Raw genomic sequence first — 115,343 nt, 5'->3', positions numbered from 1 at the left:
CTCCTACAAAATTCCCGTTCGAAATTCACGAATTTCAAGGGTACATCTATAACGATTACTTAGACCTCCAATACTACAATGAAGATATTAATGGGATTTTTAAAATCACTGTTTCACCAGTTCAAAACAAATTAGGCTACTATGTACATAGGGGCGCTACGTTCTACAGTTTAAAAAATAATATAAAAGCATTATATAATCCTCATTTTGATTTAGCATATGAACTTATCTTTCAGAAGAATGGTTTTCAATATACAATTGCAATTGGTAACAAACTATACATAAAAAGAAAATACAATGTTACTGATTTGATAAGAATTGCGGAATCTATGAATTAAAAACCCGATCTTTTTGATATAAGAAAGATCGGGTTTTTATTATTTTATATAACGAGTGTTCCTCCTAAAAATGGGATAACACAAGTAAAAAAATTTTAAATAGTATTCTTAATCAGCATTTTTATCTTTCTTATCACTGTTATCATTTTTATATGAATACGACAATAAAATAATAACAATTAACCAAAAGACTGAGTTTTGTATCCATTCCGATACTACAGGGATTTGGAACGTTATAAATCCTAGTATAAGGCTAAATACAATAATAACCAATTTATGCATATAATTCCCCTTTTAATCTAATTGTATTTTAAAAATGATAGGAGAACAATAGACACTACTTCAATACTATTTTTAAACATCTATTTTATTTTTGAAGTGACTTTATTATTCGTGAACAAATATAAATTTTTATACAGTAAGTTTTCCTCCATGATAGCAATAATACTTTACGGCTTTAAGATTTTTAATCCTCTTTAAAGACTCTTCCGCTTTTTCAATATCTAAACAAAAATTCGGATTAGCTATTGCTAACTCACGATTCTCTTGAACCGCTGCATCTCCCGTAATTACACAGTTTAAATTCGGAAAATATAATGAAATATGCCCCGAAGTATGTCCTGGCGTTGCTATTATTTTACATTCATCATTCAAAAGCATTTGGCCATTATATACTTTTTCATCGACAGAAATATGTCTTATATTTTTTAATTGTTGTATAAACCACTCACCAAATTCTTTCTCTTCAACTGGCATAAGTTGTAACATGTCTTCAGCTTGAACTAATCTCTCTGATTTTATATCACCATTAATGTAGTTAGATTCAATTTCACTAGCAATAATATTAACGTGAGGATATTTCACTTTGAAATCATATAAAGATCCTATATGATCGTCATCATAATGGGTAATAATTATATTTTTTAAGTTTTTCATCTCATATCCATGTTTTAATATTGCATTTTCAATTAAAGGTAAAAAACTTGGATATCCTGTATCGACTAACGTTAATTCATTATGTAATATAATTAAACTTGGATAAATACATTGTCTTGCCCCGTTAAATTCGAATTCAATTGGTAGTTCTATTATTTTCATTTTTCTTCCCCCATACCCGTTATTCAATTTTTAATAATAAATACATCATCCACATATATTTTACTGTACATACTTATGTAACAAAACAATGTGAGTCATTACATAACCAACATTCTATTATTTTGAACAGGTAATTCCCTATTTTTATGGAATATACAATAAGAAAAACAATAAAATTGATTATTTCCCTACTTCTTTGTCTATCCTTTTAAAAAATCGATGTTTTTGTAAAAGGAGTGTTTATATGGAGAAACAGACACTTTGGAAAAAGTTCAAAAAAAGCTCTGTAAACCTCGGTAAATCCAGCGTATATGAAAGTATTATTTTATTCTACACAATGAAAAAGAAAGAATTACCTACTAAAGCGAAATTCATAATATTAGCCGCTTTATCTTATTACGTATTAACAATTGATTTCATTCCAGATATAGCTGCTATTATTGGGATCGGCTTATTAGATGATGTTTTAGCAATTGCTATAGCGCATAAATATGTGATGCGCCATGCGGATGCTGAAATTCGAGAGAAGAGCAAAGTAAAAATGGAGTCATTATTTACTTCAGCACAAGCATAATTAAACTATTTAGTCATTTACCTAGCTTTTTACTTTCAAAAAAGCTAACTTTAATTATTGATAGTTCTATTTAACCTTCACCATGAGATCATTACAGAATACATTCTTAATTTTTCTTAGCTCTCGAGCCGTAAACAAATAGGGTGCCAGTACTTGTTCCTAAGTTCTGACACCCTATTATTTGTTCTTATATTTATCTGTTATACAATTCATTCAGGAAAGATTCCAATAGAGACATTCTTAAATAAAGAAAGACCATAATAGTGCAGATAGTTTATACAGTTGCATGCGTGCCCCTATACAAAACTGCTATTGCAACTACTATAAGAATCATCCCCATAAAAGCAGGTGCGGCATGACCAAGTGATACATAAATTTGCCCTCCAATAATTGGACCAATCATTCTTGCCAAAGCTTGAATAGATTGGCTTCCACCTTGAATCCTTCCTTGTTCACTAGAATCGACAGACTTTGAGAGCATCCCATTGAATGAAGGCCCAAAAATCGAGTCACCAAAACCAAACAGTAACATCCCAACGATTAAAAGAGGATATAGGGAAAACAAAGCAGATGCTGCAATAAAACTGTAGCCAATAATCTCCGAAACCATCCCAAGTATTGCTATTTGTTTATCACTAAGCTTGCCCACAAGCTTTGGCATTATAAAAGCTTGTGAAATGATGTCTTGAAAGCCCATAATTGAAAACATAAGTCCGATTAGTGCAGGCTTCCAGCTAAAAGTATCCATCGTAAGTTGTGTGAAAATTGCTTGTAAAGATCCGTTAGGTATCCAAAGTAAAAACGCTGAGACGAGTAACCATTTTAAGTGTTTCATAGAAAGTATATTTGCAAGTTGTACAAAAGGATTTAACCTTACAAAAGTAATCTCTTTTAACCTATTATTTTTGTCAAGACTCTCAGGCATATATTTCATCCCATATAATACATTGAATAAAGTTATGAGCGCTCCAAAATATAAAGGTACAGAATGACCAAGCTTTGCAAGTAATCCCCCAAGAGTTGGGCCAATGATGGTTCCTACACCTACCACCGCACTTACCCATCCAAAGTATTTCGTTCTCTGTTCTGGCGGAATGATATCTGCAAAATATGCGAAAATTGTACTGATACTCCCGCCTGTAATACCTTCTATTATGCGTCCAGCAAATAGTACCCATAGGGCCCCTCCTATACCAAAAACTAAGTACCCGATTGCGGAACCGAAAAGGCATATTAAAAGTAATGGACGACGGCCATATTTATCGCTTAAAGCCCCGAGTGCAGGAGCAGCAAAAAACACGCAAACCGCATAAACAGAGGTCAGTAGCGTAACAACTAGAGCCTGTTCTTCCGGACTACTTATATAAGGCTGCACTAAGAATGGCACTACAGGCATAATGATGCTGAAACCTATACCACAAAGAAATACAGAAATAAGGCCGAATATTAAAGCATGTTTATCTATGTTTTTTTCAGTTTCGCTTTCATTTTGTGATCTAAAAATAGACATTTAACTTCTCTCCTTAAAACATTTTGTTGCTTCGTCAACAAAAATACAATAATAAAAAGGTAGCCTTACTATGAACAGGCTACCTTTTTATTATTTAAATGTATCCCGCATGAACGGAAAAATAAGTTAGTTTTCGGGATTAACTACCCGTAAAAACCCGAATGCTTCAACTGTATTATGACTTAATATGTATACCTTGTTTCTTTATTTCTGCATCCAAATGCCTACTATACTTTTCCACGAAGCTAATTATACTTTCAAATTCTTCCTCAGTTACTTGCTCAAATACAGCTTTATCCCGATCTTGAAACTCTTTGTGCAAGTCTTCATGGATTTTATAAATTTCTTTCCCTTGTTCAGTAAGCCTAAAATAAACTTCTTTCTTATTTTCCGACTTTTGGTAGCTTTCAATAAGGCCTTTTTGTATGAGCTTCTTAGTCATTCTACTTATAGCACCGCGAGTCACATAAAAAGCCTCTGCAAGTTGTGTCACGTTAGAATCTGCATTGTTTTCAATATATTCAATGCAATGTACTTCAGAAGACTTAAAACCTTTAAGACCCTCTTCCATCTTATCCTTATTAAGCCACACTATCTTATTATATAATTCCCTGAAACCGTTCATGACCTGTTCTTCCTTATTCATGGCCTATCCTCCTAACCGCTCATTCATACGTTAAAACCATTATATTAAATTTCTGTTTCCATTTCGACTATATTGAAATAATTATTTTAACATTATAGAAATATGTAAACACAGGTGACTAACTAGAATAATTCCTTACACGGCAAATAATACAAGAATTATGCTACTTGTATTACGCAATATACAAAATATAAGAGCTAAGATCATTCCTCTTAGCTCCTCGTTCATAAAACTACTTTTTAAAATACTATTTCACTTCATTTGCTACAAAAAATTGCTCACAAACACTTGAAATGCGCTGCAAGTCTACATTTCCACCAGATATAACCGCTACTACTTTTTTCCCTTTAATATATGTATCCACTTTCCCTGCGAGTAGAGCAGCAGTAGCTAATGCGCCTGCACCTTCTACAACAGCTTTACCACGCTGTAATAAGTCTTTCATCGCTACTTCTAATTCGCTTTCTGATACTGTTACAATATCATCTACTAATTCTTTTACAACTTCAAAAGTTAAATTGCCTGGTATTTTAACCGCGCAACCATCTGCTATAGTAGGTGCCTCATAATGTTCTACAATTGTACCTTTGTCATAAGATGCCTTCATCCCATGAACATTATCTGCTTGAACGCCAATTATATTAATCGATGGATTAAAAGATTTTAATGCAACAGCAATACCAGAAATAATTCCGCCTCCACCAATTGGTACAATAACAGTATCTACATCCCACATATCATCAAGAATGTCTAATCCTATTGTACCTTGACCAGCCATTACCTCTACATCATCATATGGATGTAAGTATGTTTCACCTGTTTCCCTTATAATTTCCTCACATTTTGCCTTCGCATCATCAAAGGTTTCACCATGTAAAATCACTTCAGATCCATACCCTTTAGTTGCTTCAACTTTCGCCTGAGGTGCAGAAATCGGCATCACAATTTTACTCTTAATGCCAAGTAAATGAGCAGATAAAGCAACCCCTTGTGCATGATTACCAGCGGAACAAGCAATTATTCCTCTCTCTTTTTCTTGATCTGTCAACTGTGACATTTTATTAAACGCACCACGGAATTTAAACGAACCCGTTAATTGCATATTTTCTAATTTCAAGTGAATTTCTCCGCCTGTTTTACTAGTCAAATAAAAAGATTTTACTAATGGCGTTTTACGAGCATTTCTATCTAGAATGTTTTGAGCTTTTTTAATGTCTGCTATATGTAATGGTAGTTTTTTAGTTATCATACTAACACCTCTTCCAATGATCTATTCCTAAGTTTTCGTATGTAGCAACTCCTTTATACGAAACCACGTATATTATGTAAAAGTCTTTATATATGTACCTCACTCTGTAATACACACATTTGCAAACAATTCAACATCCTCTTCATATCACGTTCTTTGTAATGATTTAGGCATGCAATTTGGATCCAGTTATTCTTTTGTAAATACGCTGATTCATAATGGACGATATATCCTTGTAACGCTAACGCATCTCCTAACGCTTTAGAAGAAAGACCTTTATGTAATTGAATGGTAAGTATAATTGACGCAGCATGTTCTTTAGGTGAAATAAGTTTTAAACTCATAGTAGTAATAGCTTGTTCAATATATGCATACGTCTCTTTTATTTTTTCAAATGCCATTTCATCTTCGAATCTTTTTAATGCTTCTTGCAATGCATACATTAAATTCCATGAATGTGAATATGGAATACTTTCATTTTCTTCGTACATACCAATGTCCATATAGGCCGGTAATGTCTCATTTACTTTCACATTGTGATTATAAAAAACGAAAGATAATCCAGTAAACGATTTAATTGCCTTTCCGCTAACGCCGCTTGCAAAATATACATCCTTTAAATTTATCGGTATTGCTCCAATCGAACTGATACAATCTACACATAATTTCATTTGACGCTTGTTACAAAGAGTATTTAGTCCGTCTAAATCATTTAACATTCCAGTTGACGTTTCATGGTGAACAAACCAAAGCCATTCATAATTTCCGGTTTCCATTATTTTTTCTAATTCTGTATAAATAAACGGTTCTCCCAATTCTTTTTTATACGTATCAAAATGTAATTGCGCGCGTGTTGCATGTCCAACTAATCTATTACCAAATTCTCCATTTGTTAATACTAGTCCCTTCCCTTTTAAAGAACATAACTGTAAAGCAATCGAATCATTCGCTAATGTCCCTGTTCCTAACATGATTTGCACACGTTTTGCTTTTGTCATTTGCAGTAAACGTTTTTTCACATTTTCCATCGTCACTTGAAATGACTTAGAACGATGCGAAGTAGACTTAGTAGAAAATGCCTTTCGAACATTCTCTTCCATATCGACTGGACCAGGTAAAAACGTATATTCCTTCGTCATAATACCCCCAACACTCGATGCTTCAAACATAGCAGGGGTAACATACATTGGCTGGAAGGCTGCTTCTTCTGTTCCAACTAACGTATGGAAAGATTTGAATCCCATTTGCTCATATAAAGGTAGTTCACGAGTTGTAGCAGAAATGAGCGCCAATTCATATCCATTTAGAAGCAAATAACGATGTAAAAAGCGAATTAAACCTAACAATGCTCTTCCATTTCGATATGCACGTTCTACTGAAAGCAAACGAATTTCATATACATTTTCTCCATGTTCTTGAAAATAGAAATCTAGATTTGAAATTTTATAGTCTAACGAGAATGGTCGTTTTCCTCGCAACGCAACCATACCTACCACTTTATTGTCGTCTAAACAAATTAAATATGTATTTTCTTCATGGAAACGATCTATACGAACACGCTCTTTCGTTTCTTCATGTTGCGGAATTTCTTCTACAAATGTTTTATAATTCAATTTATGTATACGTTCAAATTCCCAAGCTTGATCAGCAACTTTATAAACTAACCCCATGCCTTATCTCCTTTATGTATTTAATAAAAATTATAAGTGGAGGTTAACTCCACTTATTAAAAATTCATTTCATTCTCGATTTACATATAAAATAAGTACAATGATAAGAGCACTTAAAATAATCGTAACAATAGAGTAAGAATACAAAATCATGCAAACCGGTAAACAAGCGATTGTAATTAAGCCTGGCTTAGTAAATCCTTTAAAAATCAAATAAAATATAATGAAAACAACAACAAGAGTAAGCGCTATCAAATAATCAAATGCGATTAATCCTCCAATAAAAGTGGATATGCCTTTTCCGCCCTTGCCTTTAAATAAAATTGGGTAAATATGTCCAAGTAAAACAGCCAATAAAGCTAACATTATGAATGTAGAATCTTCAAAAAGGTATTTTGCAATAGAAACTACGATTGCTCCTTTGATTGCATCACCTAAAAATGTAGCAATGAAATACCCTTTTCCATATACGCGCCCCATATTTCTTGCGCCAGGATTACCGCTTCCTTCATCTCGAATATCAACGTTATGTCTCCATTTTGTTACTATATAAGCGGTCAATATGTTTCCAAATAAATAAGAAGCTACCAAATACAAAAATTGTATACTATTAATCATGAAATCATTCACTTTCTACATGGGAGTACTTATACAATATTCAATGACCATGTATATTGTACTTTTCTTACTTTACATCCCTTTATACATTTTAACATCATATATTTACAAATCATACAAAAATTCTCATACAGCTATTTTTAAAAATATATATTCTTCATTAAATAATATGTTCCTTTCACTGCTGATTCTGATTGTGATACAAATGTAACTTCTCCTATACTCTTCTCACAGCATTTCTTAAATTCATTATATATTTCAGGAACGAAACGTAGTATGCTACCACTTACTGCAATTGAAGTTGATACATCAAACTGCATCTTATTGTATATATTCACCGTAATTCTCGTTAATTCCTTAGCCGCTTGCAAAATAATTTCATGTGCGTCATCATTCCCATTCCTCGCTTCCTCAATAATGAATGGTGCAATTGCTGCAACTTTATCTTTTGAAGAACTGTATACTAGTTGTTTTATATGAGACGATGTTAAAAGTTGAAATCGATCTTGCATCCTTAAGCTTAATTGACAAAGTCCCATTCCTTGATCAAATTGATTTGCCATTCTCTTTAAACCTTGTAACGCAATCCAATATCCGCTTCCTTCATCTCCTAAAATATGTCCCCATCCACCACTATACTCGTACACTTCTTCTTTCTTTCCAATACAAATTGCACCTGTACCGCCAATCGTTAAAATTCCATCCTTCCCTTTTAAAGTAGCTGCATGTGCAATCATTGCGTCATTTAAAACTTTAATTTGAGTTCCGTACTTCTTTTTTAACCGTAATGTTAATTCATTTGTATTTGCTCCACTTACACCCGCTAATCCTAAACAAATACAAACGCAATGCCCATTTAATAACCCTTTCTGGCATTGATCAATCACTTCCATAATATGCACAAAAGCTTCTTCAAAATCTATTAATATATTCCCAAAACCACTTGTAGCTCTTACAAGTCCATTTCCCTCTTTATCAAATGCAATTGCTTCTGTCTTCGTTCCCCCGCCGTCTATTCCGATCATATACTTCATACGTTCGCCTCATTCTCTTCAAATTGGAGGGAATGTTATGTTCCCTAAAACTACAGATTGTTTTGCACCTGTTGCGCTCGGCACATTACTCGGATTACGATGATGTGTTTCGTTTGCTAAAATGGCAAAGGCGATTGCTTCCTTCGCCTCTGAAGAATAGCCTATATCTTCTTGGATGAATATTGCGCACTTTTCTTCCTTTAATCCATTCCGTATCATTTCAACAAGTGTACGATTATAACTGCCCCCACCGCCTAAAATTACCTCATCGATTTCATAATACGGCAAAATAAACTCCTTATAATGATAAACAATTGAACTTGCTGTAAACATCGTGACAGTCGTCAATATATTTTCTTTACTATGCTTTTCAAACCGCTTCAATAATTCACATACAAATTCTTCTCCAAACTGTTCTCTACCAGTTGATTTCGGTGGATTCATTTTCAAAAATGGATGATTCATACAATATATCAAAATTTCTTCTACAACTACTCCCTGTTTTGCAACCTTACCATTGTGATCATACGGCAACTGAAATAACCTTTGACATACTTCATCCATTACCATATTACCTGGACCTGTATCAAATGCTATAACGCTCTTCTCACTTAGTTGACTTGGTATTACAGTAACATTACCAATCCCGCCAATATTTTGTAGTAGTCTATTTTTAGTATGGTGACGATACAAAATAATCTCTGAATATGGTACAAGTGGTGCACCTTGTCCTCCTGCTGCCATATCCATCGTTCGAAAATTAGAGATAACCGTCGTTTTCGTTTCATACGCTATAACTGCTGGTTCTCCAATTTGTAATGTGGAAGGAATCATAGTACCATCTTGCTTTGGCTGATGATAAATCGTTTGTCCGTGAGAACCAATTAAATCTAATTGTCCCAAAGGAAAATTGGCCTCTTTACAAACTTCCTTTACAGCATTGGCGAAACATAAACCGAGTTTGAAATTTAAACTGCATATGAGTTGGACATTTGAATTTTCTATTGATAATGCCTGCTGGATCTCATTTTTCATATCATTATAAAATGGCACAGTAGTAAAATGGATGAGTTCAACTTTAGAACCTACACCGCTTCCTTCTATATGAACGAGTGCTACATCTATTCCGTCTAACGAAGTACCGGACATTACCCCTGCAATATACATAACATGCATAACCTCCTATTTACTAAAAAACAATCATGTAAGTTACAAACGTACAGCCAATTGAAAATATTATAAATCTAAAAAACAGCTGCACTTTTGATGTAAACGACCCATCAATGAAAGAAACAACTACTGTAAGCAAAATACTTGCCGCAATGCTTGTAACGAGCCATATACTATGCATTTGTGATAGATTTAACATTCTTAATAAAGGTACAAATAGTAAATTCGCACATATCACTCCAAATAGGAATAAAAATACACCTTTATAACTAAATTTTATATTCATTCCATTTCACCCTCTCTGGACTTCATGTGAAAGAAGTGATAGGCAAAATACCTATCACTCATAAATACAGTATAAAAATCACAGATTAACAGATTCTCCGTCTCCATTCTTTTCAATTTCAAGCATATTTTTGTCGTACATTTTAAAGAATGGTAGATAAATAAGGAATGATATTGCTATATTTATGAAAACTAATACAATTGCACGCCAATCTCCGCCTGTAGCTAAATACGCACCAATTGGAGCTGGTAATGTCCACGGTGGCATAATATGTGTTGGCGTTACAAATCCCATTGCAGTTGCTGAATATGCAACAGTTGCTGTTACAAGTGGTGTAATGATAAATGGGATAATTAAAATTGGATTTAGTACAATCGGTAATCCGAATATCACTGGTTCATTAATATTAAAAATACCCGGAACAATACAAGTTCTTGATAATGCTTTCGAATATTTTGATCGACCAAATACAATCATAGCTAATACAAGCCCTAATGTCGCACCAGAACCGCCAATCCATATAAACCATTGATATAACGGCTCTGGTGAAATGAATGGCAACTGATCAGCTCCACTAGCAACTGCTTCGCCATTTTTCCCTAGGTATACTTCCCATAATGGCCGAGCAACAGTTCCAACAACCGACACACCATGGATTCCAAATGACCAAAAAAACGTAATTAAAAACACTGGAATGATTACACCGAAGTAACTATCCCCAGCTTTTACTAATGGTGCTGCTAATTTATCAACAACATGGTGTAAATCAATGTTAAAAACGACAGTTACTAGACTCATTATAATAATAACGAATGCAGCAGGTATAAGTGCTTCAAATGAACGCGACACAGATGGCGGTACTTGTTCTGGCATTTTAATCATTACATTTTTCGTCTTACAAAACCTTAAAATCTCTACGGATAAAATAGAAACAATCATCGTCACGAATAATCCATGACCTCCTAGATTTGTCATCGGAAGCATAAATCCTTTTTTATCAATTAATTCAGGAGTTAATGTTAATAGCAGTGAACATACTGCAAGCTGAGCTCCCGATAAAGCATCTAACTTATAACTTTTCGCTAAATTATATCCTATTCCAAACGCTATATATAAAGACATAATAAACATCGTTAAACGATATGGTATTAATATACTTGTTTGATTTTTTAATGCCCAAACGGATATGAAACTATCTTTCGGTAATGGTGGAAATGCTACGATTAAAAAGAAACTCCCTACTATAATAAATGGTAACGCCGAAATAACTCCATCACGGATTGCTTGTAAATGCCTTTGCTCAGAAAGCCTTGCCATCGGTCCAGATAAGTTTTTATCAAGAAACGTGACAAACTTATTCATAACGCTTCCCCCTAACGAATTAAATCATTTACAGTTTTTAATAAAGTCGGTCCACCAAGCGGCGTATATGCTTGCGGCGGTATGATACCGCACGGGATAGATTCCGCTTCTGCAAATTTTTTTACAGAGTCAAATCGGTGTCTAATTTGAGGTGCAACCATTACAACATCCCAACCATTCTTCACTTCTTCTTCCACCTCATTTGTTCCAATCGCATGGACTTCTATGTTTATCCCTTTTTTCTCCGCCTCTTTTTTTAAAGCGTTTACAACAATTGCACTGGACATCCCTCCAGAACAAACGAATAAAACCTTCATTTATTAATCCTCCTATACTTATAAATTATCCCCTTCGAATGAAAGGAAGTTTCACTTTACTAACAAGCATATGAAGAAGTGAAAGAATTTAGTTATAATGAAAGTAAATTTCACTAAAAATATTTTTCCTATTAAATTAATGTTTCAATATGTATTTTTCTCTATTGCAAGGCCAACCCTGCCCCAGATAATATATTAGATAATCATATGATAGGGAGGCGTATAAATGATTGTTAAACGTTTATTAATGATATGTTGTATCGTCATCTTTTTTATTCCTTTCTCTTTCATTTCCCCTCACTCTACTTATGCTGAAGTAAATACTACGTACAAAAAACATGAATTACGTGCTGTATGGATCGCATCTGTTCTTAATATTGATTGGCCATCAAAAACTGGCTTACCTATTGAAAAGCAAAAACAAGAATTAATAAGATTGCTAGACGATGTAAAAAGCACTGGTATGAATGCAGTGGTTGTACAAATTAAACCAACTGCTGATGCTTTTTATCCTTCCAAATACGGTCCTTGGTCAGAATACATTACGGGTACACAGGGAAAAGACCCTGGATACGACCCACTCGCATTTATGGTTGAAGAGGCACATAAAAGAAATATAGAATTCCACGCATGGATTAACCCATACCGAATAACGATGAATCACACTGATATAAATCGATTATCAAATGATCATCCTGCAAGACAACATCCCGATTGGGTTGTACCATATGGTGGAAAGTTATATTACAATCCCGGTATTCCAGAAGTGAAAAAATTCATAACAGAAGGTGCTTTAGAAATCGTACAAAATTACGATATTGATGCGTTGCATATGGATGATTACTTTTATCCATATAAAGTAGTTGGCGAAGAATTCCCTGATCAAAAAACGTACGAAACGTATAATAACGGTAGATTTACAAATATAGAAGATTGGCGACGCGGCAATGTAAATGAACTTGTCAAAGGTCTAAATACTGCTATAAAACAAGAAAAATCATACGTAAAGTTTGGCATTAGTCCGTTCGGCGTATGGCGAAATATAGCTGACGATCCAACTGGTTCTAACACAACTGCAGGTCAAAGGAACTACGATGACCTTTACGCTGACACACGTGAGTGGATACAAAAAGGTTATATTGACTACATTACACCGCAAATATATTGGAATATTGGTTTCACACCCGCTGCATATGACATATTAGTAGACTGGTGGGTAAAAGAAACAAATAATAAACCGATTCACTTATACATCGGTCAAGCGGCCTATAAAATTAATAATAACTCTGTCCCAGCTTGGTCTGATCCGGAAGAATATCCAAGACAGATTGTATTAAACCGGCTATTTTCTGAAATAAATGGGAGTATGCATTTTAGCTTAAAAGATATTAATAACAATCCACTAGGGGTTAAAGATAGACTCGCAAAAGACATATATAAACATCCTGCACTAATCCCGCCTATGCCTTGGCTTGATCATGATCCACCAAAACAACCGACTTTAAAAGGGGCCATTCCAAGAGATGAAGGTATTGCTGTAGGTATCATTGATGATAGAGAGAATGACTCTGCTTATTACGCAATTTACCGCGCGAATGGAAAAAATGAAGTGGATATAGAAAATCCGAAACATTTACTTACTACTGTAAGAAAAACAAAGCTTGGGGAAATTTATTTAGATAAAACAGTTATTTCAGGAGAAACGTATACGTATGTCGTAACTGCAGTTGATCGATTGCATAATGAAAGTACTCCTTCTAGTAAGACCACTATAACAGCAAAATAGTATACAACAAAAAATTACCTATTCATTTATGAATAGGTAATTTTTCTATTATCATTTATAAATTAAACTACATAATTTCTTTTAATAAAGAGTTAGCACTTTTAAGAATTTCTCTACCATCATTCATTAAATTTGTAGCTCTTTGCATTTTATTTGTATTTCCTTCATCCAAAGCTTCTGGGGTTAACTTCGCAGAATGATTAAACTTCTCTAAAGCCTGCAAATATAAACTATTAACTTCTTTGAATTTGTCAGGTACTTGAGCGTTTGGTGGATTTTCAGTTACATCTTGTAACATAATGAGACTCGCAGCTAACTTAATCGTCCATTCTTCATTACCGATTTTATTATTTACTAAAAGATTTCCTGTCTGATTTAAAGAATCTGTTAGTTTTTTACTATGAGTAGCATATGCAGATCTATAATTTGATTCCAACACCTTTTGTTGTGTTTCTGCCTTACGCGCCTCTGCTTCTGCTTTCTTTTTCTCGTCCTCTTCTTTCTTGCGTTGCTCTTCTTCTATTTTCTTCTTTTCTTCCTCTTCTTTTTTACGTTGCTCTTCTTCTGCTTTTTTCTTTTCTGACTCTTCCTTCTTACGTTGCTCCTCTTCTGCTTTCAACCTATCTGCTTCTTCTTTTTGTTTCATTTTCTTTTCTTCTTCTGCTTTTTCAGCTGCTTCTTTTTTCTTTTCTTCAGCTGCTAATTGCTTCTCTTTTTCTTTCTTTGCCTCTTCAGCATTTTTTTCTTCTTCTACTTTTGCTTTTTCAGCTTTCTGTTTCTCTTCTTTTTTAGCTGCTAATTGTTTCTTTTCTTCAGCTTTTTTATCCATTTCAGCTTGTTGTTCTGCAGTTATTGGATAAAAAATATGACTTAATGTTAAAGAAACAATAAGCACAGATAAACATGAACCAAAAATAACAGCAAATTTTTTCAAGCGCGAACGATATTTCTTTATAATTAACGTTCCTATCATCGCAATGAAAAATGCTATAGCTCCAATTAAAGCAATCATCCCAATAAACATTAACAAAGTATCCACTATTAAAATGTACTCCTCTACCTATGTATTTCGTAAGATCCATTCTAGTTATCTATACATGTTTTTGCCTATTTAAACGAGTTTCTTATAGAATCTTACATTTTCAACATTTGTCAGTATAACAATTATACAATCATAAAAAAAGGGTTTTACTTACTTATTAATACTTCAACTAATTCTGTAATTTCTGATTGCAGGTTACTTTCTAACAAAAAAGAGATTCCCTCAAAAAAGCTGGATGTGCCAACTCTTCCAAGGAAATCTCTCCTACTTATTCTTAAACTTCTCAGTCGCTGCTCTCATCTTCACATTCAAATCGTGATCAATCGAGTCACGAATATCTCGCTCGACTACTTCCATTTCTTTTTGGAAATTTTGCAAGTAGATTTTTAGTTCTTCTTCTTTTTCTGGTCGTTGTGAAGGTGGTAATTGTACGACTAACGATAGCATAGCTGTTAAATCTTTCATTAAGAACGTTTCAAGTTTATGTTGTTGCTCAAACATACGCTGCTCCTGATAATACGGTAAGGCATTTAATACTGAAATTGTAATATCATCAACCGTTCGTTGTAATGAAGGATTTATTGAGCGTTTATACGCTTGAATTGTATTTAATGCATCTGGATATCGATCATAAAAATACAATTTATAAAACGATAAGTCTGTCGGTTTTACTGTTTGCTGCGTTTCTTGTCTTAAAAAATCTTTTACTTTTATCGCCGCTACATCAATATCTTCATTTGTAAGTTTTTTCGTTGTTTTTGCCATTACATGCACTTTTTTCTGTTTTTCTTTCGGTAACATTGAGAATACTTGCTCTCTCGTACGTTGACCTGATGCACAGAAAAGAGTGTTTAATGTATACTGTTCTTTCTTTCCTTCCGTACGAATCCAGCGATAAAAGAGTGGATGTTGTGTAAATTCTTGTAGAAACGGTAATGATTTATTCGATAACTTATCTAAAGAATCATGTGCTCTTTTATATGGTTTCGTCCATGAAAAATACAGTTTACGTCCGAAATATACAACTAAAACAACGACAGTAAATGCGATTAAAAGCAATGTACCTAATAGTACTAATACGGTTTGAATGAAACTCATTTTTTCACCTCCTCTAAAAGTCTGTTATTTCCTTGGACGCTGAATGAGTTTTTGTTTCATTTCATCATTAAATGTGTCTAGTTCAATAACAAACTTCTTACTTGACTCGATAATGCGTTCTGATGATTTCTCAGAAGCTTCAATCGCAGCAAATACATTTTGGAATGATTCGCGTAATTTATCCATGCTAATTGCAGGATTTTCAAGAAGTTTTGTTGTTTCTTCTGTATTTTGTTTTAATGCTTGTGAGTTACTTAATACCATTGATTCAATTGCTTCATTTGTCGCATTCACTGCATCAATTGTTTTACGCTGATTTGTTAACGCTAGCTGGATAGCAGCTGAAACTGTTACAACGTTTTGCGTCATCGTAATTGCATTACGAATTGCCTCTGTTAACTTTTCATTATTTTTCTTAATAATGTCTACAGATGCGATAGATTGTAATAAAACACTTTTCGCTTGCTGCATATTACGTGTACGCACTAGAATCTTTTCTAACGCATCGTTAATTAATGGAATATCTCTTTGACGTTCTGGATTTTGTTTCTCAGCTTCCAGCATGCCAGCGAGTTTTCTTCCTAAGTATACTTGTTTATCAAGAGCGTGAATTTTATCGTGCGATTGCTCTTTAAGCATTTCAAGACCAACTGTATCTTCTTGTAAGTTGTCACGACCAATTAAAAGGGATCTTATAATCTCCTCAATTTGCTTATCTATAGATTGATATTTATGCACGTATGTTTCAAGTGGGTTTTTCTTGAATACTTTAAACATAATTTTCTTCATTCCACTTGCTTTTAATGAATTCGGATCAAGCTCTGATACCACTTTTCGTAATTCTAACAATGTATTTGGTATTTCTTCGTTCTTTCCATTCATCATCGCTGTTACAGGACGTTTTAACGCTGACAACGTTTGTCCTGCTGCTTGTTGCTCTTTATCCCCTAAATCTCCTAGCTGGGACAATACTTTTGATAAATCTGTATTTTGCTCGCTATTTAACTTTTGTACATAAAGATCAGCTTCTTTATTCAATTCCTCTAATTCTGCATCTTTTATAACTGTATCAACCACTACTTCTACATTATTATCTTTCACAATCGATACAGGTTCTTTTTTCTCGAGTTCAGTCAACAAAATCGCTCCTTTATTTATATGTGCGAATTTATTTGCACTATATATTTCATCTCATTCATCGAATTCCACTTGTTTGAAACCGATTTTCAAGAAATACCTGCATATGCAGTCATTCCCTGTTTCTTAGTATAAGTATACCTGTTCTCAACATTATTTTCCTCAGACTTAAGACCTAGAGAACAACATGCTGAAGGCGGATTCTTCGTATATTACGTATATAAATTATGTTCTTCTTATCCTACTGTACTCAATCTTTTGACATATACCCTTTTTCAATGTGATAATTAAATTGCGCTCACTCCTATTTCTTCTTGCGCGCTACGAATGCTCCATTTTGAAATGCCAATAACACCGTTTCAAATATTTCATCTTCTTCAATCATTTTTCTAAACTCGGCTAACTCACTCGCGTGAGAAGTAGCATTATCAACAACAAGAAAACCGTTTGGTTGTAAAATGCGTTTTATATGCTCAAGCCACCACATGTATTGCGTACGCTCTGAATCTAGGAAAATAAAATCAAATGAATGATTTAGCTGCGAATCTAAAAATGCCCCTGCTTCTTGATTATGAACATCAATCCTTTGCAAAAGGTTTGCCTTTTCAAAATTGACAAGTGCCTCTCCAACTCGTTCCGAAGAAAGCTCTACAGTTGTTACATTTCCATTTGTTTCTTCTACCGCGTTAGCTAACCACAATGTAGAATAGCCATTAGAAGTTCCAATTTCTAAAATATTTTTTGCACTACACCCTTTTACTAAAATTGATAAAAATTTCCCCATCTCACGAGAAATATTCCGTAATTTTTCTTCCCGTGTTTTTTTATTTCGATCATGCTCTTCTCCATATTGTTCAAGTTGAAATAATAATGAATCTAACGTATCCATTTTTTCATCGCCTTTCCAAAGCAATATGATGAAAAAGCTCTTGCTGCCCGTCTACTTTCATTATATGCGAAACGAAAACCTTTTTCTCGTTATATGACAAAGATTTAAATTTTTTTATAGCATATTGTTTCGTTTTTTGGTAAAGTTAATTTCTACGTGCAATTATTCCATTCATACTATTTTTAATTCAATTGCAGTTATTAAATCATATAAACCCCAATTAAATGAATCGGTATTTCAAATTCAATTAAGCGCCCTTTCCGGACGCATTTTCTTTTGTTTATATATTTCTAGAAGAAAGGATGCTTACAATGAACGTGATTAGCTTAGATGCTGCTAGAAAACGAAAACAGCATAAAAAATTAATGATTACTATACCGATTATTTCACGTATTTATGAAGAAGACGGGGAAATTAAATTTGAGGTAGCCGGCGAAAAAGATGTACCTCTTGAAATGTTAGAAAAATAATAAAAAAGACGCACTTCTAAAGAAATGCGTCTTTTTTATACTATTACATTTAAGTGCATAAGTTTTTCAGGATTAACCATCATATAAATGTTTGAGATTTTCTCATCCTCAAATGCGAATGAAAGTACATACATCACTTTATTATTTATTGTAACTATAACGCCCGGTGCACCATTTACTATTTTGAAATCAACACTATACTTTTCTGGCAATCTTTTTGCAATTCCAAAGAACAAACGTATAATTTTATCTGCAGAATAAATCGGATTAATAGCAGTTGTAACTTTACCACCACCATCTGCTTTAAATATCGCATCTGTTTTTAATACTTCTAACATGCCTTCTGCATCCTCACACTGTAATGATGATACAAACTTTTCCACATAGACAGCCATTTTCTTCGTACTTAGTGTTGATTGCTTCGGCTTATCTAAAATACTTTTTCGTGCGCGTTGAAAGATCTTCCGGCAATTCACACTACTCTTATCAACAATTGAAGCTATTTCTTCGTATTCATAACTGAAAACCTCTCTTAATATGAAAACAATCCTTTCTACCTCAGATAGTTGTTGTAAAAGTAATAAATATGCGGTTGACAGGGATTCTTTCATTATAAATGACTTTGATGACTCATCACTCTCTTCTACAAATGGCTCTGGTAACCACATCCCTACATATACATTACGTTTATGCGCTGCCGAACGTAATTTATCAATTGAACGATTTGTCGCCATTTTACACAAATATGCTTTCATATTTTCTATAGATTGAACATTCTCTATATTATTTACCGCGATAAATACGTCATGAACGATATCTTCAGCGTCCATAACACTCCCAAGGATTCTATATGCTAATGAAAATAATAATGGTTGATACGCTTCATATAATTGCTCCGTTTCCATGATGAATTGCCTCACTTTCATATTGCTTTAAAATGTGTAACGCTGCACGTTTCCCGCTTGCTACCGCAGCATCAGCTAATATTTCATCATGCCCTGCCCAATCTCCTGCAACGCAAACACCTGGCATTTCAGGTATATTAGGGCCCGGTTTTTCAACACGGTCAATATGAGGAAAGTCATGTACTACTGTTATTTTCGGTAAATATTGCTGTGCAACAACTTCTCTTTTCCAATTTGGATGTAACAACTCCATCATACTTTCCAACTGTTCTTTATCTTCATGAATATGATTCATCTTTAGCACAGGATTATGGTACTTAATTAGACTCACTGCAATTGCTCCATCTTTACTTAATTTGGCTGCTCTTGATTGATTCGTGAAAAATATAGGTTGATCTAACCCTAATGCAAACTGATGTGTTGGGTTGGTTAAGCGTCTTAAACCAATATCTAATGCAGCGACGGTAACCGGTACCGATTGTTCACTCCATCTATACAAACTTGTTCCTTCTGCACCTTTTATTATTTTACAAGCCTCTTTTGGTGGAGTTGTCACGATGACTGTACCTACTTCAAATAACTCATCGTCAAAACAATGTATTCTTTGTTTATCTTCGTAATGCTCTATTTCCAAAACATGTTTATTAGCCGAAAATTGCACCCCGAGATTATTCGCTATATCTCTTAATTTTTTTATTATCGTCTCCCAACCACCATCTACATAAAATACTCCTTCTTTCATAGACAGCTGTATTTGCTTTAGTACAGATGATGCTAATTGCATTGTAGGAGCAAACGTATATGTTGTCGTTCGGCATAACGCATAAAATATATTTCGAACCATTGGATCTTTTATTTCTTTTTCTGCCCATGTAGTCAGACTCATTTTCGGCACTTCCCCTACATTTAAATTCCCTAAATGAATCATAAGACGCGAGAATTGTACTTTTGCAGCCCATGAAAGTAGTGGAGTTGCTAAAATAGAGCGAAAATCTGTGGGGATTGTAAATACATCCCCTTTCCATATTCCATGTGCTTTTGTAGATGGCATTCCACCTGGAAGATTCAAACCTAACTCATTAAAAGTTAAAAATGCTGCGCCTCCTCTGTATAAAGCATGTGCACCAAGATTCATGCAAACGCCATTTTTATTTACAGTCATCCCTCGACCACCGAAGCGACTGGATTTTTCCAATACAATAACTTTCCTCCCAGCTTTCGCTAAATATATAGATGCTGTTAATCCAGCAAGCCCACCGCCAACAATTGCTACATCAAATGTATTCATAATAAAATCCCTCCTTATTCGTTCTACATACAAGACGAACGATTAACGAGGGATGTGACATTCAGTGATACATAATTTATTTTCTAATCCATTACATGCTGATGCCAAATTTTTCTTTCTTCTTCACTCATTCCTCCAATTATTTTTGAAAAATCTATTTTTCTATCAAATGAGTCTTTTAACATGTAAAATTGTTCAAACGAACCTGTAAATATTTCTAATGAACGAGAACAACAAATCGTTTTAAGGTTATCAATTGTTGCGCCATCTAATTCTAATTCCTTTAGTCCTTTCATTTTACCTAATGCGGTTCCATCCTTTACCTTTGTATCTGTCAACTTTATATTTTGAATTGACGAATTGTGTTTTAAGCAATTAAAATTAACAATGATGCTGTTTTCAAATTCAATCGTTATTAATTTTTTTAAATTTTGCAAAACAAATAAATCCAGTTCACTAACATTTTCTAAACCTAAAATATATAAATACTTTAAAGAATCTACTTTTGAAATTGCATCGAGCTGCTCACAATTTGAAATATGTACTGTAAGGGATTCTAAATCTTGAAACTTCGGTAATAATGAAAAATCTTGAATACTAGTATGTGAAATGTCTAATTTCTTTAATGATGATATTTCCATAAGTGCCGATAAAGTATTTATCTTCGTATTTTTTATATTCATTTCTTGTAAGTGCTTCAAATGTAATACTGGCGTTAAATCTTGAACCGGGTTATTAACTAAATATAACTTCTTTAAAGAATCCACTCGTTCTAATCCTGTTAAATCCTTAATTTCATTTCCAGATAAAATTAGCTCTCTCACTTCCGTACACATTTGTAACGGACTAATATCTACTAATCCATTTCCACCTAAATATAATCTCTTCTCTCTAATAAACTTGCCTGCACACTCAGGTGGACCCACTATATTTCTCCAATTCTCATCTAAACTATCGTACCAATCATTAATGTTTTTTTCAGATTGAAATATTAATTGAGGATGTAAAACAGGTAACTCAATGTTAAATAAAGCGTCTAAAAAATGTATATTATCGTTGGCACCATAACTCCAATATAAATAGTCTTCTTCTTGGTGAATGGTGAAATTTTTATTTTTTAGCGTTTGTAAAATAAATAGTAACAAGTCTGAAATTCTATTCGCAATTACATATTTTACTTCTTCATCTCGTCCAAAATTAATAACTTGTCCCACTTTCCCCTTTTGATCCGGGTCAACATCTATTCCTATATTGTTACCGCCATAATCTTTACTAATAGGTATCCAATTGTGATTCACATATCGTTCCTTAATACATTCTGCTGGTATTGAAAATGCATCAAAATTCAAAAAATCATCCTCTTCAATTCTTTTCCATATTCTCCACTCATCCAAAACTTGATCTAATGAGAGAAATGGCAAACCAAAAAATAACCCTGGTCCTGATTTACCCTCACCGTTATGTGCAAGATAAAGATTACGTAATTCATCTGGAAACGCAATTCCCATTTCATTTTCAGCATCTTGAATTTCTTCTATTGTTGCAGGTGCATTCAAAAACGGTTGAAAGTAATTTTTCAATTCAACTTCCAACTCTTTTAAAATAGTATGATTCATTTTCTGCACTCCCCTTATAATACAAATAAAAAAGCGTTATCTTTTACATTAATTGTAATTAATAGCACCTTTTTTCGCAATGAAACTATTGTAATTATATTGCATACAATCGAACAATTTTATCACTTTACAAACCAAGAGCAACAGCACTTTCACATTTCAATAACTAGACTCATATCCTAAATTCAAATTGCATGAAAATATAAGAAAGGCAGGTAATACAAATGACTTCTAGTATCGACTACACTTCCCCCTCAACTAATTTCACCCATGATGTAAGTAAAAGTAATTTTTTTCAGAAAGATGCTCAAAATTATATAAACGTACTTGGTATGAAACAATTAAATACGTTAGAAAATACTTCTTTATTAGATATTTATTTAAGTACAGGAAATGTTGTAGAGCCACATATTCATCAAAATGCAGCTGAACTTGTTTACTGTATTTCAGGATCTGCGGTTGTTTCTTTACTTAATCCTTTTACAAATCATATATTAAACTTACCGATAAAACCGGGGCAAGTTGCAAACATTCCAAAAGCGTGGTGGCATTATGAAATTGCTACAGCAGATGGTACTCATTTATTAGCTATTTTCGACGCTCCAACCCCAGAAGTTATTTTTGGTTCTGATATTTTAAGGTTAACTCCCGCGAATATAATGGCTCATACTTACTGTCTCGATGAACAACAATGGAAACAAGCGGTATCACCTATTCAATCTACTACAGTAATTGGTCCGTCAGCAAACTGTAATCAAAACCGCGGAATGATAAACCCACCAACTCAGCCTCCTAGTCCACAACAAAATTTATATTACCAAGATTCATATTATTTCCCTCTTTACTGGGGATATTAATTTATATTATAAAAAGACAATTAATTATCTCCTCGGAAAATACGTAGGAGATTTTTTATTGTATATCCCCTATTCCTATTTATTATCGTAACAATTAATAGAGTACATACATATAATAGTTATATATTTAATTGGAGGTGATAGTACTATGAGTAATTATAACTATCGAAAAAACTACTCCCATAATAAAAATAGTAGTTCATCAACATCCTCTCAGTCTTCGAATTCTCAATCTTCCAATTCCCAATCACAAAGAGATTTAGCTGAGCAAGGCTATGTAAAGAAAAAAGGATGTAATTGTAATAAAAACAAATAGTTTATTACGAATTTGAACAATAACATTTCAACGCACACGATAAATAATTTACTTCCCTTTTATTTAAAAGATGAATTCTGTTTTTAATAGAATTCATCTTTTTTATTTATAGGTAATTTTTTAAACTACATAACTTATTCCATAAACAATAAAATGTAAATCATAATTTTTTATACCAACTTAACAAAGAGTAATTTCTCAATTGTTTTATCACCTATCCACAAAAAAATATAACCCCCCTAACAAAATTAGGAGGGGTTATATACAAATGCCTGTTTAAATTTCAAACAAACATTGTAACAAATTAGACGATATTAATACCTGCGCTTACAAATCCAGCTACTGCAGCTATTGGACTTGCTGCTGTTAACGAAACATACAGTAGTATTTTATCTCCAGCAGCTACCGGAATAGCTTCAGGTACGATACCTGATGCTGTGTCCAAAATAGCGATAACAGCAAATGCCGGTGTTAATAATAAAGGTGCTCCCTGAACTGTAAACGTATTACTTGCTGCTGGCGCAGTTAATATTTGTATCTGCACTTGAACAGGTGATAATGGAGCTAATGCAGCTGTTGCACTAAAGAAACCTGCTAGTGACGTAATAGTCCCTGCTCGTGGTGCTACAAATGCATAATCACCTACACCTAACGCTAATGTGATACTTGTTCCACCTGTTAAAGCAACGCCAGGCTGACTAAATCCAAATCCAAGTAGAGTTCCTGTATTAGCAACTAATGCGTTAACTAACGCAGCTGGTGTTGTACCCGAAGCGAATGGAATAATAGCTCCGCCACCAGTTGCACCCGTTGCTCCTGTTGACCCTGTTGCACCCGTTGGACCTGTCGCTCCCGTTGGACCTGTTGCTCCTGTTGGGCCTGTTGCTCCTGTTGGGCCTGTTACTCCTGTTGGGCCTGTTGCTCCTGTTGCTCCTGTTGGACCTGTCGGGCCTGTTGCTCCTGCTCCTGTCGCTCCTGTTGGACCTGTTGCTCCTGTTGCTCCTGTTGCTCCTGTTGCTCCTGTTGGGCCTGTTGCTCCTGCTCCTGTTGGGCCTGTTGCCCCTGTTGCTCCTGTTGCTCCTGTTGCTCCTGTTGCTCCTGTTGCTCCTGCTCCTGTTGGACCTGTTGCTCCTGTCGCTCCCGTTGCCCCTGTTGCTCCTGTTGCTCCTGTTGCTCCTGCTCCTGGAGTAGCTCCAATTAATTGAGTTAATAAATTTAATAGAAGTTGTAAACTTGCAGGATCAATAATTAAAGAGAAGAAGAATGGTGCAAGAGCACTGTAGAATTGTTGTAATAAAGAAAGTAATTCGCTTATGTCTGGATTAGGAGATTGGAGTACATTGATAATACTTTGGATTAATTGTTTTAAATAATTACCTTCTGGAGATGGTGCTAATCCATTTAGTAAATTTAGTAGCTGAGTAAACAAATTGAGTAAATTTAATCTGTTTGCATCACTTGGATTTGCAAAAAACGCTGCAATAGCCGAAATTAAAGAATTTAGTAAAGTGATTAACTGTCCTAATTGAGTGCTAGTAATTGGAACAGTTTGTGGATTATTACAACATTCTGGTGTGAAAACTATCGGATTGCAGTTATTGTGACCAAAACAATTGTTATGTGACATTTATTTCCTCCTGACTTGTCTTATAGTTGAGTGTTTTCCTATTCTAAGAACTATAAAATTTTGCATAGATTTAATTCACTTAAAGTAGGAAACATGAAAGATAATTAAACTTTAAAACTTTATTTAATTATGTTCATGACTCACATATTAATTATATGTTTTTAATAATTGACTGCTTAGATTAAACACCTAAACTGAAGAGTTTATTTTATTTTTCCACGTTTATCTCTTAAGTACAAAAACACAAATTAATCATTAGCATATAAACAAAAGTAAAAACACCCATTCTTCAAATAATTAACCCAATATCATTACTAAAATTGTGTTCCCTTTACTATCATAAAGCTGTTTCTATTATCAAAAACTCTCATACAATATAGTGGACAAGTTATTGTATACTTCGTTCCAAATAAACAATTAAGGGAGTGAGAATTAATTGCCTATTATTCAACCATTTATGGCATCTAGAAGATTTACATCTACACTAGGAGCTGGAACTGGCACAGGTGCAGCTTTTGCGGTTGCTGCAACAGCTTGTTTAAATGATGCAGGCACTACTGCAACAGCTTTTCCGACTTTTACGTATTACAACTTATATGTAAATGGCATTCTTCAACCTAGTGTGAACTCCAGTGTTACTACTGGACCTACTGGTGCTATTACAATTCCTGGCGGAGATGCATTAGACGGCGGAATTCCAATTACAATCGAATTTATCGTCACTTAGTGTTATCTACTTTAAAGTAAAACAAAAAGACAGCTTCTTTTTATTTAAGAAGCTGTCTTTTTTAATTAATAATGATAAATTGCAAAATAATTGATGAACCTTGTGATGGTGGTTGATCATCCAATAAAGTTAGCTGACCAGCACTGACCTGATAAAATGGTTGTGGCTGAAGTATTCCATTAATAAACAAATTAATATATGAAACCTCATCAGGAGATAATATGTGAGTTATACCATATTGAGCAACCCCATCTGAATCTGTATATATAAGTTTCTCTCCATCAGCAAAAGTGTAAAATAATAAATTAGTTGTTGTTATGGGACCAATAACTCCAGTTGGACCTGTTACGCCCATTGCTCCGGTCGGTCCCGTTAAACCCGTCGGTCCTATTACGCCCGTTACTCCGGTCGGTCCCGTTAAACCCGTCGGTCCTATTACGCCCGTTAAACCCGTTGGTCCTGTTACGCCCGTTGCTCCGGCAGATCCTGTTACTCCCGTTACTCCGGTCGGTCCTGTTACTCCCGTCGGTCCCGTTAAACCCGTCGGTCCTGTTACTCCCGTCGGTCCTGTTACTCCCGTCGGTCCTGTTAAACCCGTCGGTCCCGTTACTCCGGTCGGTCCCGTTAAACCCGTCGGTCCTGTTACTCCCGTCGGTCCTGTTACTCCCGTTACTCCGGTTGGTCCCGTTAAACCCGTCGGTCCTGTTACTCCCGTTGCTCCGGTTGGTCCCGTTAAACCCGTCGGTCCTGTTACTCCCGTTGCTCCGGTCGGTCCTGTTACTCCGGTCGGTCCTGTTACTCCCGTTGCTCCGGTCGGTCCCGTTAAACCCGTCGGTCCTGTTACTCCCGTTGCTCCGGTAGGTCCTGTTACTCCCGTCGGCCCCGTTACTCCCGTTGGACCTGTTGGAATATAAATTGGTGGAAGAACCGGAAAGGTAGGTCCAATATTTTCAGGTCCTATCATACCTTTATTCAACGATAATTTGTCATTGCGGTTCAATTTAATACCTCATTCCACATATTTTTTATTCATTTAAATCATTAAAATCTATTATTAAAGAATAACTTAATAACTATTCTCTTTTTCTTTTCAAATAATTAACCTATTAAACATTTTACCATTGTTATAACTACTACTAAAAACTCTTACTTCCCAGCTTTATTTTTTATTCCACAATATCCACTTCAACGGATGTCCCTCTAACAATTATACGAATCAATTAAAAAATGATTCATTCTTTTTTATAAGCCAACTTCTTACATACTTAAATAATAAAGCGAAAGTTTAATTAGTAGGAGTTTTATACGTCCCCCACTAATAATTAGTTAAACAAATCGGTCGTTTACGTGAAGCCTGACTCCCACTGAATGTCTTTACTCCAGCTGAATGTTAAGATGCGAGTTTTACTACCCGTTAATACGGGATAATAAACACATTACACTATATTCATAGTAGAAATTATCTATACTAAATTTTCCGTATATACATTATCAATTTACACTTCTCCCTACCAATGTTACATTGAATACGAAGACAGTTTCTCAAATGCGAACCATCTCAATACGTTTTTGAGAAGCATACTCCAATCCTATACGCGAGAGCAATACTATGTCGACACTCAAACGAGTGTCTTTTTTTATGAATTTTCAAAAATAAAACCATCTCTAATAGATGGTTTATCAACACACATTGCTTTATATTTTTGATGTAATTGCAAGTTTATGTAGCTGGATAATAAATAGTCATACTTAACCGAGTTAGCGTACTTCCAAAATTATGATAAGAGTGCTGTCTATCCGCCTTAAAGCGAATTGAATCTCCGCTATTTAATTTATATTGACAATCATTTATTTCAACCGTCAATTCCCCTTCAAACACCGTTATAAATTCTTCGGTCCTTTCTTTATGACCTTCTGAAATTAATTTTCCTTCTGTTTCAATTTCAAGCGTATAGATTTCAAAGTTCCTATCATCTTGAAAAGGAAAAGAAGGATACACTTTATATCTCCCACTGTCTTCTGATAATACTTGTACATCATTTCGTAAAACAACTTTCGTATCTGGTTGCGGATTATTGATTAAAGAAGTAAAAGACACTTTCAAACCATTAGCGATTTTCCATATCGTTGTTAATGTTGGGCTTGACTCTCCTCGTTCAATTTGTCCAATCATCGTTTTACTCACACCTGTTAATTGAGAGACCTTTTCTAAACTCATTTTCTCTTTTTCACGTATTGTTTTTAAATTTTTTGCTAAAATAAGTTGAATTTCTTCCATAAGAAACACTCCTACACTATATACAATATAACGACCGTTATGTATAATAAAAAGCACACGTTATATTGTTCTTTTCGGTCATTATAACACACGATAAATCATTAGGGGGTTTTGAAATGCCTATATTTTCTTTTTTGTTATTTGTTTTTATAAGTAGCTTCACACCTGGACCTAACAATTTTTTAGCTATGACATACGCCAAGCAACATGGTTTAAAAAGGAGTATGCAATTTTGCTTTGGAGTAGCTTTCGGTTTTTTCATCCTCACTTCCTTATGTAGCTTCTTTAATATTGTACTCATCAATATCCTACCCATAATAGAATTCCCTTTAAAAATTTTAGGTGTAGCATATATGCTATATTTAGCTTTTAAAATACTCACTAGCAAAACTAGTACAGATCCCGATGAAAAACATAATAAAAACTTATTTACAGTGGGGATTTTTCTTCAATTTGTTAATCCTAAAGGGATACTCTTCGGGTTGACTGTAGTGTCAACTTTTATTCTCCCTTACTATAATTCATTTTCAAGTTTTCTACTTTTCTCATTATTTTTAGGTATAGTCGGGTTAATGAGTACATTTAGTTGGAGCTTATTTGGTTCCATGTTCCAAAAACTTTTATTAAAGCATACTAAAACGTTTAACATCATTATGGCTGTTTTATTAGTTTTCAGTGCTATTTCAATTGTAATTAATTAAATTCAAATTTTTTTCTTTTTAAATATATGTTTAGTAATATACTTGAAATTTCCGATGAACCTCCCACTTACATGTATTACTTATTAAATATTAAAAGAGGAATCTTCTATATCTAATCATATTTATACGAGATAAAATGATAAAAAGAGGATTACTCATTATGAGTAATCCTCTTTTTATGTCCTATCGTTTTTTAAATATTCGGTTCCACTAAACTAGAACCTTTACTTTACTTAACTTCATACCACCAACCTTTGCGATCAAGCCAGCCTTTCATACCATTTAATTGATTATCTGATGTTGGATCGGAAATAAAATATGTTAATCCATCAGGCTGTAAAATAAATTTAGCTGTCATTTTAACTGAATTTAAAGCTTGCATAGCTTCAGGAACTTCATACGGTGAAAAAGCGCCTGATTGGATAATATTTTGTTTTGATGGCGGAGTTGTCCCACCAGATTGCCCAGTTAATGCATACACAATTGAATTTGCAATTTTATCTGGATTCCATTTTGCCATATCTGCTTCATTATCAATAAATCCAAGTTCAATTAAGATTGCAGGTGCTTTCGTATTCGATAACACATAAAGATCTTTTCGTTCCTTTGCACCGCGATTTGACCAGCCAATATCTTTTGAAAGTTGTGCCGCTATCTTTGCTGATAAAGCTTGTTGGTCATAGTACAAAACTTCAACACCATTAGCTTTCGTATCATATGAGTTTAAGTGAAATGAAACTACTAAGTCTACATCATGTGAGTTTGTTTTTGATACAATGTTATTTAAATTTTGTGCTTGCGTTGTCCCTACTTCATCGGTATCATCATAAACTGTATGCCCCAATGCTCTTAATTTAGCAACAACTGCATCCTTCACTTGGCGATCCATAATGTGTTCTTTCCGATTCCCATAATTCGCGCCCTGTACAATACTATTGTGCCCTCCATGTAAACTATATCTAGCCATTGTTCAACATCCCCTTTTTTTATTACTATATTCATAGCTCGTCTTATTGTCTGGTCAAATATCCAGTACATCTCCAGCAAACAAAATTTGGGCACTAATCTATTTTTAAATTTTTAATTCTAGATTATCTATTTTCTAAAACAAAGGACTCATAAATAAAAATCACAACGAATATTTTTTAGTTGCGGTTTTTACGCATTTAACCTGTTTATTTCAAAATCTTTTTATTATAATACTGAAAAATACGTTATAATATAAGTTACTGTTCTTTAGGAGGGGTTTAATGGCTGATAAATATAAATTGTTGATACTCATTGTTACAGCATTTTTTTCTTTCTTTTCCTTAATAAAAGATTTCCGTAACACTTCAAAAAGTTTCTTTTGGGGGAGTTTTGCAATCCTAACAAGCTTTATATTATTATTAACTCACGCTTTAGAATTAACTCCTATACTTCTCTATTCAGCACAGATGGCTCTTGAGATTATTACAATTCCACGTAAATTAATTCTTCCATCTAGCACTGAAGTTGCTAGTTTTTGCTAACAATTCGTGTCTCTTAAAAAATCCGATTTTATATTTCTAATTATCTTTACAAACATAAAAATGCGGTTTCTCTGTTCTAGAGAAACCGCACCATATTAAAGTTTTTATTAAAATTTAAACTGACTCGTATACAGATCAAAGTAAAACCCTCTATCTTCCATAAGAGATTCATGATTCCCTCTTTCCAAAATACTTCCATCTTTTATAACAAGGATTTGATCTGCTTTTTCAATCGTTTTCAGTCGATGAGCGATTACAAAACTTGTTCGACCTTTCATTAAATTATTTAGCCCTTCTTGAATTTGTAATTCTGTTCTCGTATCAATATTAGATGTTGCTTCGTCGAGAATTAATATATCTGTATCTGCTAAAATTGCTCTTGCAATCGCAAGAAGTTGTTTTTGTCCTTGACTTAAATTCGATCCTTCTGAAGCAATTTTTGTTTCATATTGATTCGGTAAATGCTTTATAAAAGAATGTGCAGATGCTGCTTTAGCGGCAGTGATTACTTCTTCATCACTAGCATCTAATCGGCCATAACGGATATTATCCATAATCGTCCCAGCAAATAAATACGTATCTTGTAAAACTACTCCTATTTTGCTTCGCAACGAATTCATATCATAATCTTTTATATTTTTCCCATCGATATGGATTTGTCCTTGCTGTATATCGTAAAAGCGCGTTAGCAAATTAATGATTGTGGTTTTGCCCGATCCAGTTGGACCAACTAAAGCAATTGTCTCCCCTGGTTGTGCTTTAAGACTCACTTCTTTTAAAATCGTTTTATTTTCCTCATATCCAAATGAAACATTCTCGAGTGCAACATGCCCTTGTAAATTTTGTACAATGAATGCATCTTTTTTATTTTGGATTTCCGGTACTTCATCCATAATTTCAAAGACACGTTCTCCACCAGCAACTGCCGCTTGAATCGTATTCATTAAAGTTGCGAATTGACTGAGTGGTCTTGAGAATTGACGAGAATAATTAATAAAAGCTGCAATAACACCTACTGTTGTCATTCCATTTAAAACCATTACTGATCCAGTCCCAATTACAAGTCCCATACCTAAGTTGTTAATAAAATTCATACTCGGAAAAATAAAAGCTGAAAATGTATCTGCCTTCGTTGCTGAAACTCTTAGTTGTTCATTAATTTTATTGAAATTTTGTACGGTTTCTTTTTCTTTCCCGTATAACGTTGTAACATCCGCTCCTGTTATAGCTTCCTCAATGAATCCATTTAATTCTCCTAAATCTTTTTGACGCTTTGCAAAGTTTTTACCACTATAAGCAACTAGTTTTTTTGTAACGAAAAACATAATAGGTACTGTAATTAAAGTAACAATTGCTAAAATCCAATCCAATGCGAACATCGCAATCGTCACACCTATAAAAGTTAGCGCTGAGGAAATAATTTGTACTACACTTTGTGTCAACGCTTGATTCAAATTATCTATATCATTTGTCACACGACTCATTAAATCCCCTTGCGAACGTACATCAAAGAACCGTAAAGAAAGCGTTTGGATTTTCTCAAAAATATCTTGTCGTATTCTTTGTATCGTTTTCAATGCAACATTAACCATTACGAATGTTTGTAGCCAAGTTAATAATACTGTTACACCGTAAATCGCGATAAGTAACAAACACATTCTCGCCGTACCGCTTAAATCTTTCGGTACAATGTATTGATCGATAATTACTCCCATTAAATATGGACCTAATAACCCAAGTAACGTCGTAACAAATACTAAAAATATAACGAACGTAAGAGCAGTCTTTTGGTACCCCATATAGTTCCATACTCTCATTACAGTTCCTTTCGTATTTTTAGCTTTACCTATCTTAGGCGAGTTACGCCCACCTTTATTAGCAAATTGCCCTTGAAAATTACGCATGTTCTTTCCCACCTTCTTTATTTAAATTACCACCTTGGGAAAGATAAATTTCTTGATATACCTCGCATTGTTCTAACAATTCCTCATGGGTACCATCACCAACTAATTCACCGTTATCTAAAACGAGAATTTTATCAGCATCTATTATAGATGAGATTTTAGAGGCGATTAATAATGTTGTTGTTCCTTTATATTCTGTTCTTAATGCCGATTGAATGTTAGATTCTGATTTTGCATCAACTGCTGATGTAGAATCATCTAATATAAGAATGGATGGCTTTCTCACAAGTGCCCTTGCAATTGATACACGTTGTTTTTGTCCACCTGATAAATTCGTTGCACCTTGTGTTAAATGATATTGATAAGAATCTTCCAGCTTTTTAATAAACTCAGTCGCACAAGCTGATGAAGCCGCTACTTCCAGTTCGTCACTTGTTGCATCTTCTTTACCATAACGTAAGTTCTCTTCTATACTACCTGAAAACAACAATGCCTTTTGAGGTACAAAACCTATTGAACCACGAAGTTTTTGTAAATCGTATGCCTTAACATTTATTCCATCAATGCATATTTCACCTTGATCAACATCGTATAAACGCGGTAACAGTTTTGCTAACGTAGATTTACCACTTCCTGTAGAACCGATAATCCCTACTTTTTCACCTTTACATATGCGAAATGAAATATCTTTTAAAACATATTCATTATTTTTCGTGTAACTATAACTAACATCTTTAAAGTCAATATGTCCCTCGATTTGCTTAGGTGCAATCGCATTTGTTTCGGTCGTAATATCAACCTCAGTATTTAAAATTTGCTGTACACGATCCGCAGATGGAAATGCTCGCGCGATTTGCATAAATACCATGCTTATAGACATAAGTGACATTAAAATAATATTCAAATAGTTTATAAACGCTAAAATAGCTCCTACTTGAAGCGTTCCATCAAATACTTTTTCTCCACCAATCCATAATGTTGCGACAATCCCGCCGCTTACAACTAACATAATGATTGGCATCATTATGGAAATTAGTTGCACCGCTCGAATATTTATCTTCGTTAAATTTATATTAACATTTCCAAACTGAGTAATTTCATATTTTTGTCTTACATACGCTTTAATAACACGTACTCCAGATAAATTTTCTTGTAGCTTTGTATTCACTTTATCTAATGCTTCTTGCACTTTTTTGAACGTTCCGCTCGCTTTACTTGCAATGAATATAATCGCAAGTAATAAAATTGGAACAACTACAAGTAATATAGGAAATAACTCGCGTGCTGTTACAAAAACAATTATTATACTTCCGATAAATAACAAAGGACCACGAACAAGAACACGTAATGTCATCGTCATCGCCGCCTGAATAGAAGTAACATCATTTGTCACAATCGTTAATAACTTTCCAGTTCCAAACGAATCACGATTTTCACTAGAAAATGTTTCTATTTTCGCAAACACATCTTTTCGTATGTCAGTAGCGAAATTAACAGCTGCTTTTGTAGAATACATCATACACCCAAGTCCTCCAACTAAACCGAGTGCTGCAGCTCCTATCATAAGAATTCCCATTTTAATTACATAATTCAAATCACGGTTTGCTATCCCAACATCAATAATATGTTGCATAATAGTCGGTTGAATTAAGTCCATCGCAACCTCAAGTACCATAAATAGCGGTCCAATTATAGCGAAGAACATGTATGGTTTTAAATACTGTAATAACTTACGAAATGATTTCATACATAATCTCCTTTTCCCATGAAATTACCACTAAATAATTCATATCCCTCCTTATTTAAGCGATGTAGTTTGTAATTTCTTTCTTATTCCTATTATATTATGTAAATTAATATTTAACATTATTAAATGATACGCATTAATGACTTTTCGGTCAATAAATGTGCTTTGTATTATATAAATATAAAAACCGCATTCTTAATGAAAAGAATACGGTTTTTCATCTATATTTTTTCAGTTGTAAAATCTAAAAACTCAGTCTCAAACCCATTATTTTTAGAAGGACTACACGTGTAAAAACCTATTTTAACAGGCTCATTTCCTATATCCTCCATCAAATGAGCGATTCTTATTTGTTCCCATTGGTGGATCTTCTTCACATATATTGTATAATCACCACGTTTTCGAACAATTCGAAAACGAAGTTGTTGGGTAGCTAATTCTGTTGGAAAGTCTTGTGTGGACCAATCGGAATATCCATTATTCGTTACGACAGCTCCTAAATGAGATGGACCATCTGGAATATATTCTAATGAAGTTTTCAGCCAACACTTTTCCGAAATCATAACAAAAAGACCAGCTTGATCGAATTTTGAATTTGGATTCATACGCAATTGAACTTCAGCTTGAAAGTCTGTCATCGTCTCAGTATAAAATACATGACCATTCATTACTTCAAAACCATAATGTGTTTTAAGCCAAAAATCTGTTCCGGCTTTCGAACGGACAATAAACGCATGATTGTTATTAAGCTTATAATATTCAGGTACATTCATTATAGTAAGTTGCTCAATATGTTCTGGTATATGTGATATTTTCATAGTTCCTCCATAATAAAGCATCTTTATGCACATTTAAAATTCTACTAATACTGGGAATTTATAACCTTTCAAATCCAACTCTCTATTACTTCGAACCATTAAACACTTACTAGACTGTAATTCTGTAAACTGTACATCCTCAACCCCTAATTGATCTGGAGAGAAGTAAAATTCGATTTCTGTAAATCTTTCAGCGATTTCCCCGCATATTTCATCTAAAACTGGAATTACTGGTGCAAACACTCCATATAATTTCAACCTGCCATTATCTACTTCATACACAATTAGAGCATCTAGCTTCTCTGAATAATACAATTTCTCATTCCATTCCGAATCATGCATATTCAAATAAAACGAAGGTTGGAAGTTTAATGTTGAAAAATTATTTGAAAGTCTTTGGCTACTATCTATAGTTTCATGTATTAACTTTCTATCCTCTGCCATATAATAATCTAGCTCTCTAAGTAAGGAATCATTATTAATCATTTTATTATATGGAATAGTCATCAAATATTCCTGCACAACTTTAAAACCAAATGATGCATATAGTTCGGGTTTTTCCGTAAACAATAATGTACATTCACATTTCTTATCGATTTCTTCTATCATTTTACTCATTAATTGTGTCATGAGTCCTTGTCTACGAAAATTAGGGTGTGTCATTACCGATTGAATGCCCGCTGCATTTATTCTTTCACCATTTATTAGCAATGGCAGCGAAAATGCCGCAACATTCGCAATCGCTTTATCGTTATGTAAAAATGATATAGCTTTGTATGTATCATCCCAATAACCTCTCTCTGAAAAATCATTCAATGTTTGAATTGTAATTCCAAACACTTCTTCAAATAAAGGAAATAACTGCTCTCTTTTCGGTTCTTCTAAAAGAAGTTTTTCAAAATTTTCAACATTCCCCATGCTGTCCCTCCATACGTTAATTCCATCAAATTAGATATAGTTGTAGAACCTGCTCTTAAAGTAATAGGTCTTACCAATCAATATACTATCATAAAATATAAAAAAAGAGTCTAATTAATTTTATGTTTTGACTATTCGAAAATAAGTCGAATAAAACAATATTAAGATTTTTGAATATTAATAAGTTTATTATATAAAAATAGTGCTTTCTAATTCGTTTTTACTAATAGAAATGCACCATTTATAAATAAAATTTTTTATTATTTTTTTCCTTCTAGCCTTTCCTTCGTATTAATTTCTTCTCCTTTGATTCGCTTTTCAAATGTATTTTTCCAACTAGCAGAAAGCGCATGTACTTCTAAGATTCTTTTTACCCCTTCCATATTTTGTTTTTCCTTATGCATGATACGATTAGCAAATGCTACTGTCACACCTTTCGGATCAGACTTCATTAACTTTAACGTATCAACAGGTGATACCCACCCTTCTTTTAATACACGAAAATAAAACCCTGTATAGCCTGTTTCTTGAAAATATAGTGGTAACTTTGGAATATTGTATTTCTTAGCTAATTTAAAACAAGGTTGTCTTGGCTGCGTTACTTGTACAATTGCTTCTCCAATTTGAAATGTATCACCAATACAAACATCCTCTTCGTACATACCACTAATTGTTATATTTTCTCCAAATGCTCCATATACAAGTTCTTGATTCAACTCTTTTTCCCAATATCCGTAATGTTCTCCCGAATACACACAAACCGCCTTATCTACTCCACCATGATGAACTAAATCCGCTTGACCATCTCCATTAAATTTTACAAAGGATAAAAACACCGATACCTTTACTTGTTTCTTATTTATGCCTGTATGAATTACCTTTCCGCCATATGTAACCTCTTTCGGTAACCCTATATTTAAAGATAATAATTGATATTCATTAGCCATTCTATTTCCTCCTTTAAGGGTGTTCCATTTATTTTCTCTCGATATATTTTCACTACTATCTCTTTTATATAAAGATGATTATAAAACCTAAAAAATCATTGTTCAATCCAATTATTTATATAATAATGATAGGTAAAACCTATCATTATACTTGAGGTGATCCCAATCGAATTACGACAACTTGAATATTTTTTAGCTGTTTCAAAAGAATTGCATTTCACAAAAGCAGCTGAGAAATTAAATATTTCACAACCTTCACTAAGTCAACAAATACGTGCATTAGAACATGAAGTAGGAATGCCTCTTTTCGATCGCATTGGTAAAAGAATATCTTTAACTGACGCAGGAAGGATTTTATTATTACATAGTAAAACCATATTTCATGAAGTTGAACAAGCTCGTTCTGCTATTCAAGACTTAAACGGATTACAGCAAGGTTCCTTAACAATAGGATCATTGCTAACCGTAGTAAATTATTTACTACCACCAGCTATTTTAAATTTCAATCATTTATATCCCAATATAGAACTTTCTGTATTAGGACTTCGTACAGGAGATATTCGTGAAAAATTATTACAAAACGAACTAGATATTGGCATTACATTTCTCCCGATGCAAGATAAAGAGATTATTTCTACCCCTCTATACAAAAGTGAGCTTACATTAGTCGTACCAACCGGTCATCAATTAGCTGAACATAATCATGTATCTATTGCTGAATTACAGAACTACCCTTTAATTCTTTTACCTAAAAATTTCTTTTTAACCGAATTAATTACATCTCATTGTCAAAAATTTAACTTTAAACCAAAACCAATTTTAGAAATTAGTACGATGGAATCTTTAATCCAAATGGTTTCAAAAGGAATGGGCATTACAGTATTACCAAAACCTTATATAGACTTTCTGCAAAACGAAAACATTCAAGCTATCAAAATAGAAAATCCTACTCCAACAATTGAAATAGGACTTATTTATAGAAAAGATAAATATATGTGCGCTGCAACTCGAGAATTTATTGAACAACTAAAAAGAACAGTTCGTTCTTTACAAAGCTAAACGAACAAAAGAGATTATCCTATGAAACCGTTTCACAACGACTTAGTAGAATAATCTCTTTTCATAATGAAATAAAGCATTATCTATAAATTTTAGTGTACCTTTTTGGAAATTGGAATATATTTCGTAAAATATGCCCCCACAAGCAATAAAACAATTGAAATTAACCAAATAAAAATGCCGCCAAAGTTTAACCAATATGCAAGTGAATTTAAGATTGCTAGTGTAAAGAAACAAATTGAAGTTAACGCACTCTTCAATCCTTTTACCCCTGCTTTTTTTCTTTTTTCATAAGTAATATACATTAAAACGAAAACAAATAAGATAAGAACAATCGGTAACACTACTTTTAGCAATGGCACTCCCTCCCGCATAAATAACCCCTTCGATACTACCATCTTATCCCATATATCCGTTTGGAATCAATTTAGTATTCTCTTCTCTCCAAAAATCAGTATAAGTTTTATTTTCAAATTTCACATTCACCGCAGAAAATGAAAGACTTTCTCCAACTTTCAACGAGTACCAGTCATTTAAAAGTGGTGATCCGAAACAAATATTCATTGTACGATTATGTAAATCAAATAAGACAGAATGCAAAGTTCCAAACCATTCTTCATAATTATGTACTGTCAGCCCAGCAGGATATTCTTTTTCTACTAATCCTTTTAAAGACTCCAGACTCACTAGTTCATTTCGATTTAAATATTCATACAATGTGTGATATCTGTTTGTAGATTGTTCTAATCTTCTATTACTCAGTTTTTGAATAGGTAAACTGATTGCATGGTTTGTTGATACGATAAAATCTTGGTTTTCCTCATCAATTGGAGTTATTGATTTATACCCGTCAAATATTTCAATACGCGCTGCGTCTAATGGATCTGCTACTATTAGATTAATATTACTAGCAATCGGTATTTCTTCTATTAGTGACTTAGCCTCCTGCACATTTTTGCATTTCTCCAATAACACTCGAATTACCGCAAAACATTGTAAACCACTTACTACTGGCTTTCGCAGCCCCTCAATATTTCCTACTGGTTGACCACATGCTGAAAATGTAACAGCTAATCCATGCTCGTTAACCCCTTCCGTTCGGCCAAAATATTGAGTAGAAAAGCCACTATGTGCATACGCACCTTCAACATGAGTTGAACAAAAACGCATATCATCTATTTTTGGTGACAAATCATAGTTTCTTAATACATAAGTATGCTTTAAATCTGTCTTTTTAGGTAATACGACACAATGACTACATCCTGCTTTTAATAACGTTTGATAATAATACATCATATGTTTAGCAGGAATTTTCAACACTTCACAAAAACCTTCAATTTCTTCATTAATTCCAGGACAATATTGATGTAATATATTTCCAGATTCTGTCCAATGGTTATGCGATATTAAGTTTTCTTGCTGTATAAATTGCGGAATAAGATACGGATGTTGTTTCACAAATTCACCTTGTTGCTTACCGATTTCATAATGACTTCCTTTGAGCGATGAAAAATACCCCTTTACTTGATACATCTAATTCCCCCTTATTGAATTTATCCATATCGTACCAAATAACCTTTATTCATTCTTGATGTTTTTTACTGTCTTTCAAATCAAATTTTGCTGGGATAAAATAAAAACTAGGAAATTGTAATCATTAACAGTTTCCTAGTTTACCTATACTATATTATCCCTTCCTCCACCAACGTTTCTGCAATTTGAACTGAGTTCCAAGCGGCGCCTTTTAATAAATTATCGGAAACGATCCAAAGATGGAAACCTTTTGGTGTATCAGGGTCTTTTCTAATTCTCCCGACAAATGTATCTATTTTCCCTTCTGCATATAATGGCATTGGATACAACTGTTCACTTGGATTATCTTGTAATATAACACCTGATGCATCCAGCAACACTGCTCTTATTTCTGCAACAGTTGCTTCTTTTTCAAGCTCTATATAAACCGATTCTGAATGGCCTGATACAACCGGAACACGCACACAAGTAGCTGCCATTTTCAGGTTTGGGTCTTCTAAAATTTTCTTCGTTTCTTGAATCATCTTTACTTCTTCAAAGGTGAAATCATTATCAGTGAATATGTCTACTTGAGGCAATACATTAAACGCAATTGGATAATGCTTTTTATCTTTCTTCACTGGTAATATAGTGCTCTCAACCTCTTCACCTGCAAGTATTGACTTAGCCTGTTCTTTTAATTCATGAATCGCATGAATTCCCGAACCTGACACAGCTTGGTATGTGGAAACAATAATTCGTTCCACTCCGAATGCTTTTCGAATTGGTTGAAGTGCCGTCACCATCTGTAATGCTGAACAATTCGGAACTGCTATAATACCTTTATGATCCTTTAAAGTGTGCGCATTTACTTCTGGAACAACGAGCGGTACATCATGCGCCATTCGGTATTCACTCGTGTTGTCAATTACGATTGCACCACTAGACACTGCATGATTCACAAATTGTCTAGAAACTTCTCCTCCAGCGCTAAAAAAGGCAATATCCACACCTTCAAAACTCGTTGTTTTTGCTTCTTTTATAATGAGCTCTCGCCCCTTAAATTGTACTATCTTACCAGCCGATCGGTTTGACGAAAGCAATGTAACTTCAACTATATTAAATTTAGTTTCTTTCTCTAACAATTCAATGATTTTCTGCCCAACTGCACCTGTAGCACCCACAACAGCTACATGATAACCCTTTTCAATCATCTTTTCTCCTCCAATATCACTTAAATGAATATTTCTACAATTTTATTTTATAAAGAATTTAACCATTTGGAAAATTGAAATACATGATATAATCATTCACAAATCATGATAATAAAAGAGGGATCGCTTATGGAAATGAGACACGTTAAAACATTTTGTGCCATTGTAAAGCACGGTAGTTTTTCTAAAGCTGCTCAAGCGTTAGGGTATGCGCAATCTACTGTAACAGCGCATATGAAAGCATTAGAAAACGATTTACATCTCCCTCTTTTCGATCGGTTAGGGAAAAAAATACTTCTTACAAAAGCAGGTCATCAATTTCATCCTTATGCTTTAGAATTACTTGCAATTTACGAAAAAGCACAAGAAATCCCTCAAAATACCGATCAATTAGAAGGTACATTGAGTATTACATCAAACGAATCATTAGCAGTGTACCGTTTGCCACAATTATTACGTATTTACAAACAGAAAAACCCGAAAGTAAATATCGTACTTGAAACAAACACAAATGAACAAGCATTACAAAAATTACGTGAAGGAGAAACAGATATTATCTTCATAATTGGAGAAAGCATCGAACATCATGATTTTATTACGTATACTTTTAGTAATGAAACATTTGGATGGATTTTACCTTCGCATTACTCAACACACTCTAATCCATTTTGTTTACTAAACGATACCCAATTTATCTTCACAGAACAAAGCTGTGGCTATAGACCGATGGTAGATCGTTTTTTACGTCAAAGCGGAAATATTCCAGAGAAAACATTTGAAACTTCCAATGTTGAAGTCATTAAACAATCTGTCATGTGTGAGTTAGGAATTTCGATTCTTCCTTACATCGTTGTAAAAGAAAGTTGCGAAAAAGAGCAACTCTGTTTTCAGCCTATTGAAACTCCAACAGTTATTCAAAGCCATGTAATACATCATAAATCTAGATGGATTTCACCCGTTTTACAATCGTTTCTTTCCTTACTAGAGCGAGACTAAAAGGTGCACACAAAAAAGAGTAACTGCCTAATAAGCACTTACTCTCTTCCAATGTTATCTTATTTATTAGTCTGTCCCCCACCTGCAATTAATTGACTACCCGAATATGTACCTTTTTGCATAAACACTTGATTAATTAACTCTTTTTGTTCCGCTTCTGACATTACCCCTTTTCCTTCACCTAAATTCCCGCTTTGTAATTTCCAAATCTTATTGTGATCCGCATCAATTTTTTCATATTTTCCTTGTTTCCATCTCTCTAAAATGTCTGCGTATGTTTTTCCTTGTACTAGATCATTACTCTTTATAATATCAAGTAAACTTTCAATTCGTTCTTGTGTGATAAAAATATAACCCCACTTTTGATCAGCCTTCGTTTTTTGATGTGCCATTTCATGTAACGCTGTCTGTATGTTCTCATCTGTCCATTTAAAATTTTTATTAAAACCGCTATTCGGTAATGAATGATTGCCATTTTCTAAAAGCTTTGCATCTTCAGCTTTTACATTACTATCAGCTAGCACTTCTATTGCTGGAGCGGCTGGTGATGCCTTTTTCGCAGCTGGTTTACTATTATTCAAATAATACAGCATACCATATGTTAAACCTACACCGATTACTGCCATACCAGCTAAAATACCTATTATTTTAAATAATGTTTTCATCTTGCTTATTTCCTCCCACATATCCCATTCATAATATCTATTTATCAAAACAGATGCAGCATCTCTTTTTTTCGCAGCCTACTAGCCTACTGCAATTTATTTTTTCATACTATTTTACATAAACATAACTTTCACTTTCTGAAATTGCTTTATCACTTCTTAATAAAGTCCCATCAAGATCTGAAATAATAATTTTTTTCATACTTACATTTATTCTCCTTTCACAAATAATAACTCGAAATATTGATTATAGGTTGAATCAACTAAGCTTTTGCAGGTAGTTAATCTCTACCTATTTTTTTGTCTCAATTCAAGTCTCATTTTCATTTATTACATATTTACTATTTCCTGACACACATATATATTTCCTTATATTATATTTCTTTCTATTATTAATTGAAAGATTATTCTGTCAAAATACCCCATCTTTTTTTTATACAAATCTACCTCTAAGCATTTCGTTTTAAATTTTTAAAATATATGCTAGCCTAAATATAAATGAGATGAATAAATATGAGTTTATTGTATACCAGTTTATCCTTCTCAGCTCTTTCTAGCTAAATATGCTAATGCTATTAAGAAAAATGAAAAAATAAACTGATAAATTTTAAAATCAATATATAATACAAATAAAAAACAACGAGTGCCTTATAAGGTACTCGTTGTTTTTATGCACGATGTTCTTTTAACCACTTCGTAATCGCATCTAACTTCGAAACATCAAAACGGCTCTCTTCACAAACATTTAAACTGTTTAAATTATTTACAATTTCTAATTCATTCGATTTTACACTTTTTGCTTCGATCACTTTGCAGTATCCGTCTGTAACGGTATTTAAATTTTCATAATAGCGTTGAAACGATTTGGATATATGTAAATGTTTTTCAAAGTTTCTTCTTCTTTTTGTCTCGTCAGATTCTTTCCGTTTTCTCAGTTCTTCATCATTCGTATATAAATAAAAATATTGATCAGGAAAACCAATTTCCCTATTGACCAGCTTTTCTTTATAAAAGTTTTCTATTAAAGATAATGGCTGATCAAATATTTCAAAATGGAAACACCAATTATAACTAAGTGGTTGATAAATGTCGCCATCAAGTATTACTATTTCATATTGCTTCGATTTCTGCATTGCTATATTCCAGCGCTCTACTTGTTTTTCAAAATACCATGTTCTGTGCTCATTTTTTGGTCTTTCAAATAAAACATTCACTTCAGGTATAATATAAGCACCATAATTTTTTTCTAACTCACAACACGTGCTGCTCTTACCAACCGCGCTTGCGGTATGTCAATAAGGCGTATAAATTTATTCTGCGAATCTATAATGGATATCTATAGCCCCATCTTGCGCCACTTCTATTCTTTTGATTAATTTTTTAAATACACTATTTAAGTCTTTCGACTCTTCTAACAAGGCGAATGCGTCCCTTACTTCTTGTTTCTCTTTCATTTGAGTTTCGATATTGTTTGCTTTCTGTATCTCCAGTTCTTTTAATTCTATTTCTTTTTCCAGTTTTTTGTTACGAACAGTAAAAGTATCTTTATCAATTCTTTCGCCTTCTAAATATAAGTCTAATAAACGCTCTTTCTTAACTTTCAAATCTTTAATATCTTTGTTAAGTTTTTTCAATTTAACATGTAGTCGATTTTCATCCGAATAAAACTCTTTTTCTAAAACACTTTCTTTTTCTTTCAATTTATCCAGCACTAATGCTCTTAAATCCTTATAGTGTATCGGCACATGTTTTACACATTCTCGACGTGCTGTAGTTCTGCTCCAATTACAAATCATATATGAATATTCTGTGGCTTTTCCGTTCTTACTTACGTTTATGCTATTTCTCTTACTCATCGCTGTACCACAATGTGCACAAACCGTTATACCCCTTAATTCATTAGATGTTGATACGCGGCGTTTTTTTTTGAATTTATTAGGATCCTTATCATTAACCATATCCCATAATTCATGATTAATTATTGCAGGGTGATGATTTTCAAAAATCACCCACTTCTCTTTAGGATTTATAACTTTCTTCTTCCTACCATTTACTTTTACTGTCCCATATTTCTGCATTGTATAGGTGCCTTTGTAAGCCGGGTTTTTAATCATCTTGCATAATGTAGAGAATGTCCAAGGCGCCCCTTTCCTTGTGCGCGCACCCTTATCATTTATGGTATTTGCAATCTTGATATAGCCAAATCCTTGTGAATATAATTCAAATATTTCCCTGACAAGAGCGGCTTCCTCGTCATGAATTGCGTATTTATCATCTACAATTTCATAACCATATGGGACAAACCCACCAGTATAACCACCCCTACGCACTTTCGCCGCTAAAGCAGCTGTTACAGAAACAGATAATGTCTTAGGTAACTGCGATGCAAACATCGCATACATCTCAAACTTCATATCATTCTTACCTTCGTAATGACTGTCATAACCCTCCTCAATGGTTATTAGTCTTACTCCGTGGCCTAAAAGGATCTCCTTAATCTCCAGCGCGTCCTTTAAATCACGTGCTAATCGATGTATAGATTTAAATATAACTGTGTCGAGTTCTTTTTTTCTAGCTTTATTTAAGATCCTCTGCATTGCATGCCGCTCTAACCAGGCCGTCCCAGATATACCATCATCAAAGTACACAGCATGCTCGTCCCATTCAAAACCATTATTTTCTAACCAATATCTACAAATATCAATCTGATTTTCTACAGAAGAAACCTGTTCATCCTTATCACTTGATACACGTACATAAACAGCATACGCCACAATTACCACTCCTTCTATTAGTATCCTAACGTATATTATGTCTGCATTATATAACTCCAAGAGTAAACTGGCAATCTATTACCAATACAAAAAGACGACTTTCTACAGTCGTCAAAATAAAAATATATAAATCTCAAAAATTTAGGAGGGGGTAAACAATACACAACAATAACTAATAAAAACAAAAAGAAAAAAGAACCCCCTCTATAAAAAATATACCTTATATATATAATATAAATTATATAACTTATAAATATATATTATATTATTAGTAGTAATATATAAGTATTATTACTATAGGGTTCTAAGGTTTTAATACTGTATGTTTTGCAGTTTATTTAGAAGCATCAATAAGTCCTGTTAATACCTCCCATGCATACTCATCTAAGTCTGCTTGCAAACTCGTATGTTTTTCTAACGTTCTGATTCAATGCCCTGAACTTTCTTTTAGATAGGTTAAAACACCCCAAAAATAAAATAACATCCTTAAAACGATTTCCCATAATTAACATATAATTTAAAATCATTATATGTTAATATTTATCATATGGTGTGCAGTGTTTTTTATGAACACACTATTTTAAGGATAAGGGGATTTAATTATGAACTTTAAACAACTAATCTTAGCAGGGACAGTTATCGCATCAACAACACTAACCCCTCTAACAAATGTACAAGCAGAAAGAATAAGAGAATTTACAGATGTTCCTCCAGATCATTGGTCATATACGGCGATTCAGGTTCTAAAATCTAGGGACATTATTTCGGGCTATGGAAATGGAATATTTGGTTTTGGTGATAATATTACACGTGGACAAGTAGCGAGAATGTTATATGCCTACTTGAAGCCAGTGGATGCACCTAACTTACCAAACCCTTACACCGATGTGAAAGGTCATATGTTTGAAAAAGAAATTTTAACTCTTAGTAAAGCCGGTATTATAAGTGGATTTGGTGATGGGAAGTTTGGTCCAGATAATGTATTAACACGCGAACAATTGGCTTCTGTATTAACAAAGGCTTTTAACTTCAAAGCGACATCTACTACCACTTTCAAAGATGTAGATAAAAATTACTGGGCAACAAATGCTATCAGCGCATTACAAGAAAATAAAATTGCTGCTGGTACAGGGGATAATCTATTTAAACCTAAAAGTATCGTAACTCGTGAGCAGTATGCACAATTTTTATACAATGCTATCGTAAAAACAATTGATCCCGAAGCTGAAAAAAGAATTGCTGATATATCAAAGGCATTAACTATGGATGGTAATGATTATACATATTGGACGGGTAGTTCAATTGTGCTGAAAAAGTCTATATCTAATGAAGCACAAAGACTTATTACTGAAGTAAATAAAAAATATAATGAGAATTTCAAATACATGTCGATAGATCCTACAGTTGATATATACACTCCTAATCTTGAAAGAAACTATGAAATAGGTGCACAATTTACTGTAGATGGTGATGATGAAAATAACTTTGATGTTGGAATTGTAGTCAATAAATCAACAGTTGAATTAGCAAAAAAATGGATTGTTATGATCAATCCTCAATTAAATTTGGATAAAGAAATTGATACTATCATAAATAATAAAACAACAACTAAGCAGACTTTCACTAAAGGAAATTATAAAATAACTATGTCTCTTTTTGAGCAAGTGAAATCAAGTTATTGCTTATATATTGATATACAGGACTAAGCAAGATTATAAAATAAAAAGAGAAGAGTGAAACCTCACTCTTCTTCTGATTGTACTTCTTCTACTTCATGTAGAGGTCACCATACATGTCTATCGACTTAAGAATAAATGCGTGATTTCTTCATTTTTCATAGTAATTACCTCCTGATTTTTAAACTCCTAGAACCACATAAACCTTAGCATACACATCATATTTAGCTGCAAGTTGCTCCAGTTTTTTTTGTCTATATTCCGTCACCGTAAAGAAATGTATTAAAGGTATTTTTCCGTTATATTTATTTTTGTAGTATAACGAAAACTCCCTGTATCTGCTCATCTTCTCTGCGTTTACGTTCATCATTTGTGTACGATCTATTTCTACAGCATTTAGTGTACCTTCATCATCCCTGAACTTCACATCAGGAATAATTGTCATCTTTTTATCATTTACTTTATAACGTATAGGTGTTTCTATCTGCCAGTCGTCAGGGCAAAACAGATAGAGCCACGCTTCATTACGCATAAGGCTGTGAGCTAATCGACTATTTGGTACAATCTTTTCTGTATCGTCGAACAGTTCACGGCCCTTTTTATTTAAGTAGTACACGTACTCTTTTTGGTATACTGTATTATTTACATAGGGACTGAGGTCTTTTAAAATACGATTTGCGTTACGTATGCCCCCCATATCATGCACCGCCATTAGATGTCTACGAGTTGCGAATTTCAACTTTCTAATCGAGGTCAGAATCGTCATCTGACGGTTGATTTTGATATGTGTCTGGATGTTCATCTTTCTTCACCTCAACCTCGTATTGTTTTAGGTGTTTCCACATCTGCTTATCACTAATAAAAGGTACCTGCAGTTCTGTTAATCGATCTGTTTTATAAATAGCTCTACCAGGTAACGATGGTAATGTTTCTAACCCTGATTCATCAAGCACAACCTCAGACGCCTTATAGGTTGGTAATCGGAATCCTAACTTCGCATCAGACATTTGCTTAACTACTGATGGGATCGAAGTAACCGTAGGATACTGGGTAGCCAGAATCAAACGAAATCCTAAACCGCCTGATACAGTTGCGATATAACTAAGCATATACTGACACTCTTCTCGGATCTTATTAACATGACGTGGTAATCCTTTTGCTGGGGCAAGTACAGCCCCCTCGTCAACAATAACAAAATACCGATCTCTTTCTTTTGTTTCAACTATATTCTTGTATCCATTATTCTTCATGAATTTCCCGCGTTCTTCTATTTTACTCATAATTTGTTTTAATACATGATGTGCTTTTTCCACAGAATCAGCTACTTCCATTACTTGTTTCAAACTACTGAACTCGCTAAATTCCAACCCCCTTTCTTTTAAATCGATTAAATAAACGTGAGCATGTTCAGGATTTGCTTCAATCAAGGTCGTAAGTAGCACTTTCATAAATACAGTTTTTCCCATTCGTGTGAGACCGCCTAATACCATATGAGGCGTTTTATCAAAGTCGTGATAAATTAGCTTCTCTAGGCTTTGCCCCATGGGTACTTTCCATTCCCATTTTTTTACTAACTCCTCATTCCAATTCCATTTTTCCGGTATACGTTTACTGAATACACGGATTATTATCTTGTAATTATCGTATTTGATACGTACAGGTTTGTTTAATCCCTCAGAAACAACATCCTCAACTTTTTGTATTAATTTCGAGGGCATCCCTAACGGAAGTTTATATACATAAGTCGTACTACGATCATCTTCTTTTCTTTCGAGGAAAACTGGATAATGTAATTTTTCATCCTTCCTAATCGCAATTCCACTTACTTCAAAGAACACTTGAATCTTCTTTCTATCATCCTCTTTACCTTTTAATCTATTGTTTACCAAAGCGTATCCCAGCGAAACTGCAGGTATTAATAATAATTCAAGCATAGGGGTTCACTCCTTATATATCCTTATAGGATATAATTGCTCTTTACTGGAAGATTTACGTACAAGTTATTTTTCTTATATAACAAAGTGTCCTATGATTCTAAGTTCCCTTCCTTCAAAGAAACACCATTAGCACATAACGTAGAAGATACAGAAACGAGCCGGTGAGAGTTGTATACATCGTCATACGTGGAAGCCAATGCGGAACACTCATACCCATTTTCTCAGCTGCCTTCATCGCCACTACAGACAATCCCGTCGCCGTCCAAATTACTACAGCCTCTCCCGCAAGCGTCATAACGAATCCCTCTTTCTTTTCAGGTGTAATCCCTTAGCTTTCAGTATTGGTTGGTACTGGTCCATAACTTCCTCCCACTCAAGGATCTCTTCCTCATCCCCATATAAGTCATCCATGATTTCATTAGATAAACTGTAATAACCACGGTATTCTTTATTATCAAAAACCTCATGTCTTTCCATATGCTTTACGATTGAGTTCGCCTCACCTTTCCCCCTGGACTCCTTATACATGCTTTTCAGCTCTTTTGATGGGTACAAATACGGAGTGCCATTTAAGTAATCATATTGCCACCTCATTACTCATCCCTCCATCGTTTACAATCATCTAAATATGCATCAATCCTTTTCTGGAACCCTATCTCGTTGTATGGTCCATAAGGTTCTTCTTCCCCCAATAAGTCAACGATATCGATGTATTATGGATGCTGTAGCATATTGTGAGCTGCGATGTGGTCGTACACACATTGCAACTCATCATGATCATCAGCCTCTGCGTGCATGTTAAACAAAGTTTGTGATGGATACAGTGGCATGCGGTTTAAGTACTTATATCCAGGTCTCATTGTTCCTCACCTTTCCCTTCTTGATGTCCTTAGTTCCACTTGGTATTCCTCGTGGTCTTGATGTGGTATTGATATAGGTATATGACCTAGATATTAAATTTTGCGTGTCCAAACAAATTTTTTTGCCTGAATGCCTGTACTATTTTCAAAGGAGTTAATCTTCCCTTGTAGAAACTATTGTTTTGAGGTGATTATTTATGAAGTTTAAATGTCGGTTAAAAGTCATTTTTGCTGAATTAGATATTAAACAAGGTGATTTCGCTAAACGTATTGGGATTGATGATTCCACTTTAAGCTCACTTGTTAAGAATCGTACAACTCCACGATTTGATACAGCATATCGAATAGCTCAAGAACTCGGTAAACCAATCGAGGATATCTGGACCATCGAGGAGTAATTCCTTCCCCTCCAGCCTTAATAAGTTTTTTTATCTTTATTTCGTTTTTTATACTTGACTTTGGTGGTCGGCAGACAATCATGGGATGAGGGTACAGGACAACGGCTAGGGCAGAGAATGACTACCTTACAACGCTTCAAAAATAAAAAGCGTCGTAAAGGAGACGTTCTGTCAATCATGGTCTATCGGGTTAAGGAATCCGTATAGTAACACCCTGTTTAAACGCTGTAATTTCTTACACAGCTGACTTTTTACAGATAAAGCTTGTCCTATCTGCAGAAAGAATCAGGAAAGGAAATGCACTACTGGCGTATCCTTGATTACTCGTAACCTATAATTCTTTCATTATCAGCTGCTACCCGTGCCGCAACACGCCAAGCAACCGCCGTACCGTTAATGGCCGTACTCGCCTAGACTCCTAACAACGCAAACAAGGAAACGTTATACGTTAGGACGCTTAACTTTCTGACGTCGGCTTAGCTAACCTGTTCAAGTTTAACGAGTGTTAGGTCATTCCTCGTGTGGATCTCCTTCCTTAGTTACCTAAAAAAGACAATAGGAAACTAGACCTCGTGTATATCTATTTTTTCGAATCAAGATATTCACGAGGTTGGGGGTTGTCCAATATTCAGTTAAAGAAAGAGCTTATAGCACGTGAGCTATAAGCATATTTATAAGTAAAAGAACAGAAGCTACAGTATAAAAACCGTAAAACCAAATACAATCAGACTTTGTTTCTAAACCGAAGTACTCGCTTATCTTTTGCATTTATACCGATCCACCCTTCTCACTTCACACAAGAGTATGACTCTAGAAGTAAAACTTTATTAGTATTAATATATAACTCTAGGAGTCATACGTCAATAGTGTTTCTAAAAAAGTTTTACTTTAATATGTAAATTGTGTAAAATGTAAAGTAATAAATGATCGGAATGAACGGAGGTATTACCATGAGTTCTATGATATTCACTTTAGGGGAAACGATGGAGGAAATCGGGATTACGAAAAATAAGTTATCCGTGGAATCCAAGGTACGCCCAGCCACTATTAGTAATCTAGTGAATGGTGAGGTTGGACTTGTACGTTTTGACACATTAAAGTCAATCCTAGATGCTTTAAATGAATTAGCTTCAGAAAAAGGTATCGATAAAACGTACCAAATTGAAGATGTTGTACAGTACATAAAATAAATGTACTGTTTTTGTTTGTAGTAATATTTCGTAATACTCTGATTGACTTAAGTACGAGTAGTTAAGGAGGAGAAATATGGAGACAAAAACAACAGCAGACGGTAATAATTACATCATTGAAGTAGAGCAAAAAAAGAGTTCTGGAAAAGAAAAATATGGTCGTAGAACATCATTAGTTTTCGGAATCTTCGGTATTATATTTTCGGTTATTTTAGGTATCACAATAGTTGGGTTATTATTTGCTATCCCACTGTTTCTTTTTTCGTTAGGCTTTATATATGCAGCCTTTGAAAAACAAGAAATACAGTGCCCTAACTGTAGTCACAAGCTCAGAATTACAAAAGGATCTGGATACTTTGACTGCGGTAGTTGCAAGAAACGTACTTTAGTAGAATGGAAAACTTTTAACTAATAAATTACATATTTAAAAATTTGTTTGAGGTGACTGTATTGTTAGACGTAACAAAAATTCAATCAATAATTGAAAAACTCCAAAAAGAAAAATACGATATTCAAAATTCTCTAATAAGCGTTTTGAGAATTGCAAAGCAACGATTAGATATTAGAGAAATAGTATTTCTAGAATATAATAATATCGGATTATCCCAGGCCAACTCTAAATTAATTATTAGTAAAATAGAAAAACTCTCCGAAGAAAAAGGAATACCTGGTGACGATTGTCGTCAAATAGTTAAAGAGACATTTGAGCTTATTATGAATACGAGAAAATGCAATGTATACGATTTTACTAAAGGCGAAGTAATTAAAGATCAAATATTAAATTTATCAGTTTCGGGACTTATCTCAGATCTTGAAAAATACCAAAGAGCGCTGTCATCAAATGTGGTCCCCCCTGGGCTACACCATCAAGACGTGTACTTTCTAAATCAAAGTAAAAAAACGTTAGATACTTTTTATAATCACCAAATTTCTATTAATACCAACGCCTTAAATTATATCAAAACATTTATGCTTACCTACCTAATGGACTTGGAAGAAATATTAAACAATACTGAAGGGAATAAACAAATGAGTACACAACAACCACCTAATATCACTAATATTGGGAAAAATAATTCAATAAACATCCAACAAACACCCAAAATCGAGAATAAAATCGAGAAAATTTTTATTAGTCATGCTTCAAGGGATAAAGAATACGTAAAAGAATTAGTGAAACTGCTTAATAGTATTGGTGTCCCAACAAACTCAAACAGTATTTTCTGCAGTTCGTTATCGGGGTATGATATTCCGCACGGAGAGAACATCTATGACTATCTAAAAAGTGAATTAAATAATAATAAGACTATGGTGTTATTCGTACTTTCAGATAATTATTATCAAAGTGCACCCTGCCTAAATGAAATGGGTGCTGCTTGGATTACATCCAAAAAATGTTCTTCAGTACTTATGCCGAACTTTGACTTCAATAAAATAGAAGGAGCAATTGATCCTACTCAGATTTCCTTTAAAATGAATGATTCTAACGGTTTAGATAAATTTAGAGATTATATAATCGATTCTTTAGAATTAGAAGACCATGGTTATAGACTATGGCAAAATAACAGGGATGATTATCTTACCACTTTAGAAATACTTTTAGATAAAGAGACATCAAACTTAAATGTAACAATAGAATTAGAAAGAGTTAGAAAACAAAATACTAATTTAAAATTAGATTTACGATTTATTAATGTAACTGAAAAAGATATCGAATTTCAATATATAGACATCGCATTAGTTGATGCGTTGGGTGAAAAATTACAGATTTCTATTGAAGATGATGTAATAGAAAAAATACTATTACGTTGTAAAGAGAATAAAATTATTGAAATGATTGTCCCATATGACACTTCTGCAGCTTACCAGCTAAGACAAAACGTAACCAAAGATGCGGTAGTCGATTTTAGGATTTTATAGAATAAAAAGCGTCTCTACACTAAAGACGCTTTTTATTTACACTTCAAAAAGAACACTCGTTCGTATATAATGAACATAAATTACACGAATCGGGGGATCATCATGGAAAATCAAAGTTGGGGTACACCAAAGTTACGTGGCAGAGGCATGATCAAGTGGCAACCTTTCGCCAGTATGCCGGAGCAGTTTGTAGGAATTAGAGAAATACTTAATGATTTGAATAATGTACCTAAACCAATTGTTAGCGAGGATATGCAGGAACAACTACAACTTGGGCTTGTACAATCATTACAAACTAAAGAAGAAATACTCATTTCTTACTATCGTGACGGAATGGTGCAAGACATGTACATAAACGTATTACACATCGAGCCGATGACAAGAATGATATACTGTACAGATGCTTTCGGTTTGAATACCGAATTTAAATTTGATGAATTGGTAAATATAAATTAAAAAGACCAACTTCTTAGTCGGTCTTTTTTCACTTTATTTTAAAGGTGCTTATTATATTTTTTCATGTACCGTTCTACATACACTTTCTCTTGTTCCATTAGGGCGGTTTGTAAATGTTCTATTTTATCATATACTGTTTCTAAAGAACTTATATTTTTCTCTGAATATATCCTTGTCATACCTTTTATAACGACATTTTCCGCCTTGGTAACAGGCATAAAATGTACAGTAGCTTCATCATGTGTTTTTTTAACAAGCTCAAATATACCTTTCTCCATATTTACAGCATGTGCTAGTGATGCGACATTCAATTCTATCCATTCATTTAAACATTTTTGTATCTTATCCGCGACTATTTTTCCACTATATTCTTCCGTTTGCACATCCGAAAAAGCATGTCTATGCAATGAAATCTTCAATTCATTAAACATACCCAGTAACTTAAAATTTATCTTCTGCAATTCAAATACAGATTCTAATTGCTTCTTGGCTACTTCCTTTTTTTCTTTGGCTCTAGACATGCTGTATGTGATATAGCCCCCCAAAAGAGCACTTCCAAATGGAACTAAAGATTTTAGCACTAATTCTATATCCATGACTTCCCCCTATTTCCTTTAACATTAAATATATAAATAATAACATAAAGATAAAATAAGAACCACCCAATTATGAAGGGCGGCTCTTATTTTACTTCACATACACATAGGCTTCCTTTGCAGTTATATAGTATGTTTCACTTAACTTCATACCACCAACCTTTACGATCAAGGTAATCTTTCATTGCATCTAATTGTTTATCCGATGTTGGTTCGGAAATAAAATACGTTTCTCCATTAGGTTTTAAAAAGAAGTTTGCTGTCATTTTGACCGATGTTAATGCTTGCATAACTTCAGGAGTTTCATATGGCGAAAAAGCACCTGATTGAATAATATTTTGTTTAGGCACCTCCACTTGTACTTGCTCTTGTGCTGCTCCCGTAAACCAAGACAGTGACTTACTCCCTATAAGTGAATTTAGGTCACATTTCCCGATACCAGGTACATTTCCCGTTTCTGTGTACTGCCAAATATCACAAGGATATGCTGGTTTATTACCGCCATAACGCGGAATCCATACGAAATCACTTTTTACGTTAGCCATACCAAAAGGTACATACATATGATGGCCAACATATAAACCGACTTTCTTAGCCCCCAATCGGTATAATTCATCAATAAACGCCTGTGTACCGGCTCTCATATCATCCATTGTTTTTACTTCTACATCAGCCACCCAAACTGTAGCACTCTTATCACCACGGCTCCAGAAGTCTTGTGCTTCTTTCTTTGCATCAGCAATGGAAACAAAGCGACAAAATGCATAGTTACCAAAAGTAATGTTATGCTGCTTCATGCTTTGTACATATCCTTTATACAATGGATCTACGTAATTTGAGCCATCCTGCACACGAGCAATTACGAAATCCAAATACTGCTTTGCAACTGGCCAGTCGATATTACCATTCCATTTTGAAATATCCACAATATGTCCCATAATAAAGTCCCCCTTAGTTTAAATCATGTTTTTCAAGCACATCTTTTTGCTGCAAACCTTTATTAGATAAATAGTTGTTTTTCCAAGCCATGTACAATGCATAGCCTCCAGTAATTACGGCCACAATATTATTAGCCAACTCATTACTGATTGTTTGATAACCTGTAAGATTTAGTACACTATTGATTACCGCGATGATCAGTAACGTAAAACGAGCGATAGATCCAGTATCCAAGTTTTTCATACGAACAGCTCCTTATTTTAGGAAGTTTAAAATGTTAAATAATAAAAGGACTGCCAGAGACAGTCCTGAAATCCACATCGATATATGAGCTTTTTTGTTACTGTCTAGCTTTTCTTGCGCTTGTTTCAAGTCACGAATTTCTCTATCACGAAACTTAAACATCTCCTCTATTTCGGTACGCTGCATGTAATTTTTCTGATTGGAGTCTAACTTTTCTTCGATTCGTATGACTGTAGCATTCATTGACTGCAGCTGTACTTCTAGTTTCGCGATACGTTCATACTCCCTTTGATCCACCGCCGCCACCCCTTTTTGGACAAAAATAAAAAGAGAGTCAGTTATTTGTCTCCCTGTTTGTTATATAAGTCATATTTTATAACGAATTACCTGGCTATACGTTCTAAGAATTTACCAATCGGATTAGCGATAATTTCGAAACCGTTTGTGTTTGGGTGTGTTTTATCACCTGCTGTTGTACCGTAATTAAATTTGAAGTATTTTTGATTAATAAAATCAATATTTGCGTTCAGTGCCGCTTCTTTTCTTAAATTAAGATATGGAATACCATAGTATTCTAAGTTCATAATTAGAGCATCCTCAAATGGTTTCCATGTATTAGCTCCTTTGTATTCATTAAAGCCAAACGGCAAAATAAAACCAATAGGCTTTTTTGGATACTTTTGCAACAAACCTTCACACAGTACCTTCATTGCCCCATGGATAGTTGATTTATCTGTACTTCCGAATGTCCCGATAGGGGTATTACCTGAATAAGCATAATCATTGATTCCACCCATAACGGTGATGATATCAGCGTCACTTCTCATATTCGAATAGCGAACACACATCCCTGTATTATCACCTTTATCTGTTATACAAGTACCACCAACACCATAACTAACAGCGGTTACTCCCGTCTTTGTTACTATTTGCTCATGATACGTTTTTACAGGCGTTCCAACTGTTTCAACACCTGTCGAGTTATCCCAGTAACCGCCCTCCGTCACGCTATCACCAAGAACTGCCCAAACCTTACCAGCTAAAACGTTTGTTGGCGACCCACCACCCGTTCCTATTTCTGTAAGTTTTTGGGCAAGTGTTTTATTATCACTTACATAAACAGCTTCTGCACGAGTAATGGGATAAATATATTTTCCGAATGCGTCTTTCATTTTTCTTAATTTACCTTTCATGTTTATCCCTCCGCTTACTGTAATGCATTATAATTTTGGGTTAATTCTGTTGCTGATAGTTTTCTATTGTAATAAAGTAGATTCTTGATGGCATTTCCACCTTCTGCTAACCCTATTTTTATTGTTTCTAGGTTGTTTGAATTCAACGTCACAGTTGAATTTCCCGTTAAAGATGTAACTTCCACATTGTTAACAAGCATTCTAATTGTACCTAAAGTGTTATCTCTCATTACTACAACGTGATAATACAGTGTCCCATCAGAGAATAAGTCCGGACATGCTACTTCTTTATTAACTCCGAATGAATCAAACATATTCATATAAATTCTCTTCCCGTTATCATAAACATAAAGTCTCATTACGTTATTCGTGCCGCCTATGCTAAACTGCGAGAATATATCCATATATGGTTTTGGTTTTAACGTGAATGCTAGGGTCCATTCGTCATTAGCTGGATAATACGATCCATTATTTGTGACTGTTACTCTGTTCACAACATTACCCCATTTATTTACTAATCCATTTGTCACCCATGCTCCAGCAACTTGCTTTGTATATGTTTGTGTCTGTACAGCGCTAAAGTTTCCCGCTGCATCTTTTGCAAATGTCTTGATAGTCGTTGTGTTCGTGATGTTAATAACGCTTGTATACTTTGTACTTCCTGTTGTCGGTGTTGTTCCGTCTGTCGTATAATAAATATCTGCTGTTTCATTTGTACTCATTGTAACTGTCATACTATCTGTAAATGTTGTTCCTGGTGTGATTGTAAGGATAGGCGGTGTTGTATCAGGCGGGATTGTATTTGTTGTCTTCACACTAATACTTGCTCCACTTGCAATATTTCCACTTCTATCTTTCGCTTTCACCCAAAACATGTATGAAGTTGATGTTGTCAATCCGCTCACATTATAAGTTGTTCCTGTTACGCTAGCTAAGAATTGAGTTCCATTATAAATTTCATACCCTGCAACATCCCCCGACACACTTGATGTCCATGTTAATGTGACTGAAGAACCTGTAATATTAGATGCAGCTAAGTTTGTAACATTATTAGGTGGTGTTGTGTCTATTGGATCAGTCCCTAAATCAATCGTAACACTTTCCCCGCCTTTCCACTCTTCGAATAAAATAACATCTGAAGGTACAGAACCACCGCCTCCACCGTTTAATTTTAAATTCGCTACATCTTTCTCTAATATTCCAATAATTTCTGAATTATTTTCCGACTTTGTCTTTGCGACTTCAGCTATTTCTTTTACCGCTAAAATCCCCGCAATGTCAACGCCTTTAAGTTTTTCCCCGGCTTCAATTGCTTTTTGGATAATACCCATTTCGTTGGCGGATTCAATTGCACCTACTGCCATATACGATTCCTCTACATAAATCCTAAATTTTCTCGTCACAATATTTGAGTCTTTATCTTCTATATGAATTTCACCTAAAACTTCACCGGCCGCCGCGACAGTTTGAGTTGTAAGAACAATAGACACTAGACCTTTTTTTTCATCTTCCACCGTAACTTTCTGATTCTGAAAGACCAACTTATTATCTGGTTTTTTAAAGGCAGCCATCACTTTCACATTTGAAAGGATTAATGGTTCATTATCTTGGGTAACCTCTACAAGTAATTTCGCTGAGTTTAAGTCATTCTGAGATACAATCACTTTTTCTGAGGGGGTAATTAACTTCGTATCAACTTTAATTTGGAAAATTTTAAAAGTTACCATAGAAAGGCATCCCTCCTAAATTACTGCACGTTTGGATACTCTAAATTTGTTATTAATTTGTATTCTTCTTTTGTAATCTGAAACAACTCGACAACTTGACAAAGATTTAGTTTCGTGCACCATTCTTTAATATAACGGTCTTTCCATTTCGAAAAAGCAGGGCTTCTTACATCTGTAGAGTTTGTCATTACACTGTACCTCCAGCTTGTTTCATTTTTAACACTTCAATCTCTAAATCACTAAGTTGCTGAGCGATGAGTTTAATATCTTGATCTTTCTGAAGCACTAGAATTTCTAAGTCCGTTACCTGTTGACCTAACTGTTTATTTTCTTCTTGCAATTTCTTTTGAGCTTCTTCTGTATTGGCTGGACGTTCTACATAATCCACTATAAATTCATTTTTGTTTACATCGTATTTCAACAACATATCTTTCTCTGGAGTATTTGAAACTGGGATATCCTTATCGACCACATTGATACCTTTTTTTATTGTTTCCTCATCCAGATATTGTGTTTGATACACGATTGAAGATACGAATGCGATCCCACTTTGATTGGGCTCTCCTAAAAATAGTAACGCCATATTATCACTCCTTATTGTTTTATTCTTCCGTATTGGACTAGCTTGCTATGGACGAAACTCGCTACGTACGTATTTTGATTCATGTACACATTAGTAAAATCTTTTCCTGTTATGGCTAGTGTTTTTAACATCCCGTCTTTATAATCCATTAGACAGTTAAGGACGGAAAAGCATTTCTTAAATGTCTGTACAGCTTGATTAGGCGGAGATTGCCATCCGCCTTGATTCATTTTGTAATTCAATAAGGCATCATTCCTTACTGTAAAACTTGTGCCATTCAAATTAAAAGCAACGTGGCTTATGCTACGTTCTGTAGGGCTTGCGTAATAAAAAACATGCAAGACATCTTTTAGAATCGTACATCCGTGTATATAATACCAACCGTTGTCTACCTTATCTGGTATTGTAATTTTTTTGATAATATTTAAATCAGCGATATCCATGATATAAACATCACTATTAAACATAAACACTACTTTATCTTGATTTTCATTTGTTGCGAATGATATTTTCCCACCGTAACCACTTGTTGTATCTGATAACCCTGCAATCACCTTTTTCAAAAGAACAGCTCCTGTTTTTCTACTGATTTTCACAATGCCTTTTGGATATGTTGCAAAAATGTAATCTTTTGTTAAGATAGCTTCCGAAGACATAGGGTCCGCATCAGTACATTCCCATACTTTTTGAAAATACTTGTCATATGCCCTAAAACGATAGCCATTTCCACTTTCATACGACCTACCATACATTAAATCATCACGATGATCTGTCATTCGCTGCATAGAATTATCTTGCGAACTACCAGCAATTTTTGCACCTGTAGCAATATCAAAGCAATAGGGACCTGTATAAACAACACTTTTTGCTACGCTGAATTTGGTGTATTCGCTTGAAAATTCTATAGGTATAGGTGCGTTATACCCTTTCCGTATTACATCGAGTCCTCTACTTGCTGTTAAACCATGTTCTTGTGCATAAGGCATTATTGTGGCACCTCTTTCATGAAGTCTCCTTCATCGTCGTATAGACGCTTGTAAATTACTGTAGAAGCTACGGTAACACCATCTTTTTCATATTTCGTAACTGTTTGTGTACGGTAATTCATGTCTGAATCTGGATCAGAAAATACGGAACGTCTACGTAGGACATCGCTTTTTGTACGCCATTCTACAGTTGTAAATACACCATTATTATCCTTACCGGAACCACTAACATAGAGTGTCTCAAGGGCTGCATTTAACGTTTGCGATATACTGTCACACCGTTCATTCGTTTTGGCGATTTCATTCATCAAGTTTCCAGCTACGTTCCCATCTAATACAACTTTTAAATTATTAAACCAAGTCGTGAACTCGTTCTTGTATCTTTGTTTTTCAGCCTCCGTAAAAGCCATGAATTGATTAATAATGTTTTGCGTATCTTGATCATGCTTTTGCTTCGTACGAGTTAACCAATCCATGTATTGACCAAAAACCTTCGATGTATCTACTTGAATCAATGAATTGACAACGCCACACGTCTGGGTATTTAATCGTATATCTGTTACGTCCTCTTGATTAATAACAACAACTCCATTACGTACCAATATTTCTGCGACAGCTAATTCATGCGCATCAGCATCCCGTTGTAATGCGGGTGCTGCAGGGTTTGCTGCAAACACTCCCTTTTTTACATATGCTCTTATTCTCCGTTCTACAAAATCACATCGTAATACGACGCGGTCTAGTCTTTTTACAACGCCATCCGCTGTATCCACGTTCAAAACCAGGTCGTCCGTGTTTTGATACATGTAACCATTAATCCACGCTGCTCCAGGTTTTAAAGTGATTTGCATCCGATTTCTATCAGCTATAACTTGGAGATTATTTGCTACATTCGGAAAATAGCCATTCGTTATAAACTTATTAAAATAGTTCGCCCAGTCTTCCGCTTTGTATCTTCTATCACCGTTTACGCTACTAAAAAATGAGTATTTTTCCATCTACTTCTCACCCCAGCTTTCTCTTAATTACATCTATTAAAGTAGGAATATTTGTACCAAACTCCACATTGATATCCACAGTACCTTTTTGATACGTTTCTGTTACAGCTGTAATACGTGGGTGCATTACAATCCCCCATTTACGATTCATGACTGTAACCCTATCCCCTAAATCGTAATCTTCACGGTAAACATATTGCGAGTTCGCATCTATTTCACTTTCGAATGATTCAATCTTTACAGCTTCTAACAATTTCTTTTGTCCACGTTCCATAAGCATCTGATTATATACAGCACTGTCAATTGGATTACCATCCTCACCTTGATCTGAAAGGTCACGAGCATCTACGAAAAGCTCGATACGTTCCCAACCAGATTTATCATTATTTATAGTCACTACTTTTCGATTAGTGCCTTCACCAGATCCAGCAACTAAAACCGTATTTGCATATGAACCTTGGTCGTACACATATCGTTGATTAATTACATTTTCATTTTCTGTAGAAAAAATTACAGGATCAATTGTGTCCTGTTCAGTTGTGAGATTTCTCCCTCTATATGGATCAAAAACGTATTGCTTCTTTTCCAAATCCAACAATACGCGCCAACCAACATCATTTTTTTCCGCTATGTCCTCTAAACAATCTGGTAAGTACTTATAACTAGATACTTCCGCTACGTTCCCGAACGTTTTTGTAGGAGATAGTGAAAACCCTGGTAATACTCGTCTAGAATCAACAGGATGTATCACGTTCTTATCAACAAACTCCTTCATAACCTTATCGATATCACCCGTGTACCTTTGTGTCCCCCATACAATTCTTTTTCGTAATAAATTAGCAAGTGAGAAACCTTTTACTATTAACTTGTCGTGTCCATTTTCTTCTTGCTCAATTGAGTGATGACTAATATAACAAGCGTCTTTCAAATCATTTTCTTTTGCGATAATATGATCATCTTGTAGTAACGCAAAAGCATCTGAATCAAACGTCAAAGTTAAGGTGCAAGAACCAGGTTTAGTTAAATAACGTTCAAAAATAAAAGAGTGATATGTATCTATCACTCCTATAAACTCTAATTGTGTATTAAATACATACAGATCCATCCTTACACCCCCACTAACTTCGGCGTATGGTAAATACTCACCTCAAGTCTTTCTGTATTTTCTTCTGCATCATAACGAAATAAATTCGCACCCACTTCTAATTGTAAAAAGGTACTTGGTGCGAAATCGATTTTACGCATGATTGGACCATCCACATTACTCACAGCTTTCTTTTTCCCTTTTGTTGTATCGATGGTGATAATTTCTCCAGCAACCATTGTTTTGTTTATCTTTAGATACTCTTGCGTAACTACGTTTATTATTCTAGGGTTCTTCGCCTTACCTAATGCTCTAATCTGCACCTCTATACCTGTAGCAATATGCCCCTCATTTGTAATCTCAGTGATTAAAGACGGTGTTCGATGGCTGAACTCCATGCCACTGATCGGAATTTCAAATGGCATCTCAAAAGCCGGTACCCATACAGCGATATCGTCCTGTCTTTTTTCTTTAAAGAAGAAAGGATCCGCACAAAGTAAATGAATAAACGTTTTTTGAAATCTCTCTCCACGATTTTCTACACCATCAGGTGATAAGGGCACGTTTTCTAGCACAGCTTTGATCCGCACGCTCGTGTAGTCATTTTCATAACGTAATACGCCTTCACCTAGTGCCGGGTTCATAATACGAGCCAACATAGACCTGTATTCTGATACTCGCTCGTAATTATCACCCTCTATCAAGACTTCAGCCTCTATTTCTCTTTCTTCTAGCAACGTCCCGATATAGCGAGAACCATGCCTATATGCAGACTTCTGTGTTTGCGTAGCTGCTTTTACATCACCTAAACCTGAAACTGTTACTAATGAAAAAGGAGCCCGATTACCGAGCTCCACGCTTTCACCTAATGCATTTGTAAACACTAGACGTTCCATCATATTAAAACCCCATTTCCATGCCTAATTGACGTAATGTCTGCTTCTGTTTTCGTCTCACTTCAGCTGCAGACGCTTGCTCTGAAACTTGTACATTCACAGTTGGTTGGAACACCTTCTGCACTGGGGTACTTCCTGTCGTTGATCCATCTGCGATTCTGTTCATTCCACCAATACCAGGTAAAGAACCTTTTGCCTGAATCTCTATTTGTTCAGGTTTCATCCACTCAGTTAACTCACGAGTTGTTCGAAGTACAGCACCTCTCATTCCCTCAATACCATTGATCCAGCCTTTCATCATATTGACACCAATGAAATCCCTAAACCAACGACTTGGGGAGTGAATCGACAAGAGTCCTGAGATTTTATCCTTGATTCCATTTCCGATTTCCGTAATTTTGCCCCAAATTGCTCCAGCCATTCCGCTTATACCATCTAAAAGCCCTTGCATCATATTTCGTCCAATACTACCTAAATCAATTCCGCTAAGGAAAGATTTTACGTTATTAAAAATTTGGGTTACTGTGTTATATAGCGAATTTAGAATACTGGATGTAGCTGAACTTGCTGCATTCCAAATTGAAGAAATTATGTTACCTGCTGCCGACATCGTTGACGAAATGACCGAACCTATACCGGAAAAAATCGAGCTCACTAGTGAACTTATCGCTGATAGAACACTAGAAAAAATAGATTGCACTAAATTTAGCCCCGATGTCACAATAGCTTTTATTAAATTTATCGCCCCTTGGATTATATTCCCTATTAATGACATAGCACTTGATGTAATCCCTTTTACAGCCTCCCAAGCCCCGCTCCAGTCCCCTTTCAAAATCGAGGTAAAAAGTTTAATGATATTGGTGATTATATTGATTGCAGACGTTATAACACCAACTACCGCTGGAAAAACCGCCTGAACTATCGATAAAATAAATTGAATCGTCGGAATAACTACCCCTTTTATTATCGTTGCTAAGCCGTTAAGAATCGCAACTGCCACCGGAATCGCCGCTTGAATAATAGAAACTATTACCGGAAAAACTGCCTGGACTATTTGCAAAATTAAAGGAATAACCGTCGTTGCTAAAATTGAAATAACCTGACCAAGTAATTGTAAGATTGGTATAGCTATTGATACTGCAGCCGCTATTACGGCCGCTATCACCGGAAATACTGCTTGAACAGCCTGTAAGATGATTGGAATCACCGATGTCGCAATAATTGTCAATACCTCTCCAAATCCTTGAATCAGCATTCCTGCTATACTAAACGCTGATTGAATGACTGCTAGAATAATAGGAAATGCCATTTGAAAAGCTTGCGTAAATAATGGAATGACAGTCGTTGCAAATTCGGAAAACATTTGAGATAAAAATTGTATTCCTTCACTAATCATCGGCATAATTTCTATGGTTGTATCAGCAAACATTCGAATAAGATCAGTAACCATTGGCATAACTTGTTGCATAATTTGACCAAATCCAGTGAACAATTCATTTGCTAGTGGTACTACAGATTGTATAAGTTCACCAAACATTCGGAACAAATCAATAGCAAGTGGAACTACAGCCTTCACAACCTCACCAAAAAGACTAGCAATCGTAGCACCTAATTCACCAAATGCCGCACCTAGTTCTGCAAGCGCTGGCCCTAAAGTAGCAAAACTTTCAGCAATCACCTGACCCGTTTTTGCGAATTCAGGAGCAAGTGGAGCAAATGCCTGGATCAATCCTTGAGCCATAGACTGCACAAGCGGTAAAACCGCAGATAATACAGAACTAAAAATAGCCTGTATGGATTGCCATGCAGACATGAAAGCCGATTTCACTTGTTCATTTGTATTTACTAACTTAAAGATTGTAGCACCTAAAGATGCGATGATAGCTATTACCCAGCCTACTGGTCCCGAAACCCCTAAAAACGTTAATCCAAGACGTACGATAAGTGGTGTCAGTGTGGCGATTGTATTACCGATTGTTGAAAATGATGACGCAATATAACTTACCACTGGAGATAAAAAAGAGCCTATCCCCGAAAAAGCTGCGCCGATTCCTGCAATAGCTGAACTAAACGCACTACTTATATTCTGTCCGATTCTACTAAAAATTGAACTCGTAACAGCAAGTGCCGTTTCTAATCCTGCGCCGATACTTTGACCGATTCCCGTAAATTTTGCTATCAAAACGTCCATAGCTGAACTGATTGCACTACCCATCGCTGCGAACTTTTCAGGTACTGTACCAAGATACGCACCTAATGATGAAAATGCCGATTTCATCGATTCTACAGCCGATACTGTTACACTTTTTATCGATTCCCACGCACTGTTTACCGCATTTCGGAATGTCTCATTTCGTTGATATAACTGCACTAAAGCAATTCCTATTACAGTTAAAATCGCAATAACAGCTCCGACTGGACCGAGCAATAAAGCAAATCCTGCTCTAAGTGCCGATAAAGCCCCTCGAAGCATTATGGCGGATTTTGATGTTCCTGACATCCAAACCATTAATTGACCTATCGTAAGTATCGCTCCACCAATCGCGTTAATCACAATACCTGCTCCCGTAGCAATAATTAAAAAAGCCGTAGTAAATGCTACTACGGATGCTATCACTGTTTGTATTGGTGCTGGTAAATTTGTAAACGCATTTGCTAGTTTTTCTACTACACCAGCCACGCTGAGAATCGCAGGAGCTAACGCATCGGTAAAAGCACGCGCTGCAACATCCAATGTTGACTCCATTCTTGTCACTGCACCAGCCCATCCTTTTAACATTGAATCTGCTGCTTCTTTAGATGCTCCGTCTGAATTTACAAGTGACTGTGTTAAAGCATCAATTTTTTCAGGTCCTGCTGCTACAAGTGCCATCATCCCTGACACAGCTTCCGTTCCGAAAATCGTTGCGAGTGCCGCACCTTTTTGAGCACTTGTCATGCCTTCCATTCCTGTTTTCAGTTCACCGATAATCTGAGACAAAGGCTTCATATTACCTTGTTGATCTGTAACAGATACACCAAGACGTTTTAACTCATTCGCTGCTGCTTTTGGTGGTTTAACTAGTCGTAATAAAGAAGCACGTAATGCTGTACCAGCAGTCTCTCCTTTAATACCACTATTTGACATAATACCAACAGAAGCTGCTAGCTCTTCCATCGATATACCTAGCTGAGCCGCTGGACCCGCTGCATATTTAAATGCATATTGCATGTCACCGACACCTGCAGCCGTTGCATTTGCAGCTGTTGCGAGAACATCGGCAACGTGTGTACTTTGGCTCGCCTCCATACCAAATGAGTTTAGTGCGGAAGTGATTGTATCAGCAACCATTCCGAGGTCTTCACCGGAAGCCGCCGCCGCACTTAACACACCTGGTAATGCCTTAGTCGCTTGTGCAGAATCAAAACCTTTTGCTCCCATTTCTGCGAACGCCGCTGCAACTTGCCCTGTAGAATACACAGAGCTTTTGGCCATGTCCAAAATCGCACCTTTTACTTGGCCATAATCACCCTGTGTTAACACTGCTGCTTTACGGGTTTGTGACTCAAACTCCCGTGAGTTCTTGATCATATTTCCTAAGGCATAAGCAGAAGCGGCGGCGGCTGGACCAAAAGCATTCTGCATTGTTTGCCCAGCTTGCTGTACACGTCTACCCATTTCAATTGCATGATTCCCTACTTCTTGAAATCTTGTTCTCCACGCCGAATAATCAGGTGGTGGCGGGGGTGCTGGCGCTGGCGGTAATGGAGGAGGTGCCGGTGGTTGTGGCGCGGGTGGAGTAGGAGGCGGTTGACTAATATGTCTAAAAAAGTTGTCCCAAGCTTGTGTAGCTTGTCCTAAATTACTTAATAAACCCGAAATGTCAGCAACCACTTGTGTTTCCACTTTATTTTGACTCATCTGCACCACCTACCCTTCTATTCTTTGATTTTTTATCGCCGCTTCAATCTGATCAAAAAACGATTCATTTCGCTTAATTTTGTTCGCCACTTCTTTCCGTTCTTTAGCACGTGCTTCAATTTCTCGTACACTGTCGGGACGCTTGTAGATATCCTCCAGCTTTTTTACTTTTTCACTTTGTGCATTTCGCATAAACAAAGCTTGTATACTTGCAAACTCGTATCTATCAAGAAGTTGTTCTTTATACCCGTTCAACATAATGTGGTATTCTTTTAAACTAATACGCCACGATTGCAAGGTGGGCATATGAAAAAAACGAAAACACTCACCTTGCAAATCATCAATATTTATGCGTACAGGCTTTCGAACGACTTCTGTTGTTCCGCTGTCATCGTCGCTAGAAGTTTCTTCACTGTCTTCTGGAAGAAAAAACTGTTTAGTACAACTGCCTTGTTGTACTTTAAAATTTCATCAAGATCGAGCGCTTCTGCATTAAACAGGGCCTCAACTTCTTGCTGTACCGTGTCATGCGTAATACCTTTTTCCGTATGGATAAGTGCATAGTAAATTACATCTACGAAGTTAGTAATACCACCTTGCATGGCGTTTGAAACGAATTGGAACGGTCCACCCGTTTCATCGATTAATTTAATAGCTTGTAGACAGAATTTAAGCTCATGTTCTTCACCTTTAATTACAAAACGCGTATATGATTTTTCAGCCATTGATACATACCTCCAGTTTGTTTTTTATACAAAATAAAAAAGCGAGTTATAGCCACTCGCTTTATCCTTGTGGTGTCGCTACATCACCTGATGGTGCACCTTCAGGTACTGTAGCGATTGTGCCTTTAGAAAGTTTTCCGTTCAATTTCAATCCAATCGTGTACTTAGAATACTCTTCATTTTCATTAGATAGTTCTAAACTGTTTAACATATATGTCCCAGACTTCACTTTAAACGCACTAGATGTTGCGCTACGTAAATTCACTTCATGAATTCTAACTAACACTTTATTCGTGATTGCTTCTTCCACGTATTCAAGACCCTCATCACCCTCTGTACAAATACCCTCAATATTTGTTGATTGCTTCACATCACCATAATCAGAGCCGCTCTTATCTTTTGTCTTCAGCTCTATTTCTCCAGCTTCAATTGATCGGGATCCTGAAGTTTGGTTAAAAAAACGAACTGTTTTATTTGTTTTTCCATCAGGTTGCGGGATGTCAATCAAATACAGGGTCTCGGCCCCTTTAAACTCAGGTGCATTAGTTTTATTCATTATAGATTTCCCCCTCTAATTCCTAATTGTTATTGTTATAAAGCTCAAGTGTTTTGCCGTAGCATTTTCTACCTCACTTTGTGAGAACGGCTCAAACCCCGATACTTTTGCATATAAAAAACCGATTCGTTCAGGATTCTTTTTTCTTGTGTCATACAAGTCAATTGAATCCTGTTCGAATCGGCTAATTAATTTATCTTGCAAATCATTTCGATCAAAAACTTTATCTGCATACACACCTACTTGAATTAGATGATTACGTGAGAAATTCTCTTTAGAATATCTGTCAATTGTTCCCGACAAATCCTCGACGGTTATAAAAGGTTTAACTTCCCCTGAGACTGAAACACCATCGTATATCCACGTGGTAGGAGCAAACACATCCAACGCTTTTTTTAATGAGTACATTACATCATTCAGCATGATTAATGACCATTTGCTACGCGTTGTACAGTCTGCTTAATATCTTCCACAAATGGTTGCTCGCCTTCAAAAGCTGTTTTACGCATAAAACCTTTTTTAGTTTTGTGCGTAAATTCTTGTACAGCTGCATATATCAGCGGTGAACCATACGTGCCAATAATTTTTGCACCAACTACCATTTTCACACTCGCGGGGATACTTTGAGATAAAGGGCCCCATAATATCGGAGCACGATTTGATGCTTTATTAGCTTGTAAACGTGTATGCTTTTCTACTGTTTGTGCAATTGGTGTTCTGTATTTATCAGGATTATGTGCTCTTAATACATTCGCTTGTCCTTTAACAGTAACTCTTACCCTCATTAAATCACCCTCTTTACAATTACCTCACGACGGTTTACACCACCAAGCCCTCGTTCATCGATAAGCTCGATAACGTAAAAAACACCATTTCGTTCGATTTTTTCTATGTTTTCTATGTCCACATTAAGAGGAAATGTAACTAGCGCCTCTCCTTTTTTAACATCGAGATCAGCGAATTTCGTCTTTTCCACTGATGTGAACTTCTTCCAAACTAATTGAACAGTTTCTTTTCGGGGTTCACCTTGGATTTCTTCTCCTGTAATCGGATCCTTTTCAGATGCACTTTTCATATACAAGACAATCGGTTCCTTACGTCCTTGCTCAATCATTTCACGATTTTCTCGAATCTCTTTAATGTCATCTTCGGTAAGCAATCGCTACACCTCCTCACTGATTAAATAATTTAGACGTGAAGAACATTGTGGATGCGGGCTTATTAATTGATTCATAAGGCTTTCTGGAATGTTTTTCGGATACTTTCCAGCTCCTAAACCGTACGCATCACGTCTCGCTAACTTATAACACATGTGCCGTGAATGGTTTCTGTGACGATGACCATTATCAATAATTTGATAACCTGCCACGATTTCACTTTCTAAACCATTTTGTATAGTCGCTGCACGATACGTATTGTTACTCTCAGAAATAGCGACCCGCTCAATCTTCCATTTCTCGTTGTCGTGTACTTCTTTAATTTTTTGAGAAATCATACTGATACTTTCGCCTTTTAGTACAGCTGGACGAATTACACCACTCAAGCGATCCTTCATATCTCCTGATAAATTCCATACACGATCCGATAAAATCAAGCCGTCTTCTCCAGGTCTTTTTATAGCTCCTTGAATAATTTGCTTATTAACTGCTGTTATAGACTTCACATCCAAACCCGCTTCCGATAACTTTTCTGTGGTCCATTTCGACGTGTTTTCAATCAATCTATGAAACGATTGTTCAGCCTGTTTACGAAATTCTCTTTCGTATAAAGAAAGATCATTTAGCAAGGCATTCAATCTAGTACGTTTTATGACCCCATCCTTCTGGTAGTCATTCAGCAAATCAACTAAAAACAAACGTATTAAGATAATGGCCGTAACAGTATCAGAAACTTGTTTTTCGTGCTCCTCTTTAAATTCTTCGAAAATGGTATCAAGAGCCACATCCATATCTTGTTGAGAATCACTCACGTAATCATCTCCCATCTGCTCGCTTAGCAAATGTTTGGTGTGTACCTTTTCCCCGTCTATATTTCCTATACTTTTTAAGAGCATCCGCTGATAATTTCTTGTAGTTTGCAAAAATCATCGACTTATCAACGGATTCTTCACCATCCGTATAAGAAAAATATCGTGCCGCATCCGCTGCAATCGACTCATAAGCAAGTGAGAGTGCAAGATAAAAAACAGCATTTGCATTTACTTCTTCAGTTAGCTCTGATTCCGTTTCGGCTTCGGCTAGCCAATTTCCGATGTCCTCCGGCGTTACTTTTGGAACTTTCGATAATCGACTTTCCAGCCTTTCTGACACCTTCATTTGGCGTCACCTCCACCTTTATAAATTATCCCATAACACCTGCAGCTTTTAGCTTTGCAAGTAAGGCATTAAAATCCGCTACAAGACCCGGTACATCTGTTGCCGTACTATTCGCTTGCGTTGTTACCTTTTTGTCTGCTTTTTCTTGTAAATCTTTAATAACAGACCCTAACTTAATTTCTTTAGCAATCGGCATCGATTTATTCAACCGTTGAGCCTGATTTTCAGAAATAGCCACATAAAAAACTCCTTTCAAAAAACAAAAAAGGTAGCATGTACACTACCTTTTAAGCCATTGTTTTAGAAATATTGCCAAGAACCGCGATAGATTCTTTTGCGTTTTTGATTTCAAATCCGAATTCACCACGAATGACACGAGAGAAATAGTCTGCACCACTTGGTGTAGCATCTACATCGTAAATAGGCGTTAAATAACGCGCTTTAACCTTTTCCGTGTCAAGAAGTAGCGCACGATCCTTAGGCATATTTAAATCTACTACGACGTTAGAAATTGCTCCGCCAGGTAAATCAGATACAAACGATAAGATTTGGTAACCAGCCGCCGTATCTTGACGCGTAGTACGGATTGTGTCGCCACCTAATTTAGTAATTTGTCGCGCAATATTTGGTCCACATAAAATTGTATTTGCTGAACCGCCTCGAGTGAATACCTGTTCCACGGCATCATTCAGGGGTTTAGCTGTAATTTCGTTCCCTTTAAAGTCTTGTGTATATGACCCTTCAGAACCTGCAAAAGCGAATAATCCACCTGTAGTACGTGGCTGTGTTGGAGAACCTGCATTTCTACGGCCATAAATTAAAGAGTTATTCGCTTCACGAATCATTTCTTTTAGACGTAGGTCTACTTGGTAGTTCAATTCGTTAGACACACCATGTGTATTTACTTGTTGCTGTGTACGAGAAATAGACGCGTATCGTGAGAAAATTTGAGAAAAGTTATGCGCTACTAAGCGGTCATTGATCTCATTTTTACGGAAAGCATCCTCACCTTCTGGTCGCGGTCTTGCGATGACCTTCAGTTCACCACCTGCTGTAATTGCTTCAGCTGTTGTACTATCGTAACCACGTTGTACGGTAATTTTATCTGCATTTTCATCCACACTTACTACACGTAGCACTTCTAAACCATTTTGTACAAGTGCGTTTTCAGTGAATTTACGAGCTTCACCTTTTTCTAATACGATAGATGTAGCCCCGACAGCGGTATCAGTTTTTACAATACCAGTGTCTGAATTTAAGTAATCATTTTGCCACTCAAATTTCGTTTGTGTCAGTGCTTCACCATTTCCGATTAAACCAAATAAAACAGGCGCTTTCGTTAAAATCAAATCCACATTCGCTTGCATTTGTCTTACTTGTTGTTGAAACTCATAAGTAGTTGGTACCGGCATATTATAGCCCCCTCAATTTTTTAAAATTAAAAAACCGCTGACTTTTCGTCAACGATTCGTTATTTCCTCGCTTTTGCGTCTAACAATTTGTTGTAAATACGTGTAACTTCTCCTACAAACCTTGAATCTTTAAACGCTTTTGTTTTTGCTTCTTCCAGTTCTTTCTCCAACGCAAGAATTTCATTAGCTCTCGGATTTGTTCCCGGATTCGCTCCACCAGCTGCATCTGCTCCCACAACTTTCTTAAACATCCAAGGTTTACTCTCTTTCAACGCGTTTACAGCATCTTCAACCCCCTGATAGTTACCATTCTCGTCTAGCTGAATGGAAGACTTATCTAGAAGGGCAAGAACATCACCAGGATCGTTTGCATCTAAAGCACGTGCAACACTCTTGATTTCTGTATTCAAAATACGAGTATTTGCTTTTTCTTGCGCCTTTTGTGCTGCTTCAGAAGCTTCTAACGCTTTTTTGTCCGCTTCTTCTTTCTCAGCTTGCAAACGTTCAACCTCCGTCATTTCTTGCTTTTTACGCTCTTCTTCAGCTTTTTCGAACGCCGCTAATTTCGCTTTAACGTCGTCGTAGTCGCCATATTTTTCTGGGGACTTTTTACGTTCGCGTTCTAAGCGTTTCTTAACAAGTTCATCCAACTCTTCTTGCGATTTAGGCAGATTCGTAGGATCTTCAGGGTTATTGTTCGGATCATCAGGATCACCACCATCAGAGAAAAACTGAAGGTCTAGTCGAAGTGGGAACTTAGGTGTTTTTTGTACTTGTTCTACAAAGAACTTTAATGCTGTAGCTTGTTTTGCGTATTCCATTTGCAAATCCTCCATTTTGAGCCTGTCGGCTATGATTTCCGAAAGTTTATAGCGCCATTTCGTAAGGCAAGTATTACTTCTCGTTATACGGATCCTGAGACTGTCGTTTCAACATCCGCTCTTGCATAATCTCCATAAATTTCTGTTCCGCATTTTCTTTACCACTTCTCGTAATTGCACCCTTAATTGATTCGATTTCGTTAGAAATTTCATCGCCTAGCTGTTCAATAAGTGCTTTTTGATCTTGCGGTAACGGTAAACCAAAAATAATCTTGCTAGCATAATAGTTATCTACTTTTGCTAACATCGCTTTATCGTATTTGAATTTTGGGTCATCCTGTCTTGCTTTCATATAACGCAAAATATACTCATTTAAGGTTTGGAGGCGTGATTGCCATATAACCCATGAGCGTTGTGTTTTTGAAATGATATTACTGAATAAAAGTTGCACGGCCATATCATTTATACCGCCTGTATTCATATCAGCGGTATTCACCATTGGTACTTCAGCTTTTTCATGTAGACGTTTTTGCAATCGGTCCAGATATGCTTCAATGGTTTCTTTAAATCGGAATCCACTTTCCAATTTTTTAGCGCTCGGTTCACCGGTTTCTTCCGCGCCATCACCTAAATCCCATTTAGCACCTGGTGCAACTTGTAGTGGATTCTTCGGATCCTCATCTACGTTCGTCAGCAATGTAATAGCAAACATTTCAAAACGTAGCGCATCCGAGTAATCGGACATTTTTTTATCTATTTCCTCCGACAACTTTATCGTTTTTTCAAGTTCACTATAACCCATACTACGTTTACTCAACTTTTCCGTCGGCACAGGTACCACGGGAATAAAGTCAATTCCCATTGACGAGCGTTTAACCCGTTCTTCTTGTTGTTCTAAATCACCGTTGTATACAGCTTCTTCAATTTCGCAGTCATACTCACCAGTCTCTTCATGCCAAACTAAGTAATACGATAACTTCCACATTTTCGTCTGCTCCTCATCGAGCCACGCAATAAAATGAACCTCTTCCAGCTGATCTATATCCCATTCGCTATACTTCGCAATGACTTCCGTTGATGGGTGCCATATAACTTTAAACTCACCACGTCGTTTATCGTAGTGAAGACGGGCATATACACCAGTTTTGGAAATAGCACGATCTTTTGCCGCTGCAAGTAACTTCTCATGCATTCGGTTGTCGTCCCAAACCCATGTCAATAACCGCTCTTTCGCTTTTGCTCTACTATTTTCGGCTTGTTGTTCTTCACTAGGTTCATAACCTGATTGAATCATAAGCGCCGGATCATCTATCACATCAGGAGGAACTGTTACTTTCGGTTCTTTTTCAAATTGCCATGCTGCAATCATGTTTACAATTTTTTGCGGATAATCAAGTTGTATTTTCGTAGGCTCATAATCTAGATTGTCAGGCTTTTTGTAATCAGACCAAACATTTAGGTCACCATCATACCGCTCATACAAACGTACCTCGGCCATCATTCTTGTCCACTCAGACTCACCAAGCGCGGTACGAACTGGCATTACAATTTCAACTGGATTCATAAAATTCCGATCCCCTTGTACTCTCATTCAAGCCCCTCCTTTCTCAATATCTTGAATTTCCTGTAGTTCCTGCTTTACGTCTTGCACGTTTATACGCAATAGAAAAAGCCATTTGAACCGCATCCGGACCATCGTCATGCGGATGCATCGGATACATTTCAAATTGCTCCAATAAAGCACGTAAATGTTTCATAAATCGTAATTTACCGCTCTGCATATCAGGTAATAACGATTCAATACGTAGTGCTTTTCGTGTACGCTGCTTAATTTGTTTTAATCGAGTCGATGAAGGATACCCTTTTTTCTGTAATGCTTCAGCAACCTTCTCAGCAAACCACTCCTGCGCTTGTTGTGCCTCTACTGCGATTGATTCATATTGATATGCCAGCGTGTATTCTACAGCCTTTTCCAGTAGTGTATTTGGATGTACACGCTCCATAAAAATATCAATAACATAACAAGTTCCTGTTTCCACGTTTTTCGCAATTGTAACTACTACGCTGTAATCACCTTTTTCTTTCCCCATCGCAAAATCGACTGCACCATAATGCAAAAGTTTTTTATCTTTCAAGTCATTTTCAGTACAGTACGTGAAATATTTAGGTTTAAATATCTGTCTTTCTTCATCGGTCGGATTACATAAATACTCCTGGTTAAAAGCTTTCGTCCCATCATCTTCCCTGATTTCCATCAAATCGATGTAAGGAAAGTGCGATGGCCATAACGTTTTTGTACCACGTAGCATTTCTTCTTTGTTCTGCTCGTAAAATTCACGAGCACGATCCGCCGAGTCTCGTGCATCAACCTGACGAATCTCGCGCCATTCTTGCCATAAATCCTCACGCTCTGACCATTGCAAGATTGCCGGGAATGATCTTGATACGAAATCACGACGGTTTTTAATCACGTGATGCAATAAACTGTCGTAACAAACGATGGTGCCCATGTAAATACAAGCACCTTCTTGACGACTTAAACCTGGAAGCAACTCTTCCTTGAACCAACGTTTATTTTTCGCGATTAAATCAACTGTCGCGGTATTTTCTTTACTCTCCAAATCATCCAAAATATAGAGCTGAACCCTTTTGGAACCGTGACGTAAACCACGTACCTGTGTCCCGATACCTTTCGCTTCAACTTTCGTATTTGTTAAAGTAACGAACTCCTTATCGTTATCAACTTCATTTCGGCTTTTTTGCTCATGAAGTAAGATACCGAAATCTTCACGTAGTTTTTCGTTGTACTTTAACTGATCACGCGCCCAAGATATAAAATCACCAGCTACATCCGATGTCTCGGAAATCAAAACAATGTACTGCTTTAATCGATACACGACTTGATGACACAAATAACCGTTACTCAGGTATGCCGTTTTTGCATGCCCCCGTCCTACACTCCAGGCTACTTTTTTCTTTTTCTCCCTACCTGTTGTGATGTCATCCAAAAGTCCGCATAACGTTTGGTGAAACACGGCGGCATCCTCCATCGTTACTCCAGCTGGAATTAAGTTATCAGGATTCTCCGGATTCCCTTCTTCTGAGAAATACTCATACATGAAGTACAGCATGTCATGTTCTGCTCGGTGCACCCTTTGTAACTTTTCTAGCTCATCGATGTCAGCAAGTAGTGTATCCATGTAATATTCTGTAGCCTCACCAGTTTCGTACAACTCCTGTAATTTCTTTGCTCTTTCTGCTACAAGATTGATACGCTCCTGACGTTCTTGACGGGCTAACCATTTACCGTCTATATATGCCATGTAGCCCGCCCTCCTTTTACTCGCCTGTCAATTTTTTTAATTTCTGAAGCTGTTCTTCAATTTCTGCATTTGTACGCGTCGCATTTCCTAGATCACCTTCAATTACTTTCTTATCCGTCAGTAAACCGAATCGCTGCATGTACAATTGCATCGCTTTTACACTCGGTTGCGGGCCTAAAATTAACTGCATTAGTTTGCTGTATACCTGCTCGCGCTTCTCGGCAAGGAAACTGTCAGCTACTTCGCTCTTAAATGCAATAAAGTCCTGGTTCTTAGTTCGCCACTCCCAAAGCGTTGTGCGATTTATACCAAGCTCGTTCGCCATTTCATCTTGCGTCCTTTTTTCCTCGTTGTTCGATTCCATCAACTCGTTTTCTACAAGCAAATACGCTGCTTGAATTTGTTTGGCCGTAAGTTTTTGCTTTAACTCGTCCAACTTAGCCATTGTTTCGCTCCCCTTTCTTCGTGAAATAGAAAAAGGCAACCGATTAGTATCGATTGCCTTGAAATTCGTAAATTCAAACTTTTAAATCACTATATATTTATGGTAAAATTTACTTGTATTTTCATATAAATTTAGAGGTGGTGTATAATCATGGATGGCTGTATTTTCTCAATAGGTAGACTTATAAATGGTACATACCATGCCGCAGGTACCTGTACTTTAATAAATAGGAAAAACACATTAGTAACAGCAGCACACGTAGTTAATGGCACTGATGCAAATCTAGTAATCAAGCTAAATGACAACTTTGACAATGGTTACCAAGATACAACTCGCACCAAATCAGATTTTTATGCTGTTAAAATCGAGCATATAGACACAATAAGAGATGTTTGTATCCTTTCTTTGCAAAGTAAAAATGCCTTCCACTCGCACCTTAAGATTGGAAATTCTGATGAAATATATCCAGGTGATAAAGTTACTATCTTCGGTTTTCCGCACTCCGATTTATGTAGAATTGTTTTGACCCAGCATTCTTGTGAAATTGGCGCAAAAATCCTACTTAGCTCAAAAGCAATTAAATCAAAACATTTAGTACTAAATATTCAGGCACGCCCAGGACAATCTGGAGGACCAGTTATTCGTAAATCGGATAATACAATAATCGGTCTACTAATCGGAGCTTATGTCCCAACAATTGAAGCAGGCATGATTGTTGACGGTATTAATCCCCAAACATTACACCAAACAACTCACGCAGTATCGGCTGAATACTTAGAAAGGATGTTATAAAATGACTACTTTAAACGCATTATTTGAAACTCAAGATTCTTCTGTCTGGCTCAACTCACTACCTACTTATCAAAAAGAAATTGTATCTGAATTATTAGCTTCAAATACTCATGAAGGTGCTGCAAAGGCTTGGCTTGAGGCGTCTATTGGTAATACCTCTCCTTTTAGTGGTGAACAAAAACCAAAAAATGACTATTTCATGCTACTGAAAAAAGAATTATATAAATTATTTTGTGGTGATTCTAGATATGCTGCTCAAAGAGAAGAATTTACTCAATTAATTCAATCACCTGATAATAGAATGTTATTTGTTTCATCAATCTCAGCATTAATTGGTTCACAGGTCGGTTTAGCAGCAAGCTTTGTAGCCCCAGTTATTGTATTACTATTAATGACAATAGGAAAAACTACAGTAAATGCTTGGTGCGAATTAGAAGTCACATCTGTCTCAGAAAAATAATTATTTTAATTTATTTTTGAATCTTTTTAATCCCCCCCGAGTTTAAAAATTCTGGCGGAACGTTACGAGCGCCTGACGGCGACCACTCAAGAATCTACTCCCCCCGGGGGATATAATTTTTTTCCACAAAAGAAAAAAGTCGGAATTACTGCTCCGACTCTTTTTTCTTTTTTGCTCGTATTAACGTACTTTTACTGATTCCAGTTATTTCTTCTACTTGCGTATATGAATGCTTATCAAGTAAGCCTAGTGCGTGCTCAATTTGTTTCTTGTTATACTTCTTCGGTCTACCTTCTCTAAAGTCTGTACGTTGTTTAGCGATTGCTTTACCTTCTTGTGTTCGTTCAACTATCATGTCACGTTCAAATTCAGCGAACGCGCTCATTACATTAAAGACCAGTCTCCCTGTAGGTGTATCCTCTATCAGCCCCATGTTAAGCACGTGAACCTTCACACCTTTTTCAAACAGTTCTCTTACAGTCTGTATTGCATCGACAGTTGAACGAGCAAAGCGATCTAGCTTAGTAACTACCAGCGTATCACCTGACTCCAGTATCGAAAGCAACTCCTTAAACTTAGGACGATCAGCTTTAGTACCAGTGAACTTCTCTGAATAAATTATAGTGCAACTTTCCTTCTCCAGCGTTTGAATCTGTGATTCTAAATCCTGATGAATCGTACTTACCCTCGCATATCCATATTTCATTCATATCAGCCCCTTTTCGGAGTCAACTAATGAAACTAAGTTATGACACCGTTTGATACCTTGATACTATCACATCGTCAAAACGTTGTCAAAACCTTTAAGTTATGACTATAATTATTTTCGGGAACTCAAAAATCAATTTTAAAACTTATCTTCAGCAATGCTCGGCTATCAAATCATAATTACCAACATCGAGCCAAATAGAAAGTTTTGTCATTTGATCGAACACTATTTTTTTATTCTGAAGATCTGTCGAATAAGGTACAGGAAATTTAACTTGATTGCAATCAAATGGAACCTTCACACTAAATTGGCCTAAAGTCGCTCCAGCATCATTTTGTAAATATATATATAATCTAACTAAGTTTTCTGGTCCAAAAAAAGGGCCAAAGTAGGCTTTTTGTCTTACTTTGGAAGATAAATTAAAGTTACAAGTAGCATAAATATTGTTGTTATTATCATAAGGCGTAATTGAGACAGTAATGTCTTCTAAAAAAATCGTGACATTCGTCCAATCATTACCTTCAAAAATATCCGCCCACCAACCGCTCCATGTTTTCGTATTTCGAGATCTAGTAGGTGTGATACTACCGTTTAAAAGACTATTTTGAACATACTCCATAAAATGCACCCCCTGAATTGACTGCAGTCTTATTATATGAATGTGTCTTTGTCTTAGGAAATAGGCATTAAAACATTTTATAAATGGCACAGCAATTAGGGGTAACAAGAAATCATCTTTATGTCATTCCTAAATTTTGATGACAATAGAGAGGCTGTAGCCCCCTGAGTTTCAAAGACCCTTCTCTCTCAGCGAGCTCGGCTGATAAAAACACTCATCGGTTTCACCTTTCGTGTTGCCGACAGTTAGATAACTACTACAGTAGTCATCTTAGTTTCTACTTACTATATGCGCCACCATCAGTACAATCCAACGGGCATAGAAAAAGCCAGGATACCCATGACGAGGTTCCTGGCTTTTGACATTATGAATATATGGAGGATATGTACACAAAATACCTATCCTAGCATAAATTGTACCTATTGCAGGTACCTCTTGTCAAGCCCCGTACAACTTTTTTATAAGTTTCTTCATACCAACCATATCACCATTAATATTCATGTGTATCATATCTACAGCTTGTTTACATCTTGTATAGTACACAGTCTCTGTTATATTCATCGCCCGCAGTGTATTCCTTCTAGGAATTTTGTACACATACCGAGCAAGCACTATATATTTCATATTCTTCGGTAATTGCTTAATCGCCTGATCCAGCACAATCTTATTCAAACGACCATCGCTTTTCCCATCCTGTGCACTAGGTCCCGTAAAACTAGGCGGTGCATCAGGGAAACGGTCACCTACAGCCAGTGATTCGTAATTCTCCAGCCATAGTCGTATTGTCTTCTTTGAAACATAGCCATCAATTCTGGTCATCTCCGAACCTCCTGACTCAGAAAATCAAACCCCTAAAGCAAAAACCTTAAACCATTAATAGTATTACATACTATATAACTATTAATAAATAATACTATATATATAATATATAATTATTAGTTTTATATTTATATTATATATATAAGGTATATTTTTTTAAGGGGGGGGCTTTTTTATTTTCTTTTTCTTTTTTAAGTACTGGAGTGTATTAGACCCCCTCCAAAAGATTTTTCTTTTATATATTTTTATTTTCGTGTAATCAGCTGTGAATCTCCGAATCTCGAAACACGTGCCACACTGCTGTTGTCTCATAACCACTTTCCAGTTAGGAGAAACTATTCTTAGTTCTAAATATCCTTATAACATCTCTTGAATATCCGATGTATTGGTTTTAATATCAATTACTGTTCGAGAATACAAAAAGTTATGCTTTATTTTTGCAGAATTTTTATGATGGTAAATAGCTATATCAGGATTATCAAATTCTTTAGTATCAATTGGATAATCCGCATATGGGTTTAAGAAAAGACTTGTTCCATCTAATAATGACTCCCGATATTTCGCATGCGGTTCAGAATTTATAGTCCCCACTGTATCGTAATCATTATATTTATACGTGTTTACTATAATATCTTTACTTTTGTTTGTTGATAATGCTCGCATTTTACCTGATGTAGCTATTGGATTAAAAATCACACCACTTATAAAGCTGTACTTATCATCATTAAATAATCCGATTGGGATTTTACCACCTGTACTTTTTTTAGTAATATGGTCTGAGAACTCCCAATATGGCATATCACCTCTATATTCAGCCTTTGTTAAACCATACAGAACTCTTTGTATAGCTCCCGTTCCTTGTAAATAAAATAGTGGTTGCTCAAAACTACCAATTGCTAATATAAATGGCTTCTCTTTTACATGCTCCATCTTTGAATACCGTTCTTCGTACTTACGGCATTTCGTGCTTATACTATTAGCTATTCTTTCTGTTGCCAAATGAATAATCTCACTGTGTATTTCCTCATGAGATTTACCACTCTTATATAAACGATTCAATTCTTCAATTCTTTCATGTTCGGGAGTTCCATTATCAGGATTCTTTGTTGCAACTGCTTCAACTAAAAATTCTTTTTTTGTTTTTCTAGATTTCAAATAAAAATCTGGTGCATCATGAGAATAATCAGTTATAAAACCTAAATTTTTAAAAGAAGCGTGTAAATATATTTCCCAAAATGATGAATTAAAGGTTGTTTGAAATTCTTTTACAAATTTATTATCACGATCTTCGAAACCTATACACCAATTATTGATTACTTTTCTTAAATCAGCGTCACCTTTTATATTCTTAAAATTCTCATGCAATGCACTTTCTACAACTTCTAAATTAAATAAGTCCATGTAAAATTCTCCTTTTCAAATAAATTCAAACTTTAGAGCACCAACATTATTATAACACTATATTTAAAGACCTTATTGATATCCTAAATAGGCCCACACTATACATAAGCATGTAATAACAGACTTGTCACAAAAAATTTGGAACATCGATTTGTAAATTTCTTATTTCCTCAGACGTCATGTTCCTCCCTCGCTTTCTGTATTGTGTCTCCTATTTGCTTGATTCGTTTTTTAAATCGGTGCATTAAATCATTTATTTTCCCTATTTAACTTAAAATAATATGCACTAGATTTAAAGTTCTTTAAATTCTTATAACCAAAATATGCATTTTTTGTTATGATTATATAAATGATATCCATGGAGGTTTTCGCATATATGGCCATTTCAACTGAAGAGAAACTAGTAGATTACATACAGGACAAATTAGACAGTTATTTAGGGGATTTTAACTGTGATTTAAACAATAGAATATTGAAATTCTATAAAGGTATTCCTACCCCTTTAAATGAACTATTTGCTTTTTTTCATGACAACTTTAATAACTTACTAGATTTTTTCAACACAAAACTACAAAAAGGTAGACACTATAACGCTAAGCAAAGTGTAGAATTATATACTTTAATAGCAGATTTACAAAAAATACAGGACAATCTAATTGATACGCCATTCGATTTTGAATTAGATTCTTACTACAGTGAGACCTTTAGAAGCTTTAAAGCATTTTTACAGACCAGTGGTGGTACTACAATTCCACTCTACGTTCCGCCTGTTAAGGTACAAGAACTCAATCCTATTTTCACATTAAAAACTGGATTAAAAGTCGAACGACCTACCGGTGTCCTTACATTTCCTACGGAGGAAATTGGTGTAGGATCATACGCGACTGTATACAAGTTTACAGATCCACTTTATAATAAAGAATTTGCCTATAAAAAATCGCATACTACTTTAACAATAGAAGAGAAAGTGCGTTTTTATAGAGAATATGAGGTAATGAAAAACTTAAAATCACCTTTTATTCTTGAAGTTTACACCTTGGATAAAGAGCAAAATTATTACTTAATGGAATACGCTGATGAAACCCTTGCAGAGTATATTGAACGACACCATGGTCTTGAAAATGTAAATGAAAAGCTTATGTTTATTCGCCAAATTTGCAAAGCATTTCACCAAATACATAGTCAAGATGTTCTTCATAGAGACATTTCACCCAATAATATACTCATAAAACATTTTGATAGTACAAAAATTGCTAAAGTTGCAGACTTTGGTTTAGTAAAAATGCCAGAAAGTCAACTTACACGTTTCCCTACAGAACCAAAAGGCTCTTTCAATGATCCGCAGCTGTGGCACGTTGGATTTAAATATTATGAAATACATCACGAAACATACGCGTTCACAAGACTCATTTATTACATATTTACTGGAAGAATCGATGACGGGGTGTTTAATAATCCCTTTTTTGAAAAGTTCTTCAAAAAAGGTACTAATTACAAAACTGATCAAAGGTACACTAATATACAAGAATTAGAAACAGCCTTTTTTAATAACGTTGTTCCATCACTAAAAGATTTTGGGATTTAACTAATCCCTTTCTTCTCTAAAAACTGTCTCGCGTTATCCGTAAGCCGATAATAATAAACGTTTTTATCGTCTTTCGTGACCTGCTCCAGTAGTCCTAACTGAGAGAGTTGTCCCAGCCACGTATCGAACTGCGTAGCCGGGATTTCTCCTCCTACCTGGTGCATCGCTCGTAAGATTGCTTCCGAACCTTTCACTCAATACCACGTGTTTTCACGATTTCCAGTGCTTGTTGCTCCGTAAAACCTTCTCTCACTAATGAATCAAAGCGCGCTCTATACAGCTTGGACAGTTCATCGAAATATTTTATTTGTATAGGCATCATTTGAATCATGTTGTCCAGCATCATCTCAAATTCGACATTCGTATATTTTTTTATTGGTTCGCTCATCTTAGCGCCCCTTCAAATGTGATTCGATTTCCGCTAAAACTTGGTCGATTCCTTCAGGACTCAGTACGAGTTTCCCACCAGCTAATTCAATATTTTGATCAGAAACTTCACCAGTAATTTGGCAAGAACAATTAACATTATATTTTTGTAGAATAATAGATTCACCATCTACGAAAATCTCCATTGGATCCTTTTCCTGAATACCTAATGTACGACGTAATTCCATTGGAACTACAATTCGTCCTAGTGGGTCAATGTTACGAATGATACCTGTTGATTTCATTTCTCTTCAGCTCCTTCTCTTTACTTTTTAATTGTTTCTGTGATGCTTGCTAACCCGAAAAATATTACACAGATAAACCACGTTGTCCAAATCGGATATTCGTATATAAGCTCCACCCAATCGCCCCTAGTCTTTATTAATGAGAATGATAGCCGGTCCCTCAACTGTAATACCAGCAACTTCAATCTTTTCATGGGGACATACTTCTACTGACGTAACACCATCACGTGTTTCCAGTTCTTCACTTAAGTCTTTTGTAGACGTATTTTTCATCTTTATTCACCATCCAAAATGACACTGTATTCATCATTAGCTACGAAAAAATTACCGAATGTATCTCGTCCAGGGAATCCTTTTTTCGTAGCTTGTACGATCTTGAGTTTTGCGTTACATTTATGGCATTTCGTGAATTTGTTATCCTTGTACTCGTATTGATTGCCGCGGTTCCCACACATGCAGCACTCGTAACGTGTACGATATCTTGGATTACCTTCTTCGTCATACTTAATACCTGTTTTCCAATGAATCGGATCCGCTTCTTCCTTTTTCTCTGCTTGATCTGGTGCACCGAGATCGTCTTTTTTCTTTGTAATCTTAACAACGTCTTCCATAGGGAACGAGCTACGATTTTCATCAATGATTGGAAGTTTACGAGTCTGCTTATCATTCGTTATATTAGCAATTGATTCACGAATTTCTTTATGCGTAACACTTAAATCAGGGATTTTATGAACGTCTACTTGTGCCATTACCGTTGCTAATGCTGACACATCCACTTTCGGTTTATGTTTTTCAACAGTTTTTAAAAGTTCCGCTGCTGTATTGATAAAGGATAGTGTATCCGGTTTTTTTTCTAACTTAAGAGCGGCTGGTTTCACATCAGAGTCATAAAATTCTACATTTGTTTTCAGTACCGGCTTAATCTCGACGTAATCTCTAACACCTACAAAGCTGGAGACACCGCCGCGAATATTGTTTTTAATAAAGTCGAAAAAGACTGTAGTTAATGCATTTACGTTTGCTTCTTTATTTAAGCGATCAAATCCATACTCATATAGCATTGCGTGAATTGCTTCATGGAGTACGTTTTTCATTTTCCCTTCATGCTTTGTTACGTTATCCGAAATCTTGATATATTGTTGGTGATACGTTACTTCAGCGATTCGTACCTCACCATTTTCTCTTTCATCAATCCACCCTTTTACTACTTCCACATCGTAAGGCACGCTACCAATCATTAACTGTTTAGGTATATTCATATAACGTCATCCCCCTTTAGTTTGGTAAATTTTTTTCAAGCTCCGTTCGTAATTTATCTCGTAACCACTTAAACTCTAAGTCTTTTTTATCGATCTTCTCCTGGATTACTTTTGCTTGTTCCTTTGTATAACATTTACGGAAACCGTTGTATAATTTCGAAATTTCTTTCTGCAGCTGTCTCATTTCGCGGTTCGAATAATAACTTACAAATTCCGTTTTACAGCTTGGACAAATAAAGTAATGCTTGTCCACACGGTTCGGTAAACGTGCTGTGAGCATCTGGACACGAAACACGTGCTCACACGCTTCACATTTCGCTTTTACGGGTTTCATTTTTCTCCCTCTTCTTTCGAATAAAACATAAAATTATGGATACACTATTTGCACATCAAGATTTTCATCCATGACTGTAGTTCTCTCTAAATGAGCAGTTAGCTTTTGCTAGCTGTTCATTTATTTTTTATTCGATCTGTTCAGTAAGACGTACGATTTTTCCTAACTTTGTCTTTTAATCCACACTCTTCAACTCCCTGTTTCGTGGTACATACCATTTATGGACTTCAAAATTTTCTTAGGCAAATTTAGATTTTTCACATCAGATAAATCTTTTTTATTTAAAGAAAACCACTCACCGTTTAATCTTTTGCTACTAAAATACTTGTGTAGTAGCTTCTCTGTAATATCACCATTTTCACTGTATATAATATGAACAATTTTTATATCGAAGGGTAATTTAACCCCAAACTGCATTAGTCTTTGATCCAGTTTTTTAGTCGAGCCAATTTTAATAGCACCATATAATTTTTCTATTATTAGATATACAAACTTTGCATTTGCATTTTCATGGAATGCCAAAGTACGCTTTCTAGTTGGACTCGTTTCAATTTCTTTAATTAACTTATCAATAGCTTTAAAATCATCCTTAGGTACAATTGCACTCTGTACCTTTTTTATTTGAGCATACATAATCTCTTCGGAATTATTATGCTCATTAGACATTACATTATATATAGAGTCTATCCATCCACTTGTCTTTTCAAATTTCTTTTTTTTATATCTTTTTGAGCGATATTTTTTCGCCAAATATTTTAATTGCGCATCAGATAAAGAACTTAGTAATTCTTTTAATTTTAAACCTTTATTATTATTCATTTTTTCACCTCATTACTCATTCTCCCCCTTGATGAACTAATTTATTTAAGATACTTATATCTACTTCTTCCTGAAAAACTCCCTTTCTATTCAAAGAATTATTTGTTGTGTTTTTATAAAAATTAGTCATTCCAGCTAAAACTGATGTAATGTTCGTAGTATGATCCACCTAAAATGTTCTTCTTTTCTTCTGCCTTAAATTCAACTTTCACACCATCCATTAATTCTTGTAGCTTTTCCGTGAATATTTTTGAATGCATAATATGCTTGTCAGGATTTTCTTTATGAATTTGATATCTAAAGCCTGAATATCCATTTGAAGCACTTTCAGTTATTACACCTTCCAGTTCCTCCGCAAATTTCAATACCTTTTCATCAATGACTTTTTCCTGGAGTTCTTTCAAATTCACTACTAAGGACATTTCTAATCTCCCTTTCACCCAAATAAGGTTTTTAAATATGTTAATTGTCTCTTCAATACGCATATCGTATAATGATAATAAAAGGAGGTACTTATGATTGAATTTTTAAAATCTAATATAATACCAGTCACAGCATTATCAATCTCTATCGCAACTTTCATTATTACATTTAAAAATTTTTGGAGAAATCGTGCCAATATTGAATGCATTCAACTAGAAAATAGTATGGCAGTCGTATTAAAGCCAGATAGAATTGATACCAAAACACCTGATGTATATTGGGATAGTGATTATAGAGTTATAATGGATGTAATAATTACTAACAAAAGCGCATTACCTATTTCTATTATTGAGTTCACATTAAATAACACGTCTAAGTTCAATTCATATAGTAAGCCTAGCCCTGAATATAACGTTACTATACAACCTGGAAAGCAAGAACAAGACGGCATTATTCATTACGCAGAAGAGGAAATACTATTTTTCCCAATAGAAGATTCATGGTTACAACCAGTTATTGATATCCCTCCGTATACATCCTTAAGAGGTCATTTACTATTTCGCTTTAACGATAAGAGCGAAGTACATATCGGAAATAACATGTTAGAAGTAATTACTTCTAGAAAAACTTTTTCTTTTCAGGTAAAGATAACTAAAGAAGCTCTATCTGCCATTCCATTACCAGATCTAGTTCTTATTGCTCGTGATGGAGACTATTAAAGAGGCACTTTAAACCTTTAATACAGCTAGTTCATTCATTTTTGTTCTAGCTCCTTTTCTCTCATAATCTTTCAATTTATTCAGAAACAACTTTGTCTTTCGGGAAAATTGGAACCTTACCTTTAAACCTATACCCCATTCTTTCCATTTTCCCACGGACACCTAATGCACTTTTCCCTAACCTATCTGCAATGACATCTATGCTGTATCCACGATTATATAAATCCACAATTTGTTTGACTTCTTGCTGTGTATATTTTGTATGGTTACCTATACGCACGGGTCTAGCTTTAATTTTCAATTCCATTAATCTACGTTTCACAGAACCCTCGGTACGTTGTAAGCGTGTTGCGATTTCTGGATAAGTATAGCAGTATGCATTTACTAAGCTTTTAAGCAACAAATCATCGTCTTCGCTCCATGGTTTCCCGCGTTTTTTTTTGGCCACTAGATCCGCATTACGTTTCTCTGTCATCCAATCGGGTTCAGGACCGAAAATACCAGGTTCAATTCTAGAAAAATCAACTACATATTTATGTGTTTTTAACCACTTCCACAAATCACGGTAATACACAACTTTTACTTTTTGTTCTGCTGAAAATAACTTAAGCTTTATAGGAAAACCGAAGCGCTTGCCCCAGCCTTTTATACAGTTATAATCGACACCTATAACCTCAGAAAGCTTCACAATAGTAATACCATCAAAATGCAATCGAGCATCCCCCAAACCTATGCGTTGCGCTTTTAATTTGACAGCATCAACCGAACGTCCAAACCTTTTAGCCATATGCTTGATGCTGTACATTCCCCAATATTGTTCCAAATACGCCAATTCTTCTTTCTTCCATAACGTGTATCTTGCCACCATTCCACCTCCCTTTTAGTACCCGGATGCCTGACGATCATGATTGATTTTATTTTTTTCTATATACGCGTTATAAATCTCAATAGCTGAAAATCCAAGTGCCGCACCTAAGTATGCTAGGTCATTCATCAACGTCATATAGTGTGCTGCAGTCCACAATTTGTTTTCATATAAATCATTAAATACATCGATAATCTCTGTTTTCGAGTGTCCTTTGTTTGTACGTACTACAAACACATCGATATATTTGTTCCATTCACGTTCTAATCCAATCGATAATGCGAAGTGGAGCGCGTCTACAAATTCCTCTAACAATGGATTGTAGTACTCCTTGTCCTCTTCCATCATCTGACCTTTATTACGTACATCTTTTGTGATCGGTTTGTTATTTTCGCTCCAAAACTTATGACCGCGCCATGCATGAAGTAGCTCACTTAACTCATCACGAAATGCTAACTTCTTTTCCTGAAACAATGGCACGTTTTGTAAACCGTGTTTTTGCACAACCTTGTTATCAAGCTCTTTTTGAAGCTGGAATAAATGGACGATATTCATTTCTTTTCACGCTCCCCTTTTTTAAACTTATCCGTAAAGATCTTTACCAGTTTTTCTACACCCGCGCCTGTTACGTAATTAACGAATGGTGCCGTTTCTGCAAATTTTAAAGAATCTTGTTCTGGTATCCCTGCACGCACCAACTTTTCTTTTACGGCTTCAATAATTTCTATCCTTTTCTCGTTCTTACTATTGAACCTCGCCTCCACTACCTTTATGGCCTCATCCTTATAACAACTGTGATTTTCCATGTAGTAATACACTTCTTTCCAGAATGCGTTGTCCTTTACTACAGACATGTCAATCACTCCTTTCTTATCCTAGTACTACTAAACTTACAATTACCGCCACGACCATATAAGAAACTACTAATGCAAGGAATTTCTTTCGTAGATTTTTTACTTTTAAACGTAACTTTGTATTCTCTTTCGTAACACGCTCAACAAAATTTTCATTTATACGTACACGAGACTTGTACAAATCAACTTCTAACTGCAAATCACGATTTTCTTGGATTACATCCTTTAACTGTTGCTCCGAGTTATTCAAGTACACTACCGCCTTTCGTGGTTCACCTTTTGCTACTGTTCTTTTTTGTTTCATCATTTCACGTTTTAATCTTTCCATCTTCCGATCACTTTTTCGATTCTCGTACCCCTTTCCTTGTTGTCTACCACCCACAATTACACTCCCTTTCTCTTAGTTTTATTTTCTTAAATGTTCTAAAAATAGTTCATTGAAATTCTCGTTTTCTAGTTCTTCCAAGCGCTTCTGTACACGCTCTAACCGAACTGAACCTAGTCCCAATACTTCTTTTACTGCTCGTAAGGCTAATGTCCGTCCATCTTTATAAGATAAAAGGGAGACTTGCTGTACTTCTCCGCGATGAAAGCTTTGTCTCTCCCTTGTCTTCTTTCGTTCACGTTCACTCGCGCGGCGCTGTTGACGATTTAAATTTTCGTCCATCGTTTTCCCTCCATTTTTTAAAACAACTTTTGAATAACGACTCCGCGTATGGATCCTGAGGTACTGGATCTACTACTCCAGTCTTTTTATCCCTTCTTAACGAACTTACTACCCAAACCATGTTGTACGGTTCTCCAGCAATACTTCCTACAACTCTCGCTGGCTTTACACGTGGTAATGTTGTTGCATGACGCTTTGCAAATGACACCTTACGCGCTCCCTCTCCTCTTCCCACATGCTATTCCTCCCTTTGTTTAAGCCAGGACTCAACACTCATTTTCTCGCCCCATCGATACCCTACACTTCCCTCTGCTTCAATCGGAACTGGAAATCCTGGTACTGGAGGTTGCTCCATAACTTGTTTAATTTGTTTTTCAACTGCAACTACAATTTCCGGGTCATCATCTATCTCAAAAATAATCTCATCGTGAATTTGTGCGATCATATCAGCACTACCATGAGCAAGTACTCCTTCTTGTTTACCGATAGATTCGTAAATTTCATTTTGGACTTTCTTCATAATGTCAGCTGCACTACCTTGTACTGGTGTGTTCGCTGCTTGTCTTTCAGCTGAGCCACGGTCCCTTCTATTCGCGCTGTTTATGCCAGGTAGTAATCTCATATATCCATAGATTGTTTGTACATATCCTTGTTCCCGTGCTTCTAAAACAATCTTCCGTTGATATTCCGGTATACGTTTGTAAGCTGATTTAACTGCATTTACAATCTTCGCGCACTCATCTAATGTTTTACGAATCAGATATTTCGTTTTAAAAGTGAACTGAAGGGCATGCTCCGTACCTCCATATGTGATACCGAAATTCCCTGCCTTGGCGTCTGTACGTTCTTTCTTCACAATTTCTTCCTCAGGTTTTTCAGTCATAACAGATGCGGTTCTACGGTGCATATCACCACCTGTATTAAATAGCTCAATCATTACTTCGTCGCCTGATTTCCATGCCATTAAGCGAAGCTCGAAGCCTGCGAAGTCAATAAAGAATAATATTTTCCCTGGTTTTGCTACATAGAAATTTCGAATTCCAAACTCATCGTTATCGATACGCGGTACATTCTGTCCATTCGGATTAAAACTGTTTAAACGTCCTGTTTCCGTGAATGGACTATACCCCGCATGAATTCGTCCACTCATAAAGTTCAAATACTTCTCTCGACCTACGATGTGTGAAGAAAGTAGCGTCGTGTATTTTTGTATTTTCTTCAGCTGATCGATAACTTCCAGTGCTTGGTCTATATAAGGGTGCAACTCACGTTTCGCTATACGAATTGCTCCGCGCTCTAACTTATCTAACGTAGGATCCGTTTCCGGATTAATACTTTCCCAATTTTCAGGTAACGAAATGCTGAGGTACTTTTCCTCATCGATGTCATTCAGTTTGTTCTCGAGCATAAATGCCATATCGATAAGTGCCTCTTGATCAAGACTTGCACCTGTTTTTCCGTATTTAGCCACCGGTATTTTTAAATAGTCAAACATTAAACTTTTCACTTCATTCGTCTTACCTGACTTACCGGTATTTATGTCAACATTGAACGTTTCTTTTGCGATTTGCTTAATACGTTCAGCTGCCTGTTCCTGCATAATTTCAGCTTCTTGCTTCTTTTGCGTTGCAAGGTTTGGATCCCAATTCATTCCCCAGTACTCCATAAGACCGATAACACGTGTAAATGGCATTTCAATTTTATGCAACCATTCCTCGTATCGCGGAATCTGGGACGCAATTTTAGACCAGTATTCGTAGTGCTGCACAGCGTAATCCGCATCTTCAGCCGAATACAGTAAACCTTCACCTTTACTTGCGTCAATCTCATCAAAGAAATCAACCTTGTACTTCTTTAAAAGAGCTGTAAAGTCGTTCATTGTTACACCAAATATGTGTTTTGTAGCAGGTTTTAATCCCCATCCACTTGTAGGCTTTTTCGGATTATTGATCTTTTGAGGCGCCACAATTTGTAAACACCGCACCCACATAATCAATGGATCTGCTATTTTTCCTAAAATGTACTTACCGTACTTTGCCGCGTATTTCGTTTCAAAAGATAAGTTAACCGCGATTTTTAACACATTTTCATTTTTGAATAAGTACTCATCAAGTAAATCTAGTACAACTTTTCTAGCTTCATCCCTATCCATACTTGGTTCGAATACTTGGCCAACTTTATGTGAAATTGGAACAACTCGTGACTCATGTGCTGCTGCTGATAATGACACCGTACATATTTCACCTTTCCACGGATCCAGCGGTGTTTTTAAATACGCTTTTTCTAAACTCTCACTTCGGCTTTCCGCTTCTTTATCATCAATAATCCCTGTAGTACGTGCTTCTTCTATATCTTCAAACGCCTTTTTATAATGCACCCTAATTTCTTTACTTGCTGCAGTCTCCCAGTCGAATCCTACTTTACCTGTTTGCATACAACGCTCTAAGTATTCCTTTAAATCTGAGACTGTAAGAATAGCTTGATAGTCTTTCACTTGCTGCGGTTCTACTTTTGGCCAAACAATATCGAATTGTCCCGGCTTCTTCTTTTTCTCCATTTCTACTGCTAGTTTTGATTCTTTTACCGGTACCTGTTTTTTACTACTAGCTAACGTTTTCGGTCTTCCGAATAAACTTCCGAGTTTCATATTTTCACTTCCAGTCATATTTATAATGCTTGTCCATATAATTAGTAGTACTCATCTTGTATATGATCAAAGAGACCTTTCTTCATGCAATACGCAATGAATGCATTAAAGCGTGGCGTTTTTCGATAGCCGCCACTTGTTAAAAGGATCATCCTCATTTTCGCTAATTGATTTACGATTGCTTTCGCTTCTTCTTTATCGATGGAAAGCATGGCTTCCACATCACCAAGTCGCAAGTACTTCTGCTGAGCGAATAGCTTGATAAACTCATAGAATTTCGTTTCACCTGTTAACGTATCGATTTTTTTAAGGTCTGCTGTAAACTTCTGATATCTTTCTTCTGTCATTTCTTCCTCTTTTATTGCTAAACGAGCATAGTAATTTAAGCCGCAACCTGGAGCATTGTACAACGCTTTTAAGTACTCCCCAATAAATTCAACGTGTCCTGGCCAAACTTGAATTCTTTCCCCTGATTCATCAACTGAATGTGTAAGAGCTGCAAGCGCAACTGCTAATCGTACTACTTTATTTCGTTGATCTGAAGGAGAAACAAGCGGTATGTCATTTGCATTTCCATATACTTTTGCAAGGTCTGTCGCAACTTCCAGCACTTTGTCAATCGTACCGTCTGTAAACAGCACGTCCTCCGGCTTACGTGACCAAGCGTATAAGATATTATTTTTCAATGTATCTTTCTGAATAATTGACGGATACGTAGCAAGTGTTTGGTTGTACAATTCAGGATCCACGTCACTCGCTCTCATAAAGACTGCAAAGTCAAAGCGGCGTATATCCTCGTTATTAAAAATATCTTTTAAGCTTTCAGCACCTTGAGAGTAATCAGCAAGTCGTTTCCCTTTCGGTACGTTCCCTGACATGATGGCACGTACACGGCAAGGTGTTTCAGCTGTTACAGCTCGTTTTACTTCTAACTTCCCGTCAGAGCGAGCAAGTGTCATTTCCCCATAATCATCTTTCGTAATACCTGTATCCTCATCGATCCAAATCATTTCTTTATCAGCGAGTGGCCATGCACCCCAAACGATGTACCAAGCACCTTGCGCACCTGACTGTTCCATTTTGTACGTTAAACCTGTACGAGAAGTACTTTCCGCATTCACCCGTGTTCCAAGTCCTGCATATTTCATTACTTTTTCAATGAGCGCTGATTTACCAGTACCTGTATCACCAACTATTTTTAGTTCCACCCAACCACGTAACGGGTTTAAATCCCAAGGTACTTTAAAACGTAAAACACTATGAAGTGTTAGCAATACTGCAAGTAGTGTTTCATCACGTTCTACGATGTGCGTTACGTTGTACGTTAAATCGTTACAAATAGCTCCTAATTTCTGTTCAATCGATTCTGCTGTATAATCTGCCGGCTGAAATGTTGCTAAATCCTCTTTTACTTGTTCATTCAGCTCAAAGCTTTCAACCACATCCTGAAGCGGTGTCGCACTCTTAACAAGTAGTGTGGACTCCTGATTCTTTGGATGCGGGTATACATAACCTGTTAATTCGTAGTACTTGTTCTCACTTACGTTTAATCCATTTACGGCGTACACTTTTCGTAGTACATAATTTCCTTTATGCTGTTCTTGCTTTTCGTCGTCTTCTTCAGCCATCGGGATGACAAGTAACTCTTCCACGTTCATGTTTTCTAAAATATCTGTATTGTATTTCGGACAATTTGGAATGCCTGATATTTCTCGTAAAATACCTTTGATGTTATCGTCACCTACACCAGTCATTTGAATGACTTCTCGATCACTTACGCCCAGGTCTTTGTATCCTGTATGCGTATGGATGTCATATAGAGGACAATGTACTTTTTTACAACTTTCTCTGCCCCAGCAATGGTACTCAATGTTTTTCGGAATGATGTAAGGCGTATGTTTTTTACCTGCAACCATGACACGAGTTTTTACAAGCTTTCCAGTGAGATCTGCATTACCTGTCTCTGCTAAATGGAGTAGCTTCGCATTTTCCTCTTCCTCAGCATTTCTCTTAATGCAGTGACACATATCGCCGGCACATGCTACACGTTCATAATCTTTGCTACCTGGTTTCTTTTCACCGTGTAATGAGCGGATAAACGCACAACCAAATTTGTATGTATTATCACCGCTGTATACCGCATCAACCACACTTCGCGTATTTGCCACGCGTTGTTGTTTGCCGTACTCGTTGCTTTCAGATGTAAATTTAAGTACCCATTCTTCCAGCTCTTTCATTGTTTCTTCTCGTGTGTATCCCGCATCTTTGAAATAACATGCAAGCTGTACTGTTGCTTGGTTTCGGTCACCGTCTTTTTTCCATCCACCATTTAAAATATCGACTACACATGCTGGTGGTTTGTCTTTCTTGAATTGGAATTCCTCTTTCGAATATTTACGAGCGCTTGTTGCTGCAGCTTGCTCATATTCTTCTGTCTTATTTATTAATAAATACCCCGTACGAGGTCTGTATTTCATTGCCTTTTTACGTTCGTCTGGCGTATAAGGTAAATCGTCAGGATGTCTTGGTGATTTTGCTAAATCTTTTATTTCTTCCAGCGTTAATTTGTTTAATTCATTTACACTAATTTCTGTTTTAAAAAGATTCGTTTTTTGATGCATACTGTTCGGCAAACGAATCATCCGCTTTTCGGTATACACCACAAGGTCGAGTGATGTGAGTCCTAGTCGATGGACTAAGTACCCAGCCATATGTTTGAAGATTTTATGAAGGTCGTTTCTCGGTGCAATACCGAGCGCATCGGAGCTTATTAAGATGTGGAATCCTTTTGATCCAGAAAAGTAAATCCACATATCCGATTCACGAATGTCCATTTCCTTTGTAAAAAACTCCACCAGTTTTACCGCATCTTTTTGGCTGACTGATGGATCTTCCGCATGGTCAAGGTCAAAATATAGGGGAGCAATAAATGCCTCCCCCTTTACTTTTGTGTCGTTCGCAAATCGTTGAACTGTAGCAAAGCAATTGAAATTGAATGCCTCTCCCGTTTGGAATTGCTTCACTTCAGAAGATGGAATTCGTTTCCACGGAATGCTTCTACCGTTCTGATTGCTGTACCATGCGTCTACATATTGATACTCACTTGTTTTATCTTTCTTCTTTGCCATTTGTAGACGCCCTCCTTATTTATTCTGAAGCTTTCTCTGCTTGTTCTGTTTCTTCTACATTAATTCCGTAATCTTCCGGTTTAAACACACCTACTGGTTGGAAGTCGATACCAATCCATTGATTACTAGCGTTTGTACGGCTCTTTCTCTCAGCTGTTACAAGACGAGTAACAATTCTGTTCACCCCAAGTTTTGATGGGATTTCTAAAGCTTTATATTTCCCTGTATACACATTCATTGCAAAGCGGCCGAACATGATTGTATCTGTTGGACTGAAGCTCATTAAGTAGATACGAGGGAAATCGTCCGGGCTTAATGTCGATACAGGTACTACTGATGCCATATATCGAAGCTGAATAGCATCTAGCTCGTATCGTTCTTGTGCTTGCGGGTTTTCAGCTAACCACTGATTTAATACAACTTCCGCTTCTTCTTTTGTTCTTTCAGCCACAATTAGTTGTCCAGCTTCTGGTGATTCTTCTAATCCCCATACAGACCAACGCTGTTCACCATACCCGATTACTACATCGATATTGTCACCATACGATACGTTTTCGTCGTCCTTCTCAACAAAATTACCTTTCTTAGTAACCGTTAACCACTCACCCATACGAACGAAATCCATGTCAAGACCGTTATTCGCTTCAACAAATCCTTGCTTTGTTTCTTCTAAAATAGCTGAAATATAATTGCTTCCACTATTTGTTTTTGCCACCGCGTTATTTTGTACCACTACTTCATTTTGATTTGTATCTTGTGTCATTATTTTTTCCTCCTGCGCCCTTGTAGGCCATGTTTTTTCCAAGCTTTTCGTTTTGCTTGGCTTTTCTTTTTTCGATAGGTTACTTTTCTGTTATACGAACTCTTGTAATCTTTCGAATCATATTCGGGAATTTCGACCAACATCGGTATTCCTCGTTGAAGATATAAACTTTTACCGGATCCTCTTGCAAATATCCTTATTACTTTTCTCACTATTTTTTGCCCTACGTCTTTCAAACCCACTTACTTCACCTCTTTCGCTGAAGCAATTAGTTCCGTGATTTCATAAAGTGCACCTACAAATTTGAACTTTTCCATCGTTATCACCCCTTTCACCAAGGCATATCATTTAAGAAACTAGCTACTGTATCGCGCTCTGTTTTCGGCTTTCTCGGTACAGTTAATCCGATGCGACTGTATACTTTCCTGCGGCTGTGATATTGGTCCTTAAACACTCCAACGTTGTAGTCAACGTAATCGAACCAGTGCGCTTCTTTATTTGGATTGTTCCGATCAGGACGCATAATACGTCCAATTTCTTGCTCTACCGATGAACCACTATTACTCTCACGAGAGTCACCGCGTTTCGGCATTACCATGTGACCAACTGCTAAATGCTGCATGTCCAGCCCTTCACGCGCTAACTGAGTAGCAAATAAAATGTCTACTTCTTTTTGGTCGCAAGCTTCTAAAATGTCTTTACGTTGTTGTTTAGTAACCTGCCATTCACGAATTTCTTTTTCTGAATACTGGGCAACTTTTACTTGCCAACCATATTTACCTTGCTTTTTATCTACTGCATGACCACTATCGATAAGCTGCTGTGCATGGTTTTCATTTTTCGCTTTTCTCCAGGTGTAACGACTGATTCCGCCGTGCACTACAGCTGTTCTTACATCGATACCGAACTTCTTTTTAGCCATTTGTTTTACAAGTTCCTCGAGTACAAAACAGTAACGAACGGATTCTGTAATAACGATAGATGGTCCTAAACTAGCAGAATCAACGATGTTCTCAGCAACTAACTTCGCTCGTTTCTTATCTGAAATAAGGTGACGGATTAAATCTGTATAATCGAGATCTTCTCCACCCGCATCCACACTATCAATCTCGTTACGGTTACTTGCCGTTTCGTAATTAAACTCTGTATATACGAATTTCACTGTCGGTTTTATTAATCTTCCAGCCTCGTACATTCCATCTCTGCTAATCTCGTACACTTTTGGACCTACACCGTTGTACATATATATTTCCAATCCATCTTTTCGAGAAGGTGTTGCCGTGAGACCAATCATATTTTCAGCTGTTAATTTTCCAGCTGTTTCAATGAATTGTATCGCGGGAAAATGATGGGCTTCATCTACTACTACCGTCCCGATAAAATCGTTTAGAGCATCGATTAAATGCGGGTTTCTCTGTAAGGTTTGCACTGTAGCAACGATTAGTTTACCGTCTCCCCAATCATGTACACCGTCACCGGAAAAGCCGATACGACCGATACCAGGTATTGTAGCCTTAGCTCGATTTGCAGATTGATACATCAAGTCCTTTGTGTGTGTAAGCCATAATGCGGCTTTCCCTTTTTCATAAATATAGCGCATACCCATAACTGTTTTACCTGACCCTGCCGGCGCTACACCTATTCCGTTTTCTTTCATAAGCGCTTGTACCATTGGTGTCTGGTCTTCTTTTAAAACAAAGTCAGTATTCCATTCTCCAAAACTCACGTCACGTCCGCATGAAACCTGTGACGTAATCACTTTACTTGGGTCGTACCCTAAGTTTTTCAACACTTCTTCCAGCTTTGACAAGAAACCGCGAGGCGTAACAATATCACCTCTGTCATATACAAATAACTCAAGCTTTGCCTGTACACCCCATGTAGGTCTACGCTGTTTTTTCGCCTTCGCATACGCTGGATTATCAAATGTCAGTTCCTTAGTAATCGCTGCCTTAAGAGGTGTACTAGCGCCTCTTATTTGGATGTTGTGTTTTACAAAGATTTGTAGCAAGTAAGCACCCCCGATAAATCATAAGAAGGTTCGAGGTATGTAAGTCTTGGAAGTGGCACACAGGGAACCGTCTGATTTTGAAACTCTTCAAGTTTTATATGGTTCACATTTCGTTTTTTCATATGAATAAGAGTTGTAAGGAGTCTAAAAGCATATGCTTCATCAAGTCCTTTACTCTCATTTAGAAAACTGATAAACACTAAGCCTAAATTTCTAGCAATAACTTGATCAAAGTCTCGTAATCCGAGAATCTGATTCGGTCTCATATAATCTAGTGAAAATCTACTACTCTCTGTACGCTTCATCTCAGCTAATATATTTACTTCCGGTGTTAGTACAATCTCGTCACCTGGACGAGTTGCACCTGCACCATCTGCTATTCTCATGCGCCATACACTTGGGATTTCTCTCCAGCTTCTTCTAATTTCTGCTTGAAAATCATCCCCGCGTTGCTGCCGTTCACGCTGCTTATTTCTCATTGCAGTTTGTTTTGGATCCATAACAACCTCCTACGCCAAAAATTTAAGTAGATTTGCTTGTACATAGGCTTTTGCTTTCACAAGATCCGCCGATTCTTTTGCTGTCCCCCAAGCATCTCTTTTTTGGAAAATTTTAATATCAATCGATGCTAATTCCTGCTCTACTGCCATAAGTTGCTGACGTTCTACCTTACTGTAATGTTGTCGATACGCATCACGTAATGTGTCATTTGTAAGTGCTACCTTTTGACCATTTACATAAGCGAATTGATTGCGTCCCTCACCTTGAATTTGCATAAACGCTTCCGCTTCTTTTAGCTCTACAGCTGTTTTAAGCTTCACTTTTTGTTTAGTTAGTTCTGCTTTTTTTCCGTACGCTTCTTCCTGCGCCTTTCCTTTTTCCAGAACATCCTGTATGGCAGCATCAATTTGTTGTAAAGATGCTTGTAATTCAAGTGGATCTAATACGCGTACATAGTCAGTTGGTACCTTCTTACCTAAAATTTCTGTTGCCGCTGCAAGTAGCTTTTCTTTCCCATGCTCCTCTTGTAAACTACGAATTTCATTATTTAATTCAGTCATTTTCTAGTCCCACCTCACATTGAATTTTTGGTAGTTCTACTACTAACTTTTTAAGCGTCACGTGCTCTTTAACAATTGACTCAATTGTTATGTTCATCGTTTCTACTCGATCATGTTCCTCTTTGTTGTAACCAGCTACGCTTATCATCAGCGGTGAAAACTCTACTACTACAGCATTCCAATTATGTTTATTATTACTATAGTTAGGGCGTCCAAACGGGTTACCACTTGTGACCTGTACCGCCGTACCTTCTCCTAGTTCGTTCTCATCAAACTGCGGTTTGTTTACAATCATGCTCGTAATCCCTCCTTCGCTTCTGCGATTTTCGTAAGAGCTATTTCGACCACGTCAGAATTAATACTCTCTGTTTTAGCGATACTCTCAACAATCGTATTAATATCAACCAGCACATCTTCTCCTGTTTCTGTTTGAATTAGGGAAGCAAATTCTTCCATTGCATACGCTCGTTTCTTTTCAGCTTCAATCCGACTACGGTCAAGTACTTCATCACCAGGCTTTGCACTTTGAAGTGGTATACGTTCTAAATCAAAAACACCTGGTGACTTCACATCGATAAGAAGTACTTGTATCGGTCTATTAATCTCAGCTTCTGAAGCTGATAAACGTGTGATACTACCGATATTCGCAAACACTTTACCATCCGACCGGTTATAAATACCGAATCCTGTATGGTCATGGCCGCACAAAACCAAATCCGCCTCCGTTTTTACATCCTGTACTTTTGTGTACCGGTCAAAAGGTGGATCATGATCAAGTAACATCCCGTGTGATACGTGTATTTTGGTTGAATCATAATCTTCAATAATTTCTGGTGAATAACCGTATCCAGCTTTATCGATTTGATCACTGTACGGTGTAAATGTTAACTGTACGTGGTTCCCATCCTGATGAAACATTTGAGCTCGTCCAGGATCATTAATGACTGTAAGTTGCGGAACAATTAACTCCAATACTCTAAGGCTTGCCCGTTCATATGTTGCAAGATTGTACCCGTAAATATCGTGATTACCAGCTGTTGTATAAATTGGAACTGGACTCTCTTTCAGTACCCTTGCGAACTCTAGTAACACACTTGTCGTAACCTCAGGCCTATCAAACGTATCCCCAGGTTGAATAAGTGCTGTCACACCTTTGTATTTAGCTAAAGCAAAAATCTCACGTAATTTTGCAATTAATGCCTCTTTGTAGTTATCCTTACGGTTACGAGGATTCGTACCTCGTATATGTGGATCACCGAAATATAGAAACCTCATACTCTCACCTCTGCTTTTTCGTGTTCTTCGTAACGTTGTATCTAAGGTAATACCTCCATCAACAATATGGCGCATTAGTGAAGGGTGCTGGATTATTTTTTTCTGATAACTTCCTTTGTAACTTCACCTGTTTTGAGATCTATTGATACATCGTCTTCTTCTTTGATACCTAAAGCATTTTGAATTTCTATACAAGCCGCATCATGTCGGTCAAAAATTGGTTTTAATAGCTCCTCAGTTTGTTTTATATACTTTTCACGAATAGGAGCAATTTCAGCTTTATATTCAGCTTGTAGTTGTTTTTTAATAGCTTTCTCTGCCTCATCTGTGACTTGCAATTCCTTTAACTGATCTTCTGTTGCTTTCCCTATAACTTCCTCAGTAATTTTTAAACCTGCAGCATTCGCTAACGCACCTTTTAACGCATTTTTAATTTCGCATTTCATACACATATCCAAATCTCCCTTTCTATAAAGCAGTTACTATGCTTTTTCCTTGTTTTTGAGTCACACCAATTGCTACGTCAGCTATCTCAGCTAAATGAGTACTGTGCGTAACTAAAATGATTTGACGTTTAAATTTCGTGCTGTATTCCTTCAAAAAGTACGCCACATTCGGAGCATATTCTTGACTCACGTGCTTCCCAACTTCATCTAAGAATAATGGCCCTCTTACACCACTAATCTCTCCTACAGCCAATCTGAGCGCTAAACTAACTACATCAGCTACACCACCGCCCCGGTCATAATCAGGTGGCTTTAGTTGTGTTCGTACATCTTCAGACTGTAACCAATACTCCGCTACCGGTTGATTACTTTTTACTGCAATTTCAATTTCGAATCTGTAGTCTTTATCGAATACAACTGTAAGAGCTGACGTAACAATTTCTTCAATACGACGTTTTGCTTGCTGCCTTGCATAATCACTTGTCTTTTGAAGAAGAATTTGTACTAAATCAAACTCTCCAAGTTGTACTTCAGCTTTTGCTTTTCTTGTCTCTGCACCTTTTTGCTGACTTACTAACAGATCACGTTGACCGATTTTCATTTTCAATTTATCGCTTGCCTGACGGATATCCGCTCGTGCTTTTAGAAGCTCGTACATAAAAGTAGCCTCCTTAAACCTGCGGGATGAGTCGTTCTACATGCTCCAGGTTTTCTTTAACTGATGTATCAAGCTTATTGATTTCTTCCTGGATTGTTTCAGGCGTTACCCCATACTGCGCCATTTGTTCAGCGATTTCCGTTAATTGCTTTTCAGCTGAAGACTTTTCCGCCTCTGCTTGGATTTTTGCTGTTTCTGCTTTCTTTAAATTTGCTTTAGCAATTTCAATACGTTGTTTTAATTCCATTACTCATTTCCCCCTCCAAGTTGTTTTGATAGTAAATTTTGTAGTTCTGATTCAAGAAACTTCTTTTGATCTCTTAAACAAGCCAACACAGTTGGTCGGATAGCAAAATCAATACTCTTTTCTCCTATACTTTCTGATTCACTTACTTGTAAATTCTCATTAAATTTTTTATGAAATAGTGAGACTTTTAAAATATTAGATGTATCTTCAAAAGCTTCAATAATTTCATTGACTTCCATTAACGAATTATTCAGCCTCTCAGCTGTTTGTAAAAAGTCACTTACTTTATCTGTATCAATCACCACGAATCACCCCTCAATGAGAATGTTCAAAAGACATCGGCGATTCGCATAGCGGACAAACTCCACCAGCCTCGTTCCATGTCTCTTCCAATTCCTTTTTGTAATTTTCAATGTGCTTTTCATATAGTTCCAATGTGCTTGTACTTTGACGAACTCTTTGATGCCAGATCATATATTTTCGTAGTAGCTCTTTTAATTCAGCTAAACGAGATACGTTGTTCTTAGCTTCTGTTACCTTTATTTCTGCTTCCTCTGGAACATGTAAACGATCCAGACGACTCACATACTTCGTATATTGCGTATGCGTAATTTCATATTTTTGAAGCAACAGACTCATTTGATTTAGACGTGTAATACTTGTTTCATATTCTTGTAGTTGATCCGACGTAGCAGCAGGTACAGACAATTGTTCTACATCACTACTTACTTTTTCATAACGCTGCTTAACCACGCTATGTTGTACAAAGAGCTTCTTTAACTCATCCGTTTTCTTCACTTCCTCCTCAACCACAGCAACATCCATGGTCTCTATTACAGTTAGTCTATCTAGCTGTAAACGAACATCTTGTAATGCTTGACTATACTTTTCATAGTTTTGTGATAAGATAGAAAGCAAAGAATATCTTTCTTGAAATTTAGTAGAATCTTGTAACAAGTTACTTACTTCTACTAATCCATCAAATTGTTTTAATGTTTCAGTCAATGTCTTCTTGGCGGTGGACAGTGACTCGTAGCTTTTTTGTAAGTCCAGTAGTGTTTGGAGACGCTGCTGGTCTTTTTCTGTTTGCTCAAGTATTAGTATTAGAACTGGTACTTCCTCAAGCCGTTTTTCAATTTCCCAAGCTGCTATGTACTTTTGTTTACGACTTGTGTACATGTGAGATATTTCTTTTAATACCTCTTTCTTTTTATGCAATTCCTCTACGTGCTCCATTAGGCTTTCAGCTGTTTTTAACTGCTGTACTTTATCATCCACATCCAAGTACTCGAGTAAGCTACCTGCTAATCTCTCAATTTCTTTTTCAGCTAGTAACCTCTCTTGCCTTACTGCGTATGTATCTTTTGAAACACTTTTTACAGCGAGATCTACAGCTTCTGTTCCTGCTAACTTACCTAATACTTTCGCACCCGATGATGGTGTTTCACTTATTAAGAACGGAGCCTCCAGCTGAAATGCAAAGTTTAAAGCTGTAACGAAATCTCCGAATGTTTGTTTTGTGATTCCGAGTAACTGTTTTACTTCCTCTGGTACTTCTGACTTTTCAAATACACTACCTTCATCACCTGGATCCGATTGGATTCTGTATGATGTTTTTCCTTTTCTACGGTGCTTTGAAATAATAATTCCATTATCTAAATGGATTGCTACCGTAACATGTCCGACAGATTCGTTCACGAAAGCCTCGCCTTGAGGTTCATTAAATGCTACCCAGCGAACAGCTCGTATGATAGAGGTTTTACCACTATCTGATGGTCCTGTAATTACATTCAATCCAGTTCCTAAATTGAAATGACTATTTGTATGTGACTGGAAGCCTTCTACGAAAATTTCATTAATGGCCAACACGTCCACTCCTTTCTGTTAGCTTTAACATGGTGCTTATCGCTTGTTCTTCTGATCCATTCTTGAAGTGTTTTTTACTTTCGCAACAGACAGCTTTGACGTCTTTTGCTTTTACTAAACGAGTCGCATAAGACACGTATCGTTGCATGTGTATCACCTCCTTTCAATCAATTAGCTTGCCTTTGCTTTCGCTTTCTTCTTTCTTGTGACTGTTACTTTAACACCTAGATATTTCTCGTATACTTCTTGAAACAGATCTTCTTTTTTCTCTGTACCGTAGTACTCGTTACGGACATATAAGCCAGATTTCTTTTTCCCCATTGTTTAACACCCCTTTAGAATGAAAAACCTACTCTTTTATCTTTTCCGCGAAATGCGGAAATTTAGTTAAAAAAATATCCTTTTCAGGAAAATCTAATTGTAAAGCCGCTTCTACCACTTCTTTTTCCGCGTTATGCAGATATGAAGGCATAAAAAACCACTCAAAAGGAAAGTTTAATACCATCGCAATACGCAGTGCTAAACGTGGGCTAGGTGTCCTTCTACCTGTCTCAATGTCAGCATAATGAGTTCGGCTCATGTCCGCCAACTTAGCGGCTTCTCCCTGTATTAGACCGAGATTTTCTCGAATTTGCACAAGCCAATACCTTCTCATGTTGCACCCCCACAATCTTGTAATTGATTTCAATTATATCCGCACTTCGCGGAAAAGTAAATAACTTTCTGAAAATTTATTTATACTTTTTTTATCCGCAGATTGCGTATTTACTATAGTTAGTGGTATCTTATAAGTAACACAATCAAAGAAAATATAAAAAGTTTTATATTTTCTTTGAATTTTAAATTAAACAAAATCATTAAAAAATATAAAGAGCTATATATTTTCTTGTTATCTTATATAAAACAAAAGTATTGAAAAATATAAATAGAATTTGGGGGATACAAAATGGATGTTGGAGCACGTTTAAAATTCTTACGTGACCGAAGAGGTTGGATCATAGAAGAAACTGCAGAACGACTAAACATGTCTAAGTCAGCATACGGCGGCTATGAAACAAACTACCGTAGACCTAAATACGAAGTTCTTGTTCAGATAGCAGATATTATGGATTCCACTACAGACTTTATTTTAGGAAGAACAGATAACCCAAATAGTATGGACTTTAATGTTACCGATTTTCTAGACAAGGGTAAGTTACATTCTAACGGTGTTGAAATTACAGAAGAGCAAGCAGAGGTTTTTAATACGTTATTTAAGCAGCTTATACAAATAAAAAAGCAATAAACAAAAAAGGATTAGCCAGATGCTATTCCTTTTTTTGTTGCAATATAGCTGTAAATTGTTTGTACTGTTCTGGCGTAATTTGTCCTTGGTTATACAGCTCTTCCAACAGGTAATTCATATCACAACTTACTTTTTCAGCACCGAATAATTCCCCAATTAAACGTTTTGTTTCTTGTTTTGCAGTCTCTTTTTTCAACGTAGTTTCTCCCCTTCATCTTTAAGAGTTTGTGAATTATGTATCAAATGGTTCAGTTTTTCCAATTATACAAAAAGTGTGACACCCCTTAAAAAGACGAAAGACGCTACATAAAGTAGCGTCTTTTTAACTATTCATTTATACTACATGCCGCCTGGATCAACTTTCATTGATTGTACTTTTACCGTATGTACATCTACTTTTTCTTTACCTAAATCTTTTGTATTGTCTGCACCAGCACCAATAACCCCGATTGATAATGCCAGAGCACATAATGTAGTGACTAAAAACTTTTTCATTTTACAACACCCCTTCTGTTATTAAAACGCGCTTTGGAAGCTGCGCGTATAGTAGACTTCCTGATTTTTCGAATTTTTCTAAAGATTCCCTCGACAATATTGTATCATTCTCAATTCTGGAAAGATAGTACATTTGAAAAGCTGATAAACCTTTTTCCCTCAGCCTACCCAAAATTTCATACCCTTTTTTCTTATCCCCGTATAAACATTCATAATAAGCTAAATCACCATCACTAATACAAGCAAAATCTATTTTTTCTAAGTTAAAGCCGAATTCAATATACAAGAAAGCTAGTGTTGTTTTAAAAGAACTATATTTTTGAGTGCCTTTAGGTGAGCTTATTCCTTCAAGACATTTAATAGCTTCTAAAATGTATTTCTCTGCCATTAATGGATTTTCAAAGATATAGCTTTCTCCCAAACAACAATATGCCGTAGCCTTCACAACTGTGAAATTCAGCTCAGAATCTATAATCGCAAGGCAGGTATTTCTACAGTTATCAATTTCATTAGCATGTAACTGTGTGTACGCGATTCGCTCCATATGTTGCATGCGTAAACAGTCTTTGATATAACCATCATCCATCTTACCGATATGTACATCAGCAACTTCAGCATACGATGCCATAGCACTATACCTTTGGTTATCATATTCAGCTGCCATTAGTAAGGTATTTAATAACACCTGACACTCCGAGTCTGATGAAACACGAGTCTCGTAGATTTCTTCCAACAAAATCTGTCCCTTTTTTCTATTCATATTTCGATGGTTATATAGAGAATATACACTCAAATATTTACGCACATCTTTTTGAACCTTTAGTAACTCTTCGTCTTTAGTCACCGCTTCAAATTTTTCAATTAGAGTATCCATAAGGTCATATTCTCCTGCTACCTGGCAATAACTCAATGCTTTTCTTACATTCAGACTAGTTTTACACTGTAAGATAAAATCTTTGATCCTTCCCGTTTGCTCTAAAGGATTTTTGTAGACGTAATGAATTAGCTTTTCAAAAACATCGAATTTCATTTCTCCAGTAACAAATGAAAGACCATTAGTAATAGTCGTTCTACTAATACCTGTATCTTTAGCTAACTTTCTTGTACTTATATTTTTGGATTGAATCGTACTATTCACTTCATTCATCAAAGCTTCCATCTGCATCCTCCCCAGAACACAAGACACAGCCCCTATATTTTCTCAACAAGAAAACGTACCATACGGATATTTAACCTTTTGAAGTATGCTATACTTGATGTTGACTCATGGAAAGTTTTACCTACGCGCACTAGGGTAAAACGTTACAACAGTGTTGCAGCACTGTTGTAACGCCGTGGGTCTTTTCGCTCTTTCATTTTATTATTTTCATCTTATCATAAAATTTAGAACATTCGTTTCAGTCTTTCTCAAATCAGGTTGAGAAAGTTTTTTCTAAATCTTCCAGAATCCCCATAAGAATATTTTACCACCAACAGAACGAATGTTCTAGTTGTTGTTCTAGTTTTATCCATAAAACTTCTCAAGAATTGTATTTTAGCCAAATTTCTTGGTATTTATAGTTTAAAAATAATGCCTTATTTATAATATAGGCATGAGCACATTTGGAGAAAATTTAAAAAAATTTAGATCAAATCGTTCTTTAACGCAAGCGGAGTTTGGAGATATGGTCCAATTAAGTCGTAGTCAAGTTAGTAACTTAGAGACCAACTTTAATGAACCCGACTTAAAATCTTTAGATCGTATCGCCAATTTCTTTAACACATCAATCGATGCACTTGTGGGAAGATCTATCCCAGAATCTGAAGAACAATTAAAAATCATTCTCGAGGAGATTCAAACGGTTTTCGCAGGCCTGGATGAATCTCAACGAGAACAATTCTGTAAACAGCTCCTTTTCTACACACAATTTCTGAATGAGAAAAAAGAGTTGTTATGAGTCGATTGTAGTAGAAACCATTTCCATATTCAACAGTAATGTTTTCTACTATAACCTAAAAACCGAGAGGATAGCTTGTCCTCACGGTTTTTATTTTTATGCCCTAATTATACACCGCACTCGCTCCCTCAAACGCTATAATCCCCATAATTTCTCCCTCTTTCATTAACTAAAATCTCGTTGTTTCGCTTTTCTCCCCCATAACTGTCTCCATAAAACAATTGAAGCGATAGAGAGCATGATTGTTGTAATGATACTCCCCTCAATTCCGAATGAGCCTCCATGAAAGAACTCCGATCCGTTTGCTACTGGTCTAAAAATTGGTGTAGAATACATTTCCATTCCACTAACCGCAAAACCGAATACGTTATATTGTGCCCAATTCCAAATGGAATGCCATGCGCATATGCCCCAAAGACTACTATCTTTCAAAACGTAAAAAGCTGCAAACACACCAACTAATATTATATTCGATATTGAAAGAATTGTAATACCTGGATTTAGTAAATGAAGAAAACCAAATAAAAAAGAAGTCACAACAATCCCGACCCATATACGGCTTCTAACAGAAAGAACTGGAAATAACCACCCTCTAACAACAATTTCTTCTGTCGCACCTTGTATTAAAAAAGCAACTAAAGATCCCACAATCCCAAGTATAGCGGTTGATGTAATTTGTTGCATTTGTAGTTGTACATTTCCTGTTAATAAAAGGAGCATAACTGGTATTGAAATGAAAACAAAACCTATTAATGCACCTTTCAAATATTTTCTTATCCACTGATTACTCCAAAAGCCAATAGATGAAATTGATCTTTTTTCTACGAATCTGATCCATAAAAAAACAAAAAATATAGCTCCGCCAAACGTCAATATCATCTCAATATCGCTATAAATTGCCTTCATTAAAAGTGTTTCTGTTTTCGGTAAAAACAACATAAATAACATGAACAATTCACCTAACGTTAAAAATACAATTGCAAGTATAACAGCGAATACTGGATGAACTTTTTTTCTTCCTTCTTTGGCTGCTTCAATTATTTTAAATTGAGTAAATTGCAATATTTTCGCCTCCTTAACAAATACATCAACACTATTCTTATACTATATATCGTTTTCCTAACACAAATTTCCAATAAAAAAACTTCTCAGTTTAGCATAAACCCAAATTAGGAATAATATATAAATAAAAGAGATGACTTTGTGCGTTTTACTATTATCACCAAGATTATTCACTGGTATTACCAGCACTTGCTATTTCCCACCATTTGTTGTAAGATAGTAATTAAGGTCAATTTAACACTGTATTTTCTTTGCATATTATCAAGTATCAATCAGGAACATTTTATACTCCTTATGGGTTTTTGATAATATGTGAACTTTTATTTTTCATTCAAATAAGGCCGATCATATTGTAATCTTTTTAAATTTTAGGAGGCATTACCATGACATTAACAGGTAAAGTAAAATGGTTTAACAGCGAAAAAGGTTTCGGTTTCATCGAAGTTGCAGACGGTAACGACGTATTCGTTCACTTCTCAGCTATCACTGGCGACGGCTTCAAATCTCTTGACGAAGGTCAAGAAGTTAGCTTCGAAGTTGAAGACGGTAACCGTGGACCTCAAGCTAAAAACGTTGTAAAGCTATAATTCAAACAATAAAAAGGTTGTTACCAGCACGGTTAACAACCTTTTTAATATATAACTAAAATTTTTTACATAAAAGGAGTGGTTATATGTATCGCAATCGAAAGAACGATGTAGCAGAAGTACCACCAGAACAAACCCCTGTCTGGGAATGTGAAGCAGAGGATTGTTTAGGATGGATGAGAAAGAACTTTTCATTTGAAGAAGAGCCTAAATGCCCTTTATGTAAAAGTAGCATGAAAAGCGGAGAACGTTTATTACCTAAGTTAGGTTAATTTTTATTTAACCCCTCTTTTATAAGAGGGGTTTTTTATTATAAATTTATATTCTCTACATCCGTTCGAATTATAGAATACAATAGTGCATCATGTTGCTTATTTCCTTGATGAATGTATCCACGTAATAACCCTTCCTTATGAAAACCTATTTTAGATAACATTTTACAAGAAGTAACATTTTCAGGGTATGTAATAGCACCAATTCTAAATAAGCCTAAATCACGAAATCCATAATGAATAATTTCCCCGGCCGCCTCTGACGCATAACCATTCCCCCAATATCGAGGGTGTAAGTCATATCCAATTTCAGATCGTTTACTCCATAGTTGTAAATTATTTAATCCAATTGTACCTATTAAAGTATTTGTTTCTTTTAGCACAATCCCCCATCGTATCGCTTTTTTCTCGAAGTAATTTTTCGAAAAAGATTCAATCATACGTGAAGCTTGTCCGAACTCCGTAAAAGAATTCATGCCGTAATAACATGTTACCTCATCCAATGAAAAGATTTCATATATTTTTTGACAATAAGATTGTTCTATTTCAACTAAACGCAAACGTTCTGTTTCTAATATAGGAAATACCATAGGATCGCTCCTTTCTTTCTACTCATTCATTATAGCAGAAAAAATATTAATAATTAGGAAAGTCCTCAATGTCCCATTAATCAAATATTTCAGGAGGAGCTTATCCTCTTAATTCAATACGAACTAAGAGTAACCCTTCTTGTTTTTGCATGATTAGAAAAAATAAAGAGATGATCAAAGTGCTATGATCATCTCTTTATTCCCTATTTATGTGCAACTAATGCCCAATGACATGGAGCTGTTTATCTCCAATTTATACTTAAAAAACCAGTTTCTCTAAGAAGTGTATCTACCTCATTAACAAATGGCTATAATCACATTCCGTTCTTTCCTTCATTTTTTAAAATTATTTGTATTATTTTCATTTCCATCACTCCGCTCGTAATAATATGTCTTATAAATTCGATTCCTTGCTCACTTTTCCTTTCTAAAAAAACACCCTACGCCATACATTTATGGTAAAATATAGTTAATATCATATTTTATTGTGGAGGTGTAAATGTTCTATGTATATATTCATCGGCTTATCCCTCTTACTCATATTACTCCTATTTTTATTCGCAAAAAAGTTCGCTCCAAACTCATTCATGATGACTCGTTTTAAAGGCAATAGCTTTAAAACATTTTCAATCAGCATGTTAATCGCCGCTACTCTTTCACTTTCATATGGAATCTATCACGCAGCAACTTATCAACCTAAACATTTAGATATTACACTTCAAAATCAAAACTTTACTGTTTTCGGTAATGTTGGAGAAGTTGGATATTTCTCAGAAGAATTACTAAAAAAAGATACAGAAGTTGCACTATATTTTGCCTCTTGGAAACAAATGCAATTAAATAATCCAGAAATAATAGTAAACTACCCTTCCGGTAAACAGGAAACATGGAAACCGAACATTACATTAATTCCTGCCAATAAATTAAAAGAGAAACATGGTATAAAAGAGCTTTATCAACTCTCATCATATTCATTTAAAGAATCCGGGAACATAACATTAACAATTACTGAGAATAATACAACAAATAAAAAGGTCTCAATTCAAGTAAAATAAATAAAATGTCCCTCCAGCATAACGGAGGGACATTTTATTTATATATTATTAATTTGACGGTTCATTTAATGTTGCCATTATTTCATTTGCAGTGTTCTTTCCATTTCCAATACATGCACCAATTCCGACACCGTAATATGAGGCACCAGCTAAATATACATTTGGATAAAGATCCGTCATTTTTTCTTGTAATGTTTGAACCGCTTGATTATGTTCTAAATGATATTTCGGCATTAAATCTTTCCAATTTGTAACTTCAACTACTTCTGGCTCACCTTTAATTCCGAGACTCTTTTCAATATCGTATAAAGCGACTCGTACTAATTCTTCTTCACTATAATTTTTAATCGTTTCATATACTGGATTGGTACTCTTATAAAACATTCTTACTAATAGCTTTTGTTTTCCAGATGTATGTTTCCACTTTCGACTTGTCCATGTACAAGCATCACAATGTAAATCACTATTCTCCGTTACGATAAATCCTGTGCCGTCCGCCGGTAATTGTTCATCTAATATGTCAAACCCTAAGTAAATACTTATAAGAGATGAGTTTTTAAATGTATGAAACTGCTCGTTTAACTCATTAGACTGCAATAAAGTTTCTGCAATGTCATGCGGAGCTGCTACAACAACAGAATCAGCTTGGATGGATTCATGATTTGCAAAGGAGATTTCATAGCTCTCACCTTGTTTCCTTACAGCTGTCGTTATAACACCTTTCTTAACAACAGTCTCAGTCAGCACTTCTTCTAAACGATCAATAATCGTAGATAGTCCACCTTTAAATGATACGAACTTTTTGTTTCCTGCTGATTGAAATTGTTTTTTATTCTCTTCAAAACCTTTAATAATACTTCCATATTTATTTTTATAATCCAGTAAATACGGTAATGTCGATGCCATAGTAAGTTCATTCAATTTACCGGAATATACACCTGAAAGTACTGGGGCAATTTGTCTTTCCACTAATTCTTTCCCTAAAAAGCTTTCTAAAAATACAGCAAGTGAAGTATCTTTTGTAAACTCTTTATTTTTCGTTATGAAATCTTTTAAAGCAACAATTTTCCCTTTCGTTGATACTAGCGTACTGCTAAACAACGACTCGACACTCATCGGTATCCCAAATATAGTGTCAGAAGGAATTGGATGTAAAGTATTATCAGAGTATATGTAAGAAATACCCGTTTCGTTATATACCATTTCTTCTTCTAAATTTAAATCTTTTACAAGTGGCATAACATGTTCATTACGGGCAACGATAGAATCTGCTCCTGATTCCATAATAAAATCTTTTTCTTCTACACTATGGATTTTACCGCCTAAATACTCTTCTTTTTCTACAAGGATTAAATTTAAATCAACATTATAATCCTTTTTTAATTTTTCTAAATAAAACATAGTAGAAAGTCCCGTTATACCTCCACCGATAACAACAACTGTTTTCATATGTACTGCGCTCCTAACCGATACAATTAATAATTCCTTTATTATTATACCCAAAAGTCCTTATATTCGACTAGCAGCTTGTGCATTCTGTAAGAAATTAGACAATATATTCGAATATATTTCCGGTTGATCATTATGAACTAAATGACCGGCAAACGGAATAACGGCGATATGTATGTTGTCGTTTAATTGTTTGAACGTTGTAGCAGCTGTAACTTCATCTTCTGAATCTCCCCCAGCAATACAAAGTGTAGGCACTTCAAGATTAGCTACATCACCCGTCTCATCAAATGGGTACCAATCTTTAACTTGCCACGATTCAAGCAATGCTTTCCAATCACTTTTTTCATGGATTTGATTCATATATGTTATTACTTCTTCATTTTCCATCAATTGCTGGTGGCACTTCGCTTCATACTCCTGAGACTCCTCCCAATTTCCTCTCTTAAGCGGAAAGATACCTGAAAAAGTTAACGTTCTCACTTTATCTGGATATTTTTTTGCAAATAATAAAGCAGCGATTCCTCCTAGTGAAACACCGACTATATGGCATCTAATAATTTGCAAATGTTCTAAAGTATCATTTAAATCTTTAACAGAGCGCAGGAAATAATTATCTACTGTTCCCCCTGATTTTCCATGCCCTCTTAAATCAGGACGTATTACTTGATAGTTTTTCCCTCGAAAAAACTCTACCTGTTCTTCGAATTCTACTAAACCTGTCATACCACCAGAATGTAAAAGTACAATCGGTTCACCTTCGCCTGAAATGTGTGTATGTAATATCATTTATGCCCCTCCTATGAAATTGAATTTTCTATTAATTAACAGTATATAGAATATACATCTGAATTTCCAAATAAAAAAGAACTATAACATTTTCAAATCACGTCATAGTTCTTTTTATTTTAAAAACATAAAGTAATTAATCAATTTGTCTATTTCTTGGCTTAATGCTAATACTTTTTCATGCTGAATTCCGTAATCCGATACTAAATATAAAAGTTCTTCTTTCTTTATTTCAATGACTTTTTCCAATTTCACTAATTCCATATCGTTTTACTTCTCTCTCCAATACTAAAATGTATGTATTTTAGTATAGCCTATTTACATAATTAGTAAAAGTAAAATGAACATGTAAAATCTTACAAATATAAAAATAATATACTATCAACAAAAAATTTGAAATTTAGCCCCTTTTTTACAGTTCATTAGACATTATTACGTATGAATAACAAATCGGAATTTCTCTAATGTTATATCTTTATATTTTGGAGCTCTCTTAATATGATCAAAGTAACTATATGAAAATTTAAAGATATGTCCGAAATCCCAATCAAATTCACCATAGTCTTTTAGCCAAAATTGATTTTCTATTGGTAACATGTGAGCACGTTTAGATTCGACTAAAGGTAAACAATCTATCGGTGAGTGTAAAGTTATTTCACTATTTGACGTTAGGTTTTGACTAGCACGTAACACGTATACTAGTTTTAACAGTGGACACAGCGCTCGATGGAATATATCTCTATGCCCTAAGTCATACATAATATTAATTGCATGAGAAAAAGTAAGTAAATGACCAATTAAATCATGGTGTGCTTCCGCTCTATAAATAATATTAAATTGCGAAAGCTCTTTTAAAATAAACGTAGATAATTGTTTCGGATTTCTTAATTCACTTTCTATCTCATCTTTTATATTTAATTGTTTTACTTCCTTTGTTGTAAAACCAATCCATGATCTACCAGGAATTGTTTTTCGAAACGATATTATAAGGTTAGTAACCCCTTCAATCTCTTGATTATCGCCCCATTTTTGTAACTCTTTCATAGCTAATAAACTTAATGCAGCATAAATGACATTATGCCCCACCCAATGAAGTTCATCAATTGTATGTTCCAATGATTTTATAATCATTTTTTCAGCACTTTGAAAATCAATTTCTTCTTTATTATCGATGACTTCACCTAAATTTTGCTTGCTTAGCATCATTTTTGTTTGAGAATACATACTACGAATTATTTCTTCTTTCACATTGTTATCTTTCATGAAAAAATAACTAGCAATTGCAGCTGCACCGAAATGTGCATGCCAAATATCATTTGTTTGTCTTTTACATTGAGAAATAATTGAAAGGCCATCTCTTAAAACAGTTTTATTTTCCATCTTTTTATCCCCCGTAATAAAAATCAATTTATATTCATCCTAAAGATGGCGTCAATACAAATAAAATATGATTAGATTCATCACTTTTATTTAAAAAACGATGTTTCACATTTGGCGGAATACGTACAACATCACCTTCTTCTAAAAAATACTCTTTTCCTTCTAACTCCACATACACTTCTCCTTTCATGACAACAGCAATTTCTTCCTTATCTTCATGTGAATAATGACTTTCCGTTGTTTTTGCTTGTTTATTTAAATCCATTATTAACATTTCAATACGTGCTTTCATAAAATCTGGTGTTAATACATCATATACAATGTGATCATTGTTTTCCCGATATACTTTCTTTCGATCTTTTTTCTTAGAAATGAGTGAATCTGTATCGATTTCATTAATAAAAAGTGTAAATAATGGTACATTTAATGCTTTCGCAATTAATTCCAATACACTCAAAGAAGGATTCGCATATCCTCTTTCAATTTGACTAATTAGTGAAGTACTAATCCCTGCATAATCAGCAAACTCACGAATTGTCATATTATTTTTCTTCCGGTAACTTAATACAGTTTGTCCGAGTCTATCATGTATCATAGTAAAAACTTCCTTTCGTCCATCATATTGCATCTTTCGCTGTCTTTGTGCTGACATAGTAAACAAAGACAAATAATCCTTTCCTATCATCTCAGTGACTTATATACTTACCTTTGTACATTATATCGTATAAAGTTCATTATAATAAACAAACTATCGGAGGGACAAACTGTGAAATCACCTATTCTTTCATATTTCATCTTATTTTTCGGCGTATTTGCCCTATCAACTTCAGCGATTTTTGTAAAATTAGCCGATGCTCCTGCGGCTATCATCGCTTTTTATCGATTATTCTTTGCTACACTAATTTTGTTACCCTTGTTACTTTTCAATAAAAATAATCGAAACGAGCTAAACACAGTAACAAAAAGACAATGGGGATTTGGATTCATATCAGGGTTATTTTTAGCTACCCATTATGTACTTTGGTTTGAATCATTACAATATACTTCTGTAGCAAGTTCTACAGTTATCGTAACGTTACAACCTTTATTTTCAATGATTGGCGGTTACTTTCTATTTAAAGAGATATTTACGAAAGGTGCAGTCATTGGTTGCCTCATCGCTATTTCAGGAAGTATCATAATTGGATGGCAAGACTTCCAAATTAGCGGTGAAGCTTTATACGGAGATATTTTAGCGTTTATTGCGGCCGGAATTATTACCGCATACTTTTTCATTAGCCAACATGTTCGTAAAGATTTATCACTTATACCGTATTCGGTAATTAGTTATGGAAGTAGCGCCTGTTTTCTTGGTATATTTGCTTACATGCAGCAAGAATCTTTCATCCATTACTCTACGCAAACTTGGTTGTGTTTTATTGGCTTAGCGTTTGTTGCAACGATTTTAGGGCAAACAATTTTTAATTGGTTATTAAAATGGATGAGTGCTA

General features: G+C 35.6%; 138 protein-coding genes and 1 pseudogene (2 of these 139 cut by a window edge). 26 read left to right on the top strand and 113 right to left on the bottom strand.

Annotated features, from left to right (window positions below):
- Positions 1-338: the final stretch of a hypothetical protein gene (locus tag KVT31_RS21215; protein ID WP_098342480.1), read on the top strand. 454 nt of this gene lie to the left of the window's left edge; only the last 338 of its 792 coding nucleotides appear in the window; its start codon lies beyond the left edge, outside the window; the stop codon is at positions 336-338.
- 108 nt (positions 339-446) lie between these two features.
- On the opposite strand, the gene KVT31_RS21210 is transcribed toward KVT31_RS21215, so the two are convergent.
- Positions 447-620: a hypothetical protein gene (locus tag KVT31_RS21210; protein ID WP_217613631.1), complete on the bottom strand. Its 174-nt coding sequence runs from the start codon at positions 618-620 to the stop codon at positions 447-449.
- A gap of 129 nt (positions 621-749) precedes the next feature.
- Positions 750-1,436 carry an MBL fold metallo-hydrolase gene (locus tag KVT31_RS21205; protein ID WP_217613630.1) on the bottom strand — a complete coding sequence of 229 codons (687 nt, stop codon included), beginning with the start codon at positions 1,434-1,436 and terminating at the stop codon, positions 750-752.
- Positions 1,437-1,680: 244 nt separating this feature from the next.
- Between KVT31_RS21205 and KVT31_RS21200 the strand changes: the two genes are divergently transcribed.
- On the top strand, positions 1,681-2,010 hold the full coding sequence (locus tag KVT31_RS21200) for a YkvA family protein (protein ID WP_000415085.1): 330 nt from the start codon (positions 1,681-1,683) through the stop codon (positions 2,008-2,010).
- A 274-nt stretch (positions 2,011-2,284) separates the two neighbouring features.
- On the opposite strand, the gene KVT31_RS21195 is transcribed toward KVT31_RS21200, so the two are convergent.
- The 10 genes from KVT31_RS21195 to KVT31_RS21150 all read right to left on the bottom strand — a co-directional run bounded on the left by KVT31_RS21195 (position 2,285) and on the right by KVT31_RS21150 (position 11,872).
- Entirely contained in the window at positions 2,285-3,520 is a 1,236-nt protein-coding gene (locus KVT31_RS21195; protein WP_217613629.1) for an MFS transporter, read from the bottom strand.
- Positions 3,521-3,695: 175 nt separating this feature from the next.
- The gene (locus KVT31_RS21190; RefSeq protein WP_217613628.1) at positions 3,696-4,166 is read right to left on the bottom strand and encodes a MarR family transcriptional regulator; all 471 of its coding nucleotides are present in this window, start codon (positions 4,164-4,166) and stop codon (positions 3,696-3,698) included.
- A gap of 247 nt (positions 4,167-4,413) precedes the next feature.
- Complete coding sequence (gene tdcB / locus KVT31_RS21185; RefSeq protein ID WP_217613627.1) at positions 4,414-5,415, bottom strand: bifunctional threonine ammonia-lyase/L-serine ammonia-lyase TdcB; 1,002 nt, start codon at positions 5,413-5,415, stop codon at positions 4,414-4,416.
- Between the two features lie 86 nt (positions 5,416-5,501).
- Positions 5,502-7,085, bottom strand: a complete 1,584-nt coding sequence (locus KVT31_RS21180) for an aminotransferase class V-fold PLP-dependent enzyme (RefSeq protein ID WP_217613626.1) — start codon at positions 7,083-7,085, stop codon at positions 5,502-5,504.
- Between the two features lie 69 nt (positions 7,086-7,154).
- Positions 7,155-7,703 (bottom strand): glycerol-3-phosphate 1-O-acyltransferase PlsY, encoded by a 549-nt coding sequence (plsY, locus tag KVT31_RS21175; RefSeq protein WP_098342486.1) that lies wholly within the window; start codon positions 7,701-7,703, stop codon positions 7,155-7,157.
- Between the two features lie 140 nt (positions 7,704-7,843).
- Entirely contained in the window at positions 7,844-8,737 is an 894-nt protein-coding gene (locus KVT31_RS21170; protein ID WP_217613625.1) for a BadF/BadG/BcrA/BcrD ATPase family protein, read from the bottom strand.
- 18 nt (positions 8,738-8,755) lie between these two features.
- Entirely contained in the window at positions 8,756-9,904 is a 1,149-nt protein-coding gene (gene anmK / locus KVT31_RS21165) for an anhydro-N-acetylmuramic acid kinase AnmK (RefSeq protein ID WP_217613624.1), read from the bottom strand.
- Between the two features lie 22 nt (positions 9,905-9,926).
- Positions 9,927-10,193 carry a hypothetical protein gene (locus tag KVT31_RS21160; protein WP_098342489.1) on the bottom strand — a complete coding sequence of 89 codons (267 nt, stop codon included), beginning with the start codon at positions 10,191-10,193 and terminating at the stop codon, positions 9,927-9,929.
- A gap of 78 nt (positions 10,194-10,271) precedes the next feature.
- Positions 10,272-11,555 (bottom strand): PTS sugar transporter subunit IIC, encoded by a 1,284-nt coding sequence (locus tag KVT31_RS21155; RefSeq protein ID WP_217613623.1) that lies wholly within the window; start codon positions 11,553-11,555, stop codon positions 10,272-10,274.
- Between the two features lie 11 nt (positions 11,556-11,566).
- Positions 11,567-11,872, bottom strand: coding sequence for a PTS sugar transporter subunit IIB (locus KVT31_RS21150; RefSeq protein WP_217613622.1), 306 nt, complete (start codon positions 11,870-11,872; stop codon positions 11,567-11,569).
- 226 nt (positions 11,873-12,098) lie between these two features.
- Between KVT31_RS21150 and KVT31_RS21145 the strand changes: the two genes are divergently transcribed.
- Positions 12,099-13,658, top strand: a complete 1,560-nt coding sequence (locus KVT31_RS21145; protein ID WP_217613621.1) for a glycoside hydrolase family 10-like protein — start codon at positions 12,099-12,101, stop codon at positions 13,656-13,658.
- Positions 13,659-13,725: 67 nt separating this feature from the next.
- On the opposite strand, the gene KVT31_RS21140 is transcribed toward KVT31_RS21145, so the two are convergent.
- The 4 genes from KVT31_RS21140 to KVT31_RS21125 all read right to left on the bottom strand — a co-directional run bounded on the left by KVT31_RS21140 (position 13,726) and on the right by KVT31_RS21125 (position 17,824).
- Positions 13,726-14,697 (bottom strand): hypothetical protein, encoded by a 972-nt coding sequence (locus KVT31_RS21140; RefSeq protein ID WP_253601426.1) that lies wholly within the window; start codon positions 14,695-14,697, stop codon positions 13,726-13,728.
- A 267-nt stretch (positions 14,698-14,964) separates the two neighbouring features.
- Positions 14,965-15,798, bottom strand: coding sequence for a DUF3974 domain-containing protein (locus KVT31_RS21135; protein WP_098342493.1), 834 nt, complete (start codon positions 15,796-15,798; stop codon positions 14,965-14,967).
- 24 nt (positions 15,799-15,822) lie between these two features.
- Positions 15,823-16,935 carry a toxic anion resistance protein gene (locus KVT31_RS21130; RefSeq protein ID WP_000137398.1) on the bottom strand — a complete coding sequence of 371 codons (1,113 nt, stop codon included), beginning with the start codon at positions 16,933-16,935 and terminating at the stop codon, positions 15,823-15,825.
- A 304-nt stretch (positions 16,936-17,239) separates the two neighbouring features.
- The gene (locus tag KVT31_RS21125; RefSeq protein ID WP_098342494.1) at positions 17,240-17,824 is read right to left on the bottom strand and encodes an O-methyltransferase; all 585 of its coding nucleotides are present in this window, start codon (positions 17,822-17,824) and stop codon (positions 17,240-17,242) included.
- Between the two features lie 311 nt (positions 17,825-18,135).
- Between KVT31_RS21125 and KVT31_RS21120 the strand changes: the two genes are divergently transcribed.
- Positions 18,136-18,294, top strand: coding sequence for a hypothetical protein (locus KVT31_RS21120; protein ID WP_001100983.1), 159 nt, complete (start codon positions 18,136-18,138; stop codon positions 18,292-18,294).
- 35 nt (positions 18,295-18,329) lie between these two features.
- On the opposite strand, the gene KVT31_RS21115 is transcribed toward KVT31_RS21120, so the two are convergent.
- The 3 genes from KVT31_RS21115 to KVT31_RS21105 form a co-directional block, all read right to left on the bottom strand.
- Complete coding sequence (locus KVT31_RS21115; RefSeq protein WP_098342495.1) at positions 18,330-19,199, bottom strand: sigma-70 family RNA polymerase sigma factor; 870 nt, start codon at positions 19,197-19,199, stop codon at positions 18,330-18,332.
- A complete protein-coding gene (locus KVT31_RS21110; protein WP_217613620.1) occupies positions 19,177-20,487 on the bottom strand; it encodes a phytoene desaturase family protein in 1,311 nt (436 codons plus the stop codon). Before KVT31_RS21110 ends, KVT31_RS21115 begins: the two co-directional genes overlap by 23 nt.
- A gap of 83 nt (positions 20,488-20,570) precedes the next feature.
- A complete protein-coding gene (locus tag KVT31_RS21105; RefSeq protein WP_217613619.1) occupies positions 20,571-22,103 on the bottom strand; it encodes an SMI1/KNR4 family protein in 1,533 nt (510 codons plus the stop codon).
- A gap of 224 nt (positions 22,104-22,327) precedes the next feature.
- Here KVT31_RS21105 and KVT31_RS21100 point away from each other — a divergent pair, with 224 nt between their 5' ends.
- On the top strand, positions 22,328-22,960 hold the full coding sequence (locus KVT31_RS21100) for a cupin domain-containing protein (protein WP_217613618.1): 633 nt from the start codon (positions 22,328-22,330) through the stop codon (positions 22,958-22,960).
- Positions 22,961-23,580: 620 nt separating this feature from the next.
- Here the strand turns inward: KVT31_RS21100 and KVT31_RS21095 are convergent.
- Complete coding sequence (locus tag KVT31_RS21095) at positions 23,581-24,903, bottom strand: exosporium glycoprotein BclB-related protein (RefSeq protein WP_217613617.1); 1,323 nt, start codon at positions 24,901-24,903, stop codon at positions 23,581-23,583.
- 436 nt (positions 24,904-25,339) lie between these two features.
- Here KVT31_RS21095 and KVT31_RS21090 point away from each other — a divergent pair, with 436 nt between their 5' ends.
- Entirely contained in the window at positions 25,340-25,630 is a 291-nt protein-coding gene (locus tag KVT31_RS21090; RefSeq protein ID WP_001121652.1) for a DUF4183 domain-containing protein, read from the top strand.
- Positions 25,631-25,691: 61 nt separating this feature from the next.
- On the opposite strand, the gene KVT31_RS21085 is transcribed toward KVT31_RS21090, so the two are convergent.
- On the bottom strand, positions 25,692-26,630 hold the full coding sequence (locus tag KVT31_RS21085) for a DUF4183 domain-containing protein (protein ID WP_253601425.1): 939 nt from the start codon (positions 26,628-26,630) through the stop codon (positions 25,692-25,694).
- Positions 26,631-27,350: 720 nt separating this feature from the next.
- A complete protein-coding gene (locus KVT31_RS21080; RefSeq protein ID WP_217613616.1) occupies positions 27,351-27,965 on the bottom strand; it encodes a helix-turn-helix domain-containing protein in 615 nt (204 codons plus the stop codon).
- Between the two features lie 59 nt (positions 27,966-28,024).
- Here KVT31_RS21080 and KVT31_RS21075 point away from each other — a divergent pair, with 59 nt between their 5' ends.
- On the top strand, positions 28,025-28,609 hold the full coding sequence (locus tag KVT31_RS21075) for a LysE family transporter (RefSeq protein ID WP_098342502.1): 585 nt from the start codon (positions 28,025-28,027) through the stop codon (positions 28,607-28,609).
- A 229-nt stretch (positions 28,610-28,838) separates the two neighbouring features.
- On the opposite strand, the gene KVT31_RS21070 is transcribed toward KVT31_RS21075, so the two are convergent.
- Entirely contained in the window at positions 28,839-29,576 is a 738-nt protein-coding gene (locus KVT31_RS21070) for an N-acetylmuramoyl-L-alanine amidase (RefSeq protein ID WP_098342503.1), read from the bottom strand.
- A 283-nt stretch (positions 29,577-29,859) separates the two neighbouring features.
- On the opposite strand from KVT31_RS21070, the gene KVT31_RS21065 reads away from it, so the two are divergent.
- Positions 29,860-30,120: a hypothetical protein gene (locus KVT31_RS21065; RefSeq protein ID WP_098342504.1), complete on the top strand. Its 261-nt coding sequence runs from the start codon at positions 29,860-29,862 to the stop codon at positions 30,118-30,120.
- Between the two features lie 107 nt (positions 30,121-30,227).
- Here KVT31_RS21065 and KVT31_RS21060 read toward each other — a convergent pair whose 3' ends face one another.
- The 5 genes from KVT31_RS21060 to KVT31_RS21040 form a co-directional block, all read right to left on the bottom strand.
- Positions 30,228-32,024 carry an ABC transporter ATP-binding protein gene (locus KVT31_RS21060; RefSeq protein ID WP_217613615.1) on the bottom strand — a complete coding sequence of 599 codons (1,797 nt, stop codon included), beginning with the start codon at positions 32,022-32,024 and terminating at the stop codon, positions 30,228-30,230.
- On the bottom strand, positions 32,017-33,771 hold the full coding sequence (locus KVT31_RS21055) for an ABC transporter ATP-binding protein (RefSeq protein ID WP_098342506.1): 1,755 nt from the start codon (positions 33,769-33,771) through the stop codon (positions 32,017-32,019). The genes KVT31_RS21060 and KVT31_RS21055 overlap by 8 nt, the downstream gene beginning before the upstream one ends.
- A gap of 221 nt (positions 33,772-33,992) precedes the next feature.
- On the bottom strand, positions 33,993-34,589 hold the full coding sequence (locus tag KVT31_RS21050; protein ID WP_141532583.1) for a DUF1349 domain-containing protein: 597 nt from the start codon (positions 34,587-34,589) through the stop codon (positions 33,993-33,995).
- A 33-nt stretch (positions 34,590-34,622) separates the two neighbouring features.
- Positions 34,623-35,507, bottom strand: coding sequence for a GNAT family N-acetyltransferase (locus tag KVT31_RS21045; protein ID WP_217613614.1), 885 nt, complete (start codon positions 35,505-35,507; stop codon positions 34,623-34,625).
- Between the two features lie 260 nt (positions 35,508-35,767).
- Positions 35,768-36,454 (bottom strand): MOSC domain-containing protein, encoded by a 687-nt coding sequence (locus tag KVT31_RS21040; protein ID WP_217613613.1) that lies wholly within the window; start codon positions 36,452-36,454, stop codon positions 35,768-35,770.
- Positions 36,455-36,610: 156 nt separating this feature from the next.
- Here KVT31_RS21040 and KVT31_RS21035 point away from each other — a divergent pair, with 156 nt between their 5' ends.
- Positions 36,611-37,513: a LysR family transcriptional regulator gene (locus KVT31_RS21035; protein ID WP_098342510.1), complete on the top strand. Its 903-nt coding sequence runs from the start codon at positions 36,611-36,613 to the stop codon at positions 37,511-37,513.
- 92 nt (positions 37,514-37,605) lie between these two features.
- Here KVT31_RS21035 and KVT31_RS21030 read toward each other — a convergent pair whose 3' ends face one another.
- From KVT31_RS21030 to KVT31_RS21020, 3 genes are all read right to left on the bottom strand, one after another.
- Positions 37,606-37,869 (bottom strand): hypothetical protein, encoded by a 264-nt coding sequence (locus KVT31_RS21030; protein ID WP_141532584.1) that lies wholly within the window; start codon positions 37,867-37,869, stop codon positions 37,606-37,608.
- Between the two features lie 43 nt (positions 37,870-37,912).
- Positions 37,913-39,046 (bottom strand): C45 family autoproteolytic acyltransferase/hydrolase, encoded by a 1,134-nt coding sequence (locus KVT31_RS21025; protein ID WP_098342511.1) that lies wholly within the window; start codon positions 39,044-39,046, stop codon positions 37,913-37,915.
- Between the two features lie 149 nt (positions 39,047-39,195).
- Positions 39,196-40,239 carry an aspartate-semialdehyde dehydrogenase gene (locus tag KVT31_RS21020; protein ID WP_217613612.1) on the bottom strand — a complete coding sequence of 348 codons (1,044 nt, stop codon included), beginning with the start codon at positions 40,237-40,239 and terminating at the stop codon, positions 39,196-39,198.
- Between the two features lie 129 nt (positions 40,240-40,368).
- On the opposite strand from KVT31_RS21020, the gene KVT31_RS21015 reads away from it, so the two are divergent.
- On the top strand, positions 40,369-41,235 hold the full coding sequence (locus KVT31_RS21015; RefSeq protein ID WP_217613611.1) for a LysR family transcriptional regulator: 867 nt from the start codon (positions 40,369-40,371) through the stop codon (positions 41,233-41,235).
- Between the two features lie 59 nt (positions 41,236-41,294).
- Here KVT31_RS21015 and KVT31_RS21010 read toward each other — a convergent pair whose 3' ends face one another.
- The 4 genes and pseudogenes from KVT31_RS21010 to KVT31_RS20995 form a co-directional block, all read right to left on the bottom strand.
- Positions 41,295-41,900: a PRK06770 family protein gene (locus KVT31_RS21010; protein ID WP_098342514.1), complete on the bottom strand. Its 606-nt coding sequence runs from the start codon at positions 41,898-41,900 to the stop codon at positions 41,295-41,297.
- 109 nt (positions 41,901-42,009) lie between these two features.
- Positions 42,010-42,102 (bottom strand): HAD hydrolase family protein, encoded by a 93-nt coding sequence (locus KVT31_RS21005; protein ID WP_176535843.1) that lies wholly within the window; start codon positions 42,100-42,102, stop codon positions 42,010-42,012.
- Positions 42,103-42,568: 466 nt separating this feature from the next.
- Positions 42,569-43,186 (bottom strand): annotated as a pseudogene (locus KVT31_RS21000) (chloramphenicol acetyltransferase); the annotation flags it as partial.
- Positions 43,187-43,210: 24 nt separating this feature from the next.
- Entirely contained in the window at positions 43,211-44,674 is a 1,464-nt protein-coding gene (locus tag KVT31_RS20995; protein ID WP_217613610.1) for a recombinase family protein, read from the bottom strand.
- Between the two features lie 602 nt (positions 44,675-45,276).
- Between KVT31_RS20995 and KVT31_RS20990 the strand changes: the two genes are divergently transcribed.
- Positions 45,277-46,380 (top strand): S-layer homology domain-containing protein, encoded by a 1,104-nt coding sequence (locus KVT31_RS20990; protein WP_217613609.1) that lies wholly within the window; start codon positions 45,277-45,279, stop codon positions 46,378-46,380.
- A 151-nt stretch (positions 46,381-46,531) separates the two neighbouring features.
- Here KVT31_RS20990 and KVT31_RS20985 read toward each other — a convergent pair whose 3' ends face one another.
- The 5 genes from KVT31_RS20985 to KVT31_RS30395 form a co-directional block, all read right to left on the bottom strand.
- The gene (locus KVT31_RS20985; protein ID WP_217613608.1) at positions 46,532-47,152 is read right to left on the bottom strand and encodes a replication-relaxation family protein; all 621 of its coding nucleotides are present in this window, start codon (positions 47,150-47,152) and stop codon (positions 46,532-46,534) included.
- Entirely contained in the window at positions 47,094-48,284 is a 1,191-nt protein-coding gene (locus tag KVT31_RS20980) for an FtsK/SpoIIIE domain-containing protein (protein WP_217613607.1), read from the bottom strand. Before KVT31_RS20980 ends, KVT31_RS20985 begins: the two co-directional genes overlap by 59 nt.
- Before the next feature lie 115 nt (positions 48,285-48,399).
- Positions 48,400-48,582: a hypothetical protein gene (locus KVT31_RS20975; protein WP_050821861.1), complete on the bottom strand. Its 183-nt coding sequence runs from the start codon at positions 48,580-48,582 to the stop codon at positions 48,400-48,402.
- Positions 48,579-48,881, bottom strand: coding sequence for a hypothetical protein (locus KVT31_RS20970; protein ID WP_217613606.1), 303 nt, complete (start codon positions 48,879-48,881; stop codon positions 48,579-48,581). The genes KVT31_RS20975 and KVT31_RS20970 overlap by 4 nt, the downstream gene beginning before the upstream one ends.
- 119 nt (positions 48,882-49,000) lie before the next feature.
- Positions 49,001-49,147, bottom strand: coding sequence for a hypothetical protein (locus KVT31_RS30395; RefSeq protein WP_253631364.1), 147 nt, complete (start codon positions 49,145-49,147; stop codon positions 49,001-49,003).
- Between the two features lie 197 nt (positions 49,148-49,344).
- Here KVT31_RS30395 and KVT31_RS20960 point away from each other — a divergent pair, with 197 nt between their 5' ends.
- Positions 49,345-49,545 carry a helix-turn-helix transcriptional regulator gene (locus tag KVT31_RS20960; protein WP_217613605.1) on the top strand — a complete coding sequence of 67 codons (201 nt, stop codon included), beginning with the start codon at positions 49,345-49,347 and terminating at the stop codon, positions 49,543-49,545.
- A gap of 645 nt (positions 49,546-50,190) precedes the next feature.
- Here the strand turns inward: KVT31_RS20960 and KVT31_RS20955 are convergent.
- Positions 50,191-50,313 (bottom strand): DUF3961 domain-containing protein, encoded by a 123-nt coding sequence (locus KVT31_RS20955; RefSeq protein WP_142291219.1) that lies wholly within the window; start codon positions 50,311-50,313, stop codon positions 50,191-50,193.
- Positions 50,314-50,495: 182 nt separating this feature from the next.
- Between KVT31_RS20955 and KVT31_RS20950 the strand changes: the two genes are divergently transcribed.
- The 4 genes from KVT31_RS20950 to KVT31_RS20935 all read left to right on the top strand — a co-directional run bounded on the left by KVT31_RS20950 (position 50,496) and on the right by KVT31_RS20935 (position 53,111).
- Positions 50,496-50,735, top strand: a complete 240-nt coding sequence (locus KVT31_RS20950; protein ID WP_253631365.1) for a helix-turn-helix domain-containing protein — start codon at positions 50,496-50,498, stop codon at positions 50,733-50,735.
- A gap of 76 nt (positions 50,736-50,811) precedes the next feature.
- Positions 50,812-51,147, top strand: coding sequence for a hypothetical protein (locus KVT31_RS20945; RefSeq protein WP_217613603.1), 336 nt, complete (start codon positions 50,812-50,814; stop codon positions 51,145-51,147).
- A gap of 38 nt (positions 51,148-51,185) precedes the next feature.
- Positions 51,186-52,655 (top strand): toll/interleukin-1 receptor domain-containing protein, encoded by a 1,470-nt coding sequence (locus KVT31_RS30390; protein WP_253631366.1) that lies wholly within the window; start codon positions 51,186-51,188, stop codon positions 52,653-52,655.
- Between the two features lie 102 nt (positions 52,656-52,757).
- Positions 52,758-53,111: a YolD-like family protein gene (locus KVT31_RS20935; protein WP_217613602.1), complete on the top strand. Its 354-nt coding sequence runs from the start codon at positions 52,758-52,760 to the stop codon at positions 53,109-53,111.
- A gap of 38 nt (positions 53,112-53,149) precedes the next feature.
- Here the strand turns inward: KVT31_RS20935 and KVT31_RS20930 are convergent, their stop codons facing one another.
- The 27 genes from KVT31_RS20930 to KVT31_RS20800 form a co-directional block, all read right to left on the bottom strand.
- Positions 53,150-53,707: a hypothetical protein gene (locus tag KVT31_RS20930; protein ID WP_217563230.1), complete on the bottom strand. Its 558-nt coding sequence runs from the start codon at positions 53,705-53,707 to the stop codon at positions 53,150-53,152.
- A gap of 137 nt (positions 53,708-53,844) precedes the next feature.
- A complete protein-coding gene (locus KVT31_RS20925; RefSeq protein ID WP_217613601.1) occupies positions 53,845-54,645 on the bottom strand; it encodes a GH25 family lysozyme in 801 nt (266 codons plus the stop codon).
- A gap of 13 nt (positions 54,646-54,658) precedes the next feature.
- Positions 54,659-54,889: a phage holin gene (locus KVT31_RS20920; RefSeq protein WP_217563256.1), complete on the bottom strand. Its 231-nt coding sequence runs from the start codon at positions 54,887-54,889 to the stop codon at positions 54,659-54,661.
- A 12-nt stretch (positions 54,890-54,901) separates the two neighbouring features.
- Positions 54,902-55,186 (bottom strand): hypothetical protein, encoded by a 285-nt coding sequence (locus KVT31_RS20915; protein ID WP_217613600.1) that lies wholly within the window; start codon positions 55,184-55,186, stop codon positions 54,902-54,904.
- A gap of 86 nt (positions 55,187-55,272) precedes the next feature.
- Positions 55,273-56,082: an SGNH/GDSL hydrolase family protein gene (locus KVT31_RS20910; protein WP_253631361.1), complete on the bottom strand. Its 810-nt coding sequence runs from the start codon at positions 56,080-56,082 to the stop codon at positions 55,273-55,275.
- Between the two features lie 14 nt (positions 56,083-56,096).
- On the bottom strand, positions 56,097-57,809 hold the full coding sequence (locus KVT31_RS20905) for a chitobiase/beta-hexosaminidase C-terminal domain-containing protein (protein ID WP_217563153.1): 1,713 nt from the start codon (positions 57,807-57,809) through the stop codon (positions 56,097-56,099).
- 20 nt (positions 57,810-57,829) lie between these two features.
- Positions 57,830-57,997, bottom strand: a complete 168-nt coding sequence (locus tag KVT31_RS20900; protein ID WP_217613599.1) for an XkdX family protein — start codon at positions 57,995-57,997, stop codon at positions 57,830-57,832.
- Complete coding sequence (locus tag KVT31_RS20895) at positions 57,997-58,392, bottom strand: hypothetical protein (protein WP_217563152.1); 396 nt, start codon at positions 58,390-58,392, stop codon at positions 57,997-57,999. Before KVT31_RS20895 ends, KVT31_RS20900 begins: the two co-directional genes overlap by 1 nt.
- Before the next feature lie 11 nt (positions 58,393-58,403).
- Positions 58,404-59,378 (bottom strand): hypothetical protein, encoded by a 975-nt coding sequence (locus tag KVT31_RS20890; RefSeq protein ID WP_217563151.1) that lies wholly within the window; start codon positions 59,376-59,378, stop codon positions 58,404-58,406.
- Positions 59,378-60,376, bottom strand: a complete 999-nt coding sequence (locus KVT31_RS20885; RefSeq protein ID WP_217563150.1) for a hypothetical protein — start codon at positions 60,374-60,376, stop codon at positions 59,378-59,380. Before KVT31_RS20885 ends, KVT31_RS20890 begins: the two co-directional genes overlap by 1 nt.
- A 7-nt stretch (positions 60,377-60,383) precedes the next feature.
- Positions 60,384-61,481 carry a siphovirus ReqiPepy6 Gp37-like family protein gene (locus KVT31_RS20880; protein ID WP_217563149.1) on the bottom strand — a complete coding sequence of 366 codons (1,098 nt, stop codon included), beginning with the start codon at positions 61,479-61,481 and terminating at the stop codon, positions 60,384-60,386.
- A gap of 2 nt (positions 61,482-61,483) precedes the next feature.
- The gene (locus tag KVT31_RS20875; protein ID WP_253631360.1) at positions 61,484-62,359 is read right to left on the bottom strand and encodes a phage tail family protein; all 876 of its coding nucleotides are present in this window, start codon (positions 62,357-62,359) and stop codon (positions 61,484-61,486) included.
- Between the two features lies 1 nt (position 62,360).
- Entirely contained in the window at positions 62,361-66,230 is a 3,870-nt protein-coding gene (locus KVT31_RS20870; RefSeq protein WP_371879170.1) for a phage tail tape measure protein, read from the bottom strand.
- A 36-nt stretch (positions 66,231-66,266) separates the two neighbouring features.
- A complete protein-coding gene (locus tag KVT31_RS20865) occupies positions 66,267-66,515 on the bottom strand; it encodes a hypothetical protein (RefSeq protein WP_217563214.1) in 249 nt (82 codons plus the stop codon).
- A gap of 89 nt (positions 66,516-66,604) precedes the next feature.
- The gene (locus KVT31_RS20860; protein WP_217613598.1) at positions 66,605-66,982 is read right to left on the bottom strand and encodes a tail assembly chaperone; all 378 of its coding nucleotides are present in this window, start codon (positions 66,980-66,982) and stop codon (positions 66,605-66,607) included.
- A gap of 61 nt (positions 66,983-67,043) precedes the next feature.
- Positions 67,044-67,538 (bottom strand): phage major tail protein, TP901-1 family, encoded by a 495-nt coding sequence (locus KVT31_RS20855; protein WP_217563217.1) that lies wholly within the window; start codon positions 67,536-67,538, stop codon positions 67,044-67,046.
- Between the two features lie 15 nt (positions 67,539-67,553).
- On the bottom strand, positions 67,554-67,961 hold the full coding sequence (locus KVT31_RS20850) for a hypothetical protein (RefSeq protein WP_217613597.1): 408 nt from the start codon (positions 67,959-67,961) through the stop codon (positions 67,554-67,556).
- Positions 67,962-67,963: 2 nt separating this feature from the next.
- Positions 67,964-68,323 (bottom strand): hypothetical protein, encoded by a 360-nt coding sequence (locus tag KVT31_RS20845; protein WP_217613596.1) that lies wholly within the window; start codon positions 68,321-68,323, stop codon positions 67,964-67,966.
- Positions 68,323-68,697 (bottom strand): hypothetical protein, encoded by a 375-nt coding sequence (locus KVT31_RS20840; RefSeq protein ID WP_217613595.1) that lies wholly within the window; start codon positions 68,695-68,697, stop codon positions 68,323-68,325. The genes KVT31_RS20845 and KVT31_RS20840 overlap by 1 nt, the downstream gene beginning before the upstream one ends.
- A gap of 3 nt (positions 68,698-68,700) precedes the next feature.
- Entirely contained in the window at positions 68,701-69,507 is an 807-nt protein-coding gene (locus KVT31_RS20835) for a hypothetical protein (RefSeq protein ID WP_217613594.1), read from the bottom strand.
- Positions 69,508-69,511: 4 nt separating this feature from the next.
- Positions 69,512-69,853, bottom strand: coding sequence for a hypothetical protein (locus KVT31_RS20830; protein WP_217613593.1), 342 nt, complete (start codon positions 69,851-69,853; stop codon positions 69,512-69,514).
- Positions 69,854-69,878: 25 nt separating this feature from the next.
- Positions 69,879-70,091 carry a head fiber protein gene (locus KVT31_RS20825; RefSeq protein WP_217563241.1) on the bottom strand — a complete coding sequence of 71 codons (213 nt, stop codon included), beginning with the start codon at positions 70,089-70,091 and terminating at the stop codon, positions 69,879-69,881.
- Between the two features lie 49 nt (positions 70,092-70,140).
- Positions 70,141-71,265 (bottom strand): SU10 major capsid protein, encoded by a 1,125-nt coding sequence (locus KVT31_RS20820; protein WP_217613592.1) that lies wholly within the window; start codon positions 71,263-71,265, stop codon positions 70,141-70,143.
- 59 nt (positions 71,266-71,324) lie between these two features.
- Positions 71,325-72,086: a phage scaffolding protein gene (locus tag KVT31_RS20815; RefSeq protein WP_253631358.1), complete on the bottom strand. Its 762-nt coding sequence runs from the start codon at positions 72,084-72,086 to the stop codon at positions 71,325-71,327.
- 73 nt (positions 72,087-72,159) lie between these two features.
- Positions 72,160-73,677, bottom strand: coding sequence for a phage portal protein (locus KVT31_RS20810; RefSeq protein WP_217613590.1), 1,518 nt, complete (start codon positions 73,675-73,677; stop codon positions 72,160-72,162).
- A gap of 16 nt (positions 73,678-73,693) precedes the next feature.
- Entirely contained in the window at positions 73,694-75,409 is a 1,716-nt protein-coding gene (gene terL / locus KVT31_RS20805) for a phage terminase large subunit (RefSeq protein WP_217613589.1), read from the bottom strand.
- 16 nt (positions 75,410-75,425) lie between these two features.
- Positions 75,426-75,854 (bottom strand): phBC6A51 family helix-turn-helix protein, encoded by a 429-nt coding sequence (locus KVT31_RS20800; protein ID WP_001086032.1) that lies wholly within the window; start codon positions 75,852-75,854, stop codon positions 75,426-75,428.
- A 150-nt stretch (positions 75,855-76,004) separates the two neighbouring features.
- Here KVT31_RS20800 and KVT31_RS20795 point away from each other — a divergent pair, with 150 nt between their 5' ends.
- The gene (locus tag KVT31_RS20795) at positions 76,005-76,646 is read left to right on the top strand and encodes a S1 family peptidase (protein ID WP_217613588.1); all 642 of its coding nucleotides are present in this window, start codon (positions 76,005-76,007) and stop codon (positions 76,644-76,646) included.
- 1 nt (position 76,647) lies between these two features.
- Positions 76,648-77,106 carry a hypothetical protein gene (locus KVT31_RS20790; protein ID WP_217563224.1) on the top strand — a complete coding sequence of 153 codons (459 nt, stop codon included), beginning with the start codon at positions 76,648-76,650 and terminating at the stop codon, positions 77,104-77,106.
- Positions 77,107-77,251: 145 nt separating this feature from the next.
- Here the strand turns inward: KVT31_RS20790 and KVT31_RS20785 are convergent, their stop codons facing one another.
- The 4 genes from KVT31_RS20785 to KVT31_RS20770 form a co-directional block, all read right to left on the bottom strand.
- Positions 77,252-77,812 carry a recombinase family protein gene (locus KVT31_RS20785; RefSeq protein WP_217613587.1) on the bottom strand — a complete coding sequence of 187 codons (561 nt, stop codon included), beginning with the start codon at positions 77,810-77,812 and terminating at the stop codon, positions 77,252-77,254.
- Positions 77,813-77,966: 154 nt separating this feature from the next.
- Entirely contained in the window at positions 77,967-78,434 is a 468-nt protein-coding gene (locus tag KVT31_RS20780) for a hypothetical protein (RefSeq protein ID WP_217563227.1), read from the bottom strand.
- Between the two features lie 438 nt (positions 78,435-78,872).
- Complete coding sequence (locus KVT31_RS20775) at positions 78,873-79,253, bottom strand: hypothetical protein (RefSeq protein WP_217613586.1); 381 nt, start codon at positions 79,251-79,253, stop codon at positions 78,873-78,875.
- A 357-nt stretch (positions 79,254-79,610) separates the two neighbouring features.
- Positions 79,611-80,654: a hypothetical protein gene (locus KVT31_RS20770; RefSeq protein ID WP_217563210.1), complete on the bottom strand. Its 1,044-nt coding sequence runs from the start codon at positions 80,652-80,654 to the stop codon at positions 79,611-79,613.
- 376 nt (positions 80,655-81,030) lie between these two features.
- Here KVT31_RS20770 and KVT31_RS20765 point away from each other — a divergent pair, with 376 nt between their 5' ends.
- Entirely contained in the window at positions 81,031-82,239 is a 1,209-nt protein-coding gene (locus tag KVT31_RS20765) for a protein kinase domain-containing protein (RefSeq protein ID WP_217613585.1), read from the top strand.
- Here the strand turns inward: KVT31_RS20765 and KVT31_RS20760 are convergent.
- The 8 genes from KVT31_RS20760 to KVT31_RS20725 all read right to left on the bottom strand — a co-directional run bounded on the left by KVT31_RS20760 (position 82,236) and on the right by KVT31_RS20725 (position 85,744).
- A complete protein-coding gene (locus KVT31_RS20760; protein ID WP_217613649.1) occupies positions 82,236-82,433 on the bottom strand; it encodes a hypothetical protein in 198 nt (65 codons plus the stop codon). The genes KVT31_RS20765 and KVT31_RS20760 overlap by 4 nt on opposite strands.
- On the bottom strand, positions 82,430-82,627 hold the full coding sequence (locus KVT31_RS20755; RefSeq protein WP_217613584.1) for a hypothetical protein: 198 nt from the start codon (positions 82,625-82,627) through the stop codon (positions 82,430-82,432). The genes KVT31_RS20760 and KVT31_RS20755 overlap by 4 nt, the downstream gene beginning before the upstream one ends.
- A gap of 1 nt (position 82,628) precedes the next feature.
- Positions 82,629-82,910, bottom strand: coding sequence for an AbrB/MazE/SpoVT family DNA-binding domain-containing protein (locus KVT31_RS20750; protein WP_217613583.1), 282 nt, complete (start codon positions 82,908-82,910; stop codon positions 82,629-82,631).
- A gap of 126 nt (positions 82,911-83,036) precedes the next feature.
- Positions 83,037-83,183, bottom strand: coding sequence for a BC1881 family protein (locus KVT31_RS20745; RefSeq protein ID WP_217613582.1), 147 nt, complete (start codon positions 83,181-83,183; stop codon positions 83,037-83,039).
- Positions 83,184-83,185: 2 nt separating this feature from the next.
- The gene (locus tag KVT31_RS20740) at positions 83,186-84,169 is read right to left on the bottom strand and encodes a hypothetical protein (protein WP_217613581.1); all 984 of its coding nucleotides are present in this window, start codon (positions 84,167-84,169) and stop codon (positions 83,186-83,188) included.
- A gap of 16 nt (positions 84,170-84,185) precedes the next feature.
- On the bottom strand, positions 84,186-84,503 hold the full coding sequence (locus tag KVT31_RS20735; protein WP_217613580.1) for a transglycosylase: 318 nt from the start codon (positions 84,501-84,503) through the stop codon (positions 84,186-84,188).
- A 189-nt stretch (positions 84,504-84,692) separates the two neighbouring features.
- Entirely contained in the window at positions 84,693-85,322 is a 630-nt protein-coding gene (locus KVT31_RS20730; RefSeq protein ID WP_217613579.1) for a GIY-YIG nuclease family protein, read from the bottom strand.
- A gap of 122 nt (positions 85,323-85,444) precedes the next feature.
- The gene (locus KVT31_RS20725; RefSeq protein ID WP_088112983.1) at positions 85,445-85,744 is read right to left on the bottom strand and encodes a hypothetical protein; all 300 of its coding nucleotides are present in this window, start codon (positions 85,742-85,744) and stop codon (positions 85,445-85,447) included.
- Between the two features lie 93 nt (positions 85,745-85,837).
- Between KVT31_RS20725 and KVT31_RS20720 the strand changes: the two genes are divergently transcribed.
- Positions 85,838-86,464: a hypothetical protein gene (locus tag KVT31_RS20720; protein WP_217613578.1), complete on the top strand. Its 627-nt coding sequence runs from the start codon at positions 85,838-85,840 to the stop codon at positions 86,462-86,464.
- A gap of 76 nt (positions 86,465-86,540) precedes the next feature.
- On the opposite strand, the gene KVT31_RS20715 is transcribed toward KVT31_RS20720, so the two are convergent.
- From KVT31_RS20715 to KVT31_RS20605, 23 genes are all read right to left on the bottom strand, one after another.
- Positions 86,541-87,332 (bottom strand): hypothetical protein, encoded by a 792-nt coding sequence (locus KVT31_RS20715; RefSeq protein WP_217613577.1) that lies wholly within the window; start codon positions 87,330-87,332, stop codon positions 86,541-86,543.
- Between the two features lie 12 nt (positions 87,333-87,344).
- The gene (locus KVT31_RS20710; protein WP_217613576.1) at positions 87,345-87,884 is read right to left on the bottom strand and encodes a dUTP diphosphatase; all 540 of its coding nucleotides are present in this window, start codon (positions 87,882-87,884) and stop codon (positions 87,345-87,347) included.
- On the bottom strand, positions 87,881-88,183 hold the full coding sequence (locus KVT31_RS20705) for a hypothetical protein (RefSeq protein ID WP_217613575.1): 303 nt from the start codon (positions 88,181-88,183) through the stop codon (positions 87,881-87,883). Before KVT31_RS20705 ends, KVT31_RS20710 begins: the two co-directional genes overlap by 4 nt.
- Before the next feature lie 16 nt (positions 88,184-88,199).
- Positions 88,200-88,565 (bottom strand): hypothetical protein, encoded by a 366-nt coding sequence (locus KVT31_RS20700; RefSeq protein WP_217613574.1) that lies wholly within the window; start codon positions 88,563-88,565, stop codon positions 88,200-88,202.
- Between the two features lie 24 nt (positions 88,566-88,589).
- Positions 88,590-88,850, bottom strand: a complete 261-nt coding sequence (locus KVT31_RS20695; protein WP_217613573.1) for a hypothetical protein — start codon at positions 88,848-88,850, stop codon at positions 88,590-88,592.
- Positions 88,810-89,085: a hypothetical protein gene (locus KVT31_RS20690; protein ID WP_217613572.1), complete on the bottom strand. Its 276-nt coding sequence runs from the start codon at positions 89,083-89,085 to the stop codon at positions 88,810-88,812. Before KVT31_RS20690 ends, KVT31_RS20695 begins: the two co-directional genes overlap by 41 nt.
- A 3-nt stretch (positions 89,086-89,088) precedes the next feature.
- Positions 89,089-91,515, bottom strand: coding sequence for a bifunctional 3'-5' exonuclease/DNA polymerase (locus tag KVT31_RS20685; RefSeq protein WP_217613571.1), 2,427 nt, complete (start codon positions 91,513-91,515; stop codon positions 89,089-89,091).
- Positions 91,516-91,538: 23 nt separating this feature from the next.
- A complete protein-coding gene (locus KVT31_RS20680) occupies positions 91,539-94,625 on the bottom strand; it encodes a DNA primase small subunit domain-containing protein (protein ID WP_217613570.1) in 3,087 nt (1,028 codons plus the stop codon).
- Between the two features lie 19 nt (positions 94,626-94,644).
- Positions 94,645-95,388 carry a hypothetical protein gene (locus tag KVT31_RS20675; protein ID WP_217613569.1) on the bottom strand — a complete coding sequence of 248 codons (744 nt, stop codon included), beginning with the start codon at positions 95,386-95,388 and terminating at the stop codon, positions 94,645-94,647.
- Positions 95,388-95,630 carry a hypothetical protein gene (locus KVT31_RS20670; protein ID WP_217613568.1) on the bottom strand — a complete coding sequence of 81 codons (243 nt, stop codon included), beginning with the start codon at positions 95,628-95,630 and terminating at the stop codon, positions 95,388-95,390. Before KVT31_RS20670 ends, KVT31_RS20675 begins: the two co-directional genes overlap by 1 nt.
- A gap of 89 nt (positions 95,631-95,719) precedes the next feature.
- Positions 95,720-97,399 carry a DEAD/DEAH box helicase gene (locus tag KVT31_RS20665; RefSeq protein ID WP_217613567.1) on the bottom strand — a complete coding sequence of 560 codons (1,680 nt, stop codon included), beginning with the start codon at positions 97,397-97,399 and terminating at the stop codon, positions 95,720-95,722.
- Positions 97,381-97,899: a hypothetical protein gene (locus tag KVT31_RS20660; protein ID WP_217613566.1), complete on the bottom strand. Its 519-nt coding sequence runs from the start codon at positions 97,897-97,899 to the stop codon at positions 97,381-97,383. Before KVT31_RS20660 ends, KVT31_RS20665 begins: the two co-directional genes overlap by 19 nt.
- A 9-nt stretch (positions 97,900-97,908) precedes the next feature.
- Complete coding sequence (locus tag KVT31_RS20655; RefSeq protein ID WP_217613565.1) at positions 97,909-98,460, bottom strand: hypothetical protein; 552 nt, start codon at positions 98,458-98,460, stop codon at positions 97,909-97,911.
- On the bottom strand, positions 98,453-98,755 hold the full coding sequence (locus tag KVT31_RS20650; RefSeq protein WP_217613564.1) for a hypothetical protein: 303 nt from the start codon (positions 98,753-98,755) through the stop codon (positions 98,453-98,455). The genes KVT31_RS20655 and KVT31_RS20650 overlap by 8 nt, the downstream gene beginning before the upstream one ends.
- Entirely contained in the window at positions 98,752-99,810 is a 1,059-nt protein-coding gene (locus tag KVT31_RS20645; RefSeq protein ID WP_217613563.1) for a metallophosphoesterase family protein, read from the bottom strand. Before KVT31_RS20645 ends, KVT31_RS20650 begins: the two co-directional genes overlap by 4 nt.
- A 17-nt stretch (positions 99,811-99,827) precedes the next feature.
- The gene (locus KVT31_RS20640; protein ID WP_217613562.1) at positions 99,828-100,187 is read right to left on the bottom strand and encodes a hypothetical protein; all 360 of its coding nucleotides are present in this window, start codon (positions 100,185-100,187) and stop codon (positions 99,828-99,830) included.
- Between the two features lie 16 nt (positions 100,188-100,203).
- Entirely contained in the window at positions 100,204-100,839 is a 636-nt protein-coding gene (locus KVT31_RS20635) for a P-loop NTPase family protein (RefSeq protein ID WP_217613561.1), read from the bottom strand.
- A gap of 13 nt (positions 100,840-100,852) precedes the next feature.
- Positions 100,853-101,086 (bottom strand): hypothetical protein, encoded by a 234-nt coding sequence (locus tag KVT31_RS20630; protein ID WP_000421150.1) that lies wholly within the window; start codon positions 101,084-101,086, stop codon positions 100,853-100,855.
- Positions 101,086-101,388: a hypothetical protein gene (locus tag KVT31_RS20625; protein ID WP_217613560.1), complete on the bottom strand. Its 303-nt coding sequence runs from the start codon at positions 101,386-101,388 to the stop codon at positions 101,086-101,088. The genes KVT31_RS20630 and KVT31_RS20625 overlap by 1 nt, the downstream gene beginning before the upstream one ends.
- Before the next feature lie 13 nt (positions 101,389-101,401).
- Positions 101,402-102,955 carry an AAA family ATPase gene (locus tag KVT31_RS20620; RefSeq protein WP_217613559.1) on the bottom strand — a complete coding sequence of 518 codons (1,554 nt, stop codon included), beginning with the start codon at positions 102,953-102,955 and terminating at the stop codon, positions 101,402-101,404.
- Positions 102,942-103,100 (bottom strand): hypothetical protein, encoded by a 159-nt coding sequence (locus KVT31_RS20615; RefSeq protein WP_217563246.1) that lies wholly within the window; start codon positions 103,098-103,100, stop codon positions 102,942-102,944. The genes KVT31_RS20620 and KVT31_RS20615 overlap by 14 nt, the downstream gene beginning before the upstream one ends.
- Positions 103,101-103,123: 23 nt before the next feature.
- Positions 103,124-103,273 carry a hypothetical protein gene (locus KVT31_RS20610; protein WP_217613558.1) on the bottom strand — a complete coding sequence of 50 codons (150 nt, stop codon included), beginning with the start codon at positions 103,271-103,273 and terminating at the stop codon, positions 103,124-103,126.
- A 28-nt stretch (positions 103,274-103,301) separates the two neighbouring features.
- Positions 103,302-103,607, bottom strand: a complete 306-nt coding sequence (locus KVT31_RS20605) for a helix-turn-helix transcriptional regulator (protein ID WP_217613557.1) — start codon at positions 103,605-103,607, stop codon at positions 103,302-103,304.
- Between the two features lie 291 nt (positions 103,608-103,898).
- Here KVT31_RS20605 and KVT31_RS20600 point away from each other — a divergent pair, with 291 nt between their 5' ends.
- Positions 103,899-104,237, top strand: a complete 339-nt coding sequence (locus KVT31_RS20600) for a helix-turn-helix domain-containing protein (RefSeq protein ID WP_217613556.1) — start codon at positions 103,899-103,901, stop codon at positions 104,235-104,237.
- Between the two features lie 22 nt (positions 104,238-104,259).
- Here the strand turns inward: KVT31_RS20600 and KVT31_RS20595 are convergent, their stop codons facing one another.
- The 3 genes from KVT31_RS20595 to KVT31_RS20585 all read right to left on the bottom strand — a co-directional run bounded on the left by KVT31_RS20595 (position 104,260) and on the right by KVT31_RS20585 (position 105,891).
- Complete coding sequence (locus KVT31_RS20595) at positions 104,260-104,433, bottom strand: hypothetical protein (protein WP_217613555.1); 174 nt, start codon at positions 104,431-104,433, stop codon at positions 104,260-104,262.
- A gap of 143 nt (positions 104,434-104,576) precedes the next feature.
- Positions 104,577-104,732, bottom strand: coding sequence for a hypothetical protein (locus KVT31_RS20590; protein ID WP_217563209.1), 156 nt, complete (start codon positions 104,730-104,732; stop codon positions 104,577-104,579).
- Position 104,733: 1 nt separating this feature from the next.
- Entirely contained in the window at positions 104,734-105,891 is a 1,158-nt protein-coding gene (locus KVT31_RS20585; protein ID WP_253631356.1) for an AimR family lysis-lysogeny pheromone receptor, read from the bottom strand.
- Positions 105,892-106,324: 433 nt separating this feature from the next.
- Between KVT31_RS20585 and KVT31_RS20580 the strand changes: the two genes are divergently transcribed.
- Positions 106,325-106,669 carry a helix-turn-helix domain-containing protein gene (locus KVT31_RS20580; RefSeq protein ID WP_217613554.1) on the top strand — a complete coding sequence of 115 codons (345 nt, stop codon included), beginning with the start codon at positions 106,325-106,327 and terminating at the stop codon, positions 106,667-106,669.
- Positions 106,670-106,834: 165 nt separating this feature from the next.
- Here KVT31_RS20580 and KVT31_RS20575 read toward each other — a convergent pair whose 3' ends face one another.
- Positions 106,835-107,731: a CPBP family intramembrane glutamic endopeptidase gene (locus KVT31_RS20575; RefSeq protein ID WP_217613553.1), complete on the bottom strand. Its 897-nt coding sequence runs from the start codon at positions 107,729-107,731 to the stop codon at positions 106,835-106,837.
- A gap of 383 nt (positions 107,732-108,114) precedes the next feature.
- Here KVT31_RS20575 and cspD point away from each other — a divergent pair, with 383 nt between their 5' ends.
- Together cspD and KVT31_RS20565 are read left to right on the top strand one after the other, a co-directional pair.
- A complete protein-coding gene (cspD, locus tag KVT31_RS20570) occupies positions 108,115-108,318 on the top strand; it encodes a cold-shock protein CspD (RefSeq protein ID WP_000176365.1) in 204 nt (67 codons plus the stop codon).
- A gap of 86 nt (positions 108,319-108,404) precedes the next feature.
- Positions 108,405-108,590: a cold-shock protein gene (locus tag KVT31_RS20565; protein ID WP_000286198.1), complete on the top strand. Its 186-nt coding sequence runs from the start codon at positions 108,405-108,407 to the stop codon at positions 108,588-108,590.
- A gap of 38 nt (positions 108,591-108,628) precedes the next feature.
- On the opposite strand, the gene KVT31_RS20560 is transcribed toward KVT31_RS20565, so the two are convergent.
- Positions 108,629-109,180, bottom strand: coding sequence for a GNAT family N-acetyltransferase (locus tag KVT31_RS20560; RefSeq protein WP_098342517.1), 552 nt, complete (start codon positions 109,178-109,180; stop codon positions 108,629-108,631).
- A 506-nt stretch (positions 109,181-109,686) separates the two neighbouring features.
- Here KVT31_RS20560 and KVT31_RS20555 point away from each other — a divergent pair.
- A complete protein-coding gene (locus KVT31_RS20555) occupies positions 109,687-110,235 on the top strand; it encodes a hypothetical protein (RefSeq protein WP_098342518.1) in 549 nt (182 codons plus the stop codon).
- A gap of 48 nt (positions 110,236-110,283) precedes the next feature.
- On the opposite strand, the gene KVT31_RS20550 is transcribed toward KVT31_RS20555, so the two are convergent.
- From KVT31_RS20550 to KVT31_RS20530, 5 genes are all read right to left on the bottom strand, one after another.
- Positions 110,284-111,684, bottom strand: coding sequence for a protoporphyrinogen oxidase (locus tag KVT31_RS20550; protein ID WP_217613552.1), 1,401 nt, complete (start codon positions 111,682-111,684; stop codon positions 110,284-110,286).
- Between the two features lie 60 nt (positions 111,685-111,744).
- Positions 111,745-112,473, bottom strand: a complete 729-nt coding sequence (locus KVT31_RS20545; RefSeq protein WP_098342520.1) for an alpha/beta fold hydrolase — start codon at positions 112,471-112,473, stop codon at positions 111,745-111,747.
- A gap of 114 nt (positions 112,474-112,587) precedes the next feature.
- Positions 112,588-112,737 carry an aspartyl-phosphate phosphatase Spo0E family protein gene (locus KVT31_RS20540; RefSeq protein ID WP_000424361.1) on the bottom strand — a complete coding sequence of 50 codons (150 nt, stop codon included), beginning with the start codon at positions 112,735-112,737 and terminating at the stop codon, positions 112,588-112,590.
- A gap of 168 nt (positions 112,738-112,905) precedes the next feature.
- Complete coding sequence (locus KVT31_RS20535; RefSeq protein ID WP_217613551.1) at positions 112,906-113,853, bottom strand: hypothetical protein; 948 nt, start codon at positions 113,851-113,853, stop codon at positions 112,906-112,908.
- A 34-nt stretch (positions 113,854-113,887) separates the two neighbouring features.
- A complete protein-coding gene (locus KVT31_RS20530) occupies positions 113,888-114,448 on the bottom strand; it encodes a helix-turn-helix domain-containing protein (protein ID WP_076537637.1) in 561 nt (186 codons plus the stop codon).
- A 171-nt stretch (positions 114,449-114,619) separates the two neighbouring features.
- Between KVT31_RS20530 and KVT31_RS20525 the strand changes: the two genes are divergently transcribed.
- Positions 114,620-115,343, top strand: the 5' portion of a protein-coding gene (locus tag KVT31_RS20525; protein WP_098342522.1) for a DMT family transporter. It continues 164 nt past the right edge of the window; only the first 724 of its 888 coding nucleotides appear in the window; the start codon lies at positions 114,620-114,622; its stop codon lies off the right edge, out of view.

It is taken from the genome of Bacillus sp. GbtcB14, from assembly GCF_019091205.1.
Taxonomy (GTDB): domain Bacteria; phylum Bacillota; class Bacilli; order Bacillales; family Bacillaceae_G; genus Bacillus_A; species Bacillus_A cereus_AG.
The sequence above is the reverse complement of the archived record's forward strand: the minus strand, read 5'-3'. Positions and strand labels throughout refer to the sequence as shown.

Bases quoted from the DNA above. Each gene is read 5' to 3' on its own strand.
- KVT31_RS21210 (WP_217613631.1), bottom strand. From the start codon at position 620: ATGCATAAATTGGTTATTATTGTATTTAGCCTTATACTAGGATTTATA.
- KVT31_RS21205 (WP_217613630.1), bottom strand. From the start codon at position 1,436: ATGAAAATAATAGAACTACCAATTGAATTCGAATTTAACGGGGCAAGA.
- KVT31_RS21200 (WP_000415085.1), top strand. From the start codon at position 1,681: ATGGAGAAACAGACACTTTGGAAAAAGTTCAAAAAAAGCTCTGTAAAC.
- KVT31_RS21195 (WP_217613629.1), bottom strand. From the start codon at position 3,520: ATGTCTATTTTTAGATCACAAAATGAAAGCGAAACTGAAAAAAACATA.
- KVT31_RS21190 (WP_217613628.1), bottom strand. From the start codon at position 4,166: ATGAATAAGGAAGAACAGGTCATGAACGGTTTCAGGGAATTATATAAT.
- tdcB (WP_217613627.1), bottom strand. From the start codon at position 5,415: ATGATAACTAAAAAACTACCATTACATATAGCAGACATTAAAAAAGCT.
- KVT31_RS21180 (WP_217613626.1), bottom strand. From the start codon at position 7,085: ATGGGGTTAGTTTATAAAGTTGCTGATCAAGCTTGGGAATTTGAACGT.
- plsY (WP_098342486.1), bottom strand. From the start codon at position 7,703: ATGATTAATAGTATACAATTTTTGTATTTGGTAGCTTCTTATTTATTT.
- KVT31_RS21170 (WP_217613625.1), bottom strand. From the start codon at position 8,737: ATGAAGTATATGATCGGAATAGACGGCGGGGGAACGAAGACAGAAGCA.
- anmK (WP_217613624.1), bottom strand. From the start codon at position 9,904: ATGTATATTGCAGGGGTAATGTCCGGTACTTCGTTAGACGGAATAGAT.
- KVT31_RS21160 (WP_098342489.1), bottom strand. From the start codon at position 10,193: ATGAATATAAAATTTAGTTATAAAGGTGTATTTTTATTCCTATTTGGA.
- KVT31_RS21155 (WP_217613623.1), bottom strand. From the start codon at position 11,555: ATGAATAAGTTTGTCACGTTTCTTGATAAAAACTTATCTGGACCGATG.
- KVT31_RS21150 (WP_217613622.1), bottom strand. From the start codon at position 11,872: ATGAAGGTTTTATTCGTTTGTTCTGGAGGGATGTCCAGTGCAATTGTT.
- KVT31_RS21145 (WP_217613621.1), top strand. From the start codon at position 12,099: ATGATTGTTAAACGTTTATTAATGATATGTTGTATCGTCATCTTTTTT.
- KVT31_RS21135 (WP_098342493.1), bottom strand. From the start codon at position 15,798: ATGAGTTTCATTCAAACCGTATTAGTACTATTAGGTACATTGCTTTTA.
- KVT31_RS21125 (WP_098342494.1), bottom strand. From the start codon at position 17,824: ATGGATACGTTAGATTCATTATTATTTCAACTTGAACAATATGGAGAA.
- KVT31_RS21120 (WP_001100983.1), top strand. From the start codon at position 18,136: ATGAACGTGATTAGCTTAGATGCTGCTAGAAAACGAAAACAGCATAAA.
- KVT31_RS21115 (WP_098342495.1), bottom strand. From the start codon at position 19,199: ATGGAAACGGAGCAATTATATGAAGCGTATCAACCATTATTATTTTCA.
- KVT31_RS21110 (WP_217613620.1), bottom strand. From the start codon at position 20,487: ATGAATACATTTGATGTAGCAATTGTTGGCGGTGGGCTTGCTGGATTA.
- KVT31_RS21105 (WP_217613619.1), bottom strand. From the start codon at position 22,103: ATGAATCATACTATTTTAAAAGAGTTGGAAGTTGAATTGAAAAATTAC.
- KVT31_RS21100 (WP_217613618.1), top strand. From the start codon at position 22,328: ATGACTTCTAGTATCGACTACACTTCCCCCTCAACTAATTTCACCCAT.
- KVT31_RS21095 (WP_217613617.1), bottom strand. From the start codon at position 24,903: ATGTCACATAACAATTGTTTTGGTCACAATAACTGCAATCCGATAGTT.
- KVT31_RS21075 (WP_098342502.1), top strand. From the start codon at position 28,025: ATGCCTATATTTTCTTTTTTGTTATTTGTTTTTATAAGTAGCTTCACA.
- KVT31_RS21070 (WP_098342503.1), bottom strand. From the start codon at position 29,576: ATGGCTAGATATAGTTTACATGGAGGGCACAATAGTATTGTACAGGGC.
- KVT31_RS21065 (WP_098342504.1), top strand. From the start codon at position 29,860: ATGGCTGATAAATATAAATTGTTGATACTCATTGTTACAGCATTTTTT.
- KVT31_RS21060 (WP_217613615.1), bottom strand. From the start codon at position 32,024: ATGCGTAATTTTCAAGGGCAATTTGCTAATAAAGGTGGGCGTAACTCG.
- KVT31_RS21055 (WP_098342506.1), bottom strand. From the start codon at position 33,771: ATGAAATCATTTCGTAAGTTATTACAGTATTTAAAACCATACATGTTC.
- KVT31_RS21050 (WP_141532583.1), bottom strand. From the start codon at position 34,589: ATGAAAATATCACATATACCAGAACATATTGAGCAACTTACTATAATG.
- KVT31_RS21045 (WP_217613614.1), bottom strand. From the start codon at position 35,507: ATGGGGAATGTTGAAAATTTTGAAAAACTTCTTTTAGAAGAACCGAAA.
- KVT31_RS21040 (WP_217613613.1), bottom strand. From the start codon at position 36,454: ATGGCTAATGAATATCAATTATTATCTTTAAATATAGGGTTACCGAAA.
- KVT31_RS21025 (WP_098342511.1), bottom strand. From the start codon at position 39,046: ATGTATCAAGTAAAGGGGTATTTTTCATCGCTCAAAGGAAGTCATTAT.
- KVT31_RS21020 (WP_217613612.1), bottom strand. From the start codon at position 40,239: ATGATTGAAAAGGGTTATCATGTAGCTGTTGTGGGTGCTACAGGTGCA.
- KVT31_RS21015 (WP_217613611.1), top strand. From the start codon at position 40,369: ATGGAAATGAGACACGTTAAAACATTTTGTGCCATTGTAAAGCACGGT.
- KVT31_RS21010 (WP_098342514.1), bottom strand. From the start codon at position 41,900: ATGAAAACATTATTTAAAATAATAGGTATTTTAGCTGGTATGGCAGTA.
- KVT31_RS21005 (WP_176535843.1), bottom strand. From the start codon at position 42,102: ATGAAAAAAATTATTATTTCAGATCTTGATGGGACTTTATTAAGAAGT.
- KVT31_RS20990 (WP_217613609.1), top strand. From the start codon at position 45,277: ATGAACTTTAAACAACTAATCTTAGCAGGGACAGTTATCGCATCAACA.
- KVT31_RS20985 (WP_217613608.1), bottom strand. From the start codon at position 47,152: ATGAACATCCAGACACATATCAAAATCAACCGTCAGATGACGATTCTG.
- KVT31_RS20980 (WP_217613607.1), bottom strand. From the start codon at position 48,284: ATGCTTGAATTATTATTAATACCTGCAGTTTCGCTGGGATACGCTTTG.
- KVT31_RS20975 (WP_050821861.1), bottom strand. From the start codon at position 48,582: ATGACGCTTGCGGGAGAGGCTGTAGTAATTTGGACGGCGACGGGATTG.
- KVT31_RS20970 (WP_217613606.1), bottom strand. From the start codon at position 48,881: ATGAGGTGGCAATATGATTACTTAAATGGCACTCCGTATTTGTACCCA.
- KVT31_RS30395 (WP_253631364.1), bottom strand. From the start codon at position 49,147: ATGAGACCTGGATATAAGTACTTAAACCGCATGCCACTGTATCCATCA.
- KVT31_RS20960 (WP_217613605.1), top strand. From the start codon at position 49,345: ATGAAGTTTAAATGTCGGTTAAAAGTCATTTTTGCTGAATTAGATATT.
- KVT31_RS20955 (WP_142291219.1), bottom strand. From the start codon at position 50,313: ATGCAAAAGATAAGCGAGTACTTCGGTTTAGAAACAAAGTCTGATTGT.
- KVT31_RS20950 (WP_253631365.1), top strand. From the start codon at position 50,496: ATGAGTTCTATGATATTCACTTTAGGGGAAACGATGGAGGAAATCGGG.
- KVT31_RS20945 (WP_217613603.1), top strand. From the start codon at position 50,812: ATGGAGACAAAAACAACAGCAGACGGTAATAATTACATCATTGAAGTA.
- KVT31_RS20935 (WP_217613602.1), top strand. From the start codon at position 52,758: ATGGAAAATCAAAGTTGGGGTACACCAAAGTTACGTGGCAGAGGCATG.
- KVT31_RS20930 (WP_217563230.1), bottom strand. From the start codon at position 53,707: ATGGATATAGAATTAGTGCTAAAATCTTTAGTTCCATTTGGAAGTGCT.
- KVT31_RS20925 (WP_217613601.1), bottom strand. From the start codon at position 54,645: ATGGGACATATTGTGGATATTTCAAAATGGAATGGTAATATCGACTGG.
- KVT31_RS20920 (WP_217563256.1), bottom strand. From the start codon at position 54,889: ATGAAAAACTTGGATACTGGATCTATCGCTCGTTTTACGTTACTGATC.
- KVT31_RS20910 (WP_253631361.1), bottom strand. From the start codon at position 56,082: ATGAAAGGTAAATTAAGAAAAATGAAAGACGCATTCGGAAAATATATT.
- KVT31_RS20905 (WP_217563153.1), bottom strand. From the start codon at position 57,809: ATGGTAACTTTTAAAATTTTCCAAATTAAAGTTGATACGAAGTTAATT.
- KVT31_RS20900 (WP_217613599.1), bottom strand. From the start codon at position 57,997: ATGACAAACTCTACAGATGTAAGAAGCCCTGCTTTTTCGAAATGGAAA.
- KVT31_RS20895 (WP_217563152.1), bottom strand. From the start codon at position 58,392: ATGGCGTTACTATTTTTAGGAGAGCCCAATCAAAGTGGGATCGCATTC.
- KVT31_RS20890 (WP_217563151.1), bottom strand. From the start codon at position 59,378: ATGCCTTATGCACAAGAACATGGTTTAACAGCAAGTAGAGGACTCGAT.
- KVT31_RS20885 (WP_217563150.1), bottom strand. From the start codon at position 60,376: ATGGAAAAATACTCATTTTTTAGTAGCGTAAACGGTGATAGAAGATAC.
- KVT31_RS20880 (WP_217563149.1), bottom strand. From the start codon at position 61,481: ATGGATCTGTATGTATTTAATACACAATTAGAGTTTATAGGAGTGATA.
- KVT31_RS20875 (WP_253631360.1), bottom strand. From the start codon at position 62,359: ATGATGGAACGTCTAGTGTTTACAAATGCATTAGGTGAAAGCGTGGAG.
- KVT31_RS20865 (WP_217563214.1), bottom strand. From the start codon at position 66,515: ATGTTGAACGGGTATAAAGAACAACTTCTTGATAGATACGAGTTTGCA.
- KVT31_RS20860 (WP_217613598.1), bottom strand. From the start codon at position 66,982: ATGGCTGAAAAATCATATACGCGTTTTGTAATTAAAGGTGAAGAACAT.
- KVT31_RS20855 (WP_217563217.1), bottom strand. From the start codon at position 67,538: ATGAATAAAACTAATGCACCTGAGTTTAAAGGGGCCGAGACCCTGTAT.
- KVT31_RS20850 (WP_217613597.1), bottom strand. From the start codon at position 67,961: ATGCTGAATGATGTAATGTACTCATTAAAAAAAGCGTTGGATGTGTTT.
- KVT31_RS20845 (WP_217613596.1), bottom strand. From the start codon at position 68,323: ATGAGGGTAAGAGTTACTGTTAAAGGACAAGCGAATGTATTAAGAGCA.
- KVT31_RS20830 (WP_217613593.1), bottom strand. From the start codon at position 69,853: ATGAAGGTGTCAGAAAGGCTGGAAAGTCGATTATCGAAAGTTCCAAAA.
- KVT31_RS20820 (WP_217613592.1), bottom strand. From the start codon at position 71,265: ATGCCGGTACCAACTACTTATGAGTTTCAACAACAAGTAAGACAAATG.
- KVT31_RS20815 (WP_253631358.1), bottom strand. From the start codon at position 72,086: ATGGAATACGCAAAACAAGCTACAGCATTAAAGTTCTTTGTAGAACAA.
- KVT31_RS20810 (WP_217613590.1), bottom strand. From the start codon at position 73,677: ATGAGAGTACAAGGGGATCGGAATTTTATGAATCCAGTTGAAATTGTA.
- terL (WP_217613589.1), bottom strand. From the start codon at position 75,409: ATGGCATATATAGACGGTAAATGGTTAGCCCGTCAAGAACGTCAGGAG.
- KVT31_RS20800 (WP_001086032.1), bottom strand. From the start codon at position 75,854: ATGGCTAAGTTGGACGAGTTAAAGCAAAAACTTACGGCCAAACAAATT.
- KVT31_RS20795 (WP_217613588.1), top strand. From the start codon at position 76,005: ATGGATGGCTGTATTTTCTCAATAGGTAGACTTATAAATGGTACATAC.
- KVT31_RS20790 (WP_217563224.1), top strand. From the start codon at position 76,648: ATGACTACTTTAAACGCATTATTTGAAACTCAAGATTCTTCTGTCTGG.
- KVT31_RS20785 (WP_217613587.1), bottom strand. From the start codon at position 77,812: ATGAAATATGGATATGCGAGGGTAAGTACGATTCATCAGGATTTAGAA.
- KVT31_RS20780 (WP_217563227.1), bottom strand. From the start codon at position 78,434: ATGGAGTATGTTCAAAATAGTCTTTTAAACGGTAGTATCACACCTACT.
- KVT31_RS20775 (WP_217613586.1), bottom strand. From the start codon at position 79,253: ATGACCAGAATTGATGGCTATGTTTCAAAGAAGACAATACGACTATGG.
- KVT31_RS20770 (WP_217563210.1), bottom strand. From the start codon at position 80,654: ATGGACTTATTTAATTTAGAAGTTGTAGAAAGTGCATTGCATGAGAAT.
- KVT31_RS20765 (WP_217613585.1), top strand. From the start codon at position 81,031: ATGGCCATTTCAACTGAAGAGAAACTAGTAGATTACATACAGGACAAA.
- KVT31_RS20755 (WP_217613584.1), bottom strand. From the start codon at position 82,627: ATGAGCGAACCAATAAAAAAATATACGAATGTCGAATTTGAGATGATG.
- KVT31_RS20750 (WP_217613583.1), bottom strand. From the start codon at position 82,910: ATGAAATCAACAGGTATCATTCGTAACATTGACCCACTAGGACGAATT.
- KVT31_RS20745 (WP_217613582.1), bottom strand. From the start codon at position 83,183: ATGAAAAATACGTCTACAAAAGACTTAAGTGAAGAACTGGAAACACGT.
- KVT31_RS20740 (WP_217613581.1), bottom strand. From the start codon at position 84,169: ATGAATATACCTAAACAGTTAATGATTGGTAGCGTGCCTTACGATGTG.
- KVT31_RS20735 (WP_217613580.1), bottom strand. From the start codon at position 84,503: ATGAAACCCGTAAAAGCGAAATGTGAAGCGTGTGAGCACGTGTTTCGT.
- KVT31_RS20730 (WP_217613579.1), bottom strand. From the start codon at position 85,322: ATGAATAATAATAAAGGTTTAAAATTAAAAGAATTACTAAGTTCTTTA.
- KVT31_RS20725 (WP_088112983.1), bottom strand. From the start codon at position 85,744: ATGTCCTTAGTAGTGAATTTGAAAGAACTCCAGGAAAAAGTCATTGAT.
- KVT31_RS20720 (WP_217613578.1), top strand. From the start codon at position 85,838: ATGATTGAATTTTTAAAATCTAATATAATACCAGTCACAGCATTATCA.
- KVT31_RS20715 (WP_217613577.1), bottom strand. From the start codon at position 87,332: ATGGTGGCAAGATACACGTTATGGAAGAAAGAAGAATTGGCGTATTTG.
- KVT31_RS20710 (WP_217613576.1), bottom strand. From the start codon at position 87,884: ATGAATATCGTCCATTTATTCCAGCTTCAAAAAGAGCTTGATAACAAG.
- KVT31_RS20705 (WP_217613575.1), bottom strand. From the start codon at position 88,183: ATGTCTGTAGTAAAGGACAACGCATTCTGGAAAGAAGTGTATTACTAC.
- KVT31_RS20695 (WP_217613573.1), bottom strand. From the start codon at position 88,850: ATGGACGAAAATTTAAATCGTCAACAGCGCCGCGCGAGTGAACGTGAA.
- KVT31_RS20685 (WP_217613571.1), bottom strand. From the start codon at position 91,515: ATGACTGGAAGTGAAAATATGAAACTCGGAAGTTTATTCGGAAGACCG.
- KVT31_RS20680 (WP_217613570.1), bottom strand. From the start codon at position 94,625: ATGGCAAAGAAGAAAGATAAAACAAGTGAGTATCAATATGTAGACGCA.
- KVT31_RS20675 (WP_217613569.1), bottom strand. From the start codon at position 95,388: ATGACACAAGATACAAATCAAAATGAAGTAGTGGTACAAAATAACGCG.
- KVT31_RS20660 (WP_217613566.1), bottom strand. From the start codon at position 97,899: ATGGATCCAAAACAAACTGCAATGAGAAATAAGCAGCGTGAACGGCAG.
- KVT31_RS20655 (WP_217613565.1), bottom strand. From the start codon at position 98,460: ATGACTGAATTAAATAATGAAATTCGTAGTTTACAAGAGGAGCATGGG.
- KVT31_RS20650 (WP_217613564.1), bottom strand. From the start codon at position 98,755: ATGATTGTAAACAAACCGCAGTTTGATGAGAACGAACTAGGAGAAGGT.
- KVT31_RS20645 (WP_217613563.1), bottom strand. From the start codon at position 99,810: ATGCGCCATATTGTTGATGGAGGTATTACCTTAGATACAACGTTACGA.
- KVT31_RS20640 (WP_217613562.1), bottom strand. From the start codon at position 100,187: ATGTGTATGAAATGCGAAATTAAAAATGCGTTAAAAGGTGCGTTAGCG.
- KVT31_RS20635 (WP_217613561.1), bottom strand. From the start codon at position 100,839: ATGTACGAGCTTCTAAAAGCACGAGCGGATATCCGTCAGGCAAGCGAT.
- KVT31_RS20630 (WP_000421150.1), bottom strand. From the start codon at position 101,086: ATGGAATTAAAACAACGTATTGAAATTGCTAAAGCAAATTTAAAGAAA.
- KVT31_RS20615 (WP_217563246.1), bottom strand. From the start codon at position 103,100: ATGCAACGATACGTGTCTTATGCGACTCGTTTAGTAAAAGCAAAAGAC.
- KVT31_RS20610 (WP_217613558.1), bottom strand. From the start codon at position 103,273: ATGGGGAAAAAGAAATCTGGCTTATATGTCCGTAACGAGTACTACGGT.
- KVT31_RS20605 (WP_217613557.1), bottom strand. From the start codon at position 103,607: ATGAGAAGGTATTGGCTTGTGCAAATTCGAGAAAATCTCGGTCTAATA.
- KVT31_RS20600 (WP_217613556.1), top strand. From the start codon at position 103,899: ATGGATGTTGGAGCACGTTTAAAATTCTTACGTGACCGAAGAGGTTGG.
- KVT31_RS20590 (WP_217563209.1), bottom strand. From the start codon at position 104,732: ATGAAAAAGTTTTTAGTCACTACATTATGTGCTCTGGCATTATCAATC.
- KVT31_RS20585 (WP_253631356.1), bottom strand. From the start codon at position 105,891: ATGGAAGCTTTGATGAATGAAGTGAATAGTACGATTCAATCCAAAAAT.
- KVT31_RS20580 (WP_217613554.1), top strand. From the start codon at position 106,325: ATGAGCACATTTGGAGAAAATTTAAAAAAATTTAGATCAAATCGTTCT.
- cspD (WP_000176365.1), top strand. From the start codon at position 108,115: ATGACATTAACAGGTAAAGTAAAATGGTTTAACAGCGAAAAAGGTTTC.
- KVT31_RS20565 (WP_000286198.1), top strand. From the start codon at position 108,405: ATGTATCGCAATCGAAAGAACGATGTAGCAGAAGTACCACCAGAACAA.
- KVT31_RS20560 (WP_098342517.1), bottom strand. From the start codon at position 109,180: ATGGTATTTCCTATATTAGAAACAGAACGTTTGCGTTTAGTTGAAATA.
- KVT31_RS20555 (WP_098342518.1), top strand. From the start codon at position 109,687: ATGTATATATTCATCGGCTTATCCCTCTTACTCATATTACTCCTATTT.
- KVT31_RS20550 (WP_217613552.1), bottom strand. From the start codon at position 111,684: ATGAAAACAGTTGTTGTTATCGGTGGAGGTATAACGGGACTTTCTACT.
- KVT31_RS20545 (WP_098342520.1), bottom strand. From the start codon at position 112,473: ATGATATTACATACACACATTTCAGGCGAAGGTGAACCGATTGTACTT.
- KVT31_RS20540 (WP_000424361.1), bottom strand. From the start codon at position 112,737: ATGGAATTAGTGAAATTGGAAAAAGTCATTGAAATAAAGAAAGAAGAA.
- KVT31_RS20535 (WP_217613551.1), bottom strand. From the start codon at position 113,853: ATGGAAAATAAAACTGTTTTAAGAGATGGCCTTTCAATTATTTCTCAA.
- KVT31_RS20530 (WP_076537637.1), bottom strand. From the start codon at position 114,448: ATGATACATGATAGACTCGGACAAACTGTATTAAGTTACCGGAAGAAA.